At 71.4% G+C, this 115,343-nt stretch carries 105 protein-coding genes (2 of these 105 running past the window's edge); 47 read left to right on the top strand and 58 right to left on the bottom strand.

From position 1 onward, the window contains the following. The 5 genes from V6U90_RS03965 to V6U90_RS03945 all read left to right on the top strand — a co-directional run. Positions 1–1,526: the 3' portion of a peptide ABC transporter substrate-binding protein gene (locus V6U90_RS03965; RefSeq protein ID WP_334431149.1), read on the top strand. 82 nt of this gene lie to the left of the window's left edge; only the last 1,526 of its 1,608 coding nucleotides appear in the window; the start codon falls outside the window, past its left edge; its stop codon occupies positions 1,524–1,526. A gap of 140 nt (positions 1,527–1,666) precedes the next feature. Continuing rightward, a complete protein-coding gene (locus V6U90_RS03960; RefSeq protein ID WP_334431148.1) occupies positions 1,667–2,605 on the top strand; it encodes an ABC transporter permease in 939 nt (312 codons plus the stop codon). Positions 2,606–2,607: 2 nt separating this feature from the next. Continuing rightward, complete coding sequence (locus V6U90_RS03955) at positions 2,608–3,564, top strand: ABC transporter permease (RefSeq protein ID WP_334431147.1); 957 nt, start codon at positions 2,608–2,610, stop codon at positions 3,562–3,564. 7 nt (positions 3,565–3,571) lie between these two features. Beyond that, positions 3,572–4,570 (top strand): ABC transporter ATP-binding protein, encoded by a 999-nt coding sequence (locus V6U90_RS03950; protein WP_334431146.1) that lies wholly within the window; start codon positions 3,572–3,574, stop codon positions 4,568–4,570. Then, positions 4,551–5,585, top strand: a complete 1,035-nt coding sequence (locus V6U90_RS03945; RefSeq protein ID WP_334431145.1) for an ABC transporter ATP-binding protein — start codon at positions 4,551–4,553, stop codon at positions 5,583–5,585. Before V6U90_RS03950 ends, V6U90_RS03945 begins: the two co-directional genes overlap by 20 nt. Positions 5,586–5,717: 132 nt before the next feature. Here V6U90_RS03945 and purH read toward each other — a convergent pair whose 3' ends face one another. Together purH and purN are read right to left on the bottom strand one after the other, a co-directional pair. Next, the gene (purH, locus tag V6U90_RS03940; RefSeq protein WP_334431144.1) at positions 5,718–7,286 is read right to left on the bottom strand and encodes a bifunctional phosphoribosylaminoimidazolecarboxamide formyltransferase/IMP cyclohydrolase; all 1,569 of its coding nucleotides are present in this window, start codon (positions 7,284–7,286) and stop codon (positions 5,718–5,720) included. Next, on the bottom strand, positions 7,283–7,903 hold the full coding sequence (gene purN, locus V6U90_RS03935; RefSeq protein WP_334431143.1) for a phosphoribosylglycinamide formyltransferase: 621 nt from the start codon (positions 7,901–7,903) through the stop codon (positions 7,283–7,285). Before purN ends, purH begins: the two co-directional genes overlap by 4 nt. A gap of 180 nt (positions 7,904–8,083) precedes the next feature. On the opposite strand from purN, the gene V6U90_RS03930 reads away from it, so the two are divergent. Then, positions 8,084–8,404 (top strand): CD225/dispanin family protein, encoded by a 321-nt coding sequence (locus V6U90_RS03930; RefSeq protein WP_334431142.1) that lies wholly within the window; start codon positions 8,084–8,086, stop codon positions 8,402–8,404. A 32-nt stretch (positions 8,405–8,436) separates the two neighbouring features. Next, on the top strand, positions 8,437–9,135 hold the full coding sequence (locus V6U90_RS03925; protein WP_334431141.1) for a DUF4190 domain-containing protein: 699 nt from the start codon (positions 8,437–8,439) through the stop codon (positions 9,133–9,135). 49 nt (positions 9,136–9,184) lie between these two features. On the opposite strand, the gene V6U90_RS03920 is transcribed toward V6U90_RS03925, so the two are convergent. Next, entirely contained in the window at positions 9,185–10,579 is a 1,395-nt protein-coding gene (locus V6U90_RS03920) for a cell division protein PerM (protein WP_334431140.1), read from the bottom strand. Positions 10,580–10,742: 163 nt separating this feature from the next. Here V6U90_RS03920 and V6U90_RS03915 point away from each other — a divergent pair, with 163 nt between their 5' ends. Further along, entirely contained in the window at positions 10,743–11,009 is a 267-nt protein-coding gene (locus V6U90_RS03915; RefSeq protein ID WP_442933517.1) for a hypothetical protein, read from the top strand. 79 nt (positions 11,010–11,088) lie between these two features. On the opposite strand, the gene sucD is transcribed toward V6U90_RS03915, so the two are convergent. The 4 genes from sucD to V6U90_RS03895 form a co-directional block, all read right to left on the bottom strand. Continuing rightward, entirely contained in the window at positions 11,089–11,976 is an 888-nt protein-coding gene (gene sucD, locus V6U90_RS03910; RefSeq protein WP_334431138.1) for a succinate--CoA ligase subunit alpha, read from the bottom strand. A 2-nt stretch (positions 11,977–11,978) separates the two neighbouring features. Next, positions 11,979–13,157, bottom strand: coding sequence for an ADP-forming succinate--CoA ligase subunit beta (gene sucC, locus V6U90_RS03905; protein ID WP_334431137.1), 1,179 nt, complete (start codon positions 13,155–13,157; stop codon positions 11,979–11,981). 174 nt (positions 13,158–13,331) lie between these two features. Further along, complete coding sequence (locus V6U90_RS03900) at positions 13,332–14,033, bottom strand: hypothetical protein (RefSeq protein WP_334431136.1); 702 nt, start codon at positions 14,031–14,033, stop codon at positions 13,332–13,334. A 348-nt stretch (positions 14,034–14,381) separates the two neighbouring features. Next, positions 14,382–14,786, bottom strand: a complete 405-nt coding sequence (locus V6U90_RS03895) for a cobalamin B12-binding domain-containing protein (protein ID WP_334431135.1) — start codon at positions 14,784–14,786, stop codon at positions 14,382–14,384. A 400-nt stretch (positions 14,787–15,186) separates the two neighbouring features. Between V6U90_RS03895 and V6U90_RS03890 the strand changes: the two genes are divergently transcribed. After that, positions 15,187–15,906, top strand: a complete 720-nt coding sequence (locus V6U90_RS03890) for a M23 family metallopeptidase (protein WP_334431134.1) — start codon at positions 15,187–15,189, stop codon at positions 15,904–15,906. A 275-nt stretch (positions 15,907–16,181) separates the two neighbouring features. Further along, entirely contained in the window at positions 16,182–16,979 is a 798-nt protein-coding gene (locus tag V6U90_RS03885; RefSeq protein WP_442933516.1) for a M23 family metallopeptidase, read from the top strand. Between the two features lie 149 nt (positions 16,980–17,128). On the opposite strand, the gene pcrA is transcribed toward V6U90_RS03885, so the two are convergent. Beyond that, complete coding sequence (pcrA, locus tag V6U90_RS03880) at positions 17,129–19,558, bottom strand: DNA helicase PcrA (protein WP_334431133.1); 2,430 nt, start codon at positions 19,556–19,558, stop codon at positions 17,129–17,131. Between the two features lie 183 nt (positions 19,559–19,741). Here pcrA and V6U90_RS03875 point away from each other — a divergent pair, with 183 nt between their 5' ends. Both V6U90_RS03875 and V6U90_RS03870 read left to right on the top strand, forming a co-directional pair. Continuing rightward, positions 19,742–21,589 (top strand): bifunctional metallophosphatase/5'-nucleotidase, encoded by a 1,848-nt coding sequence (locus V6U90_RS03875; RefSeq protein ID WP_334431132.1) that lies wholly within the window; start codon positions 19,742–19,744, stop codon positions 21,587–21,589. 269 nt (positions 21,590–21,858) lie between these two features. Next, positions 21,859–22,212: a chorismate mutase gene (locus V6U90_RS03870; RefSeq protein ID WP_334431131.1), complete on the top strand. Its 354-nt coding sequence runs from the start codon at positions 21,859–21,861 to the stop codon at positions 22,210–22,212. A 104-nt stretch (positions 22,213–22,316) separates the two neighbouring features. Here the strand turns inward: V6U90_RS03870 and V6U90_RS03865 are convergent, their stop codons facing one another. From V6U90_RS03865 to V6U90_RS03845, 5 genes are all read right to left on the bottom strand, one after another. Beyond that, positions 22,317–23,330, bottom strand: coding sequence for an ABC transporter ATP-binding protein (locus V6U90_RS03865; protein WP_334431130.1), 1,014 nt, complete (start codon positions 23,328–23,330; stop codon positions 22,317–22,319). Beyond that, positions 23,323–24,351 (bottom strand): ABC transporter ATP-binding protein, encoded by a 1,029-nt coding sequence (locus V6U90_RS03860; protein ID WP_334431189.1) that lies wholly within the window; start codon positions 24,349–24,351, stop codon positions 23,323–23,325. The genes V6U90_RS03865 and V6U90_RS03860 overlap by 8 nt, the downstream gene beginning before the upstream one ends. Positions 24,352–24,374: 23 nt before the next feature. Beyond that, a complete protein-coding gene (locus tag V6U90_RS03855) occupies positions 24,375–25,358 on the bottom strand; it encodes an ABC transporter permease (RefSeq protein ID WP_334431129.1) in 984 nt (327 codons plus the stop codon). Next, entirely contained in the window at positions 25,351–26,277 is a 927-nt protein-coding gene (locus V6U90_RS03850) for an ABC transporter permease (RefSeq protein WP_334431128.1), read from the bottom strand. Before V6U90_RS03850 ends, V6U90_RS03855 begins: the two co-directional genes overlap by 8 nt. Before the next feature lie 145 nt (positions 26,278–26,422). After that, positions 26,423–28,063: a peptide ABC transporter substrate-binding protein gene (locus tag V6U90_RS03845; RefSeq protein WP_334431127.1), complete on the bottom strand. Its 1,641-nt coding sequence runs from the start codon at positions 28,061–28,063 to the stop codon at positions 26,423–26,425. A gap of 431 nt (positions 28,064–28,494) precedes the next feature. Here V6U90_RS03845 and V6U90_RS03840 point away from each other — a divergent pair, with 431 nt between their 5' ends. Then, positions 28,495–29,229, top strand: coding sequence for a PIG-L deacetylase family protein (locus V6U90_RS03840; RefSeq protein ID WP_334431126.1), 735 nt, complete (start codon positions 28,495–28,497; stop codon positions 29,227–29,229). Positions 29,230–29,281: 52 nt separating this feature from the next. Here V6U90_RS03840 and V6U90_RS03835 read toward each other — a convergent pair whose 3' ends face one another. Continuing rightward, positions 29,282–29,965, bottom strand: a complete 684-nt coding sequence (locus V6U90_RS03835; protein WP_334431125.1) for a response regulator transcription factor — start codon at positions 29,963–29,965, stop codon at positions 29,282–29,284. A 2-nt stretch (positions 29,966–29,967) separates the two neighbouring features. Beyond that, positions 29,968–31,278: an ATP-binding protein gene (locus V6U90_RS03830; protein ID WP_334431124.1), complete on the bottom strand. Its 1,311-nt coding sequence runs from the start codon at positions 31,276–31,278 to the stop codon at positions 29,968–29,970. Positions 31,279–31,408: 130 nt separating this feature from the next. Between V6U90_RS03830 and V6U90_RS03825 the strand changes: the two genes are divergently transcribed. The 3 genes from V6U90_RS03825 (at position 31,409) to V6U90_RS03815 (ending at position 34,733) form a co-directional block, all read left to right on the top strand. Then, on the top strand, positions 31,409–32,899 hold the full coding sequence (locus tag V6U90_RS03825; protein ID WP_334431123.1) for a PspC domain-containing protein: 1,491 nt from the start codon (positions 31,409–31,411) through the stop codon (positions 32,897–32,899). After that, positions 32,896–33,252, top strand: a complete 357-nt coding sequence (locus V6U90_RS33895; protein WP_442933515.1) for a hypothetical protein — start codon at positions 32,896–32,898, stop codon at positions 33,250–33,252. Before V6U90_RS03825 ends, V6U90_RS33895 begins: the two co-directional genes overlap by 4 nt. Before the next feature lie 227 nt (positions 33,253–33,479). Continuing rightward, positions 33,480–34,733, top strand: coding sequence for a phosphatidylserine decarboxylase (locus V6U90_RS03815; RefSeq protein WP_334431122.1), 1,254 nt, complete (start codon positions 33,480–33,482; stop codon positions 34,731–34,733). A gap of 70 nt (positions 34,734–34,803) precedes the next feature. Here V6U90_RS03815 and V6U90_RS03810 read toward each other — a convergent pair whose 3' ends face one another. The 3 genes from V6U90_RS03810 to V6U90_RS03800 form a co-directional block, all read right to left on the bottom strand. Further along, entirely contained in the window at positions 34,804–35,724 is a 921-nt protein-coding gene (locus tag V6U90_RS03810) for a CDP-alcohol phosphatidyltransferase family protein (RefSeq protein ID WP_334431188.1), read from the bottom strand. Positions 35,725–36,068: 344 nt separating this feature from the next. Further along, positions 36,069–37,028, bottom strand: coding sequence for an NUDIX domain-containing protein (locus tag V6U90_RS03805; RefSeq protein WP_334431121.1), 960 nt, complete (start codon positions 37,026–37,028; stop codon positions 36,069–36,071). A gap of 140 nt (positions 37,029–37,168) precedes the next feature. Continuing rightward, positions 37,169–38,116 carry an NUDIX domain-containing protein gene (locus V6U90_RS03800; protein ID WP_334431120.1) on the bottom strand — a complete coding sequence of 316 codons (948 nt, stop codon included), beginning with the start codon at positions 38,114–38,116 and terminating at the stop codon, positions 37,169–37,171. Positions 38,117–38,260: 144 nt separating this feature from the next. Here V6U90_RS03800 and V6U90_RS03795 point away from each other — a divergent pair, with 144 nt between their 5' ends. After that, positions 38,261–38,596, top strand: coding sequence for a PspC domain-containing protein (locus tag V6U90_RS03795; RefSeq protein ID WP_334431119.1), 336 nt, complete (start codon positions 38,261–38,263; stop codon positions 38,594–38,596). Positions 38,597–38,609: 13 nt separating this feature from the next. On the opposite strand, the gene guaA is transcribed toward V6U90_RS03795, so the two are convergent. Together guaA and V6U90_RS03785 are read right to left on the bottom strand one after the other, a co-directional pair. Next, positions 38,610–40,163, bottom strand: coding sequence for a glutamine-hydrolyzing GMP synthase (gene guaA / locus V6U90_RS03790; protein ID WP_334431118.1), 1,554 nt, complete (start codon positions 40,161–40,163; stop codon positions 38,610–38,612). Positions 40,164–40,184: 21 nt separating this feature from the next. After that, entirely contained in the window at positions 40,185–41,885 is a 1,701-nt protein-coding gene (locus V6U90_RS03785) for a GMC family oxidoreductase (protein ID WP_334431117.1), read from the bottom strand. Positions 41,886–41,975: 90 nt separating this feature from the next. Here V6U90_RS03785 and V6U90_RS03780 point away from each other — a divergent pair, with 90 nt between their 5' ends. Then, a complete protein-coding gene (locus tag V6U90_RS03780; RefSeq protein ID WP_334431116.1) occupies positions 41,976–43,097 on the top strand; it encodes an LCP family protein in 1,122 nt (373 codons plus the stop codon). Positions 43,098–43,167: 70 nt separating this feature from the next. On the opposite strand, the gene V6U90_RS03775 is transcribed toward V6U90_RS03780, so the two are convergent. Then, on the bottom strand, positions 43,168–44,661 hold the full coding sequence (locus V6U90_RS03775; RefSeq protein WP_334431115.1) for a M1 family metallopeptidase: 1,494 nt from the start codon (positions 44,659–44,661) through the stop codon (positions 43,168–43,170). Between the two features lie 506 nt (positions 44,662–45,167). Here V6U90_RS03775 and V6U90_RS03770 point away from each other — a divergent pair. After that, positions 45,168–46,298, top strand: a complete 1,131-nt coding sequence (locus V6U90_RS03770; protein WP_334431114.1) for a sugar phosphate isomerase/epimerase family protein — start codon at positions 45,168–45,170, stop codon at positions 46,296–46,298. A 283-nt stretch (positions 46,299–46,581) separates the two neighbouring features. Beyond that, positions 46,582–49,905, top strand: a complete 3,324-nt coding sequence (locus tag V6U90_RS03765) for a ThuA domain-containing protein (RefSeq protein ID WP_334431113.1) — start codon at positions 46,582–46,584, stop codon at positions 49,903–49,905. A 73-nt stretch (positions 49,906–49,978) separates the two neighbouring features. On the opposite strand, the gene V6U90_RS03760 is transcribed toward V6U90_RS03765, so the two are convergent. Beyond that, on the bottom strand, positions 49,979–51,097 hold the full coding sequence (locus V6U90_RS03760; RefSeq protein WP_334431112.1) for a GuaB3 family IMP dehydrogenase-related protein: 1,119 nt from the start codon (positions 51,095–51,097) through the stop codon (positions 49,979–49,981). 31 nt (positions 51,098–51,128) lie between these two features. Further along, the gene (gene guaB, locus V6U90_RS03755; protein ID WP_334431111.1) at positions 51,129–52,691 is read right to left on the bottom strand and encodes an IMP dehydrogenase; all 1,563 of its coding nucleotides are present in this window, start codon (positions 52,689–52,691) and stop codon (positions 51,129–51,131) included. A 186-nt stretch (positions 52,692–52,877) separates the two neighbouring features. On the opposite strand from guaB, the gene V6U90_RS03750 reads away from it, so the two are divergent. Next, complete coding sequence (locus V6U90_RS03750; protein ID WP_334431110.1) at positions 52,878–53,270, top strand: DUF5319 domain-containing protein; 393 nt, start codon at positions 52,878–52,880, stop codon at positions 53,268–53,270. 53 nt (positions 53,271–53,323) lie between these two features. Here V6U90_RS03750 and V6U90_RS03745 read toward each other — a convergent pair whose 3' ends face one another. After that, on the bottom strand, positions 53,324–54,355 hold the full coding sequence (locus V6U90_RS03745) for a helix-turn-helix domain-containing protein (protein ID WP_334431109.1): 1,032 nt from the start codon (positions 54,353–54,355) through the stop codon (positions 53,324–53,326). A 251-nt stretch (positions 54,356–54,606) separates the two neighbouring features. Between V6U90_RS03745 and V6U90_RS03740 the strand changes: the two genes are divergently transcribed. Further along, positions 54,607–54,987 (top strand): WhiB family transcriptional regulator, encoded by a 381-nt coding sequence (locus V6U90_RS03740; RefSeq protein WP_334431108.1) that lies wholly within the window; start codon positions 54,607–54,609, stop codon positions 54,985–54,987. 148 nt (positions 54,988–55,135) lie between these two features. On the opposite strand, the gene V6U90_RS03735 is transcribed toward V6U90_RS03740, so the two are convergent. The 3 genes from V6U90_RS03735 to groES form a co-directional block, all read right to left on the bottom strand. Beyond that, complete coding sequence (locus tag V6U90_RS03735) at positions 55,136–56,713, bottom strand: molybdopterin-dependent oxidoreductase (RefSeq protein WP_334431107.1); 1,578 nt, start codon at positions 56,711–56,713, stop codon at positions 55,136–55,138. Between the two features lie 149 nt (positions 56,714–56,862). Next, positions 56,863–58,512, bottom strand: coding sequence for a chaperonin GroEL (groL, locus tag V6U90_RS03730; protein ID WP_334431106.1), 1,650 nt, complete (start codon positions 58,510–58,512; stop codon positions 56,863–56,865). 77 nt (positions 58,513–58,589) lie between these two features. Next, positions 58,590–58,904, bottom strand: coding sequence for a co-chaperone GroES (groES, locus tag V6U90_RS03725; protein WP_208815209.1), 315 nt, complete (start codon positions 58,902–58,904; stop codon positions 58,590–58,592). A 277-nt stretch (positions 58,905–59,181) separates the two neighbouring features. Here groES and V6U90_RS03720 point away from each other — a divergent pair, with 277 nt between their 5' ends. The 7 genes from V6U90_RS03720 to V6U90_RS03690 all read left to right on the top strand — a co-directional run bounded on the left by V6U90_RS03720 (position 59,182) and on the right by V6U90_RS03690 (position 67,217). Beyond that, the gene (locus V6U90_RS03720; protein ID WP_334431105.1) at positions 59,182–60,429 is read left to right on the top strand and encodes a class I SAM-dependent methyltransferase; all 1,248 of its coding nucleotides are present in this window, start codon (positions 59,182–59,184) and stop codon (positions 60,427–60,429) included. A gap of 35 nt (positions 60,430–60,464) precedes the next feature. After that, positions 60,465–60,947, top strand: coding sequence for a Cys-tRNA(Pro) deacylase (gene ybaK, locus V6U90_RS03715; protein WP_334431104.1), 483 nt, complete (start codon positions 60,465–60,467; stop codon positions 60,945–60,947). Positions 60,948–61,473: 526 nt separating this feature from the next. Beyond that, the gene (locus V6U90_RS03710; RefSeq protein WP_334431103.1) at positions 61,474–62,568 is read left to right on the top strand and encodes a sugar ABC transporter substrate-binding protein; all 1,095 of its coding nucleotides are present in this window, start codon (positions 61,474–61,476) and stop codon (positions 62,566–62,568) included. A gap of 173 nt (positions 62,569–62,741) precedes the next feature. Next, on the top strand, positions 62,742–63,560 hold the full coding sequence (locus tag V6U90_RS03705) for an ATP-binding cassette domain-containing protein (RefSeq protein ID WP_334431102.1): 819 nt from the start codon (positions 62,742–62,744) through the stop codon (positions 63,558–63,560). After that, positions 63,557–64,816, top strand: coding sequence for a sugar ABC transporter permease (locus V6U90_RS03700; RefSeq protein WP_442933514.1), 1,260 nt, complete (start codon positions 63,557–63,559; stop codon positions 64,814–64,816). Before V6U90_RS03705 ends, V6U90_RS03700 begins: the two co-directional genes overlap by 4 nt. 73 nt (positions 64,817–64,889) lie before the next feature. Then, positions 64,890–66,071, top strand: a complete 1,182-nt coding sequence (locus tag V6U90_RS03695) for an ROK family transcriptional regulator (protein ID WP_334431101.1) — start codon at positions 64,890–64,892, stop codon at positions 66,069–66,071. A 177-nt stretch (positions 66,072–66,248) separates the two neighbouring features. Beyond that, positions 66,249–67,217, top strand: a complete 969-nt coding sequence (locus tag V6U90_RS03690; RefSeq protein WP_334431100.1) for a hypothetical protein — start codon at positions 66,249–66,251, stop codon at positions 67,215–67,217. 30 nt (positions 67,218–67,247) lie between these two features. On the opposite strand, the gene V6U90_RS03685 is transcribed toward V6U90_RS03690, so the two are convergent. From V6U90_RS03685 to tsaB, 6 genes are read right to left on the bottom strand one after another with little or no spacing between them, the layout of a single operon-like run. Next, the gene (locus V6U90_RS03685; protein ID WP_334431099.1) at positions 67,248–69,104 is read right to left on the bottom strand and encodes an ABC transporter ATP-binding protein; all 1,857 of its coding nucleotides are present in this window, start codon (positions 69,102–69,104) and stop codon (positions 67,248–67,250) included. After that, complete coding sequence (locus V6U90_RS03680) at positions 69,104–70,813, bottom strand: ABC transporter ATP-binding protein (RefSeq protein WP_334431098.1); 1,710 nt, start codon at positions 70,811–70,813, stop codon at positions 69,104–69,106. Before V6U90_RS03680 ends, V6U90_RS03685 begins: the two co-directional genes overlap by 1 nt. A 60-nt stretch (positions 70,814–70,873) precedes the next feature. Then, positions 70,874–71,128: a hypothetical protein gene (locus tag V6U90_RS03675; protein ID WP_334431097.1), complete on the bottom strand. Its 255-nt coding sequence runs from the start codon at positions 71,126–71,128 to the stop codon at positions 70,874–70,876. 52 nt (positions 71,129–71,180) lie between these two features. Further along, positions 71,181–72,227, bottom strand: coding sequence for a tRNA (adenosine(37)-N6)-threonylcarbamoyltransferase complex transferase subunit TsaD (gene tsaD / locus V6U90_RS03670; RefSeq protein WP_334431096.1), 1,047 nt, complete (start codon positions 72,225–72,227; stop codon positions 71,181–71,183). Positions 72,228–72,247: 20 nt separating this feature from the next. Continuing rightward, positions 72,248–72,697, bottom strand: a complete 450-nt coding sequence (gene rimI, locus V6U90_RS03665) for a ribosomal protein S18-alanine N-acetyltransferase (RefSeq protein ID WP_334431186.1) — start codon at positions 72,695–72,697, stop codon at positions 72,248–72,250. A gap of 8 nt (positions 72,698–72,705) precedes the next feature. Next, positions 72,706–73,383, bottom strand: a complete 678-nt coding sequence (gene tsaB / locus V6U90_RS03660) for a tRNA (adenosine(37)-N6)-threonylcarbamoyltransferase complex dimerization subunit type 1 TsaB (protein ID WP_334431095.1) — start codon at positions 73,381–73,383, stop codon at positions 72,706–72,708. Positions 73,384–73,625: 242 nt separating this feature from the next. Here tsaB and V6U90_RS03655 point away from each other — a divergent pair, with 242 nt between their 5' ends. Then, positions 73,626–74,351 carry a helix-turn-helix transcriptional regulator gene (locus tag V6U90_RS03655; RefSeq protein WP_334431094.1) on the top strand — a complete coding sequence of 242 codons (726 nt, stop codon included), beginning with the start codon at positions 73,626–73,628 and terminating at the stop codon, positions 74,349–74,351. On the opposite strand, the gene ung is transcribed toward V6U90_RS03655, so the two are convergent. Further along, entirely contained in the window at positions 74,340–75,041 is a 702-nt protein-coding gene (ung, locus tag V6U90_RS03650) for a uracil-DNA glycosylase (protein ID WP_334431093.1), read from the bottom strand. The genes V6U90_RS03655 and ung overlap by 12 nt on opposite strands. Before the next feature lie 99 nt (positions 75,042–75,140). Here ung and V6U90_RS03645 point away from each other — a divergent pair, with 99 nt between their 5' ends. Then, positions 75,141–75,821 (top strand): hypothetical protein, encoded by a 681-nt coding sequence (locus tag V6U90_RS03645; protein ID WP_334431092.1) that lies wholly within the window; start codon positions 75,141–75,143, stop codon positions 75,819–75,821. On the opposite strand, the gene tsaE is transcribed toward V6U90_RS03645, so the two are convergent. From tsaE to V6U90_RS03620, 5 genes are all read right to left on the bottom strand, one after another. Then, the gene (tsaE, locus tag V6U90_RS03640) at positions 75,790–76,311 is read right to left on the bottom strand and encodes a tRNA (adenosine(37)-N6)-threonylcarbamoyltransferase complex ATPase subunit type 1 TsaE (protein WP_334431091.1); all 522 of its coding nucleotides are present in this window, start codon (positions 76,309–76,311) and stop codon (positions 75,790–75,792) included. The two genes, V6U90_RS03645 and tsaE, sit on opposite strands and share 32 nt — an antisense overlap. Next, positions 76,308–77,396 carry an alpha/beta fold hydrolase gene (locus V6U90_RS03635; protein WP_442933513.1) on the bottom strand — a complete coding sequence of 363 codons (1,089 nt, stop codon included), beginning with the start codon at positions 77,394–77,396 and terminating at the stop codon, positions 76,308–76,310. The genes tsaE and V6U90_RS03635 overlap by 4 nt, the downstream gene beginning before the upstream one ends. Further along, positions 77,389–78,501 (bottom strand): alanine racemase, encoded by a 1,113-nt coding sequence (gene alr / locus V6U90_RS03630; RefSeq protein WP_334431090.1) that lies wholly within the window; start codon positions 78,499–78,501, stop codon positions 77,389–77,391. The genes V6U90_RS03635 and alr overlap by 8 nt, the downstream gene beginning before the upstream one ends. 36 nt (positions 78,502–78,537) lie before the next feature. Further along, the gene (locus V6U90_RS03625; protein WP_334431089.1) at positions 78,538–80,013 is read right to left on the bottom strand and encodes an NAD(P)H-hydrate dehydratase; all 1,476 of its coding nucleotides are present in this window, start codon (positions 80,011–80,013) and stop codon (positions 78,538–78,540) included. Between the two features lie 94 nt (positions 80,014–80,107). Then, positions 80,108–80,476, bottom strand: a complete 369-nt coding sequence (locus V6U90_RS03620; RefSeq protein ID WP_334431088.1) for a holo-ACP synthase — start codon at positions 80,474–80,476, stop codon at positions 80,108–80,110. A 170-nt stretch (positions 80,477–80,646) separates the two neighbouring features. Here V6U90_RS03620 and V6U90_RS03615 point away from each other — a divergent pair, with 170 nt between their 5' ends. Together V6U90_RS03615 and V6U90_RS03610 are read left to right on the top strand one after the other, a co-directional pair. Next, positions 80,647–80,943, top strand: a complete 297-nt coding sequence (locus tag V6U90_RS03615; RefSeq protein ID WP_334431087.1) for a hypothetical protein — start codon at positions 80,647–80,649, stop codon at positions 80,941–80,943. Then, on the top strand, positions 80,940–82,514 hold the full coding sequence (locus V6U90_RS03610) for an alpha/beta hydrolase (protein ID WP_334431086.1): 1,575 nt from the start codon (positions 80,940–80,942) through the stop codon (positions 82,512–82,514). Before V6U90_RS03615 ends, V6U90_RS03610 begins: the two co-directional genes overlap by 4 nt. 47 nt (positions 82,515–82,561) lie before the next feature. Here the strand turns inward: V6U90_RS03610 and glmS are convergent, their stop codons facing one another. Further along, on the bottom strand, positions 82,562–84,460 hold the full coding sequence (glmS, locus tag V6U90_RS03605) for a glutamine--fructose-6-phosphate transaminase (isomerizing) (RefSeq protein ID WP_334431085.1): 1,899 nt from the start codon (positions 84,458–84,460) through the stop codon (positions 82,562–82,564). 289 nt (positions 84,461–84,749) lie between these two features. Between glmS and V6U90_RS03600 the strand changes: the two genes are divergently transcribed. Further along, a complete protein-coding gene (locus tag V6U90_RS03600; RefSeq protein ID WP_334431084.1) occupies positions 84,750–85,967 on the top strand; it encodes a pyridoxal phosphate-dependent aminotransferase in 1,218 nt (405 codons plus the stop codon). A 148-nt stretch (positions 85,968–86,115) separates the two neighbouring features. Here the strand turns inward: V6U90_RS03600 and glmM are convergent, their stop codons facing one another. From glmM to V6U90_RS03570, 6 genes are all read right to left on the bottom strand, one after another. Further along, positions 86,116–87,474 (bottom strand): phosphoglucosamine mutase, encoded by a 1,359-nt coding sequence (gene glmM, locus V6U90_RS03595; RefSeq protein ID WP_334431083.1) that lies wholly within the window; start codon positions 87,472–87,474, stop codon positions 86,116–86,118. A 126-nt stretch (positions 87,475–87,600) separates the two neighbouring features. Then, on the bottom strand, positions 87,601–88,053 hold the full coding sequence (rpsI, locus tag V6U90_RS03590; protein WP_334431082.1) for a 30S ribosomal protein S9: 453 nt from the start codon (positions 88,051–88,053) through the stop codon (positions 87,601–87,603). Positions 88,054–88,073: 20 nt separating this feature from the next. Continuing rightward, the gene (rplM, locus tag V6U90_RS03585; RefSeq protein WP_208810933.1) at positions 88,074–88,517 is read right to left on the bottom strand and encodes a 50S ribosomal protein L13; all 444 of its coding nucleotides are present in this window, start codon (positions 88,515–88,517) and stop codon (positions 88,074–88,076) included. Between the two features lie 181 nt (positions 88,518–88,698). Further along, positions 88,699–90,099 (bottom strand): nitrate/nitrite transporter, encoded by a 1,401-nt coding sequence (locus V6U90_RS03580; RefSeq protein WP_334431081.1) that lies wholly within the window; start codon positions 90,097–90,099, stop codon positions 88,699–88,701. Between the two features lie 221 nt (positions 90,100–90,320). After that, complete coding sequence (locus V6U90_RS03575) at positions 90,321–90,626, bottom strand: hypothetical protein (RefSeq protein WP_334431080.1); 306 nt, start codon at positions 90,624–90,626, stop codon at positions 90,321–90,323. After that, a complete protein-coding gene (locus V6U90_RS03570; protein WP_334431079.1) occupies positions 90,604–90,861 on the bottom strand; it encodes a DUF6364 family protein in 258 nt (85 codons plus the stop codon). Before V6U90_RS03570 ends, V6U90_RS03575 begins: the two co-directional genes overlap by 23 nt. A 260-nt stretch (positions 90,862–91,121) precedes the next feature. On the opposite strand from V6U90_RS03570, the gene V6U90_RS03565 reads away from it, so the two are divergent. The 5 genes from V6U90_RS03565 to V6U90_RS03545 are packed head-to-tail and all read left to right on the top strand — an operon-like array spanning position 91,122 to position 98,684. Next, positions 91,122–93,263 (top strand): molybdopterin oxidoreductase family protein, encoded by a 2,142-nt coding sequence (locus tag V6U90_RS03565; protein WP_334431078.1) that lies wholly within the window; start codon positions 91,122–91,124, stop codon positions 93,261–93,263. A 3-nt stretch (positions 93,264–93,266) separates the two neighbouring features. Beyond that, positions 93,267–94,706, top strand: coding sequence for an FAD-dependent oxidoreductase (locus V6U90_RS03560; protein WP_334431077.1), 1,440 nt, complete (start codon positions 93,267–93,269; stop codon positions 94,704–94,706). Then, positions 94,703–97,204: a nitrite reductase large subunit NirB gene (nirB, locus tag V6U90_RS03555; protein ID WP_334431076.1), complete on the top strand. Its 2,502-nt coding sequence runs from the start codon at positions 94,703–94,705 to the stop codon at positions 97,202–97,204. Before V6U90_RS03560 ends, nirB begins: the two co-directional genes overlap by 4 nt. Then, positions 97,201–97,596, top strand: coding sequence for a nitrite reductase small subunit NirD (nirD, locus tag V6U90_RS03550; RefSeq protein WP_334431075.1), 396 nt, complete (start codon positions 97,201–97,203; stop codon positions 97,594–97,596). The genes nirB and nirD overlap by 4 nt, the downstream gene beginning before the upstream one ends. After that, positions 97,596–98,684 (top strand): uroporphyrinogen-III synthase, encoded by a 1,089-nt coding sequence (locus tag V6U90_RS03545; RefSeq protein ID WP_334431074.1) that lies wholly within the window; start codon positions 97,596–97,598, stop codon positions 98,682–98,684. Before nirD ends, V6U90_RS03545 begins: the two co-directional genes overlap by 1 nt. Before the next feature lie 109 nt (positions 98,685–98,793). Here V6U90_RS03545 and V6U90_RS03540 read toward each other — a convergent pair whose 3' ends face one another. From V6U90_RS03540 to V6U90_RS03520, 5 genes are all read right to left on the bottom strand, one after another. After that, positions 98,794–99,219, bottom strand: coding sequence for a PIN domain nuclease (locus V6U90_RS03540; RefSeq protein WP_334431073.1), 426 nt, complete (start codon positions 99,217–99,219; stop codon positions 98,794–98,796). Then, a complete protein-coding gene (locus V6U90_RS03535) occupies positions 99,216–99,416 on the bottom strand; it encodes a type II toxin-antitoxin system VapB family antitoxin (RefSeq protein ID WP_334431184.1) in 201 nt (66 codons plus the stop codon). Before V6U90_RS03535 ends, V6U90_RS03540 begins: the two co-directional genes overlap by 4 nt. 94 nt (positions 99,417–99,510) lie before the next feature. Continuing rightward, positions 99,511–100,005 (bottom strand): hypothetical protein, encoded by a 495-nt coding sequence (locus tag V6U90_RS03530; protein ID WP_334431072.1) that lies wholly within the window; start codon positions 100,003–100,005, stop codon positions 99,511–99,513. Further along, positions 100,002–100,340 carry a hypothetical protein gene (locus V6U90_RS03525; protein WP_334431071.1) on the bottom strand — a complete coding sequence of 113 codons (339 nt, stop codon included), beginning with the start codon at positions 100,338–100,340 and terminating at the stop codon, positions 100,002–100,004. The genes V6U90_RS03530 and V6U90_RS03525 overlap by 4 nt, the downstream gene beginning before the upstream one ends. Before the next feature lie 143 nt (positions 100,341–100,483). Then, on the bottom strand, positions 100,484–100,606 hold the full coding sequence (locus V6U90_RS03520) for a hypothetical protein (protein ID WP_334431070.1): 123 nt from the start codon (positions 100,604–100,606) through the stop codon (positions 100,484–100,486). A gap of 229 nt (positions 100,607–100,835) precedes the next feature. On the opposite strand from V6U90_RS03520, the gene V6U90_RS03515 reads away from it, so the two are divergent. The 3 genes from V6U90_RS03515 (at position 100,836) to V6U90_RS03505 (ending at position 102,532) form a co-directional block, all read left to right on the top strand. Further along, positions 100,836–101,693, top strand: a complete 858-nt coding sequence (locus tag V6U90_RS03515) for a helix-turn-helix domain-containing protein (RefSeq protein ID WP_334431069.1) — start codon at positions 100,836–100,838, stop codon at positions 101,691–101,693. Between the two features lie 15 nt (positions 101,694–101,708). Beyond that, the gene (locus V6U90_RS03510) at positions 101,709–101,912 is read left to right on the top strand and encodes a DUF397 domain-containing protein (protein ID WP_334431068.1); all 204 of its coding nucleotides are present in this window, start codon (positions 101,709–101,711) and stop codon (positions 101,910–101,912) included. A 77-nt stretch (positions 101,913–101,989) separates the two neighbouring features. Further along, a complete protein-coding gene (locus V6U90_RS03505; RefSeq protein WP_334431067.1) occupies positions 101,990–102,532 on the top strand; it encodes a GntR family transcriptional regulator in 543 nt (180 codons plus the stop codon). Positions 102,533–102,541: 9 nt separating this feature from the next. On the opposite strand, the gene V6U90_RS03500 is transcribed toward V6U90_RS03505, so the two are convergent. The 5 genes from V6U90_RS03500 to V6U90_RS03480 form a co-directional block, all read right to left on the bottom strand. Then, positions 102,542–102,805, bottom strand: coding sequence for a hypothetical protein (locus V6U90_RS03500; protein ID WP_334431066.1), 264 nt, complete (start codon positions 102,803–102,805; stop codon positions 102,542–102,544). Positions 102,806–103,260: 455 nt separating this feature from the next. Further along, on the bottom strand, positions 103,261–103,884 hold the full coding sequence (locus V6U90_RS03495; protein ID WP_208810921.1) for a GTP-binding protein: 624 nt from the start codon (positions 103,882–103,884) through the stop codon (positions 103,261–103,263). After that, positions 103,865–104,245, bottom strand: coding sequence for a DUF742 domain-containing protein (locus V6U90_RS03490; protein WP_334431065.1), 381 nt, complete (start codon positions 104,243–104,245; stop codon positions 103,865–103,867). Before V6U90_RS03490 ends, V6U90_RS03495 begins: the two co-directional genes overlap by 20 nt. A gap of 68 nt (positions 104,246–104,313) precedes the next feature. After that, positions 104,314–104,721 carry a roadblock/LC7 domain-containing protein gene (locus V6U90_RS03485; protein ID WP_208810919.1) on the bottom strand — a complete coding sequence of 136 codons (408 nt, stop codon included), beginning with the start codon at positions 104,719–104,721 and terminating at the stop codon, positions 104,314–104,316. Then, positions 104,718–108,083, bottom strand: coding sequence for a sensor histidine kinase (locus V6U90_RS03480; protein WP_334431064.1), 3,366 nt, complete (start codon positions 108,081–108,083; stop codon positions 104,718–104,720). Before V6U90_RS03480 ends, V6U90_RS03485 begins: the two co-directional genes overlap by 4 nt. A 449-nt stretch (positions 108,084–108,532) precedes the next feature. On the opposite strand from V6U90_RS03480, the gene V6U90_RS03475 reads away from it, so the two are divergent. Continuing rightward, positions 108,533–109,705, top strand: a complete 1,173-nt coding sequence (locus V6U90_RS03475) for an ABC transporter substrate-binding protein (protein ID WP_334431063.1) — start codon at positions 108,533–108,535, stop codon at positions 109,703–109,705. A gap of 131 nt (positions 109,706–109,836) precedes the next feature. Here the strand turns inward: V6U90_RS03475 and V6U90_RS03470 are convergent, their stop codons facing one another. Together V6U90_RS03470 and V6U90_RS03465 are read right to left on the bottom strand one after the other, a co-directional pair. Further along, positions 109,837–110,688 (bottom strand): ABC transporter permease, encoded by an 852-nt coding sequence (locus V6U90_RS03470; protein WP_334431062.1) that lies wholly within the window; start codon positions 110,686–110,688, stop codon positions 109,837–109,839. Between the two features lie 96 nt (positions 110,689–110,784). Beyond that, entirely contained in the window at positions 110,785–111,807 is a 1,023-nt protein-coding gene (locus V6U90_RS03465; protein WP_334431183.1) for an ABC transporter substrate-binding protein, read from the bottom strand. A 273-nt stretch (positions 111,808–112,080) separates the two neighbouring features. Here V6U90_RS03465 and V6U90_RS03460 point away from each other — a divergent pair, with 273 nt between their 5' ends. The 4 genes in view from V6U90_RS03460 to V6U90_RS03445 are tightly spaced (at most 55 nt apart) and all read left to right on the top strand, a layout consistent with a single transcriptional unit that may run on beyond the window. After that, the gene (locus V6U90_RS03460) at positions 112,081–112,860 is read left to right on the top strand and encodes an ABC transporter ATP-binding protein (RefSeq protein ID WP_334431061.1); all 780 of its coding nucleotides are present in this window, start codon (positions 112,081–112,083) and stop codon (positions 112,858–112,860) included. Between the two features lies 1 nt (position 112,861). Next, positions 112,862–113,809, top strand: a complete 948-nt coding sequence (locus V6U90_RS03455) for an LLM class F420-dependent oxidoreductase (RefSeq protein ID WP_334431060.1) — start codon at positions 112,862–112,864, stop codon at positions 113,807–113,809. Further along, positions 113,809–114,117, top strand: coding sequence for a cupin (locus V6U90_RS03450; RefSeq protein WP_334431059.1), 309 nt, complete (start codon positions 113,809–113,811; stop codon positions 114,115–114,117). Before V6U90_RS03455 ends, V6U90_RS03450 begins: the two co-directional genes overlap by 1 nt. Before the next feature lie 55 nt (positions 114,118–114,172). Then, positions 114,173–115,343 carry the 5' portion of a hypothetical protein gene (locus tag V6U90_RS03445; protein ID WP_334431058.1) on the top strand. Its footprint extends 506 nt past the window's final position, so 1,171 of the gene's 1,677 nt are visible here — the first part of the coding sequence; its start codon is at positions 114,173–114,175; its stop codon lies beyond the right edge, outside the window.

Below are 115,343 nucleotides of genomic sequence, written 5' to 3'. Positions count from 1 at the left end.
GCGGCGCCGGCGAGAGCAACCCCGACGCGGCGGTCCGGATCGAGATCGCCGAGCCCCAGCACCTGGTGCCCACCAACACCAACGAGACCAGCGGCTCGCAGGTCCTGGCCGCGCTGTTCAGCCCGCTGGTCGACTACGACGCCGAGAACAAGCCGTACGAGGTCGCGGCCGAGTCGGTGACGTCGAGCGACAACACCACCTGGACCATCAAGCTCAAGCCGGGCTACACGTTCCACAACGGTGAGGCGGTCACCGCCGACAACTACCTCGACGCGTGGAACTACGGCGCGTACGGCCCGAACGGCCAGAACAGCAGCTATTTCTTCGAGAAGATCGCCGGCTACGCCGACCTCCAGGCGGAGAGCGGCACCCCGAAGGCGAAGACACTCAGCGGTCTGCAGAAGGTCGACGACCTGACCTTCACGGTCACCCTCACCGAGCCGTACAGCGAGTTCAAGACGATGCTCGGCTACACCACCTTCTACCCGATGCCGAAGGCCGCGTTCTCCGCCCCGGGCGTCCTCGCCGATGGCTACGAGCAGGCGCCGATCGGTCAGGGCCCGTTCCGGATGAAGGGCACCTGGCAGCACGACGCCAAGGTCGAGGTCGAGCAGTACGACGCCTTCCCGGGTACGAAGCCGAAGGTGGCCGGGGTCGAGTTCCGGATCTACCAGCAGCTGACCGCCGCGTACGCGGACGTGCTCTCGGACAACCTGGACGTGATCAAGACGATCCCGACCGAGAACCTCTCCACCGCGTCGACGGACCTGGGTGACCGGTTCCAGCAGAGCTCGGCCTCCTCGCTCCAGGTGCTGGCGTTCCCCACCTTCCAGAAGGAGTTCAGCAACCCGGACGTGCGTAAGGCCATCTCGATGGCGATCGACCGGGACGAAATCACCAAGTCGATCTTCAAGGACTCGCAGCAGCCGGCACGTTCGTTCGTCTCGCCGGTGGTCGCCGGGTACCGGGAGAACACCATCGGCGCGGCGGGCGAGTTCGACCCGGCCAAGGCCAGGGCGATGTACACCGCCGCCGGTGGTCCCGCGAAGATCCAGCTGTCGTACAACGGCGACGGCGGGCACAAGGACTGGATCGACGCCACCTGCAACCAGCTCACGGCCAACCTGGGCGTGGAGTGCGTCGGTAACGCCGAGCCGAAGTTCGCCGACCTGCTGACCAAGCTGAAGGCGAAGGAGTCGGTCGGGCTGTTCCGGATGGGCTGGGTCATGGACTACCCGTCCATGGAGAACTACCTCGGCCCGCTGTACAGCAGCAACGGCTCGTCGAACTACTACGGCTACGCCAACCCCGAGTTCGACAAGCTCCTCGCCGAGGGCGCGAGCGCCCCGAACGAGGAAGAGGCGATCAAGAAGTACCAGCAGGCGGAGGATCTCCTCGCCAAGGACCTGCCGGTGATCCCGCTGCGGTACGGCCAGAACAACTTCGGCCACTCGACCAAGGTCAAGAACGTGGAGATGGATCTCTTCGACCGGGTCGACCTGCTCAAGATCGAGACCGTCGAGTAGGTCCACGCTGACCTTCCCGGTCAGCCGGCGTTGACCGGACCGGCTGGCCGGTCCGCTCGGCCCTGTTAAGAAGGGCCCCTTCCTATACCGAAAACGATAAGAAGGGGCCCTTCCTTGCACTTTCGGAGAGACTGCCTAATATGTTCCGCTTCATCGTGCGGCGCCTGCTTCAGATGGTCCTGGCCTTCTTCGGGACCACGCTGATCGTGTACGCGCTGATGTTCGCCGGTCAGGGCGACCCGATCCAGGCGCTCGCCGGCGAGCGACCGGTCACCGATGCCCAGCGGGCCTACCTGACCGAGAAGTTCAACCTGGACAAGACCGGGGTGGGCGGCTTCTTCTACCGCTATTTCGACTACGTGGGCAACCTGCTCCGCGGCAACCTGGGCGACTCGCTGACCGGCCGGTCGATCGGCGAGATCCTCGCCACGGCCTGGCCGGTCACCCTGAAGCTGGCGCTGATCGCGATGGCCGTCACCATCGTCGTCGGGGTCACCGCCGGGGTCATCGCCGGCATGCGGCGGGCCAGCGTCTTCGACAACTCGACCCTGCTGCTGACCCTGCTGGTGCTCGGTATCCCCACCATCGTGCTGGCCCCGCTGGCCCAGTACCTCCTCGGCGTGAAGTGGCAGCTCTTCCCACCCACCGCCGGCGCCCAGCCCAGCCTGTACGCGCTGCTGCTGCCCGGCATCGTGCTCGGCTCCCTCTCGCTGGCCACCGCGCTGCGGCTGACCCGGACCTCGGTGGCGGAGAACCTGCGCGCCGACTACGTCCGGACCGCGAAGTCGAAGGGTCTGGTCCGGCGGCGGATCGTCAGCGTCCACGTGCTGCGTAACTCGCTCATCCCGGTGGTCACCTTCCTCGGCGTGGAACTGGGCAACCTGATGAGCGGCGCGATCATCACCGAGGGCGTGTTCAACATTCCGGGCGTGGGCTTCAACCTCTTCCGGGGCATCCGGACCGAGGACGGCCCGCTGGTGGTCGGCATCGTCAGCGTGCTGGTCGTGGTCTACCTGGTCGCCAACCTGCTGGTGGACGTCCTCTACGCCGTACTCGACCCGAGAATCCGCTATGAGTGAGCATGAGTGATTTCGAGACGGTGGCGGCCAGCGAGAACCAGGCCGCCCGGCGCGGGCCGTCCGGCGAGCCGGGTGCCCCGAACCAGGTCGGGGTGCCCGGGAAGGCCCGCAGCCTGGCCGGGGACGCCTGGCGGGACCTGCGCCGCAACCCGATCTTCTGGATCAGCCTGACCCTGGTGGTCCTGGTCACCGCGATGGCGGCCTTCCCCGGCCTGTTCACCGGCAACGACCCCCGGGACTGTGCGCTCGCCCGGCAGCACGCCGGGCCGTCCGGGGCAGCGATCTTCGGGTACGACTTCCAGGGCTGCGACACCTACGCCCGCTCGGTCTACGGCGCCCGGGCCTCGCTGCTGGTGGGCGCCCTCTCGGCGCTGCTCACCGGGATCATCGCGCTGGTCGTCGGGATGGTGGCCGGCTACTTCGGCCGGTGGATCGACGCGGTGCTCTCCCGGGTGATCGACATCGTGCTCGGCATCCCGCTGCTGCTCGCCGCGATCGTGCTGCTCAAGCGGGTCAACAGCGACAGCTCCACGGTCCGGATCCTGGCGGTGGTCTTCGTACTGGCCATCCTCGGCTGGACCACGGCGGCCCGGGTGGTCCGCTCCTCGGTGATCATCGCCAAGGGGCAGGACTACGTCGCCGCGGCCCGGATGCTCGGCGCCGGTAACGGCCGGATCATGTGGCGGCACATCCTGCCGAACTCGCTGGCACCGGCGGTGGTGGTACTGACCATCGCGCTCGGCTCGTTCATCGCCGCCGAGGCGACGCTCTCCTTCCTCGGCATCGGCCTGAAGGCGCCCACCATCTCCTGGGGCATCGACATCGACTCGGGCCGGGTGCACATGCGCGAGTCGGCGACGCCGCTGGTCGTACCGTCCACGTTCCTCGCCCTGACCGTGCTCGCCTTCATCATGCTCGGCGACGCGATCCGCGACGCCTTCGACCCGAAGCTGCGGTGATCAGAGGATGTCAACGGCACACCTGCTTGAGGTCGAGGACCTGCACATCGAGTTCCGTACCCGGGACGGGGTGGCGAAGGTGATCAACGGGGTCACCTACCACCTCGACCCGGGCGAGACGCTCGCCGTACTCGGCGAGTCGGGCTCCGGCAAGTCGGTGACCGCCCAGGCGATCATGGGCATCCTCGACATGCCGCCTGCGGTGATCACCTCCGGTGAGATCCGCTACCGGGGCCGGAACCTGCTCGCCCTGCCCGAGGAGCAGCGTCGGCAGGTACGCGGCCGGGAGATCGCGATGATCTTCCAGGACGCCCTCTCCGCGCTGAACCCGGTCTTCCCGGTCGGCTGGCAGATCGGTGAGACGCTGCGCCAGCGGGCGGGGCTGTCCCGGGTCGCCGCCCGGGACCGGGCCGTGGAGCTGATGGACCTGGTCCGGATCCCGGCCGCCCGGCAGCGGATCAGCGACTACCCGCACCAGTTCTCCGGCGGTATGCGGCAACGGGTCATGATCGCGATGGCCCTGGCGATGAACCCGAAGGTGCTGATCGCCGACGAGCCCACCACCGCTCTCGACGTCACCGTCCAGGCGCAGATCATGGATCTCCTCGCCGACCTGCGCCGGGACCTGAACATGGCGATGATCCTGATCACCCACGACCTGGGGGTGGTCGCCGGGGTCGCGGACCGGATCGCGGTCATGTACGCCGGTCGGATCGTCGAGCACGCCGACGTACGGTCGCTGTACCGGGCGCCGGCCCACCCGTACACAAAGGGGTTGCTGGAGTCGATCCCGCGCCTGGACGTGCGCGGCCAGGAACTGTCCACGATCCGGGGCCTGCCGCCGAACCTGATGCGGATCCCGTCCGGTTGCCCGTTCCATCCCCGCTGCCCCTACGCCCAGCAGGTCTGCGTCGACGTGGTCCCGCACGACCTGGCCTTGGACGACGGTCGGACCAGCGCCTGCCACTTCGCCCAGGAGGTACGCGATGCCAGCGCCCGCCGCTGACCGCACGAAGGTGCAGGGGGAGACCATCCTCTCCGTCGACAACCTGGTCAAGCACTTCCCGATCACCCAGGGGGTGTTCCTCAAGAAGCAGAGCGGCGCGGTCCGCGCGGTGGACGGGGTCAGCTTCGAACTGCGCCGGGGCGAGACCCTGGGCGTGGTCGGCGAGTCCGGCTGCGGCAAGTCGACCCTGGCCCGGCTGCTCATGCGCCTGGAGACACCGACCGCCGGCCGGGCCACCCTGGAGGGGCGCGACCTGTTCAAGGCGTCCGGCGGCGAGCTGCGCCGGCTTCGCCGCAACATGCAGATGGTGATGCAGGACCCGTACACCTCGCTGAACCCGCGGATGACGGTCGGCGACATCATCGGTGAGCCGTTCGAGATCCACCCGGACGCCGCGCCACGCGGTTCCCGGGCCCGCCGGGTGCAGGAACTGCTGGAGGTGGTCGGGCTCAACCCGGAGCACATCAACCGGTACCCGCACCAGTTCTCCGGCGGCCAGCGGCAGCGCATCGGCATCGCCCGGGCGCTGGCGCTCCGCCCCGAGATCATCGTCTGCGACGAGCCGGTCTCCGCGCTGGACGTCTCCATCCAGGCCCAGGTGATGAACCTGCTGGAGCAGCTCCAGGCCGAATTCGGGCTCTCCTACATCTTCATCGCGCACGACCTGTCGGTGGTGCGGCACATCTCCGACCGGGTGGCGGTGATGTACCTCGGGAAGATCGTGGAGATCGGTACCGAGGACGAGATCTACGAGCGGGCCACCCACCCGTACACCCAGGCCCTGCTCTCGGCGGTGCCGGTCCCGGACCCGGAGGTACGCGACCTGCGGACCATCATCCGGCTCACCGGCGACGTACCCTCCCCGGCCGATCCGCCGTCAGGCTGCCGGTTCCGTACCCGCTGCTGGAAGGCCCAGGAGGTCTGCGCCACCCAGGAACCGCACGCGGTGCTCCGGGCTGCCGACCCACACCCGTCGGCCTGCCACTTCGCGGAGGTGGCGCCCCGCCTCAGCTGACCCGGGTCGCGCGCCGGCTCGACCGCGCCAAGCGTCGATCATGGAGTTGTGGTGCCCCGCAAAGTTAGCGAAACAGGGCAGAGCGCCCACCACAACTCCATGATCGACGCGCCGGTAACGGCGTCGGCCGGTTCAGTGGAAGAAGTGCCGGGTGCCGGTGAGGTACATGGTCACCCCGGCGGCCTGGGCCGCGGCGACGACCTCCTCGTCGCGGACCGAGCCACCGGGCTGGACCACCGCGCGCACCCCGGCGTCGAGGAGCACCTGGAGCCCGTCGGCGAACGGGAAGAACGCGTCCGAGGCGGCCACCGAGCCCCGGGCCCGGTCGGCGCCGGCCCGGTTCACCGCCAGGTGTGCCGAGTCCACCCGGTTGACCTGGCCCATCCCGACGCCCACCGTGGCGCCGTCGCTGGCCAGCAGGATCGCGTTGCTCTTCACCGCGCGGACCGCCCGCCAGGCGAAGGCGAGGTCCCGCAGGACATCGTCGGAGGCCGCCTCGCCGGAGACCAGCCGCCAGTTCGCCGGGTCGTCGCCGCCTGCGTCGATCCGGTCGGCCATCTGGACCAGCACCCCACCGCTGACCTGACGCCACTCCGCCGGCAGGGGCGCCCAGGCCGGGGCCTTCAGCAGCCGGATGTTCTTCTTCACCGCGAGCACGTCGACCGCGCCAGGCTCGTAGTCCGGTGCCACCACCACCTCGGTGAAGATCTCCGCCACCTGCTCGGCCAGCGCGACCGAGACCGGGCGGTTCACCGCGATGACCCCACCGAACGCGGAGACCGGGTCGCAGGCGTGCGCCTTGCGGTGTGCCTCGGCCACGTCGGCGCCGACCGCGATGCCGCACGGGTTGGCGTGCTTGATGATCGCCACGGCCGGCTGGGCGGCGAAGTCGTTCGCCGCCCGCCAGGCCGCGTCCGCGTCGACGTAGTTGTTGTAGGACATCTCCTTGCCGTGCAACTGCTCGGCCTGGGCCAGCCCGGCCGGCCCGGCCGGGTCGGTGTACAGGGCCGCCTGCTGGTGCGGGTTCTCCCCGTAGCGCAGGGTCTTCGTCGCCCGCAGGGCAAGCCCGGCGAACGCGGGCCAGTCCTGCCCCTCCGGCGCCAACTGCACCGCACACCACTCGGCGACCGCCACGTCGTACTCGGCGATGTCGGCGAACGCGCGGGCGGCGAGGGCCCGGCGCTGCGCCAGGGTGAAACCGCCGCCGTCGAGGGCGGCGTGCACCAGCGGGTACGCCCCGACGGCGGTGACCACGGCGACCGAGGCGTGGTTCTTCGCGGCGGCCCGGACCATGGCCGGCCCACCGATGTCGATCTGCTCGACGCACTCGTCCAGGCTGGCGCCGGAGGCGACCGTGGCCTGGAACGGGTAGAGGTTGGAGACCAGCAGGTCGAAGGGCTGCACGCCCAGCTCGTCGAGCTGGCTGACGTGCGAGTCCAGCCGCAGGTCGGCGAGTAGCCCGGCGTGCACCTTCGGGTGCAGGGTCTTGACCCGGCCGTCCAGGCACTCCGGGAAGCCGGTCACCGACTCGACCGGGGTGACCGGGACGCCCGCCTCGGCGATCCTGGTGGCGGTGCTGCCGGTCGAGACGATCTCCACCCCGGCCGCGTGCAGAGCCTGGGCCAGCTCGACCAGCCCGGTCTTGTCGTAGACGCTGATCAGGGCGCGCCGGATGGGGCGCCGGCCGTCGGTGGAACTCACGGGATGGTGACCTTTCTGCCGGTGATCGTCCAACCTTCGCGGACCAGCCGGCCGACCTGCTCGACGAGCTGGCGCCGCTCCGCTTCCTTGATGCGTTCGGTGAGGGTTCCCACGTCGTCGTCGTCGAGCACCGGCACCGCGACCTGCGCGACGATCGGGCCGGTGTCCATGCCGGCGTCGACGAAGAAGAGCGTCGCCCCGGTCACCTTGACCCCGTACGCCAGGGCGTCCCGGGGACCGTGGATGCCCGGGAACGCCGGCAGCAGCGTGTTGTGCGTGTTCAGGTAGCGGTCCCCGAAGGCGTCCAGGAACCTCGGGCCGACCAGCTTGAGGAATCCGGCCGAGATGACCAGGTCGGGGCGGTACTCGGCGACGTGCGCGGTGAGCGAGTCGTCCCAGTCCTGGCGGGTGGGGTGGTCCTTGACCCGGTCCACGAAGACCGGCACCCCGGCCGCCTCGGCCCGGCCGAGGCCGGCGATGCCGTCCCGGTCGGCGCCGACGGCGACGATCCGGGCGCCGTACGCCGGATCCGCCGTGGCGTCGAGCAACGCCTGGAGGTTGCTCCCGGAACCGGAGATGAGGACGACGACGCGGGCGACGGACGCGGGCTCGGTCACGCCAGCACCCTATCGGGCAGCCCACCTGGGCCGGCCGTCGGGCGGTCGGCGCGGTCCGGAGTGCGGACATGGCACATCGGATGCCCCATGCAGGTCGCACCCACCAGGTAGGCTCCCGTCGCTCAGGCCACGTTTGCCGCACCGGAAACATGCGCACCGTGGTACGACGCTAAGCACATCGTGAAGATCAAGGAGTCCATCCCCATGCAGCCCGGTTACCAAGGCCAGCCGCCACAACAGATCGATAACAACATGACGATGTCGATCGTCGCCATCTTCCTGTTCTGGCCGCTCGCCATCCCCGCCATCATCAACGCCTCCAAGGTCAAGCCGCTGATGGAGCAGGGCGACTACGCGGGCGCCCAGGCCGCCCTCGCCGCCTCCAAGAAGTGGTCCAAGCTGGCCCTGATCGTCGGTATCGCCTGGTACGTCATCGCTTTGCTGTGCTGCGTACTGGGTGGGGTTGCCGGGATCATGGGTGGCGACACCACCACCTACTGACCGTCTGTCTCACCTCCGAGGAGCAACTCGACATGCAGCCCGGTAACCCCGGCCAGGACCCGTACGGCCAGCAGCCGTACCAGGATCCGACCGCACCGCAGTACCAGGATCCGTACGCTCAGCCGCCTGCGGCACCGTACGGGCAGCAGCCGAGCTACGGGCAGCAGCCGACCTCGGGACAGCCGTACGGCCAGCAGCCCGAGTACGGGCAGCAGCCCGAGTATGGGCAGCAGCCGAGCTACGGGCAGCCGCCCACGTCGGGACAGCCGTACGGCCAACCGACCTCCGGGCAGCCCGAGTACGGGCAGCCGCCCACCTCGGGGCAGCCGTACGGCCAGCCGCCCGGATACGGGCAGCCGCCCACCTCCGGGCAGCCGTACGGCCAGCAGTACCCCGACCCGTACGCCCAGCAGCAGCCGTACGGTGCGGCGCCGGGCTACCCGGCGGGCGCCTACGGTGCTCCGGCCGGCGGGCAGAACAACACCCTCGGGTTGGTGTCGATGATCCTCGGCATCGCCTCGATCCCGCTCGTCTGCTGCTATCTGGGCATTCCACTGGGTATCGGAGCGGTGGTCACCGGCTACCTGGGCAAGCAGAAGGTCGCCCAGGGGTTGGCCAGCAACAACGGGCAGGTGATCGCCGGCATCATCTGCGGGGCGGTGGGTGCCTTGCTCGGCGTTCTGCAGATCGTCGCCCTGGTGGTCGGAGTGAGCATGCCGACCAACTACTGACCCACGGTTTCAGCGACGGGGCGCCCCGGGTGATCCGGGGCGCCCCGGCTCACGTCTGTGGGGCGGAGCCCGGATGCGGCGCCGATGAGGACGATGAGCGACGGGGTGTCGGTACCCGACCGGCGGGTGGCTCGGCGGGCCGCGCCAGGCCCCGGGTCGCCGCAGCCCCGATCATCGCCCCGACGCCGATGACCAGTGCGGCCAGGGCCGCCACCTGCCAGGCCACCGGGCCGATCTGGGCGAGCCGGCCGTCACCCAGTGCCCCGCCGGAGAACACTGCGGCGGCGCCGAGCAGCACCCCGGCGACCAGCCCGGTCCCGCCGGCCGCGCCGAGCAGGTGGGTCCAGCCGACCGTCGCCCGTTCGTCGGCGGCGACCCGCAGCAGACGTCGGGCGAGCAGCCAACCGGCGGCCATCCCGGCCAGCAACGGCACCGCGAGCAGCACCGCCCCGAATGGGCCGACCGGCCCGCTGGGCAGGCCGGCCAGCAGCGGTACGGCGGGGAGCGCCCCCAGGGAGACCTCGGTGGTGCGGACCGCGGTGTCCGTACCGATTGCGAAGCCGGGGCCGAGCAGGTAGGCGGCGGCCCAGATCGCGGCGTTCGGGGCGTACGCCAGGCTGACCAGGGTGATCCCGGCCTGACCGGCGACCCCGGTGCGGTACGCGCTGATCATGTCGCTCGCCTCGCCGCCCCCGGTGGCGACGGCCAGGCCGGCCGCACCGGCCCCGGCGGCGAGCAGCAGGGCCGCCGCTACGGCGCCACTGCGCAGTGCGTCGCGGACGACGGCCGGGAGGCGCCGGGCCAGCACGGTCAGTGCCCCGGTGGTACCGAGCGCACCGACCAGCGCCGCCGAGGCGCCGAAGACGGCCAGGGTGAGCCCGGCCCGCACCGGTGACACGCGCAGCGCTCCCGCGCTGGCCAGCCAGGCGGCGAGCGCGCCGAGCAGGCCGTACCCGAGCCCGATGGCACCGGCCACGACCAGCGCCTTACGGGGTGAGCCGGTGCGGCGGGCACCGATCGCCCGGCTGGTGTGCACCCCGGCCCGGGCCAGTCGCCAGGCGGCCAGCGCGGCGAGGGCGAGCGGGGCGAGGCTGAGCGGTCCGGTCGGGGTCGTCAGCGGTACGCCGTGGCCGAGCAGCCAACCGGCGAGCCCGGCCCGGAGCGCACCGGCCAGGCTGCCGGCGCCCTCGGTGAACTGGGCCAGCCCGAGCACCACGGCGACCGGCAGGTACGACACGATCGCCGCCCAGCCGACCGCCACCCCGGCAGCGACGGCGAGCGGGGCCCGGCTGCGGGCCGGGTCGGCCGGGCGGGCGGGTACGCGCCGGGGCGAACCGACGGCCGGGGCCGGCCCGCGCCCGGATCGGGTACGGCCGGTCGGCCGGGCGTCGGGACCGACGTCGGCGGGGGGTCGGCGGGGCTGATCGGGGGTGCGGGAGGACATCGTGCTCTACTTTGGCACGTCGGCCCGTTCCTGGCTGACCGACACCGACCCGGACCAGCGGCGAGTTTGGTGATCCACGGCCATCGGCCGGCGATCCGGTCTAGCCTCGGCTGCAGGAGGCCACCGCGCTCCAGGCGCGGCGCCGAGGTGTACGGAGGCACCCGTGAACGCTCCATACCCACCCGCCCGAGGAGGAGCCCAGGGTCGGGACCGGACGATGCTCTGGGGAATCCTCGGCATCGTGCTCGGCCTGATCTGCTGCGGCATCCTGGGCATCGTCTTCGGTTATTTGTCGATCCGGGACGCCAAGCGGTTCGGCAACTCGCCGGTGCTGGGCTACCTGGCCATCGCGGCCGGTGTGCTGAACATCATCGGTAGTTTCCTCCTCAACGCCACCGGCAACTATCCGGACTGGTACAACAACGACTGAGGGGACCGGCCCGCCGGGCCGACCCCCTCACCTCTGTCGCACCGGTCCGTACCCGGTCCTGCCGGGTCCGGACGGCGGCTCAGCTCGCGGACATGATCTCCCGCATCAGGCGGGCGGTCTCGGTCGGGGTCTTGCCGACCTTGACGCCCACCGCCTCCAGCGCCGCCTGCTTCGCCTCGGCGGTGCCGGACGAGCCGGAGATGATCGCCCCGGCATGTCCCATGGTCTTGCCGGGCGGCGCGGTGAAGCCGGCGATGTAGCCGACCACCGGCTTGGTGACGTGCGCCTTGATGTACTCGGCGGCCCGCTCCTCGGCGTCGCCGCCGATCTCGCCGATCATCACGATCGCGTCGGTCTCCGGGTCGTCCTGGAACGCCTTGAGCGCGTCGATGTGGGTGGTGCCGATGATCGGGTCACCGCCGATGCCGACGCAGGTGGAGAAGCCGATGTCCCGCAGTTCGTACATCATCTGGTAGGTCAGCGTGCCGCTCTTGCTGACCAGGCCGATCCGGCCGGTGCCGGTGATGTCGGCCGGGATGATGCCGGCGTTCGAGGCGCCGGGCGAGGCGATGCCGGGGCAGTTCGGGCCGATGATCCGGGTCCGCTCGCCCTGGGCCACGTTGTACGCCCAGAACGCGGCGGTGTCGTGCACCGGGACGCCCTCGGTGATCACCACGGCCAGCCCGATGCCGGCGTCGATCGCCTCGATCACGGCGGCCTTGGTGAACTGCGGCGGAACGAAGATGACCGTCGCGTCGGCGCCGGTCTCCTTCATCGCGTCCGCGACGCCGGCGAAGACCGGCAGTTCGGTGCCGTCGAAGTCGACGGTCTGGCCCGCCTTGCGCGGGTTGACGCCGCCGACGATGTTCGTCCCGGCGGCCAGCATCCGCCGGGTGTGCTTGGAACCCTCGGAACCGGTCATCCCCTGGACGATGACCTTCGAGTCCTTGGTCAGCCAGATCGCCATGTTCAGACCCCCGCAGCCGCCAGCTCGGCGGCCCGCTCGGCCGCACCATCCATAGTGTCCACCCGCTCGACGAGCGGGTTGGCCGCACCGTCGAGAATCGCCCGGCCGGCCTCGGCGTTGTTGCCGTCGAGGCGGACGACCAGCGGCTTGGTGACCTTCTCGCCGCGCTGCTCCAGCAGGGCCAGCGCCTGCACGATGCCGTTGGCGACCTCGTCGCAGGCGGTGATGCCACCGAAGACGTTGACGAAGACGCTGCGCACCGCCGGGTCGGAGAGCACGATCTCCAGACCGTTGGCCATCACCGCGGCGCTCGCGCCGCCGCCGATGTCGAGGAAGTTGGCCGGCTTGACGCCGCCGTGCCGCTCGCCCGCGTACGCCACCACGTCGAGGGTCGACATGACCAGACCCGCGCCGTTGCCGATGATGCCGACCTCGCCGTCGAGCTTGACGTAGTTGAGGTCCTTCTCCTTGGCGCGCTGCTCCAGCGGGTCGACCGCGGCCTGGTCCACCAGGGCCTCGTGGTCGGGGTGCCGGAACGCGGCGTTGCCGTCGAGGGTGACCTTGGCGTCGAGGCAGAGCACGGTGCCGTCGCCCGTCTTGGCCAACGGGTTGACCTCGACCAGGGTGGCGTCCTCGGCGACGAACGTCTGCCACAGCCGGACCGCGATGGCGGTGACCTGGTCGGCCACCTCGGCGGGGAACCCGGCCCGGGTGACGATCTCGCGGGCCTTCGCCTCGTCGACGCCCTCGTTCGCGTCGATGGCGACCTTGGCGACCTTCTCCGGGGTCTCGGCGGCGACCTGCTCGATGTCCATCCCGCCGGCCACGCTGGCGATGCACAGGAACGTGCGGTTCGCGCGGTCGAGCAGGTACGAGAAGTAGTACTCCTCGACGATGTCGGCGGTCACCGTGATCATCACCTTGTGCACGGTGTGACCCTTGATGTCCATCCCGAGGATGTCGGTGGAGCGGGCCACCGCCTCGTCGGCACCCTCGGCCAGCTTCACGCCGCCGGCCTTGCCCCGGCCACCGACCTTCACCTGTGCCTTGACGACCACTCGGCCACCGAGGCGCTCGGCGATCGCCCGAGCCTCCTCCGGGGTCGTGGCGACGCCGCCGGCGAGCACGGGCAACCCGTGCCGCTCGAACAGCTCGCGCCCCTGGTATTCGTACAGGTCCACGATTGCGCGTCCCGTCCCGTCTCCGCGGCGCGCCGTCGCGCCGCCGCCAGCGTGAAATGAAGTTGACGCCCGTCAGCGGAACAAACGGGCTATCGGGCGCAGCCTAGCGAGGTCGCGACCATCGGCAACCGAGCGGGTGCACGGTGTGCCGTAATGCACAACCGGCCGGACGCCTCAGCCGACCGGGCAGTGGCCGGCAGAGAAGTGCCGGAGGGCCTGCATGATCTCCGACTCCGGCCGGTCGGCGAAGTTCAGCGTGGCGGTGAACCCGGTACCGAAGAAGAGCTGCTGCATGCTGGAGTCCAGGGCGGTGAAGGCGCCCAGGTTCGCACCGGTACGCGGGTCGCGCGGCTTCACGCAGACCATCTTCTCCAGCCCCCACCGGCGCGGGTAGATCCGCTCGACGGACTCCCAGGGCAGCCAGATGGCCTGCCCCCGGGTCGGCCGGGTCTTGATCCACACGCCGGCCGGTCCGGCGGCCAGAACCGGACCGCCGGAGACCAGCAGCAACAGTTGCAGGCCGAGGAGCAGTCCGATGAACACGGCGAAGCCGGCCAGGAAGATCAGCAGACCGACGGCGTCGGCCGCGGACAGGGCGGCGAGCCCCGTCGGACAGGCCATCATCAACAGGATGAACAGCAGCAGGGCGCTGAAGACGACCGCCCGCTTGCTGGCGTTGGGCCGGACCACGTAGGGCTGGTCGGTGGGGATCCGCCGGGTCACCACGACCGGTGGGGGCGGGGGCAGCGGGGGTGGCCCGGCGACCGGCTCGGGCCCGACCGGTCCGCCCGCGCCGGGCCGTCCGGCCCAGGGATCCGGCCAGCCCGGGGGCAGGCTGGGCGGCGGCATGGGCGGCGGTTGCGGCGGAACGGTCACGACGGACTCCGGCGGGGTGCGGCGGGGTGGGCCACAGCGTACGGCGGGGCCGCCCGCACCCGCGCACCCCGACTCCACATCCGGATCGCCGTAACCGCGTAACCCCTGGTCGCGGCCGTCGTTGAGTGAAGTGTCGGCGCGCGAGAGCGCACCGGCGGGAGCGGCCGATGCCCTGTCGGTCGAGGGGTGGCGGCGGGGCATCGTGCATAGAGGGGCCGGGCGTGTGAGGGGTGCGTCCGGCCCCTCCCCCGTGCGCGCTGCGCCGGGGGAGCCGGCCCGACCGGCTCAGCCGCAGCCCGGTCCGGCCATGCCGTAGACCGCCTTGGCCACCCAGCCCGGTCCAGCCGCTCAGCTCACCGGCTGGCCGACGTGCTCCCGGACCCACTCCACGATCGACTGGGTGGTCGCCCCCGGGGTGAAGATCTTCGCCACTCCGAGCCGCTCCAGCTCGGGAATGTCGGCGTCCGGGATGATGCCGCCGCCGAACACCACGATGTCCCGCGCGTCCCGCTCGCCGAGCAGCTCGATGACCCGCCGGAAGAGGGTCATGTGCGCCCCGGAGAGTACGGAGAGGCCGACCGCGTCGGCGTCCTCCTGGATGGCCGCCTCCACGATCTGTTCGGGCGTCTGGTGCAGGCCGGTGTAGATGACCTCCATACCGGCGTCCCGCAGTGCCCGGGCGACCACCTTCGCGCCGCGGTCGTGACCGTCCAGGCCTGGCTTGGCGACGACGATCCGAGTTCGAGAGCTCATCTGCGCAACACCTCTCCAGGGCATCCGCGGGAAAACCTGAACGAACGGTAACCCGGCCGTCCCCGCCCCGGGAATCCGGGCGGCCCTCCGGTCGACCGATGATGACCCGGGATCATCCGGTCGGACACCCCTACCCCTGACGGTTCGTACCGACTTTGGTGACGGACGGCTACTTACGAGCTCATCATGGAAAGGTCACGAAATCTGGCATTCCATGACGCACAGTCGCACATCGCCGCAGCAAACTGGCGCTGCGGCTTGTGACCAGAGTGGCTGTTGGCTACCGTGTGTACGGTTGTCACCAGGTCCACGGCCGGGTGACGACCCGGCCAGCGAGCGTTCACCCGGGGTTCACCGGGGCCGCTCCGGCCGCTCGGTGACCCGACAACGGAGGGTGTGCGTGCGCCAGCGCCTGTCGTCTGAGCCCGATAGATATCGCGGCCGCCGCCGTGTACCCACCCCGCCCCGCAGCCGCTACGCGGCCGTCGTCACCACCGCCTTCGTCGGCGCCGGTCTGGTCGCCCTGGGCGCCAGCGCGATGCCGGACGCCAAGGAGGTCAGCCCCGCCGCCCTGGCCGACCTGGAGCAGGCCTCCGCCGCCAGCCAGGACGCCACCTCGCGGGCTGCGGACGCCGAACGCGCCTCCCGGGCCACCGACCGGGGCGAGGCCGGCACGCTGGTCGCCGAGCCGGACATCTGGCAGCTCCCGCTCCAGGACTACGAGTTCAACACGCCGTACGGCATGAAGTGGGGGAAGCTGCACACCGGCGTCGACCTGGTCGCGCCGGAGGGCACCCCCTACGTCGCCGTCCACGCCGGCAAGGTGACCACAGCCGGCTGGTTCGGCGGCTACGGCTACACCGTCATCGTCCAGCACCCGGACGGCAGCGAGGCGATCTACGGCCACTCGGCCAAGCTCAACGTGAAGGTGGGCCAGGAGGTCAAGGCCGGCGACCAGCTCGGCCTGGTCGGCAACACCGGCCACTCCTACGGAGCACACCTGCACCTGGAGGTACATGTCAACGGGCAGCCGCTGGACCCGATCCCGTGGCTACAGGACCGCGGAGTGGACATCAAGCTCCAGGTGGAGTCAATCTACACCGATGTAGCGGCGTCCTGACCCTGCGTGTCGCCCGATGACCGCCCGACCCCACCGGATCGGGCGGTTTTTTTCGTGCCTGCCGACCTCTGAAGTTCCGTAGGTCACACCAGGTACTGTGCCGGTCATCACACCAGTTCATGATCACTTATTGGTCGGTAACGGATCAAATCCGGACATAGATTGACGCGAGGCTGGTGGACCATCCCCACCGGCCCGCACCCGTACCCTTCGCGCTCCGCCGGCCTGACCACTATTTCCCAGGTCAGTGCCCCTCGAATTGCGAAGGTCCCCCGTTGCAGGAAGACAGCTACACCGCGAACGAGAACCCCACCGACGGCATCGACGTGGTCCGCCACCACCGGCCCGGCCGGTTCCCCGGGCGGGGCCGGTACCTGGTCCTCGGTGCCGTGGCCCTGATCGGTATCGGCGTGGCCGGCGTCTCGGTGGTCACCGCCGGAGCGGACGACGACGCCCCGGAGCCGACCGCCGTGGCCCTCGACGAACAGTCCCGCGCCGAGGCCACCGCCCGCGCCGACCGCGCCGACCGGGAACCCGTCCCCAGCCCCTCGGCGACGGCGACCACCCCGCCGGTACCGGTCAGCCCGGCCCCGCCGGCCACGACGAAGAAGACCCCGGCCACCCGAGCCACCAGCACACCGGCCAAGCCGAAACCCAAGCCGAAGCCCAAGGCCGCCTGGGTGAACCCGATGCCGGCCGGCGATGTCACCTCCTGCTACGGCATGCGGTGGGGCGTCCTGCACGCCGGCATCGACCTGGCCGCTCCGGCCGGCACCACGGTACGCGCCGCCGCCGCCGGGACGGTCGTCAACGCCGGCTGGGACTTCACCGGCTACGGCATTTCGGTGGTCATCGACCACGGCAACGGCTACCTGACGCACTACGCCCACCTCAGCGAGACGGCCGCAGCCGTCGGCGACCGGGTGGCCGCTGGCGAGACGATCGGCTACGAGGGATCCACCGGCGACTCCACCGGGCCGCACCTGCACTTCGAGGTGCACCAGGGGCAGCTCTGGAGCCAGATCGAGCCAGCCGCGTTCATGCGGGCACGTGGGGTCGATCTGGGCTGCTGAGCCGCCGCGAACCGCCACGGAGCCCGGTCGGTCAGCCGGCCGGGCTCCGGCGGAGCAGCGACCGGCTCAACCCGGCCCGACCGGCGTCACCGGCCGGCGGGTGACCGGCGGGTGACGGCCCGGCCAGCGGGTGACGACCGGAGCCGGGGTCAGAGCTTGTCGATCGGCGCGTGCCGCAGGACCAGCCAGAGCTTCTGGTCACCGAAGTCGATCTGGGCCCGCGCGCCCGGCCCGTGCCCCTCGACGGCGAGCACCCGGCCCAATCCGTAACGCTGGTGGTTGACCCGGTCCCCCGCCGACACCTTGGGCGCCTGCGGCAGCTCGCTCGCCGTCCGTAGCCGGCTGCCGTCCACGCCGAGCTGGCGGGCCAGCGCAGCCGCCTTCGGGGTACCGCCGGTGAAGCCACCGCCCCGGGAGACGCCACTGAAGCGCCCCGCCGGTACGCGGTCCTCGGCCCCGCCCCGGCCGCCGACCCCGCCGCCGGTGCCGGACCAGGAGGTGTACGACCCCTCGGTCCGCTCCCAGCGGACCAGTTCCGGCGGCAGCTCCTCCAGGAACCGCGACGGCGGGTTGTACGCGGGCTGCCCCCAGGCCGACCGGGTGACCGCCCGGGAGAGGTAGAGCCGCTGGCGGGCCCGGGTGATGCCGACGTAGGCGAGCCGCCGTTCCTCCTCCAACTCCCGGGTGTCGCCCAGCGACCGCAGGTGCGGGAAGACGCCGTCCTCCAGGCCGGTGAGGAAGACCACCGGGAACTCCAGGCCCTTGGCGGTGTGCAGGGTCATCAGGGTGACCACGCCCTGGTGGTCGGGGTCGTCCACCGGGATCTGGTCGGCGTCGGCGACCAGTGCGACCTGCTCCAGGAAGCCGGCCAGGGTGGCCCGCTCGGACTCCCCGCCCTGCGCCTCGATCCGCTCGGTGTACTCCCGGGCGACGCTGACCAGCTCCTGGAGGTTCTCCACCCGCCCGGCGTCCTGCGGGTCGAGGCTCTCCTCCAGTTCGGCCAGGTAGCCGGAGCGGGTCAGTACCGCCTCCAGTACCTCCTCCGGCGTACCGGTGGCGGCCAGCTCGCGCAGGCCGTCCAGCAGCGCGACGAAGTCACCGATGCCGTTGGCGGCCCGGGTGGAGATGCCCGGGGCGTCCTTCGCCCGGCGCAGCGCCGCACCGAAGGAGATCCGGTCCCGCGCGGCCAGCGCCTCGACGCACGCCTCGGCCCGGTCACCGATACCCCGGCGCGGAGTGTTCAGGATGCGGCGCAGGTTCACCGTGTCGTCGTCGTTGACCACGGCGCGCAGGTAGGCCAGCGCGTCCCGGACCTCCTTGCGCTCGTAGAAGCGCACCCCGCCGACCACCTTGTACGGCAGGCCGACCCGGATGAAGACCTCCTCGAAGACCCGGGACTGGGCGTTGGTCCGGTAGAAGACCGCCACGTCGCCGGGACGGGCCGCCGCGTCGTCGACCAGCCGGTCGATCTCCCGGCCCACCCAGTCGGCCTCGGCGTGCTCGGTGTCGGCGACGTACCCGACGATCTGCTCGCCGGGGCCGGCGTCGCTCCACAGTCGCTTCGGCTTGCGGGAGGTGTTCCGGTCGATGACCGCGTTCGCCGCGTTCAGGATGGTCTGCGTGGAACGGTAGTTCTGCTCCAGCAGGATCGTCCGGGCGTTGGTGAAGTCCCGCTCGAACTCCAGGATGTTGCGGATGGTCGCGCCGCGGAACGCGTAGATCGACTGGTCGGCGTCACCGACCACGCAGAGCTCGGCCGGGTCGATCCCCTCGGTACCCGAGACCAGTTCCTTGATCAGGACGTACTGCGCGTGGTTGGTGTCCTGGTACTCGTCCACCAGGACGTGCCGGAAGCGACGACGGTAGGACTCCGCGACGTGCGGGTGGGACTGGAACAGGTGCACCGTCGTCATGATCAGGTCGTCGAAGTCCAGCGCGTGCGCCTCCCGCAGCCGCCGCTGGTAGAGCGTGTACGCCTCGGCGAGCGCGCGTTCGTTGGGCCCCTTGGCCCGACCGGCGAACTCCTCCGGGTCGATCAGCTCGTTCTTCAGGTTGGAGACCTGGGCGGCCAGTCCGCGCGCCGGGTAGCGCTTCGGGTCCAGGTCCAGCTCCCGGCCCACCAGTTGCATCAGTCGACGGGAGTCGTCGGCGTCGTAGATGGAGAAGGTGGACTTCAGGCCGGCGTGCTCGTGCTCCGCCCGCAGGATGCGTACGCACGCCGAGTGGAAGGTCGACACCCACATCAGCCGGGCCCGGGGCCCGACCAGCGCGGTGACCCGTTCCTTCATCTCGCCGGCGGCCTTGTTGGTGAAGGTGATCGCGATGATCTCCCCGGGGTGCACCCCCCGGGCCGCGAGCAGGTACGCGATCCGGTTGGTGAGCACCCGGGTCTTGCCCGAGCCGGCACCGGCCACGATCAGCAGCGGGGAACCGGCATGGGTCACCGCGTCCCGCTGCGGCCCGTTGAGCCCGGTCAGCAACTGCTGCGGGTCTGGGTGCCCGGCAGGGGGCCGGGACGGCGGATCGGACTGCGGGGACGGCGTGGGCCGGGACGGCGGAAGTTCGAAGAGAGGATGCATCGCACGGCGAGTCTATGCCGCCGGTCGGACATCGCCGCGCATCGCGTACCGTGCCGGACGTCCGCCGACTTCCGGCGGCAACCAACCGGTCACCGTCCAGGGCTGGCGCGTACGGCCCCGGTCCATGACGATGGCCAGGTAATCCCTCCGGATCCTCCCCCGTCATGACTGGGAGCACACATCATGAGTCAACCGCGCTCGCGCGGCTGGGCGGCGCTGCGTCACCTCACGGTGCCCGCCCTCGCGTTGGCTGTCGTCGCCACACTGCCGATCACCTCGCAGTCCGAGCCGGCGCCCGCCATCGACCCAGCGGCGGCCCTGAAGCCAGTCGCCGTCTCCTACGGCACGCCGCTCGGGCGGACCGTCAAGGGCAACTTCCTGAGCTACAACGACTTCCACGGCGCGATCGACCCGCCGGGCGGCAGCGGTGCCACCGTCAACGGCACCCCCGCCGGTGGCGTGGAGTACCTGGCCACCTGGCTGAAGAAGCTGCGCACCGAGGCGGCCGCCGAGGGGCGGAGCACCACCACCGTCGGCGCCGGTGACCTGATCGGGGCCACCCCGTTGGTCAGCGCCGCGTTCCACGACGAGCCGACCATCGAACTGATGGACCAGATCGGACTCCAGATCAGCTCGGTCGGCAACCACGAGTTCGACGAGGGCGTCGACGAGCTCATCCGGCTCAACAAGGGCGGCTGCCACCCGGTCGACGGCTGCCAGGACGGCGACGGCTTCGCCGGTGCGAAGTTCACCTACCTCGCCGCCAACACCATCGACAAGAAGACCGGCCTGCCGATCCTGCCCCCGGTGGACCTGCGCTTCGTCAACGGGGTACCGGTCGGCTTCGTCGGCCTGACCCTGGAGGACACCCCGAGCATCGTCAACCCGGCCGGGATCGCCTCGGTCGAGTTCCGGGACGAGGTGGAGACCGCCAACAAGTGGGGCGGTCTGCTCAAGCTCTTCGGCGTCAAGGCCCTGGTGCTGCTGGTGCACGAGGGCGGCATGCAGTCCGCGCCGCCGACCACCCCGGGGATCTCCGACTGCGCCAACTTCTCCGGCCCGATCGTGCCGATCGTGGCCGGGCTGCGGCCGGAGTTCGGTCTGGTCGTCTCCGGCCACACCCACCGCTTCTACTCCTGCTCGCTGCCGAACTCCTCGGGCGCGCAGAGCGTGGTCACCAGCGCCGGGAACAACGGTCAGCTGATCACCGACATCGACTACACGTTGGACCGGCGGACCGGCCGGTTCGCCGAGATCAGCGCCCGCAACGTGATCGTGGAGAACGGCGTCCGCAACGCCGACGGCACCTGGCAGCAGAGCGGCGGCGCCTTCGTCCGCAACCCCGACCTGGTGGACCCGGGCGCGAAGGCGCTGGCCGACAAGTACCGGACGGCCGTCGCGCCGATCGCCAACCGGGTCGTCGGGCGGATCAGCGCGGACATCGTCCGGGACGCCCGGCCCAACGGGGAGAGTCCGCTCGGTGACGTGATCGCCGACGCGCAGCTCGCCTACACCAAGGCCGCCGGGGCGCAGATCGCCCTGATGAACCCGGGCGGCGTCCGGGCCTCCCTGTCGTACTCGGCCTCGACCGGAGGCGAGGCGCCCGGTGAGGTGACCTACGGCGAGAGCTTCACGGTCCAGCCGTTCAACAACCTGGTGGTCACCCAGACCTTCACCGGTGCCCAGCTCAAGGACGTGCTGGAGCAGCAGTTCGTCGGCTTCAACGGGCAGACCACCCAGCGGATCCTCCAGGTCTCCGCGGGCTTCGCCTACTCGTACGACAGCACCGCGCCGGCCGGCTCCCGGGTCAGCGGCATCACCCTGAACGGCGCGCCGATCGACCCGGCCGTCAGCTACCGGGTCACCACCAACGACTTCCTGGCCAACGGTGGTGACGGCTTCACGACCCTGAAGGCCGGTACCGGCCGGACCACCGCGCCCGGCTTCGACGTCGACGCGCTGGTGAGCTACCTGGGCGCCGGCGAGCCGGTCGGCCCGGGCCCGGCCAACCGGATCACCAAGCTCGGCTGAGGTGTAAGGAAGGGCCCCTTCCTATACCGAATGCGATAAGAAGGGGCCCTTCCCAACCGCAGTGGCTTGCGCTGGCCGACCCGGCTGGGCATACTCGACCACGTGATCGGGCAGCACTTCTACTTTTACTACGGCACCGGGAGTCCGGCAGCCGTGGGTCACGCCTGATCGATCAGACCTACGAGAAAGCCCCGGGCTCCTGGAGCCCGGGGCTTTCTCGCGCTTCGGGCATCAGCGGTACCGGGCTCCGAACCGACGAGGAGTACCCGATGATGACTGACGTGAAAGAGACCAGCGGAAAGCCGACGGCCGAGAGCGCCGCGGACGTGGCACCGGGTGGTGATGCCGCCCCGGCGAACGCCGGCACGGATGCCCCGGAGGCGGCGGCACGGATCGTTGCGACCCGGGAGCGGATCGACGAGATCGACGGTCAGCTGATCGAACTCTGGCAGGAGCGGGCCCGGCTGTCGCAGCAGATCGGCGCGACCCGTCTCGCCTCCGGGGGCACCCGGCTCGTGCTGTCCCGGGAGCGTGAGATCCTCGAACGCTTCCGGGAGGCGCTGGGCGCGGACGGTACCCAGCTCGGGCTGCTCATCCTGCGGGCCGGTCGCGGCCCGTTGTGACCACGCGGGGCTCAGGGCGCCCGGCAATAGAACTGGCGGGGCGCCCTATTGCCGGGCGCCCTTACCGCTTGCCGGCCCGGGAGGCCGGCAAGCGGTACGACGCCTCACGCCTCGTGGGTGACCACGATCTCGCGCTTCTCCGCGAAGTGGCACGCGCTCGGGTGGTCCGAGCCGGGCCGGACCTCCAGCACGGGCGGCTCGACGGCGCAGACGTCCTGCGCCTTCCAGCAGCGGGTACGGAACCGGCAGCCCGACGGCGGGTCGACCGGCGAGGGTACGTCACCGGTGAGCCGGATGATCGCCTTCTGCTCCCGCACCTTCGGGTCCGGCACCGGCACCGCCGAGAGCAAGGCCTGGGTGTACGGGTGGGTCGGTCGCTCGTAGATCTCGTCCTCGGTACCGATCTCCACGATCTTCCCGAGGTACATCACCGCGACCCGCTCGGAGAGGTGGCGCACCACCGACAGGTCGTGCGCGATGAAGACGTACGACAGTCCGAACTCGCCCTGTAGCTGCTCCAGCAGGTTCATCACCTGGGCCTGGATGGAGACGTCCAGCGCGGAGACCGGCTCGTCGCAGACGATGATCTCCGGGCGCAGCGCCAGCGCCCGGGCGATGCCGATGCGCTGCCGCTGACCGCCGGAGAACTGGTGCGGGTACCGGTTGATGTGCTCCGGGTTGAGCCCGACCAGTTCCAGCAGCTCCTGGACCTTGCCCCGCCGGCTCGCCTTCGGCGCCACCTCCGGGTGGATGTCGAACGGCTCGCCGATCAGGTCACCGACCGTCATCCGCGGGTTCAGCGAGGTGTACGGGTCCTGCATGACCAGCTGGATCTGCCGGCGCAGCCGACGCAGCTCGCCGCCATTGAGCCGGGCGATGTCCTGGCCCTTGTAGAGGACGCTGCCGGCGGTCGGCTTCTCCAGGTTCATCAGGACCCGGGCGAGCGTCGACTTGCCACAGCCGGACTCGCCGACCACGCCGAGGGTTTCGCCCTGCCGCAGCTCGAACGACACCCCGTCGACGGCCTTGACCTGCCCGATCGTCTTCTTGAAGACGATCCCGCGGGTCACCGGGTAGTGCTTGACCAGATCCCGCACCTCGAGGATGTTCTCAGTCACGGTTCACGACCTCCTCGGCGAAGTGGCAGGCGCTGGCCCGGGTGCCGCCGAGTTGCAGCAGCGGGGGCACCTTCTCCCGGCACACCGGCTGCACCATGGGGCAGCGCGGGTGGAACGGGCAGCCGGACGGGATGTTCAGCAGGCTCGGCGGAAGTCCCTTGATCGTCCGCAGTTGCTGGCCCTTCTCGTCGATCCGGGGGATCGAGTTGAGCAGGCCCAGCGTGTACGGGTGACCGGGCTTCGCGTACAGCTCGTGCACGTCCGCCTCTTCGACGATCCGGCCGGCGTACATGACCGCGATCCGGTCCGCCACGTCCGCCACGACGCCGAGGTCGTGCGTGATGAGGATGAGGCCCATCTGCCGTTCCCGCTGCAACTCCGCGAGCAGGTCCATGATCTGGGCCTGCACCGTGACGTCCAAGGCGGTGGTCGGCTCGTCGGCGATCAGCACCTCGGGGTCGAGCGCCAGCGACATGGCGATCATCGCGCGCTGGCGCATACCACCGGAGAACTGGTGCGGGTACGCGTTGAACCGGCCCTTGGCGTTCGGGATCTTCACCAGGTCGAGCATCTCGATGCTGCGCTTCTTGGCGTCGGCGCGGCTCATGCCGCGCCGGATCCGGAACTGTTCGGCGACCTGGAACCCGACGGTGAAGACCGGGTTCAGCGCGGAGAGCGCGTCCTGGAAGATCATGGCGATACCCTCGCCCCGGATCCGGCGCCGCTCCTCGGCGGACATCTTGAGCATGTCCTTGCCGTGGAACCGCACCTGACCGCCGGTGACGAAGCCGGGCGGGGTGTCGAGAATACCCATGATCGTCTGGGCGGTGACGCTCTTACCGGAGCCGGACTCGCCGAGCACGGCGAGGGTCTCCCCCGCGTCGACGTGATAGGTCACCCCGTTGATGACCTTGGCGACCCCGTCCCGGGTGCGGAACTCCACCCGGAGGTCGTCGACCTCCAGCAGCCGGCCGGAAGGGCGTCCTGAGCCGTCGGCACCGGGTTCGGACCGCTCGGACACGAGAATGTCGGACACAGGGACTCCTACCGCAGTTTCGGGTCGAGTGCTTCGCGCACTGCCTCGCCGAGCATCACGAAAGCGAGCACCGCGATGACAAGGAACGTGGCCGGGAAGAAGAGCAGGAACGGCGACACCCGGACCCAGTCACGCGTTTCACTGATCATGACGCCCCAGGAGACCACCGGCGACTGGAGGCCGACGCCGAGGAAGGACAGCGTCGCCTCGGCGCCGATGAACGAGCCGACCAGGATCGTCGAGTAGACCAGCAGCGGGGCCAGGGTGTTGGGCAGCAGGTGCTTCAGGATGATCCGGCCGGAGCCGGCCCCGAGCGCCCGGGCGGCCATGATGTAGTCCGCCTGCTTGGTGGCGAGTACCGAGGACCGCATGATCCGCATGGAGACCGGCCAGCCGAGGACGATCAGCGAGAACAACACCAGCGAGACGATCTTCATGTAGCTGTTGCCCGAACCCGGCTTGTTGAACGTCGTCAGGATGACGATCGCGCCGAGCACGAACGGCAGACCGAAGAAGACATCCGCGATCCGGGAGAGCAGCGCGTCGACCCAGCTACCCCAGAACCCGGCGAGGATACCGATCGCTCCACCGATCAGAACGGTACCGAGGGTCGCCAGCACGGCCACCAGGATCGAGGCCCGCGCACCGTGGATCACCCGGGCGTAGACGTCCCGGCCCTGCACGTCGTAACCGAACCAGGCGTCACCGGACGGCTCGACCCGGCTCCGGGCCAGATCGCCCTGGGTCGGATCCACCGAGGTGAACAGTGACGGGAACGCCGCCATCACCAGGAAGAGCAGGATGATCGTGGCGGAGATCCAGAACAGCGGCTTGCGGCGCAGGTCGATCCAGGCGTCGCCGAGCAGGCCGCGCGGCTGGTCACGCTTCGCGTTGGCGGGCAGGCCGGAATCGGGCGGCGCGGTGCCCCCGGCGACGGTAGGCTGCTCGGCGGGAGGGGTGGTCGCCATCGATCCGACAGTGGGGTCACTCATAACGGATCCTCGGGTCCAGGGCAGCGTAGAGCAGGTCGATCAGCAGGTTCATCAGGAGATACACCAGGACCAGGATCACCACGATGGAGACCACCGTCGCGCCCTCCTTGGTGATGATCGCCCGGAAGACCTCTCGGCCGATGCCATTGATGTTGAAGATGCCCTCGGTGACGACCGAGCCACCCATGAGCGCGCCCAGGTCGGTACCGAGGAACGTGATCACCGGGATCATCGAGTTGCGGAGCAGGTGCACCCCGACGACCCGACGCATCGGCAGGCCCTTCGCGATCGCGGTCCGGACGTAGTCGGCACGGCGGTTCTCCGCGATGCTGGTACGGGACAGCCGGGCGATGTAGGCCATCGACGTACTACCCAGTACGAACCCGGGGACCAGCAGTTCGGAGAAGGCCACGTCGCCCGAGACGGTCACCGGGGCGATGCCCCACTTGACGCCGAGCAGCCACTGGAGCACGAAGCCCGTGACGAAGGTCGGCAGCGCGATCAGGAACAGCGTGGAGACCAGGACGAGGTTGTCCAGGAACCCGTTGCGCTTCAGACCGGTGAGCACACCGGCGGTCAGCCCGATCAGGGCCTCGACGGCGAGCGCGACCAGCGCGAGCTTGAGCGTGTTCGGGTACGCGTTGGATACGATCTCGTTGATCGACCGACCGCCGAAGGTCTGGCCGAAGTCCCCCTGCAGCAGGTTCTTCATGTAGCTGCCGTACTGCACGAAGATGTTCTGGTCGAGCTTGTACTTGTCGGTCATGAAGTCGACGTAGGCGTCCGGGCAACGCCGGTCGCCGCACTTGCCGGCGAACGGGTCGCCGGGCACCGCCCAGACCAGTACGAAGATGAAGAAGGTGGTCCCGATGAACACGGGGATCAGCTGGAGAAGCCGTCTCAACAAGTAACGGCCCATGGGTCGTCCTCCAAGTAGGACGCGTCGGACGCCCGACACGAGTGGCGATACGGCGACGGGGACGCGGTGGTTCGCGTCCCGGGCGTGTGACCGGCCCGGGGCGGGCCCACCTTTGTCGGGTGGACCCGCCCCGGGTCGAGTCGCCTTACTTCAGCTCGACCGACTCCAGGTCGATTTCACCCTTGACGGTGAGCTCCGGCTTCTTGATCTTGTCGGAGAAGCCCGACTGCTGACCGTAGAAGTAGATCGGGATCGACGGGACGTCCTTGTCCACCAGGGCAACAGCCTCGGTGAACTTGGCGTGCGCCGCGTCGACGGTCGGCGCCGAGGTGGCCTCCTTGTACAGGCGGTCCACCTCCGGGTTGCTGTACGAACCGTCGTTGGAGGAACCACCGGTGACGTACAGCGGGCCGACCCAGTTCTCCACGTCCGGGTAGTCCTGCGACCACGCGGCGCGGTACGGGCCCTTCATCTGCTTCGCGTTGATCTGCTGACGGAAGACCGCGAAGGTCGGAACGCCCTCGGCGCGAGCCTCGATGCCCAGGGTGTTCTTCACGCTCTGCGCGACGGCCTCCATCCACTCCTTGTGGCTGGCGTCCGCGTTGTAGTAGAAGACCATCTCGCCCTGGAAGCCACCGGCCTTGGCGAGCAGCGCCTTGGCCTCCTCCGGGTTGTACGCACAGGAGGTGCAGTTGCCCGGCTTGGCGCCCGGGGTCAGCGGGTTGGCCCAGCTGTCGGCCGGCTTGCGGGAGCCCGAGAAGATCTTGTCCGAGATGCTCTGCCGGTCGACGGCCAGCGAGACCGCCCGACGCAGGTCGGCGCTGGCGAACCGCTTGTCGTAGAACGGGAACGCGATCAGCGCGGTGGACGAGATCGGCACGTCGATGTAGCGGTCGGACAGGTCGGTCTTGTACTTCGCAGCGGCCAGGGCCGAGGTCGGCACCTGCTGCTGGAAGTCGAGGTTGCCGGCCTGCAGGTCGTTGTAGGCGGCACCGGCGTCCTGGTACAGCTTGACCGTGACGTCCTTGATCTTGCCCTTGTCACCCGCAGTGTAGTCGTCGTTGCGGGTGAGCTTGATCTCGACGTTGTCCTGCCACGAGACGAACTTCCACGGGCCGTTACCGATCGGCTTCTTGCCGAAGGCGTCGACGCCCTGGCTGAAGAAGGCGTCCGGCATCGGGTAGAAGGCGCTGTAGCCGAGCTTGGTCTGGAAGATCGAGAACGGCGCCCCGAGGGTGACCTCGAAGGTGTGCTCGTCGACGACCTTCAGGCCGGACATCTCCTTGGCCTTCGGCTCCGGAGCCTTCTTCGGGCCGTCGTCGTCCGGGTCGACCGACTGGACGTCCTCGAAGCCCTGGATGTCGCTGAAGAAGCTGGAGTTCTGCGCGCCGTTCGGCGAGTAGGCGCTCCAGTTCCAGGCCTTGACGAAGTTCTCGGCCTTCACCTCGGTACCGTCGTGGAACTTGGTACCCTTCTTGATCTTGATGGTGTAGACCTTCGAGTCCTTGGTGTCGATGGACTCGGCAACGGCGAGCTTCGGGTTGGCACCCTGCTCGTTCGGGTACTCGACCAGACCCGTCCACAGGTAGTCGATGATCGCGCCACCACCGGTCTCGGTGGTGTTGGCCGGAACGAGACCAACCTCGGGCTGGCTGCCATCGATGACGATGGCGCCGTCCGTCTTGGCGGCGCTGTCGTCGCCGCCGTCTCCGCTCCCACAGCCTGCTGCGACGAGCGCGACAGCCGCGCCAAGCGCGACTGCGCTCGCACGCTTCGAGACTCTCATTCCGGGGCCTCCTCTTTCCTTACCTGGGTTCGTTCGTGGGTTTCACGCACGTAGGGGTGACGCCAGCCGACAGCCTGCTCGTCGCTGGCTGCCGGAAAGCTACCGCAGAGTATCGGGACACCCCAGATGCACCGATGATCCGCCGGGCTACCGTCACACGCCCGCTCGACACTGAGCAGGCCCCACGTCCACGCACAGCCGATCAGGATGCCATGGTCGTCGGGCCCGACTGAGTGCCTCACCGGCGGTGAGGTGCTTGCCACTGTGACACCGAGCGGCCCATTGCGTGAAGGTGCCGTTATCAAGCCGTTAGTTGCCTGCTGCGCCGCCGATACTTGAACGAAGATCATTTTTTACCCGGAAACGACCATTCTGACCAGCGGTTTCGCCCTCTGAGCTGCTCAGGTGGGTGACGCGTAGGCTCGGCGGCTGTGAGCTTCCCCGCCTCCGCACCGGTGCTGACCGACGTCCGACGTGCACTCGCCGTGTTCGCCCATCCGGACGATGTCGACTTCGGCTGCGCGGCCACAATTGCCACCTGGGTGGACGAGGGTATCGAGGTCGCCTACCTCCTCGTCACCTACGGCGAGGCCGGCGGCTTCGACGACACGCCGCGCGACGCCATACCACGGCTACGGGAGGCCGAGCAACGGGCCGCTGCGGCGGCAGTGGGAGTCGAGCGGGTGGACTTTCTGACCGGTTACGCCGACGGGACACTGACCCCGGGTCTCGGTCTCCGTCGGGACATCACCGCCGCGATCCGCCGGTTCCGCCCCGACCGGGTACTCACCACCTCACCACTGCGACGCTGGGAGCAACTGGTCGGCCCCGGCCACCCGGACCACCTCGCCGTGGGTGAGGCCACCACCTGCGCGGTCTACCCCGACTCGCGCAACCGGTACGCCTTCCCGGAACTGCTCGACGAGGGACTCGAACCCTGGGTGGTCCGGGAGATCTGGTACTCCGCCGGACCGGCACCGGACCACGCGGTGGACGTGACCGACCGGCTGGCCACCAAGATCGCAGCGATGCGTGCGCACCACTCGCAGACCGCGCACCTCGACGTACCCGCCTGGGTGCGGGAGCAGTTGAGCCGTACCGCCCGGGAGACCGGACTACCGGACGGGCGGCTGGCCGAGGCGTACACCGTGCTGCGTACCGGCTGACCCGCCCGGGTCGTCGGCACGCAGCGACCGGGCGCCCGACCCGGGTCCGTGCTCAGACCAGCCGGCGGTCCGCCGCCCAGCGGGACAGCTCGTACCGGTTGGACATCTGGAGCTTGCGCAGCACGTTCGACACGTGCGTCTCCACCGTCTTGATGGAGATGTACAGCTCCCGGGCGATCTCCTTGTAGGCGTAGCCCCGGGCCAGCAGCCGGAGCACCTCCCGCTCCCGGTTGGTGAGCTGGTCCAGCTCGGGGTCGGCAACCGGCACGTCCGGCCGGGCCGCGAACGCGTCCAGCACGAACCCGGCCAGCCGGGGACTGAACACGGCGTCCCCCTCGGCCACCCGACGGATCGCGTCGGTCAGCTCGTCCGGGGAGATGGTCTTGGTGACGTACCCCCGGGCACCACCCCGGATCAGGCCGATCACGTCCTCGGCCGCGTCGGAGACGCTCAACGCCAGGAACCGCACCTCGGGGTGGGTACGCCGCAGCGCGTCGAGCACCGCCCGCCCACCGCCCTCCGGCATGTGCACGTCGAGCAGCACCACGTCGGGCATGGTGGCGGGGATCCGGACGACCGCCTCGGCCACCGTGCTGGCCTCACCGACCACGTCGACGTGTGCGCCCAGCTCGGCGCGGACGCCGGCCCGGAACATCGCGTGGTCGTCGACCAGGAACACCCGCAGCCGGCTGGGCGGGGCGGTGCTCTCGACCGGTCCTGTCGACTGATCGGCCATTGCTATCGGTCCCTCTCCGCTGTGCTGCTCTCCCGGGTCATCGGCAGCATGAGCCGTACCTCGGTGCCGTCGCCGGGCGTCGAGCGGATCTCCGCCCGGCCGCCGTGCCGCTTCATCCGGCCGATGATGGACCCGCGTACCCCGTGCCGCTGGTCCCCTACGGTAGCCGGATCGAAGCCCGCCCCCCGGTCCCGGACGAAGACGCTGATCTGCTCCGGCTCGACCTCGGCGTAGAGCGACACCGTCTGCACCTTCGCGTGCCGCGCGGCGTTGACCAGGGCCTCCCGGGCTGCGGCGACCAGCGCGCCGACCCGCTCGTCGGTCTCCCGGTCGCCGACCACCACCGTCTCCACGGTGATCGCGAAGGTGTCCTCGACCTCGGCGGCGGCCTGCTCCAACGCGGCAGCGAACCGTTCGGCCGGGGAGGCGGTGGGCTTGTAGAGCCAGTTGCGCAACGAACGCTCCTGCCCCCGGGCCAGCCGCTGCACGGTCTTGACATCGGTGGCGTTGCGTTGGATCAGGGCGAGCGTGTGCAGTACCTGGTCGTGCACCATGGCGGCCAGCTCCGCGCGTTCCTGCTCCCGGATCCGTCCCTCCCGCTCGGCGCGGAGCTGGGTGAGCGTCCGCCAGAGCACCGGCGCGGCCACCACACCCACCCCGGCCAACCCCACCAGGGCGAAGGTCACTCCGCTGAGCACGGTGTCCAGGTCCTGCCGGGAGTACACGGCGACGATCCCGATGATGCCGACCGCCACCAGCACCCCGCCGCCGATGAACCGCAGCACGAAGGCGCGGCGGTCGCTCTCCTCGACCACCGCGGCGAGCCACGGCACCGGCATGTTCTCGCCCCACTGCTGGCGGCGTTCCGGTGCGGACTGGTGCCAGATCACCCCGGCACCGACCGCGATGATCGCGACCAGCCAGCCGGCCGTGGCGGTGGCGCCGGACGAGTTGAACACCATCATCTGGATCAGCAGCACGCCGAACCCGATCACGACGAACGGCAGGAGTTGCGCGACGTCCCGGCGCGGTGGCTCGTCCCCGCCGGGCCGCAACGGCACCACCGCCCAGAAGGCCGCGTAGAGCAGCAGCCCAAGCCCGTTGAAGCCGAGCAGCAGGACGAACGCGATCCGGACCCGCACCACGGGGATGCCGAGGTGTTCGGCGATACCGGCGGCCACACCCGCCGCCAACCGGTGCCCACGGGCCCGGTACAGACGAGGTGACGCAGGTGCGGTGCTGATGGAAACCCCCTCGGAGGTGTAGCCGCCGGTCGGACGTCGCGCACAGCGGAGGGCGCTGGTCGGCGCCATTCGATCGTCACACGCCCGGAGCCGGCCGGACCATGGGGACGTCCCTGAAGATTGCCGGCCCAGGATCTCAGGGTGGGGTCAGGGTCGGCGCCTGAGGCCGGCCGGCCGTCGGACCAGCAGGATCACAGGTATGACCGACGAAGCTGCCGGCTCCCCGCCACCGGCACCGGCCCAGACCGGCGGGGCCCACCCGCCACCACCACCGGGCATGGCACCGCCCGCCTCCCCCGGGCCGCCCGGGTACGGCCCGGGTACCGTGCCACCGGGCGCCGCCGGGTTCACCTCGCGGTACGGCCTGGTCCGGCCACGCGACGGCCGATACCTCGCCGGGGTCTGCGCCGCGATCGGCCGGGCCACCAACACCGACCCGGTGCTCTGGCGGGTCGTGCTCGCCGTACTCGGCTTCTTCGGCGGTATCGGCATCCTGGTCTACGTCGCGGCCTGGCTGATCATCCCGGGTGAGGGCGACACCGCGTCCCCGGTGGAGTCGATGCTCGGCCGGGGCCGGTCGAGCATGTCCCCGGTCACCGTGATCGTGCTGAGCATCCTGGTCGCGATCAGCTTCGGTTTCATCGTCACCGACGCCTTCCGGGCCGTACTGCTCGGCGCGGCCATCCTGATCGGCGGCGCGCTGCTGCTCAACCGGGACGGCCGGGGAGCCGGCCTCCCGCCGGCGGCACCGGCCGGCGGACCGCCGTTCCCACCCCGGGCCGGCGACCCGACCGTCCCGGTACCGACGACCGGGCAGCCGTACCCCGGCCCGGTGCCACCGGTCAGCTACCCGGCGCCGATGCCCGGGCCACCGGTCCCACCGGTCCCTGGTCCGCAGCCGCCCGTGCTCGGCCCACTGCCGCCGACGATGAACCCGCTGCCGATGGTCGGCCCGGTGCCGTCGACGGCTCCGGTCAGCGGTTACCGGCCGCCGTTCGCGCCGCACGGGCCGTACGCCGCTCCCCCGCCGTCGCCGCAGCCGCCGGTTGCTCCACCGGTACGACCGGTGAAGCCGCCCCGGGAGCGGTCCCCGCTCGGTGCCGCCACCTTCTCGATGATCTTCGTGGCGCTCGGGGTGGTGACCCTGCTCGACCTGGCCGACGTGGTCGACGCCCACCCGTCGGCGTACTTCGCCGCCGCCCTGGCAACCATCGGCGCCGGGCTGCTCGTCGGCACCTGGTTCGGCCGGGCCCGCTGGCTGATCGCGCTCGGCCTGGTGGCCTCCGCCGCACTCGGGGTCGCCACCGTCACCGAGTCCTACGACCGGGTACGCGGCATCGCGGGTGACGTCACCTGGGCACCCACCGGGCACTCCGAACTCGCCGACCGGTACGAGAACAACTTCGGCGACGCGGTACTGGACCTGCGCGGGGTGACCTTCCCCGACGAGGTGACCCAGGTGACCGTGGCGGTGTCGTTCGGGCACACCGAGGTGGTGGTGCCGCCGAACGTCGACGTGACCACGATCGCCGAGGTGAGCGCGGGCGAGGCGACGGTCTTCGGCCGGCGGATGAGCGGTGTCGAGGCACGGCAGCGGGAGAGCACCGACCTGGGACCGGACGGGCCGGGCGGCGGCAAGCTCCGCCTCTACGTCAACGTCAACGCTGGTGACCTGGAGGTGACCCGGTGAAGGCCCACCGTACCGACGGGGTGTCCCTCTTCTTCGGCCTGCTCTTCCTGACCCTCGCCGTCTGGTGGCTGCTCGCCCAACTGCTCGACCTGGCCCTGCCGGCGATCGGCTGGTTCCTGGCCGGGGGGTTGATCCTGGTCGGTCTGTTCGGTCTGCTCGGCGCGTTGCGGTCCGGCCGGCACGCACCCGGCGCCGACCGGCCGGTGACCGCACCGCCGGGCCCGGCCGGGCCCACCTCCGGCGCGCCGGTGCCGACCGGCCCGACCTCCGCACCGCCGGCCCGGGAGACGGGCGCAGCCGGATACGACCCGGTGGAACCGGTCACCGCGCCCCCGGCGCCCGGTGAGCGGTGACTGGGAGCGGCCGGCAACCGGGCGGCCCCGCCAGTCCTGTTGCCGGACGCTCCCAGTGATCGGTGCAGTCCGGTTTTCCCGCCGCATATGCTGGCCGGTGGAGGCTTCCGCCTCCGCCGGCCCGGTCCCGGTCGTCCGGTTCCGGCCACGGCGTCCGATACACCGGCGCCTTCGCCGCGGCGTCGCCGCGCGTGTCCCGTACTGACCTCGCGAGGAGCCCGTCCGAGATGACCCAGTCCCCCGCCGTGCGTGCCGCCGGGAGCTCCGGCCCGGTCCGTGTCGGCGAGCGCGCCGCCCGTACCCTTGCCGCCGAACTGGCCCGGCACCACGACCCGAAGAACGCCCTGCTAATCGGCGGCGACCCTGCTTCGGCCGTACTCGCCGCCGCAATCGACGCGCTGCTGCCGGGTGACCTGCTCACCGTGGTGCCCACCGACCGGACGACGGCCGGCGCCCTGCGCGAGCACGTCACCGCCCAGGGCCGGTGGGTCGCCGACCGGGTACGCGTCGTCGACTCCCTGGCCGAGGCGGATCCGGCCGCCGTGGTGATCGCCGCCGAGCCGCTCACCGGTACCCCCGACGAGACCCGGGCGCTCCTGGACGGCTGGGCGAAGTACCTCACCGACGGCGCGGTGCTGAGCGTCGCGGTGCCGGCCGCGCCCGGGCGGACCGGGGGTGCCACTGCGGAACTGGACCGGCAGGCTGTCCTCTTCGGGGTCGGCTCCGACCTGGTACTGCGCAACCAGCCTCCGGTACGGGTGCACCGGCTGCGGCTGACGCCCGCTGCGGCCGGCGCGGCCGAGCGGCTGGCCCCGGCCTACCGCCCGTCCAGCGTCCCGTTGACCCGGACCATGCACATCGACTCGAACGGGGTCGCCGCCGCCGGCATCACCCTCGGTCTGGCCGCGCTGGCCCGGATCGCCCGGCCGAAGTCCCGGCTGTGGCTGCTGCCGGCGCTCGCCGCCGCGCCGGTGGCCGCGTTCTTCCGGGACCCGCAGCGCGACATCCCGGAGGATCCCTCGGCCGTGGTGGCCGCCGCCGACGGTCAGGTCCTCTCGGTGCAGCGGCTGCACGACGAACGCTTCGGTGACGGCGAGTTCCTGCGGATCGCGGTCTTCCTCTCGGTGCTGGACGTGCACGTCAACCGGGCACCGGTGGCGGGCAAGGTGGTCGACTACTTCGTCGCCGACGGTGGTTTCGTCAACGCGATGAAGCCGGACGCCGAGCACAACGTGGCGGCGTACACGGTGCTGGACACCACGCACGGCACCGTGGTGGTGGCCCAGCGGACCGGGCTGATCGCGCGCCGGATCGTGCAGCGGGCGCCGGTCGGTTCGCTGCTGGCCAGGGGGGAGCGCTTCGGGCTGATCCGGTTCGGTTCCCGGACGGACGTCTACCTGCCGGCCGACGCCGCCGATCCGCTGGTGGGTCCGGGCGACAAGGTGGTCGGTGGCTCCTCGGTGATCGCCCGCTGGCGCTGACCCCGCCGCGGTCGTCCGGATACGGCGAAGGGGCACCCCTGGGGGTGCCCCTTTCTCCGGAGTCGGGCGGTCAGGCTACGGCGCGCTGACGCAGCCAGAGCAGCGGGCCGCTGACCAGGTATCCCACCACGATCAGGCCGAAGGTGAGCCGGATGTCCACCAGCGCGCCGACCACCGGGACCAGCCACAGCCACGGCGGCAGCTTGATCAGCCGGGCGAGCTTGGCGTACGGGAAGCTGGAGACCATCGCGAAGGCGAGCAGCCCCACCCCGGCGATCTGCACGAGGCCCGGTACCGGCAGGCCGATCACCACCGCGAGGGCGAGTACCGCCGCGGCCATGGTGGTGGGTACCCCGCAGAAGAAGCGGCCGTCCTTCGGGGAGACGTTGAACCGGGCGAGCCGGACGGCGGCGCAGGCCGCGACGAGGGCGCAGGCCACTGCGGCGGCGGCCGGCGGGACCGAGCCGGCGAGCGAGGCGTAGACCACGACCGGGGCGGCCAGACCGAAGGAACACATGTCGGCCAGCGAGTCCATCTGGGCACCGAACGGACTCGCCACCCCGAATTTCCGCGCCAGCGCCCCGTCCAGCCCGTCGAAGACGACGCAGGCGATCAGGCAGAAGGCGGCGGTCCGGACGTCGCCCTGCATGGCGAGGAAGATCGCGAGCATGCCGAGCATGATGCTGGCCAGGGTGCAGCCGTTGACCAGGGCGAACTTCGCTCGCCGGGCCGCCGTACGCTCGCCGGGGAGCAGCGGGATGGCCATCCCGGGCTCATCGTCGACGGCGGCGGACGGCCCGAGCGCGGGACTGACCGGGGCGACGGCGTCGATCTCGGACCGGTCGTAGTGGTCGAGGCGGCGGGTCCGCCGGAAGTCGGAGTGCCGGGGCTCGGACAGGGGAGCCACGTCGGTCACGCCGTGTGTGTCAGCGTCGCGACGCCCCACCCGCACCAGCAGGACCTGGCGGGCGAACGTGCTGCCGCGGCGCAACTGCCCCGCCCAGCGACGCCCTGCGGGGCGCGGACTGTCAGTGGTACGACGCCGGCGCCAGGGGGCTCTCGGCACGTTTCCTCCATCACCGGATCGGCTGGACCGCCTGCTGGCGGCTGTCCGGCTGTCTCATGCCGGACCGCTTGCTGGCCCGGCAGCCGTTTTGCGGAGTAACACCATCGCACAGTCAGGTAGGGATTGGCGATAGCTGCCGGTCGAACCTTCTACTACAAACCGCGCGAAGCGCTCAGATATTCCCATCCGGCGCACTACATTCTCAAATCGGCACTGGGCCGACCTTTCATTTTACGGGAAAGTGCCATCCGCAGCAGTGCCACAGTGAGCTATAGGCCGATATAGCCGGCAAACCGGGCAGTGACCTCGGTCAACGAAAGAGACCGCAGCGCCGCTGTCGGAAACCAGGCGGCCCCCGCTGTGGAGCCTCCGACAGCCTCGGTGACCCGGGGCTCGGTGGGCACCTCCACCACCACCCGGTACACCACGCGCACCCCGTGCCAGTCCAGCGGACGACCCTCCGGCCCCCTGGCCGCCGGATTGTGCAGGCTGTCCACGCCGACCAGGTCGGTCACCCGACCGAGCTGGCCGGTCTCCTCGACCAGTTCCCGCAGCAGGGCGGTGGCCGGCTGCTCGCCGTGGTCGGTACCCCCACCGGGCAGATGCCACAGACCGGCACCCGGGTAGCCGTCGGCGATCATCACGAGCAGGACCCGGCCGGCCGGGTCGGTGGCGAGACCGTACGCCGCGAACCGCTGCCGCCGGTCCACCTCCGGTGCCCGGGACGGTCGCCGCTTCGGCACCGGCGTCGGCAACGGGGTGACCGGCAGGCCCAGCAGTTCTGCGGTGAACGGCATCAGGGGTAGGTCAGGCGCCCCCGCGTCCACCCAGGCGAGCCGGTCGGTGCTGCCGGCAGATTCGGTGCGCAGCTCGCCGGAGACCGGTACCACGTCGTAGATGACCAGGTCGACGTGCACCGCGACACCGGCCATGACCTCGGCGTCGGCGTCGGCGTCGGCATCGGCGTCGGCGTCGGCGTCGGCGTCGGCGTCGGCATATCGGAACACGTCGGCGACCGCCGCCCGCAGCCCGGTCACCCGCACGGTCAACCCGGTCTCCTCGGCGAACTCGCGTACCACGGCGTCGGTCGGATGCTCGGCGTGCCGTAGCCCGCCGCCAGGGATCTGCCAGATCCCCGGGAACGGCGTGCTCGCCGCCGCCCGCACCAGCAGCACCTGGTCACCGTCCCGGCACAGCCCGTACGCCCCGATCCGCCGCCGTTGCTCCACCCGCCGCCCCCGTCAACCGTTCCGCCGACCACTCCGCCAACCATCCGCGTCGATCATGAGGTTAGCGGTTGAGTTGATCACGTTACACACCGCCAATCCGGCGATCAACGGGGAGTGATGGGGGCCGGTGTGCGGAATGGTCAGGTCAGGCGGGCGGCGCGTACCGCCTCGGCGGTGACCTCGGTGAGCCGGTCGGCGGGGAGTACCCGCAGCTCGTCGCGGGCGAACCAGCGCGCCTCGCAGGTGGACCCGCCCACGTCGCCGACCACGCAGGGGGCCGGCGAGTCGACCAGCACCCGGTAGAAGGCGCGTACCCCGTGCCAGTCGATCGGGTAGCCCTCGGGGCCGAGCGAGGCGGCGTCCCGGTGGCTGGCCACCCCGAGCAGCTCGACGAGCCGGCCACGCTGCCCGGTCTCCTCGACCAGTTCCCGGATCAGCGCCTCGCCGGGCTGTTCGCCGAAGTCCGTACCGCCGCCTGGCAGGTGCCAGCAGCCGGCACCGGGATAGCCGTCGGCGACCCGGGTCAGCAGCACCCGGCCGGCCGGGTCGGTGGCCACCGCGTACGCGGCGAAGCGCTGGGCCCGGTGCAGCCCGTCCGGCCCCGGCACCGCGTGGAACGAGGGGACGTCGGGGGTCTCGTCCGGGGGCAGATCCACCGGACCCGGCGGCAGACCGAGCGCGCGGGCGGTGAACGGGCGCAACGGCAGGGTCCGCGCCTCGGCCAGGGTGCACCAGCGGGCCAGGTCGGTCGGCTGCCCGACCCGGTCGATCAGCCGGCCACCCCGGACCACCACCTGGTAGATCAGCCGGTCGGTGTGGATGGCGATGCCCCGCTCGGGCAGGGCCCGCAGGTCGGCGAGGACATCGCGCAACCCGGTGACCGAGACGGAGAGCCCGGTCTCGGCGGCCGTCTCCCGGACCACCGTGTGGTTCGGGTCCTCACCGTGGTCCACCGCCCCACCGGGCAGCGACCAGATCCCGGGGGTGCCGGACCGGTCGGAGGCCCGGACCAGGAGGAACCGTCCGGTGGAGTCAGCACAAACTGCATATGCCGCGATCCTGCGGAGCGGCGCCAACGTGGTGGTCACAGGTCGAAATTCTCACCCTGTCCGGTTACCGCAATCGAAGTTAGTCAGATTCCTGACACTTATCTCGCGGATCAGGGGCAGGTCAGGGTAGCGATCCGGGCGGTCACCGAGGTCGACACAGTCATCGGCGGGGATCGTTGAGCCATGACCTACACCGCACCCACCCAGCCGCCGTACCGCCAACTCCGCCGACCCACCTCGGACCGCATGGTCGCCGGGGTGGCCAGCGGCCTCGGCCGCTACTTCGACGTCGATCCGACCCTGGTCCGGGTGATCCTCGCCGTGGCCACCATCCTCACCGGCGGCGTCGCGCTGCTGACGTACCCGGTGATGTGGTTCCTGATGCCCGAGGAGTCGCCCGGCGCCCCGCCGTGGCCCGGCGCGACGGGCACCGCGCCGCAGCCGGGCGCGACGGGCGCCCCGGTCTGGCCGGGCGCGACGGGCGCCGCGCCGACCCGACCGGACGCGACCGGCGGCTGAAGGACCGCCCGGATCACTCCCACTCGATGGTGCCCGGGGGCTTGCTGGTCACGTCCAGCACCACCCGGTTCACCTCGGGCACCTCGTTGGTGATCCGGGTGGAGATCCGGGCGATCAGGTCGTAGGGCAGCCGGGACCAGTCGGCGGTCATCGCGTCCTCGCTGGAGACCGGGCGGAGCACGACCGGGTGGCCGTACGTCCGGCCGTCGCCCTGCACCCCGACGCTGCGCACGTCGGCCAGCAGTACCACCGGGAACTGCCAGACACCCCGGTCCAGGCCGGAGTGGGAGAGCTCCTCCCGGGCGATCAGGTCGGCGGCCCGGAGCAGGTCCAGCCGCTCCCGGTCGACCGCGCCGATGATCCGGATGGCCAGCCCGGGGCCGGGGAACGGGTGCCGCCAGACCATCGCCTCGGGCAGCCCCAGCTCCAGGCCGAGTGCGCGTACCTCGTCCTTGAAGAGCGTGCGCAGCGGCTCGACCAGCGAGAACTGGAGGTCCTCCGGGAGACCGCCGACGTTGTGGTGGGACTTGATGTTGGCGGTCCCGGTGCCCCCGCCGGACTCCACCACGTCCGGGTAGAGGGTGCCCTGCACCAGGAACTCCACGTCCCCGTGGGAGGCGATCTCGCGGGCCGCCGCCTCGAAGACCCGGATGAACTCCCGACCGATGATCTTGCGCTTCTGCTCCGGGTCGGTCACCCCGGCCAGCGCGCCGAGGAACCGGTCCGCCGCGTCGACCACCTTGAGCTTGATGCCGGTGGCGGCCACGTAGTCCTTCTCGACCTGCTCGGCCTCACCGGCCCGCAGCAGCCCGTGGTCGACGAAGACGCAGGTGAGCTGGTCACCCACCGCCCGGTGGACGAGCGCGGCGGCGACGGCCGAGTCGACCCCGCCGCTCAGGCCGCAGATGACCTCCTTGTCGCCGACCTGCTCACGGATTCGGGCGACCTGCTCGTCGATGATGTTGGACGGGGTCCAGGTCGGCTCGATACCGGCGATGTCGTACAGGAAACGGCTCAGCATCTCCTGCCCGTGCGCGGTGTGCCCCACCTCCGGATGGAACTGCACCCCGGCCCGACGGCCGGCCAGGTCCTCGAAGGCGGCCACGGGAGCACCGGCCGACTCGGCGGTCACCGTGAAACCGGCGGGCGCCTCGGTCACGCAGTCCCCGTGGCTCATCCACACCGGCAGCTCGGCCGGCAGGTCGCGGAGCAGCACACCCGCGTCGATCCGGGCCCGCAGCGGCGTACCGCCGTACTCCCGGTTACCGGTCCGGGCCACCGTGCCGCCCAGCGACCGGGCCATCGCCTGGAAGCCGTAGCAGATGCCGAAGACCGGCACGTCCGAGTCGAAGAGACGGTCGTCCACCTGCGGCGCACCCGGCTCGTAGACGCTGGCCGGGCCGCCGGAGAGGATGATCGCGGCCGGATTCTTCGCCAGCATCTCGGCGACCGGCATGGAGTGCGGGACGATCTCGGAGTAGACCCGGGCCTCGCGCACCCGACGCGCGATGAGCTGGGCGTACTGGGCTCCGAAGTCCACCACGAGGACGGGGCGAGGCGTGCTCATGTGCAGCAAGCCTACCGACAGTCACCCCCGCAGCGCCGCCGGGGCGTGCGACGGGACCGCCGGGTTCTCCGGCAGCACCCGGGCTACCCTCCGGTACGGCTCACCGAGCGGCGGCCGGGGGTCCGTCCCGCCCCTGTTGGGCCAGAACGACATCGCCCGTTCCGCCTGAGCGGTGATGGTCAGCGACGGGTTCACGCCGAGGTTCGCCGAGACCGCCGCACCGTCCACCACGTGCAGCCCCGGGTACCCGAAGACCCGGTGGTACGGGTCGATCACCCCCTCGGCCGGCGCGGCGCCGATCACCGCCCCACCCAGGATGTGCGCGGTCATCGGCACGTCGAACGGCTCGGTCAACGCCCCGCCGGGCTCCCCGCCGATCTCCTCGGCGAGCAGCCGGGCCGCCTGGTTGCCGGCCGGGATCCAGGTCGGGTTCGGCACCCCGTGCCCGGGGCTGCTGGCGAGCCGCCGGCCGAACAGCCCGCGCCGGTAGCTGGTGGTGAGCGAGTTGTCCGCCGACTGCATGACCAGTGCGATCACCGTCCGCTCGGACCAGCCCCGGACCGACAGCAGGCGGAGGAAGGTACCCGGCCGGCTGGCGATGATGCCCAACCAGCGGCGTACCCGCCGGGGACCACCGTCGACCAGCACCCACTGGAGCAGCCCCATCACGTTCGAGCCGCGCCCGTAGCGGACCGGCTCGATGTGGGTCTGCCGGTCCGGGTGGAACGAGCTGGTGATCGCCGCCCCCTCGGTGAAGTCCAGGCCCCGGGACCGGGCCTGCTGCCGGGGTACCGCGGCGCCGAGGATGGCCTCCGAGTTGGTCCGGGTCAGCTCACCCAGCCGGGGCGAGAGGCCGGGCAGCGCCCCGGTGGCCCGCATCGAGTGCAGCAGTCGCTGGGTGCCGAGCGCACCGGCCGCGAAGACCACCTGCCCGGCCCGGATCCGCTGCCGGCGCTTCCGCAGCCAGGCACCGGTACGCACGGTCTCGATCTCGTACCCGTCGCCGTCGGCGGCGGGACGGACGGCGGTCACCGTGGTCAGCGGGTGCACCTGCACGCCGAGTCGTTCGGCCAGCCAGAGGTAGTTCTTGACCAGGGTGTTCTTGGCACCCCGCCGGCAGCCGGTCATGCAGGCGCCGCAGTGCGTGCAGCCGGTCCGTTCCGGGCCGACCCCACCGAAGTACGGGTCGGCGGCCCGCTCGCCCGGCCGGCCGATGTAGACCCCGACCGGGGCGGCGTGGAAGGTGTCGGCCACCCCCATCCGCTCGGCCACCGCGCGCATCACCCGGTCCACACTCGTCCGCACCGGGTACGTGGTGACGCCGAGCATCCGCTTCGCCTGGTCGTAGTGGGGGGCCAGCTCGGCCCGCCAGTCGGTGATGTCCCGCCACTGCGGGTCGTCGTAGAACTCGGGCAGCGGCTCGTAGAGGGTGTTGGCGTAGACCAGCGAGCCACCGCCCACCCCGGCACCGGAGAGCACCAGCACACCCCCGCCGGTACGCCGGTCCGCCGCCCGGAGCAGGGTGATCCGCTGGATGCCGTAGCAGCCCAGTTTCGGCGCCCAGAGGAACCGGCGGGTCCGCCAGGACGTCTCGGGGAACTCGTCGTCGGCGAACCGGCGTCCGGCCTCCAGTACCCCGACGGTGTAACCCTTCTCGGCCAGCCGCAGCGCGGTGACGCTGCCACCGAAACCCGACCCGATGACGACCACGTCGTAGCGCATATCCGCATCATTACTTGTGAGTAGCTATCGCGCCAGAGCCTGATTTCGCGCGATCATGCCCGCTGTCGACCGTACGGGGAGGAATCGGTGATGACGGACGTATCAGGAGGGCGGCTCCGCCGTCGACGTACCCGCGCGCTGGTCGGTGTGGCGGTCGTGCTGGCGCTGCTCGCCGCAGCCGGCTGCACCGGCGGGCGGTCCCGGGGCGGAGGCGACGGCCCGTCCGCCACGCCCACCGGCACCGCCGGTACGCCGACCCCGTCCCCCACCCCCTCGCCCACCCCGCCACCCGGGGCGGGCCTGACCGGACCGCTCAACTTCCTGCTGGTCGGCCTGGACACCCGGATCAGCGTGCCGGGCTGGGAGCCGCACGCCGACGCGGTGCTCGTCATGCACGTACCGGCCGGACTCGACCGGGCGTACCTCTTCTCCCTTCCCCGGGACCTGGTGGTGGACATCCCCGCGTTCCCGGCGGCGGGCTTCCCCGGCCAGCGGACCAAGCTCACCCATGCGATGAGCTACGGGAGCCGGGTACCGGGCCGGCGGGACACCCCCGACCCGGCCCAGGGCTACCAACTGCTGGCCACCACGGTGAGCAGGTACACCGGGATCGACCGTTTCGACGGCGGTGCGATGCTCACCTTCGGCGGATTCGACAACCTGGTGGACGCGATCGGCGGGGTGGATCTCACCATCGACCAGCGGGTGGTCTCCCGGCACCGGCAACCCGACGGGAAGCACCGGCGGGCCGTGCCCGGCGGTTACACCGGCCCGCAGATGGTCTACGAGCCCGGCCCGGCGCACCTGAACGGCTGGCAGGCGATCGACTACGCCCGGCAGCGGTACATCACCGGCGGCGACTACGCCCGGCAGCGGCACCAGCAGCAGCTCATCAGGGCCATGGTCCGGCAGATCCAGAGCGACGACCTGGCCCGTGACCCGGACCGGGTGGACCGGATCGTCCGGTCCCTGGGGCGGGCGATGACCTTCGTCGGGGACGGGCACCGGCTGGTCGACTTCGCGTACGCCCTCGGCGGGCTGCGCCCGGACGCCCTCACCCTGGTCGGACTCCCCGGTCGTTCGGTGGGCAGCGGCGCCGGTTACCGGGGTGAACAGCTCGACCCGGTGGGGCGACGGTTCCTCACCGAGCTGCGCGCCGGCCGGGTCGGGGCGTTCCTGGCCGCCAACCCGAAACTGGTGATCCAGGGCTGACGCGGAACCCCGGCCGAGGCACGGCCCGCCGCGCCCCAGCCGGCCCCGCAGCCCGCCCCGGCCGGTCGGACTACGGCTTCGGCGGAGCGGTGGTCCCGGAGAGCCAGGCGTCGAGGAGCGGCCGCAGTGGCCGACCGGCGACCCGTTCCGCGACCGCGACGAACTCGGCGGTGGTGGCGTTGCCGTTGCGCTTCTCCGCAGCCCAGGTGCGCAGCAGCCGGAAGAAGGTGTCGTCGCCGACGGTCCGGCGCAGCGCGTGCAGGACCAGCGCGCCCCGCTTGTAGACCGCGCGGGTGAACAGGCCCGCCCGGCCCGGGTCCAGGGTCGGCCTGGACCAGTCGGTGTCGGCGTACTGCGCGTCGAAGTTGGCCTGCACCGACCGGCCGCCGTCGTGCTCCTCCCAGAGCCATTCGGCGTAACTGGCGAAGCCCTCGTTGAGCCAGATGTCGCTCCACCGGGAGATGGAGACGCTGTCGCCGTACCACTGGTGGGCCAGCTCGTGCGTCACCACGCCGTAGTTCGGGCCGCCCCGGGCGAAGAACGCCTGAGCGTAGACCGGCCGGGACTGGGTCTCCAGCGCGTACCGGATCCGGTCGTCGGCCACCACGATCCCGCCGTACGACTCGAAGGGGTACGGGCCGAACCTGGTGGCCAGGAAGTCGGCGATCTCCCCGGTCCGGGCGAGTGACCGGGCGGCGGGACCGTCGGCGGGCAGGCTGGCGGCGATCGCGGTGACCATCGGCCTACCGTCGTGCGTGCCGGTCCGCACCCGGTAGTCACCGATCACCAGGGTCACCAGGTAGCTGGCCATCGGGGCGCGTTCGCTCCACCGCCAGGTGGTCCAGCCGTCGGCCGTCGACCGCTCCCCCGGCACCCCGTTGCTCAGCGCCGCGAGCCCTTTCGGGACGGTCACCTCGATGTCGTACGTGGCCTTGTCGGCCGGATGGTCGTTGACCGGGAACCAGGTGCTCGCCGACTCGGGCTGGCCGACGGCGATGGCACCGTCGTCGGTGGCGATCCACCCGCCGGTGCCCAGGTCGGCACTGCTGACCGGGACGGGCACCCCGGCGTAGCTGACCTCGGTGGTGAAGGACGTGCCGGCCGGTAGGCCCCGGGCCGGGGTGACCACCAGTTCGTCGCCCTCGCGGACGTGCGTGGCCCCGGCACCGTCCACGGTCACCAGGGAGACGGTCAGCCCGACGAGGTCCAGATTGAACCGGGAGAGCGGCTGGGTGGCCGTCGCGGTCACCGTGGCGACCCCGGTGAGCTGGTCGTTGGCCGGGTCGTAGCGCACCTTCAGCCGGTAGCCGGAGACGTCGTACCCGCCGTTGCCGTACCGGGGGAAGTAGGCGTCCCCGATGCCGGGGGCGCCGGGGGTGAAGCCGGTGGACGCGTTCCCCTGCGGGGTCGACGCGGACCGGGTCGGCCCGGGATCGGACCGCCCGGTGCAGCCACCGGCGACGGTCAGCGCCAACACTCCGGCGGCCACCGCCGCGACCGCCCGCCGAGGGGCAGTCCACGTTGGTCCCCGACCGGCCAACCCGGTCTCTTCCGCTCGGCTCATCGACCTCTCCCCCATCCCCGTTGCGGCGAGCGTATCGAGCCTGGTCAGGGAGTTCGCCACCGAGCCCACCCGTCCGGTCACACTGAGAAACTTTCGCTGGGAAGAACAAAAGTTAGATCGGATCAACACTTTCTTTTGCCGCCTGCCCGGTTTACTGTCTTGCCTCAAGGCGTTACACGACCGCAACAAACCCTTCGCCCGGCCCGCCACCGGCAGGCCGGCCATCGTGCCCCGGTCGTCCCTCGGGACGGCGAACTGCGTCCAGCCGTGGCGGCGGCGTGGACCTGACCACTCGATCGACCAGTCGCGGACCACCGGCGCTCCGGCCCCACCCGAGCGACCGGATCGGACGGATCGGCGCTGCCCGAACCGCGACCACTCACCATCAGCTGATCGTCGTCGACGGTGCACACCCGTCGCGGCCGACGGTCCATCCGCCGTACGAACGGTGGACCCGACCGTCGCCGTGGCAGACGCTGCCACCGTCACGGAAGGTGGAAGAGACAATGCGCGACCGCACACACGACCCCCGTACCGCCGGCCAGCTCACCCGCCGGTCGATCCTCGCCGCCTCCGCCGGGGCCGCCGCGGCCATCGGCGCCGCCGGACTGCCGGTACTGGCCACCGGCACCCCCGCACTCGCCGAGAGCGAAGGCGAGGGCAAGGGCAACATGTACAACCGGCTCCGGGCCGAACCGCTGATCCCGGGCGGAAACCGGGGCATCATCCTCTACAGCGTGCGGGACCGGATCTCGGCCGCCCCCGACGACAGCGGCGTGCCGTACGGCTTCGAGCGGGTGCTCGCCCGGCTGGCCGAGATCGGCTACAAGGAGATCGAGTTCGCCGGGTACACCCAGAACACCGCGATCCTCGGCCGGCAGATCACCCCGACCGAGATCCGCAAGATCCTGGACGACAACGGGCTGATCGCCAACGGCACCCACACCCAGATCCGGGCGGACACCTTCGCGCAGCAGCTCGACATCGCCGAAGAACTGGGCATGAAGAACATCGGCACCGGCAGCGACCCGACCAACAGCGCGTACCGGGCCGACTGGGACGCCGCCGCCGACACCTGGAACGAGCTGGGCCGGCAGGCCGCCGCCCGGGGCATGCGGCTCTACACGCACAACCACGACGCGGCGTACAACTTCCTGCTCGACTCCGGGCCGCTGGACGAACTCGGTCGCCCCACCCGCTCGTCGGGTGTCCGCCGGCTGGAGTACTTCTTCAAGCAGACCGACCCCCGGTACGTCTTCTTCGAGTTCGACATCTACTGGGGTTACGTCGCCCGCTACCGGCACCAGCGGTACGTCGACCCGACCGGTCAGGAGCAGACCAGCCTCTTCGACCCGATCATCAACGTGGCCGAGCGGACCACCCGGTTCCCGCTGTTCCACGCCAAGGACGGCAACAAGAACACCACCCTGCCCAACGGGTACGAGATGACCCCGCTCGGCGAGGGTGACATCAACTTCCAGCAGTTCTTCCAGACCATCGGCGAGCCGGACTTCCACCACGCCAACTGGGAGCAGGACACCGCGCCGGGCGGCACCACCAACCGCGCCCAGTCGCTGGACTTCGCGGCGCTGAGCTTCCAGAACATGTCCGAACTGACCATCTACAAGCGGAGCTGAGCCACGGCCCGGGCCGGCGTCACCACCCGCCGGCCCGGGCCACAGGTCGTCCGGCGGCCCCGCCACCGGACGGTTGCGGCGCGGTCGGCGGGCCGCGCCCCGCACCACCATCCCCGGCGCTGTCGCATCGCGCTGCGGTCCATCCCGGCGCGGTCGAGCCGCGTCCCACTCCATCTGTCCTGCGCGGCGGCGGGACGACCCGTTTCAGGTTCGCCCTCTGCATCCGTGCGCCACCGGCCGCCCAGCCGGCGGTGACGCGCGCCTGCCGACCCTCGGAGGAATCATGATCCGCTCACCCGGACGCCGATGGCTCGCCATCGCCGCTGGTCTCGCCCTCACCGTCCCACTCGCCCTGTCCGCACCGACCTCCGCCGCCCCCGGTACCGCCGGGAACACCCCGGACGAGCCACTCGTCGTTACCGAGAACGGCCCCGAGGCGCTGCGCTCCACCGTCCGCGCGCCCCGTGACTACCGGGTACTCGTCTTCACCGGGACCGCCGGGGAACGCCGGGCGTCCATCGCCGACGGCGTGGACACCATCCAGAAGCTGGCCAGGGGAAACGGCTTCACCGTCACGGTGAGCCAGGACACGGCCGTGTTCACCGCTGCCGAGCTGGCGAAGTACCGCTCGGTGGTCTTCCTCAACACCACCGGCGACATCCTCGACGACGGCCAGCAGGCCGCGTTCGAGGCGTACATCAGGGCCGGTGGCGGATACCTGGGCGTGCACGCCGCTGCGGAGACCGAGCCGGACTGGGCCTTCTACCAGAACCTGGTCGGTACGAAGGTCGCCGGTGCCCCGGCGGTCAGCCAGGGCCGGATCGACGTGGCCGACCGGGCCCACCCGGCCGCCGAGACGTTGCCGCGCACGCTGACCCTCACCGAGGAGTGGTACAACTTCACCACCAACGTCCGGGGCAGCGCACACGTACTGGCCACGGTGGACGAGAAGAGCTACTCCGGCGGCTCGATGGGGTACGACCACCCGATCACCTGGTGCAAGGACTACCAGGGCGGCCGATCGTTCTACACCGGGCTGGGCCACTCCGCCGAGACGTACCGGTCGAACCACTTCCAGCAGCACCTGCTCGGCGCGATCCGCTGGACGGCCGGGGTCGTCGAGGGTGACTGCGGCGCCACGGTGACCGGCAACTACGAGAAGGCCACCCTCAACGACGAGCCGGGCGAGCCGATGTCGCTGGCCGTGCTGCCGGACGGCCGGGTACTGCACAACACCCGGGCCGGCGAGGTCCGCCTCTACGACCCGACCAGCGGCGCCAGCCCGGTCATCACCACCGTGCGGGTCTACACCCACGACGAGGACGGCCTCCAGTCGATCGCCATCGACCCCGACTTCGCGACCAACCGGTGGGTGTACCTCTACTACGCGCCGAGGCTGAACACCCCGGTCGACGACCCGGCCACCCCCGGCGTCAACGAGGGTGACGCCCCGGCCACCTCCACCGATCCGACCGTCTGGGACAAGTTCAAGGGCTACAACCAGCTCTCCCGGGTGAAGCTGGTGGAGGAGCCCACCCCGCACCTGGACCTGAGCACCGAGCAGCAGATCCTGCGGGTCGACGCCGACCGGGGCATCTGCTGCCACGTCGCCGGCGAGATCAAGTTCGACGGCAAGGGACAGCTCTATCTGATCACCGGGGACGACACCAACGCCGGTGGCTCGGACGGCTTCACCCCGATCAACGAGTCGCCCACCCAGGGCCCCGGCTACGACGCGCAGCGCTCCGCCGGCAACACCAACGACCTGCGCGGCAAGCTGCTGCGGATCCGGGTCAAGGCGGACGGTACGTACGGCATCCCGGACGGGAACCTCTTCCCGGAGGCGGAGGACACCGACAACCGGACCCGGCCGGAGATCTTCCTGATGGGTCTGCGTAACCCGTTCCGGTTCGACGTGGACGCCCGGGGCATGGTCTACATCGGCGACTACTCGCCGGACTCCCGGACCCCCAGCCCCACCCGGGGACCGGAGGGCACCGGCCGCTGGTTCGCCACCAGCGAGGCCGGCAACTACGGCTGGCCGTACTGCTACTCGCCGACCCTGCCGTACGTCGACTACGACTTCGCCACCCGAACCTCGGGCGCGCCGTTCGACTGCGCGGCCCCGGTCAACAACTCGCCGCGCAACACCGGCCGTACCGTCCTCCCGCCGGTCGAGCAGCCGCAGTTCTGGTACACGTTCAACGCCACCACCCCGTGCGCCGGGGCGTACCTGTCGAACCCGGCGACCCCGTGCGACTTCGCGTGGCCGGTGATCGGCACCGGCGGCGTCGGTCCGATGGGCGGCCCGATCTACTCGTACGACGCCGATCTCGACTCCCAGGTCAAGTTCCCGGAGTACCACCAGAACGCGGTGGTCTTCGGTGAGTTCACCCGGGACAAGATCTTCATGATGCGGACCGACGGCCAGGGCGGTCTGGTCGGCGTGGAGCAGCTCCTGCCGGGCTTCGTCTTCGACAACCCGATGGACATGGAGTTCGGCCCGGACGGCTCGCTCTACCTGCTGGAGTACGGCGACGGCTTCTTCCGGGCCAACCCGGACGCCCAGCTCTCGGTGATCCGCTACGTCAAGGGCACCCGCTCTCCGGTCGCGGTGCTGAACGCCTCGCCGACCTCCGGGCAGGCCCCGTTGACCGTGAACTTCTCCTCGGCCGGCAGCACCGACCCGGACCCGGGTGAGTCGATCTCCTTCGCCTGGGACTTCACCAGCGACGGCACCGTCGACTCGGCCGACCCGAACCCGTCGTTCACCTACACCGCCAACGGCACGTACACCGCCCGGCTCACGGTGACCGACTCCAGCGGGAAGACCGCCGTCCTGACCCGGGTCATCGTGGTCGGCAACACCGCGCCGACGGTCACCGTCACCTCCCCGGTCGCCGGCAGCTTCTTCAACTGGGGCGACAACGTGCCGTTCACCATCACCGTCACCGACCCGGAGGACGGGCCGATCGACTGCAGCCGGATGACGGTCAGCTTCGTCCTCGGCCACGACACCCACGGGCACCCGGACAGCTCCACCAGCGGCTGCACCGGTACGGTCGCCACCCCGGCCGACGGCGGTGACCACGCCGGCGGTTACCTCTACGGCGGGATCAGCGCCTCCTACACGGACCTCGGCGGCGGCGGGCAGGCCCCGCTGACCACGGTCGGTCAGGCGATCATCCAGACCCCGCGCCAGCAGGCCGAGTACGCCCAGGTCCAGCAGGGCGTGACCCTGGCCAGCACCGGTGACACCGGCGGTGGGCAGCACGTCAGCGGGATCGACCCGGGCGACCACATCGCCTTCGACCCGATCAACCTGGGTGGCGTCTCCTCGGTGACGCTGCGGCACTCGGGGGGATCGGCGGCCACGGCCGGCACCGCGCGGGCCACCGTCGAACTGCGACTGGACTCGCCGACCGGTCCGCTGGTCGCGTCGGCGCCCCTGAACGCCACCTCGGGTAACAACGCGTTCACCGGCACCAGCATCCCGGTCTCCCAGCCGGCCGGGGCGCACCGGCTGTACCTGGTCTTCGCGGCCGTGCCGGGCGGGCCGACCACCGGCCTGGTGAACCTCAACTGGGTGGAGTTCGGCACCAACTGATCGCACCACCACCAACGCAGACCGGCCCCGCTGACATCAGCGGGGCCGGTCTCGTTCGTCGGACGGGAAAGGATCAGCGGTCCAGGACCAGGCCGACCTTCTGGAACTCCTTCAGGTCGCGGTAGCCGCACTTGGCCATCGCCCGGCGCAGGCCGCCGAACAGGTTGAGCTGACCGTTCGGCTCGTCGGCCGGACCGAAGAGCAGCTTCTCCATCGAGCCGAGCGGCTCGCCGGCCGGCTCGAAGGCCCCCCGGGGCAGCGACGGGTGGCTGGCCGCCGAGTGCCACCAGGCACCGCCGGCCGGTGCCTCCTCGCAGAGCGACAGCGGCTCACCGAGCATCACCGCGTCCGCCCCGCAACCGAGCGCCTTGGCGATGTCACCTGAGGTCTGCACGTCACCGTCGGCGATCAGGTGCACGTACCGGCCACCGGTCTCGTCGAGGTAGTCCCGACGGGCCGCCGCCGCGTCGGCGATGGCCGTGGCCATCGGCACCCGGATACCGAGTACCGACTCGGTGGTCGACCACTGGTCACCGCCCACCCCGACGATCACGCCGGCCGCACCGGTACGCATCAGGTGCAGCGCCGTCTTGTAGTCGGTGCAGCCGCCGACCACCACCGGCAGGTCGAGGTCGGCGATGAACTCCTTGAGGTTCAGCGGCTCGTCGGTGGTGGAGACGTGCTCGGCGGAGACCAGCGTGCCCTGGATCACCAGGATGTCCACCCCCGCGTCCAGGATCACCGGGGCGAGCGCGAGGGTGTGCTGCGGCGAGACCCGCACCGCGACCGTGCCGCCGCCGGCCCGCAGCTCACGTACCCGCTCCGCGATCAGGTCGGGGCGGATCGGCTCGGCGTACACCTCCTGGAGCCGCCGGGTCGCCGGGGCCTCCTCACCCAGCCCGGCCAGCTCCTCCAGGATCTTGGTCGGATTCTCGTACCGGGTCCAGAGCCCTTCCACGTTGAGCACGCCGAGACCACCGAGCTGACCGAGCCGGGTGGCCGAGGCCGGGCTCATCGTGGCGTCGGAGGGATGCCCGAGGCAGGGGATGTCGAACTGGTACGCGTCGAGCTGCCAGGAGGTGGATACGTCGTCCACGTCCCGGGTCCGGCGGCTCGGCACGATGGCGATGTCGTCCAGGTGGTAGCCGCGCTGCGCGGTCTTGCCCAGCCCGATCTCGACCACGTCTCGCATGGGTCGCTCCAGGGTAGAAGGGGTGTGTGGCTCAGCGGGTGTGGTAGTTGGGCGCCTCGACGGTCATCTGGATGTCGTGCGGGTGGCTCTCCTTGAGCCCGGCCGCGGTGATCCGGATGAGCTGGCCACGACGGTGCAGCTCGGGGATGCTCTCCGCGCCGACGTACCCCATCGCGGCGCGCAGGCCACCGACGAGCTGGTGGGCGACCGCGGCGAGCGGGCCCCGGTAGGGCACCTGGCCCTCGACGCCCTCGGGGACCAGCTTGTCCTCGCTGAGCACGTCCTGTTGGAAGTAGCGGTCCTTGGAGTACGAGCGGGCCTGGCCACGCGACTGCATGGCGCCGAGCGACCCCATCCCCCGGTACGCCTTGAACTGCTTGCCGTTGATGAAGAGCAGCTCACCCGGGCTCTCCTCGCAGCCGGCGAGGAGGCTGCCCAGCATCACCGTGTCGGCCCCGGCCACCAGCGCCTTGGCGATGTCGCCGGAGTACTGGATGCCGCCGTCACCGATGACCGGCACGCCGGCCGGACGGCAGGCCCGGGCGGCCTCCATGATCGCGGTGACCTGCGGCACACCGACGCCCGCGACGATCCGGGTGGTGCAGATGGCGCCCGGGCCGACGCCCACCTTCACGCCATCGGCACCCGCCTCGACCAGCGCCTTCGCCCCCGCGTAGGTGGCCACGTTACCGCCGACCACGTCCACGGCGGTGTCCCGCTTGAGCCGGGCCACCATCTCCAGTACCGCCCGCTGGTGGCCGTGCGCGGTGTCCACGATCAGCACGTCCACCCCGGCGTCGACCAGGGTGCGGGCCCGCTTGTAGGAGTCCTCGCCGACGCCCACGGCGGCGGCGACCCGCAGCCGGCCCGCCGCGTCCTTGGTGGCGTTGGGGAACTGCTCGCTCTTGGTGAAGTCCTTGACGGTGATCAGACCGCGCAGCCGGCCGGCGTCGTCGACCAGCGGTAGCTTCTCCACCTTGTGCTGGCGGAGCAGGGCCAGTGCCTCGTCCTTGGTGACCCCCACCGGCGCGGTGACCAGTGGCATCCGGGTCATCACGTCACGGACCCGGGTGGCCGGGTCGGAGACGAAGCGCATGTCCCGGTTGGTCACGATGCCGACCAGCCCGCCCTCGGCGTCGACCACCGGCACACCGGAGATGCGGTACCGGCCGCAGAGCTGGTCGACGTCGCGCAGGGTGTCGTCCGGGCTGCACGTCACCGGGTTGGTGATCATGCCGGACTCGGAGCGCTTGACCAGGTCGACCTGGAGTGCCTGGTCCTCGACGGAGAGGTTGCGGTGCAGCACCCCGATGCCGCCCTGGCGGGCCATGGCGATCGCCATCCGGCCCTCGGTGACGGTGTCCATCGCGCTGGACAGCAGCGGGATGGTGAGGGTGATGTTGCGGGTCAGCCGGGTGACCGTGTTGACCCGGCTCGGGACGACGTCGGACTCGGCCGGCTGTAGCAGCACGTCGTCGAAGGTCAACCCGAGCGGTACCACCCGGGCCGAGCCGGCGGGCAGCTCGGGCAGGTGCCCGGCCAGCTCGCCGGAGTCCGCACCCGTCGGCAGATCGGCGGTCGGCGAATTTTCCACGATTGCTCCCCTGAGCTGGTCGGACGGGCTTCAGCGAGACGACACGCACGGTCACCGGCGCGCACGGGGGTGACGGCGTGTGTGCCTCATCGTACCCGTGGAGCTGCGGCGACCCCGGTGGGCGCCGGTCGTCGCCGACGGATGCCGGGTGTACGGGTGACCGGGGGTTACCACTACGGTGGAGGGGTGCACGACGAGCCCATCGACCCGTTCGACGGTGACCCCGCCGACCCTTCCGCCGAACTGGACGATCCGGACGGCGACGCCCGGACCGACCCGTTGACCGAGGTGGAGCGGCAGGACGTGCTGGAGGATCTGGCCGACCTGGAGATCTACCAGGCCCTGCTCGGCCCCAGCGGGGTCCGTGGCCTGGTCATCGAGTGCGAGGACTGCCACGAGCCGCACTACTTCGACTGGGACCTGCTCCGGGGCAACCTGCGCCACCTGCTCGACTCCGGCCGTCCCCGGGTCCACGAGCCGGCGTACGACCCGGACCCGGACCACTACGTCACCTGGGACTACGCCCGGGGGTACGCGGACGGGGTGCACGACTCGCTGAGCGACGGCACCGACGACTGAGCCCGGCGGGCCGGGACCGACGACCTGAGCCCGGCGGCCGGGCGCGGTGGAGGTCAGGCGACCAGGCCGGCCCGGAACCCGGCCGCCACGGCGTGTGCCCGGTCCCGGGCACCGAGCTTGCGGAACAGCCGGCGGGCATGGGTCTTCACGGTGTCCTCGGAGACGAACAACTCCCGGCCGATCTCGGCGTTGCTCTTGCCGTCGGCCATCCCGAGCAGGACCTGGAGTTCCCGCTCGGTCAGCGCGACCGAACGGCCAGAGGCAGCGTCGTCCCCCCGGTGGGACGGTTCCCCGGCAGCCGTACCGCCGGATCGGCCGGGCGACCGGCCACCGGTCCCACTGGTCGGCCGGTCCCCGCCGGGGCCGCCGGACCTGCCACCGGCGGTGCCGGCCGGGGTGATCCGGCCCCCCGGCACCCGTCCCGGCTCCTCGTCCTCTGGCACCTCGGCCACGTCGTCGCCGCGCTGCACCGGCACCACGGTGGGAACCGCAGCCCCGTCCCCGGGCCGGGCCGCCGGCCCGGCACCCGCAGTGGGCCGGCCGGTCACCGCCGGCGTCACCGCACGGCGCACCCGGACGACCGGGTCACCTGTGACGTGACCCACCTCAGGGGCCACCGGATCACCGGCCTGCCGGCCTTCGGCGGTGTCACCCGCGTCAACCGGCAGGGTCAGTCCCCGGGTACCCAGCACGGCCGTCGGGCGCCGCCCCGGTCGGACCGGCGCGGCGATCAGCAGCAGCGCCTTGGCCACCGCGCTGACCAGGTCGTGGTCCGCGCTCGGGATGAGCCCCCGGGCACCGGCATTGATAACGGTGGCTGTGACGCCCGGCTCTGCGGCACCCAGCAGGAGGACGGCCGCGCGGGGTGCCCGGGCGAGTACGCGCCGCACGAACCCGGCGCTGTCTGGACGGGCAAGCGCGGTGTCCGCGAGCACCACGTCGGCGGGCCGTTCGGCGAGCCGCAGCATCACCTCGGGGTCCGAGACGGCGGTTCGGACCGCAGGCGACAGCCCCAGACGGGCTGCGGCGGCGGTGATGTGCTGCGCGGCCAGTGGGGTCCGGACGCAGACGAGGACGGTACGCACGGTGGATCTCCCTTCCCTGACGAGGAGACCATGACCGGCTCTGATCACGACGACTTTCCCGACGATCCGGACAAATTTTTTAGGGCAATTGCGACCAAACAACACCACTATTCTGGCTTTTCATCAAACACGTGTGAGTCGTGGGACGGTTGGGTATCAGCGATGCAGACCGGAACGGTGCACCAGCGCGGCCCCCGCCGGGAACCGGTCGAAGCAGGTCATCGCGGTGCCGCGCGGGAGGAGGGGTGCTGATGTCGAACGTACGTAGACTGCCCGGACCCATCGTCGATCTCTGGGACTGGCAGCGGCTCGGCGCTTGCCGGGGTCGCGACAGCGCTCAGTTCTTCCACCCCGACGGGGAACGCGGCTCGTCCCGCAACCGGCGGGAGAGCGGCGCGAAGGCGGTCTGCCGTACCTGCCCGGTCCGGGCGGAGTGCGCCGCACACGCGCTCTCGGTCCGGGAACCGTACGGCGTCTGGGGCGGGTTCAGCGAGTCCGAACGGCTGCGGCTGCTCGCCATCGGCTGGGAGGACGCCGCCGACCGTCGGCAGACCCGGGTGGACATCCAGCGCCTGGAGAGCCGGCTGGGGCAGACGCACAAGTCGACCGTCCCCAGCCAACGCGTGGCCTGACCACGACACCGGACGTACCGACGGCGTGGTTCCCTGTTCCGGGGAGTCACGCCGTTCCGGGGAGTCACGCCGTCGCCGTGCTGCCGGCGCACCGCAGGAACCGGTCGGCACCCCCCTGACCCGGCGCCACGTCACCGGCGTTCCCGGGTCAGCGGACGGTGACCGTGACCCGGTGCCAGCCGGTGGCGCCGTCCGGCGCGACCGGACGACGCCGGTCGGTCTGCACCGCCCCGGTCGGGTCGGTGGCCCGCACCTCAAGGGTGTGCTCACCGGCGCTGGCCGCCCACTGCCACGACCACTGCACCCAGGTGTCGGCCGACACGGCCGGCGCAAGGGTCGCCAACTGCCACGGCCCGCCGTCGACGCGTACCTCCACCCGGGCGATGCCGACGTGCTGCGCCCAGGCCACCCCGGCCACCGTCACCGGGCCGGCGGTCAGCCGGTTGCGGGGCCGGGGCACGTCGATCCGGGACTGGGTCTTGATCGGCCCCCGCGCCGACCAGCCCCGTGGCACCCAGTACGCGTCGAAGTCCGCGAAGCTGGTCAACTCCAGCTCGACCAGCCACTTGCAGGCCGACACGTAGCCGTAGAGGCCGGGCACCACCATCCGGACCGGGAAGCCGTGCTCCACCGGCAGCGGCTCGCCGTTCATGCCGACCGCGAGCAGGGCGTCCCGGCCGTCGCGGAGCACCTCGGTCGGCGTACCACAGGTCCAGCCGTCCACCGACCGGCCCACCACCTGGTCCGCACCGTCCAGCGGCTCCACCTCGTCGAGCAGTTCGCCGATCGGTACGCCGAGCCAGCGGGCGTTGCCGACCAGGTCACCACCCACCTCGTTCGACACGCAGGCGAGCGTGATGTACCGCTCGACCATCGGGCGGGCCAGCAGTTCGGCGAAGCTCAGGGTGAGCGGGTTGCGGACCCGGCCGTGGATCCGCAGCCGCCAGGTCTCCAGGTCGACCTGGGGTACCGCCAGCGCGGTGTCGATCCGGTAGAACGCGGCGTTCGAGGTGGTGTACGGGGCGAGCTGGGTGAGGGAGAGGTCGGCACCGGCCGGTACCGGCGGTGCGGGCGAGACCGGAGCCGGCAGGGTGAGCGCCGAACGGGCCTCGGCGACCCCGCGCCGTCCGGCCAGCCACCGGCCGCCGACCCCGCTCAGCGCGGCGGCGCCGACCAGCAGCCCGGTCCCGGTGAGGAACCGCCGCCGCCCCTCCGGCGACGGGTTGTCCCCGGTCGACGGGACACCCGTCCCGGCACCGGGTTCCGCCGCACCAGCGGTCGGCCAGGGAGCCGGCTCCAGCGGACCGGCGACGAGCAGCCAGAGTACGAGCCCACCGAGCAGCGCGCCGAGCAGCGAGGGCAACGCGGCGGGGAGCGTGGCACCCGGCCGGGTCAACGCGGCGGTCACGCCGACCACGGCGAAGAGGGCCACCCCGGTCAGTCCGGCCGCCAGCCGGCGGGCCGCGAGGATCCCGATCAGGGCGGCGAACACACCGAGCAGTACGGCGGTACCGACCAGCAGGGCGACCTTGTCGTACACCCCGAACAGGTCGATGGCGAACTGCTTCGCCGGCTCCGGGACGGCGTCCACCACGACCCCGCCGACGGCCACCAGCGGGGCGCTCCGGGCCCCGGTGCCGACCGCGACCAGTTCCGCCGAGCCGACCGCCACGGCGGCGGCGGTGATCCCGGCCAGCGCGCCGTACCCACGTGAGGTGCTGCTCATCGGACCAGTCTCGACGACCGGCCGGGACGGCCGGTAGTCACGTCACCGATCCGTAAGCTCCGTGGGCCGAAGACGAACCGGGGCACTCCGCCGTGATCAACGATCGATCATCGGCGGGGTGCCCCGGATCAACGAGCTGCGAGCGACGGTCAGAAGCCCGGGCCGTGCTGGTGGCCGTGACCGTGACCGTGGCTGTGACCGTGACCGCCGGCGGCCGCCTCGGCCTTCTCCGGCTTCTCCACGATCAGGCTCTCGGTGGTCAGCAGCAGCCCGGCGATCGACGCGGCGTTGATGACCGCGTTCCGGGTCACCTTCACCGGGTCGAGGATGCCGGCCTTCACCAGGTCGACGTACTCGCCGGTGGCGGCGTTCAGACCGTGGCCCCAGTCCTTGTCGGCGACCTTCTGCACCACGACGTACCCGTCGTGGCCAGCGTTCTGGGCGATCCAGCGCAGCGGCTCGACCAGCGCCTTGCGCACGATCGACACGCCGACCTTCTCGTCGCCGGTGAAGCCGAGGTCGTCGGCAAGTACCGCCAAGATCTGCACCAGGGCGGCGCCACCACCCGGTACGGTGCCCTCCTCGACGGCGGCCTTGGTGGCGGCGATGGCGTCCTCGATGCGGTGCTTGCGCTCCTTCATCTCGACCTCGGTCGCCGCACCCACCTTGATGACCGCGATGCCGCCGGAGAGCTTGGCCAGCCGCTCGGAGAGCTTCTCCCGGTCCCACTCGGAGTCCGACGCCTCGATCTCCTTGCGGATCTGCGCGACCCGGTCGGTGACCTCGGCGGTGCGGCCACCACCGTCGACGACGGTGGTGTTCTCCTTGTCGACCACCACGCGACGGGCGGTGCCCAGCACCTCCAGACCGACCTGGTCGAGCTTGTAACCCAGCTCTGGCGCGACCAGCTCGGCGCCGGTCAGGATCGCCATGTCCTGGAGCATCGCCTTGCGGCGGTCCCCGAAGCCCGGCGCCTTGACCGCGCAGACCTTGACGGTCTTGCGGATCGAGTTGACCACCAGCGTCGAGAGCGCCTGCCCCTCCACGTCCTCGGCGATGATGAGCAGCGGCTTGCTGCTCTGGAGAACCTTCTCCAGCAGCGGCAGCAGCTCCTCGATCGCGGAGATCTTCTGCGTGGTGATCAGGATGTACGGGTCGTCGAGCACCGCTTCCTGGGCCTCGACGTCGGTGACGAAGTTGGGCGAGATGAAGCCCTTGTCGAACTGGAGACCCTCGGTCACCTCCAGCTCGGTGGCGAGGGTGGAACCCTCCTCGACGGTGATAACACCGTCGCGGCCGACCCGCTCCATCGCCTCGGCGATCAGCTCACCGATGGTGGCGTCCTGCGCGGAGATCGTCGCGACGTGCGCGACGGACTCCTTGCTCGCCACCTCGACGGCCTTGCCGAGCAGCGCCTCGGAGACCTTCTGGGCCGCCGCGTCGATGCCCCGCTTCAGGCCGGTCGGGTTGGCACCGGCCGCCACGTTGCGCAGGCCCTCGCGGACCATCGCCTGGGCGAGCACGGTCGCGGTGGTGGTCCCGTCGCCGGCGATGTCGTTGGTCTTGGTCGCCACCTCCTTGACCAGCTGCGCACCGAGGTTCTCGTACGGGTTGGTGAGGTCGATCTCCTTGGCGATGGTCACGCCATCGTTGGTGATCGTCGGCGCACCGAATTTCTTGTCCAGGACGACGTTGCGCCCACGCGGGCCGAGGGTGACCTTGACCGCGTTCGCCAGCGCGTTGACACCGTGCTCCAGCAGGTGCCGCGCGTCATCCGAGAAGCTCAGGATCTTCGCCATCTATGTCCCTCCAGACGACGCTGCCCCGGCCCGGCGAGCCGGACCGGGACAGCGTCACTGATCGACTGATCGGTTGGTTACTTCTCGATGACCGCGAGGACGTCACGGGCGGAGAGCACCAGGTACTCCTCGCCGGCGTACTTGACCTCGGTGCCGCCGTACTTCGAGTAGATGACCGTGTCGCCGACCTTGACGTCAACCGGGATCCGGTTGCCGGAGTCGTCGATGCGGCCCGGGCCGACGGCGAGGACAGTGCCCTCCTGCGGCTTCTCCTTGGCAGTGTCGGGGATCACGATGCCCGACGCAGTGGTGGTCTCAGCCTCATTCGCCTGGACCAGGATCCGGTCCTCGAGCGGCTTGATCGCAACCTTGGTCGCGGTAGTCACGGGCATACCCTCCTGGGGTACTGGTTTCTGTACCGGTCAGTCCAGCTGACCAGCGTCAATCTGCCACATGCCACCGGGCGGGGCCGTCGTCGCGGGTGCCGGTCCGCCTGGCGTTCAGCCCCCGCGCCGAGGCCCGGGAGCTGGCACCCTCGGTCCGAGAGTGCTAATCGCAGATTAGGCCGATCGCTAGCACTCCGTCAAGGAGAGTGCCAACGAACCCCCGTCGTGTCGCCCGGTCCGACCCGCCCCGGACACCGGCACGCCGTCCCGCCACAATGATCCGGTGGACCTCGACCAGCTCGCCGCGCTGCGTACCCCGGCGGGCGAGACCGCCCTCGCCACGGCGGCCGGGCTGGCCGGCGGCGACCCGCTGGCCGCGGCGGCCGCGCTACGGGCCACCGGGGTTCCCGCCGACCTCGCCGCCGCCGCACTCACCCAGGCCGAGCTGCGCCGCCGGGCGGTACCCAAGTTCGGGCCGGAGGCGGCCGGCATGTTCTTCACCCGGGCCGGACTGGAGCAGGCCACCCGGCGGGTGGTCGCCGACCGGCGGGCCGCCCGGTTGCGCGCCGCCGGGGTGACCACCCTCGCCGACCTCGGTTGCGGACTCGGCGCCGACGCGCTCGCCGCCGCCCGCGCCGGCATCCGGGTGTACGCCGTGGAGGCCGACCCGCTCACCGCCGCGCTGGCCACCTCGAATGCCCACGCCACCGGACTGGCCGACCTGGTCACGGTGGAGTGCGGGGACGCCACCACCTTCGACGTGACCCGGGTGGACGCGGTCTTCTGCGATCCGGCCCGCCGCCGCGCCGGCACCGGACGACGGATCTTCGACCCGACGGCCTACTCACCACCCTGGGACTTCGTGCTCGGACTGGCGGAACGGGTCCCCCGCACCGTGGTCAAGGTGGCCCCCGGGATCGACCACGCCCTCATCCCGGCCGGCGCCGAGGCGGAGTGGGTCAGCGTGGACGGCGACCTGGTCGAGGCGGCTCTCTGGTGCGGCCCACTCGCCGAGGTCCCCCGCCGCGCCACCCTGCTCCGCAGTAAGGAAGGGCCCCCGCTTAACGCTTTCGGTATAGGAAGGGCCCCCTCTTATCACCTCACCGGCAGCGGCACCGTCGAGGCAGCCGTCGCCGGGGTACGCCGGTACGTGCACGATCCCGACCCTGCCGTGGTCCGCGCCCACCTGGTCGCCGAGCTCGCCACCGACCTCGACGGGACGCTCGCCGACCCGACCATCGCCTACCTCTACACCGACGAACCGGCCCGCAGCCCGTTCACCCGGTGCATCGAGGTCGCCGAGGTACTGCCGTTCTCGCTGAAGCGGCTGCGGGCGCTGCTGCGGGACCGGGGGGTGGGACGGGTCGAGATCCTCAAGCGGGGCTCGGCGCTGGAGCCGGAGCAGCTCCGGCGTGACCTGCGGCTACGGGGTACCGGATCGGCGAGCCTGGTGCTGACCCGGGTGGCCGGTACGCCGACCGTCCTGATCGGTCATCCGGCCGGTGAGGACGGCGCCAGAACGGCACCCTGACCGGGTTCTCCCACGGATCCGGTAGGTTCAGCGACGTGGCGGGACAGGGTACGCCGGCAACGGCACTGCTGGCGAAACAGAAGATCGCGCACAGCACCCACCCGTACGATGTCTCGCCGGATTCCCCGAACTACGGCGCCGAGGTAGCCGCCGCGCTGGGCGTACCCCCCGAGCAGGTCTTCAAATCGTTGGTCACCGAGGTCGACGGGGTGCTCACCGTGGCCGTGGTACCGGTCACCGGCGAACTCGACCTCAAGGCGCTGGCCGCTGCCCGGGGCGGCAAACGGGCGACACTCGCGGACCGGGCGCTCGCCGAGCGCAGCACCGGGTACGTCCGGGGCGGCATCAGTCCACTTGGTCAGCGCAAGCGGCTTCCGACGGTGGTCGACGTGTCGGCGTTGGGCTTTTCCACGATCTACGTTTCCGCCGGTCGCCGTGGGTTGCAGGTGCAGCTCGCCCCGGGGGATCTGGTCGCACTGACCGGGGCGGCCACCGCTCCGATCGCCGCCACCCGCTGACCCCTCCCCGCCCTCGGTCCACTCCGATCGCCGCCACCCGCCCCTCGATCCACCCCGATCGCCGCCACCCGCCCCTCGATCCACTCCGATTTCAGGAAATCGGGCCATCGGGCCGGGGCTGACACCACGACTACCAGAAAAACGAGTGGTTCACACGGCGGTCGAGGCCGAGAGGGCAGAGACAGGGGGCAGTGTCATCCCGGCGAGACAGCCGGTCCTCGCGTGCTGGCACAGCCGGTCCTCGCGTGCTGGCACAGCCGGTGCAGCTCGACAGGCTACGAGCCGGATGGCCTGCTGCGGCTGGCGCCCAGCCGGACCCCGCACAGCAGCAGGCCGGACCCGGGTGGGGTGCGGCCCGGGGCCGACCTGCGGATGACCGGGCGATGTCGATCACGTTGCTGAATTGTTATCGCCGACAACAAACTCGTGGCCTCGGCACTCTTGCCACCGCAGCGCGCCGAGCAATACGTTGCCGGACACAACAAAACAACACCTCCCCCACCCCCACCGAAGGGAACCCCGCACCATGCGTAAAGGGATCCTCACCGTCGCCACCGCAGGTCTGCTCGTCACGGGCAGCCTCGCCGCCTGCGGCGACGACGCCGGTAACAGCGGCACGGGCAGCGACAAGCCCGCCAAGATCGGCGTGATCCTCCCGGACAGCAAGTCCTCCGCGCGCTGGGAAGGCGCGGACCGCAAGTTCCTGGAGGAGGCGTTCAAGGCTGCCGGCGTCCAGTACGACATCCAGAACGCCCAGGGCGACAAGACCCAGTTCTCCACCATCGCCGACGCGATGATCACCAGCGGGGTGACCGCCCTGATGATCGTCAACCTCGACTCCGGCACCGGCAAGGCCGTGCTGGACAAGGCGAAGTCGCAGGGCATCGCGACCATCGACTACGACCGGCTCACCCTGGGCGGCTCCGCGGAGTACTACGTCAGCTTCGACAACGTGGCGGTCGGCAAGCTCCAGGGCGAGGGTCTGGTCAAGTGCCTGACCGACCAGGGTGCCAAGAACCCGGTCGTGTCGTACCTGAACGGCTCCCCCACCGACAACAACGCCACCCTGTTCAAGAGCGGCTACGACTCGGTGCTCAAGCCGAAGTTCGACGCGAACGAGTACACCAAGGGCCCGGACGACGACGTGCCGGACTGGGACAACGCCCAGGCGGGCACCATCTTCGAGCAGCAGCTCACCAAGACCGGTGGCAAGATCAACGGCGTACTCGCCGCGAACGACGGTCTGGGCAACGCCGCCATCTCGGTGCTGAAGAAGAACAAGCTCAACGGCAAGGTCCCGGTGACCGGCCAGGACGCCACCCCGCAGGGCCTGCAGAACATCCTCGCCGGTGACCAGTGCATGACCGTGTACAAGGCGATCAAGCAGGAGGCCCAGGCCGCCGCCGACCTGGCCATCGGGCTGGCCAAGGGTGCGAAGAAGGAGACCGGTCAGACGGTCAAGGACCCGGAGAGCGGCCGGGACGTCCCGTCCGTACTGCTCACCCCGAAAGCGATCTACAAGGACAACGTCAAGGACGTGGTCGCCGACGGTTACGTCACCAAGGAAGAGCTCTGCACCGGGGAGTACGCCAAGCTCTGCGCCGACGCGGGCATCAGCTGACCGAGCGGCCCGAAGCCGGCGTCAGCCGACCGGCGCCCTCACCGGCGTCAGCTGACGCCGCCCCCGGCATCTGACCGACGTACCCGCCGAAGCCGCGCCGCCCGGCACGACCCTGTGCCGGGCGGCACGGTCGCCGACGGCCCCGACCCCCTCTCCGCGTGAAGGAGATCCCCGTGTCCGCGACCCCCCTGCTGGAACTACGTGGCATCGACAAGAGCTTCGGTCCCGTCCAGGTCCTGCGTGACGTCGCCTTCAGCGTCCACCCCGGTGAGGTGACCGCGCTGGTCGGTGACAACGGCGCCGGTAAGTCCACGCTGGTCAAGTGCATCAGCGGCATCTACCCCACCGACGGTGGGCAGTTCCTCTTCAACGGGCAGCCGGTGAGCATCAACAGCCCCCGGGACGCCGCAGCGCTCGGTATCGAGGTCGTCTACCAGGACCTGGCGCTCTGCGACAACCTCGACATCGTGCAGAACATGTTCCTCGGGCGGGAGAAGCGCAGCGGCATCGTGCTCGACGAGCCGACCATGGAGCAGATGGCCGCGGACACCCTCGCCGGACTCTCGGTACGCACCGTGAAGTCCCTGCGCCAGCACGTCTCCAGCCTTTCCGGCGGGCAGCGCCAGACGGTGGCAATCGCCAAGGCGGTGCTCTGGAACAGCAAGCTGGTCATCCTCGACGAGCCAACCGCCGCGCTCGGCGTCGCGCAGACCGCCCAGGTGCTGGAACTGGTCCGCCGGCTGGCCGACAACGGGCTCGCCGTCGTGCTCATCTCCCACAACATGAACGACGTCTTCGCCGTCTCCGACCGGATCGCTGCGCTCTACCTCGGTCAGATGGTGGCCCAGGTGAAGACCACGGAGATCACCCACAGCCAGATCGTCGAGCTGATCACGGCCGGCCGCAGCGGACAGTTCGGGGCCGGCGGCGACACCAACGGCAACGGCGGCGTCAGCACCACGCACATCACCAGCCCGGGAGCGGACCGATGATCACCACGACAGCGGTGCACAAGGAGCAGTCACCGGGCCTCGCCCGGCCGACGGTCGCCAGCCACGCGCGCGACTACCTCCGCCGGGTAGGCGGCGGCGACCTGGGCGCCCTCCCCGCCGTACTGGGGCTGGTGGTGCTCTGCGCGGTCTTCTCGGTCGTCCGGCCGGCCTTCTTCACCGCGGCGAACTTCGCCAACCTGTTCAACCAGGGCGCGGCGGTCGCCGTGATCGCGATGGGCCTGATCTTCGTCCTGCTGCTCGGCGAGATCGACCTCTCCGCCGGCTTCACCAGCGGCGTCTGCGCGGCCATCCTGGCCAACGTCGCCACGGTGCTCGGCTACCCGTGGTACGTGGCGATCCTCGCCGCCATCGTCACCGGGATGGTGATCGGACTGACCCTGGGCTTCCTGGTCGCCAAGATCGGCATTCCGTCGTTCGTGGTCACCCTGGCCGGCTTCCTCGCCTTCCAGGGGGTGGTGCTGCTGCTGATGAAGGAGGGCACCAACATCACGATCCGGGACGAGGCGCTGGTCGGCATCCAGAACTCGAAGATCCCGCCGGCGCTGGGCTGGCTGATGGCCGCCGCTGCGGTCGCCGGGTACGCCACGGTGGCACTGCTGCGGCACCAGAAGCGCACCGCACGCGGACTGATCACCGAACCGCTGGCCGTGGTGCTGATCCGGATCGGCGGGCTGGCCCTCGTCCTGGGTCTGGCCGTCGGCATCCTCAACCAGGAACGCAGCTTCAACACCCTGATCATCTCCAACAAGGGCATGCCGGTGGTGGTCCCGATCATCGGTGTGCTGCTGGTCCTCTGGACGTTCGTGCTCAACCGCACCGCGTACGGCCGGCACATCTACGCGGTGGGCGGTAACAAGGAGGCCGCCCGCCGGGCCGGCATCAACGTGGACCGGATCCGCATCTCGGCCTTCGTGATCTGCTCGGCGATGGCGGCGATCGGCGGCATCATCGCTGCCAGCCGGGACCGCTCGGTCGACCCGAACACCGGCGGCAGTAACGTGCTGCTCTACGCGGTGGGCGCGGCGGTCATCGGCGGTACCAGCCTCTTCGGTGGCAAGGGGCGGGTGCTCGACGCGGTGCTCGGCGGGGCGGTGGTCGCGGTGATCGTCAACGGCATGGGCCTGATGGGCTACAGCTCGGGCGTGAAGTACGTGCTGACCGGGCTCGTGCTCCTGCTCGCCGCCGGTGTCGACGCGCTGTCCCGGCGCCGCGCCGGGGCGACAGGGAACCGTTGACCCGGTCGACGGGCGACCGCTGACCCCGGTCGGGCCGCCGCCGACCAGTATCCACAGTGGAGTAGGTGTACCGATGCGCGCAGGGCCGAGCCAGGAGGAGATCCGCCGGCAGAACCTCGGTGCGCTGCTCCGCTACGTGCACGTGCACGGGGCGACCTCCCGGGCCGAACTGACCACCACGCTGGGACTCAACCGCAGCACGATCGGGGCGCTCACCGCCGACCTGACCACCGCCGGTCTGGTCAGCGAGAGCAGCGCCCGGGAGACCGGCCGGGCCGGGCGACCGTCCCTGGTCGTCCGGCCGGAGTCGGAGCGGGTCTACGCGTACGCGTACAGCATCGAGGTGGACCGGCTGCGGGCGGCGCGGGTCGGCCTGGGCGGTGCGGTGCTGGACCGCCGCGAAACCGACCGGCCCCGGGGACTGACCGCCGAGGAGACCGTCCCACTGCTGGCCGACTTCGTCCGGCAGATGCACGGGAACGTGCCGGCCGGCTCGGTGTACGTCGGTGCCGGCGTCGCGGTCTGCGGGATGGTCCGTCGCGACGACGGCCTGATCCGGCTCGCGCCGCACACCGGCTGGATCGACGAACCGCTCGGCCGGGCGCTCAGCCGGGAACTGGCCTGCGGCGCGCCCGTCTCGATCGGCAACGTGGCCGACGTGGCCGCCTTCGCCGAGCATGCCCGGGGCGCCGCAGTCGGCTGCGACAACGTCATCTACCTCTACGGCGATGTCGGGGTCGGCGCCGGGATCATCGCCGGTGGGCGGCGGGTCACCGGGCACGGCGGGTACGGCGGTGAGGTCGGCCACATGGTGGTCAACCCCGCCGGCCGGCCCTGCGGGTGTGGCTCGCGGGGCTGCTGGGAGACCGAGATCGGCGAGTACGCGCTGCTCACCGCCGCCGGCCGGGACACTGCCCGGGGGTACGACGCACTACTCACCGTCATCGACGCCGCCGATCGCGGGGACGCCCGGGCCCAGGCGGCGGTCCGCCAGGTCGGTGACTGGCTCGGTTTCGGCGTCGCGAACCTGGTGAACATCTTCAACCCGGAGATGGTGATCTTCGGCGGATCGATGCGGGACGTCTATCTCGCATCGGCCGCCCAGGTCCGCAGTCGGCTCAACTCGAACGCCCTGCCAGCCTGCCGGGAGCACGTCCGGCTGCGTACGCCGAAGCTCGGCGAGGACGCGGCCCTGATCGGCGCGGCCGAACTGGCCTTCGAGCGTCTCCTCGCCGATCCGCTGGACGCCGGCTGAGCACACCGCTCTCTTCTACCCACGGTAACAGTGAAGCCCATCATGGGTTACCACAGTTAACATGAGCAAAGATCATCGCCACTAACACAAGGCCGAATACCAGGTAATTTGCGTCGCTGTTTATCGTGGTTGGTGATCACGAGCCGCCGCAACCCTCGACAGCGATAAGGGCTTCAGATGAGCGACAATTACCCTCCGTACGGGCCGTCCGATCCGAACGCGGGGCAGCAGCCATGGGCTCCGCCCCCCGCCCAGCCGGCGTACGGGCAGCCCGCCTACGGCCAGCCGACCTCCGGGCAGCCCTCGTACGGGCAGCCGACCTCCGGCCAGCCCGCATCCGGACAGCCCGCCTACGGGCAGCCCGGCTTCGACCAGCCGGCCGGCTACCCGCAGCAGCCCGGTTTCCCCCCGCCGCAGTTCGGCACCCCGGTCCCACCGAAGAAGTCCAGCAAGGGTCTGGTCATCGGACTCTCCGTCGGCGCCGCGGTCGTGGTGCTGCTCGCGCTCTGCGGTGTGGGCGTGGCGTACGTCGCCGGGCAGGACGACGAGGACCCGCCGACCCCGATCGCCTCCGGCGGGCCGACGGCCACCGCCCCGGCGGAGCCCGGAACCAGCCCTTCGGCTGACAACAACGAGCCGGACAACAACGGCAACAACAACGCGGTGACGGCCCGCTACTCCAGCGACTTCGAGGCCGTCTGCCAGGGCAGCCCGATCCTGAACTCGCTGCCCTACACGGCCGGCAGTGGCAAGGCGTACACGTTCTACAACTCGGTGGACCGGCCGGACAACTGGTCCATCCGGACCGTCGGCTACGGCAAGCCGTACTACGCCAAGAGCAGCGACTACACCACGGTCAGCGTCGTCGGCTGCCTGAAGTACGTCGACGGCAGCGAGGGCCCCGGCACCAAGTGCAACCTGAAGGGCAGCGACGACAAGGTCATCTCGATCGACTACGTCTCCTCGCGCTACGAGCTGACCTTCTACGCCGCGAAGACCGCCGAGAAGATCGGTGACGGCGGCACGATCAACGCACCGGCCAACCGTTGCCCGAGCTTCGTCACCTACAACAAGAACACCATGAAGGCGTACGCGGCCCCGGACAGCGGCGCCATCGAGGCGGCCCTGGACAAGTTCCTGGCCTGACCCGGTACCCGGGGCCGGGGCGGGGACGGATCAGCGTCCCGCCCCGGCCCCGGCCGTTTCCGCCGGTTGACTGTCCGACCCGGCGTCGACCGGCGTCCCCGCCGGCTGGTTGCCCGGCCCCGCCGGGTCGCCGTGCCAGGAGCGCCAGAGCGCGGCGTACGAGCCACCGGCCGCCACCAGCTCGTCGTGGGGGCCCAGCTCGGTGATCCGGCCGTCCTCCACCACCGCCACCCGGTCCGCGTCGTGGGCCGAGAAGAGCCGGTGCGCGATCGCGATGACGGTACGTCCGGCGAGCACCCCGGCGAGCGAACGCTCCAACGCGCGGGCCGCCCGGGGATCGATCAACGAGGTCGCCTCGTCCAGCACCAGCGTGTGCGGGTCGGCCAGCACCAGCCGGGCCAGGGCGAGCTGCTGCGCCTGCGCCGCGTCGAGCGGGTGGCCGCCCGAACCGACCACCGTGTCCAGCCCGGACGGCAGCTCGTCCGCCCAACCCAGTGCGTCGACCGCGGCGAGTGCGGCGCGTACCTCCGACTCGGACGCGGTCGGGCGGACCATCGACACGTTCTCCCGGAGGGTACCGATGAAGACGTGGTGTTCCTGGGTGACCAGGGCGACGTGCCGGCGCAGCTCGTCCAGGGGCAGCTCGGCCAGGGGTACCCCGCCGACGGTGACCGACCCGGTCCGCGGCACGTGGATGCCGGCGAGCAGCCGCCCCAGGGTGGACTTGCCGGCCCCGGACGGTCCGACCATGGCGATCCGCTCCCCCGGCTCGGGGGTCAGCGTCACCCCGTGCAGCACGTCCCGACCCGATCGGTAGGCGTACCGGACATCCCGGGCGGCCAGCCGCTGGTCGGCCGGCACCGGTCGCCGGTCGCCGGCGGACCGGTCCCCCGCCCCGGCCGCCGGTTCGGCCGGCTGGGCCACCCCGAGCAGCCGGGCCATCGAGGCGCCACCGACCTGGAGTTCGTCCAGCCAGGACAGCAACCGGTCCAGCGGGTCGGTGAGCTGCTGCACGTAGAGGGTGGCCGCGGTGACCTGGCCGAGGGTCACCCAGCCACGCAGGTAGAACCAACCACCGATGACCAGGGTGGCCACCACCGGCACCACGTAACCGACCTCGACCACCGGGAACCAGACGGTCCGCAGGAAAAGCGTGTACCGTTCGGCGGCGTACGACCGTCGGATGGCCTCGTCCGTGCGGGCCCGGCGCCGCGCCTGCTGCCGCAGCGCCTCGGTGGTCCGGCTGCCCTCGACGGCCTCGCTGATCCCGTCGGTGATGTCGGAGTACGCGGCGTTCTCCGCCAGGTAACCGGCCGGCGCCCGGCGCAGGTACCAGCGGGTGCCCACCCAGAGCACCGGCACCGCCAGCAGACAGGGCACCGCGAGCAGCGGACCGACCAGCAGCAGCGCCCCGACCACGAAACCACCGGTGACGATCGCGATGAGCGTCTCGGGTACCGCGAACCGGACCGTCCGGGACAACGCGGAGACGTCCCGGGAGGTCCGGGTGAGCAGGTCACCGGTACCGGCCCGCTCGACGGTGGCGAGCGGGATGGCCAGGATCCGGTCGACGAACTCCTCCCGCAGCTCGGCGAGGACCCGTTCACCGAGCCGGGCCGAGGCCAGGTGCGCGAAACGCATCAGCACCGACTGCACCACCACGAACGCCGCGATGGCCACGGCGATCCGGTCCACGGTCACCGCGCTGGTACCCCTGGAGATCCGTTCCACCAGGTCACCGAGGAGCCGGGGCGCGGCCAGGCCGGCCGTCGCGGCCAGCGCATGCAGCCCGAGCGCGGCGACCAGCACCCGGGGATGTCGCCGGATCAGGGTCCGCGCGTACCGGCGGACCTGTTTCGCGTCGGCGACCGGCAGTGCGGTGGCCATCAGTTCTCCTCCCGGCTGACCGTGGCCGCGTAGCGCGGCTCGGCGTCGAGCAGTTCGGTGTGGCTGCCCTCGGCCACCACCCGGCCGTCCGCCACGAAGATCACGTGATCGGCCCGCCCGAGCAGCAGCGGACTGGTCGTGCAGACCAGGGTGGTCCGGCCGGCGCGGGCGGCGGCGAGGTGCGCCGCGATCCGGGCCTCGGTGTGCGCGTCCACCGCGCTGGTCGGCTCGACCAGCACCAGCACCTCCGGGTCGGCGACCAGGGCCCGGGCCAGCCGCAGCCGCTGCTGCTGGCCGCCGGAGAACTCCCGGCCCCGCTCGGCGACCGTGCTGTTCAGCCCGTCCGGCAGCGCCTCGACGATGTCGGTGGCACCCGCCGTGACCAGCGCGGCCTGCACGGCCGCCCGGTCACCACGGTCGTGCGGGTCGAGCTCCGCGTACAGCGGACCGGTGAAGAGCCGCGCGTCGTTGTCGACCACCAGGATCCGCTCACGCACCGTCGACAGTGCCACGTCCCGCAGCGGTACGCCGTGCAGCGTCACCGGGGCGGCGGAGTCGGCGTACCGGCCGAGCCGGTCCGCGATGGCCGACGCGTCCTGCGGGGCGGCGGCGGCGAGCGCGGTGAACCGGCCCGGTCGGAGCACCAGCTGCGAGTCGGGGTCGACCAGTTCACCCGGCCCGTCGGGCAGCGGCACCGGGCGGGGCGGGTCGGCGAGGTCGGGGGCCATGCCGAGCAGGCGGGCCACCCGGCGGGCGGCGACGTGTCCCTTGGTGAACTTGTCGATTGCCTCGGTGAGCGTACGCAGCGGGGTGACCAGGAACGCCGTGTAACCGTAGAACGCGACGAGCTGACCGACACTGATTTCGCCGCGCAGCGCGAACCGGGCGCCGAGCCAGGTGACCAGCACCACGAACATGCCGGGCAGCAGGATCTGTGCCGCCTCCAGCAGCGACTCGACCCGGGCGACGCGTACCCCGTCGGCGCGCAGCGCCTGGGACTCGGTGCGGTAGCGCGCCGAGAGGACCGGCTCGCCACCCACGCCGCGTAGCACCCGCAGCCCGGACACGATGTCACCGGCCCGGGTGGTCAGCTTTCCCTCCGAGTCGCGGTACGCCTCCTGCTGCCGGTGCAGGGGTCGGATGAGCAGCCCGACCACGGCGGTCAGCACCGGCACCCCGACCAGCACGACCAGTCCGAGCGGGACCGAGGCGTCCAGCAGGATCACGGTGACGGTGACGATGGCGACCACCGCGCCGATCGCCCGGGGCACGATGTCGATCGCCCCGCCGATGTGGCCGATGTCGGCGGTGCCGATGCTCACCACCTCACCGACGGCCACCCGGCGGGGCAGGGCGGCACCGAGCCGGTTGGCCTGGTCGACGGTGAGCTGGATGGTCCGGTAGGCCGATGCCAGCCAGTTGAACACCGCACAGCGGTGCCGCAGCACCCCGGCCACCGCCTGCACCACCCCGAGGGTGAGCAGCACCAGTCCCCAGGTGAGCAGGGCGTCGGGATCCCGGGCGGTCAGACCGGCGTCGACGGCCAGGCCGATGGCCGCCGGCATCAACGCCTGGGCGACCATCCAGACCACCCCGAACACCACCCCGGCGGCGAGCGGGCCCCGGACCCGGGCCGCGAGCCAGAACAGGAACCGGGTGGCGGACCGATGGTCCGGGGTACCCGTCTCCGGGATCGGTAACGGCCGCATGTGGCGGAAGCTAACGCCCGGAAATCCGGTTGCGCGAGTAATTTCCGCTGATTATGCCGGTCAGCGGTCGACCTGGGTGAAGTCCCACGAGTGCGGCGGCCGGGCCACCAGCGTGGCCGGCGGATCGGGCAGCGGACGCGGGTTGCTGCGCCACTTGGAGATGACCACCAGCCGGTGGTCGGTCGAGGTGAAGACCTCGCTGGACAGGTGCAGCGGGTCGTGCTCGAAATCGGGCAGCACCTGGTCGCAGACCCAGGTGATCAGGTCGGCGAAACCGTACGGCTCCGCCCGCGCCTCCCACATCCGTACGATCACGTCGCCCATCCCCCTGCCCCGGCCTGCCGGCGGAACGTTACACACTGGTTCCCTACACGCTTACCTGGGTCAACGGCATGGCCGAATCGGCGGGCAGATCCAGCCGGCTCGGGGCCACGCCTGACGCGACCAGATGGGAGCCGAGCGCGGCCACCATCGCCCCGTTGTCCGTGCAGAGCCTCGGGCGGGGTACCCGGACCCGGATGCCGTACCGGGCGGCCCGCTGGTCGGCCATCACCCGCAGCCGCGAGTTGGCCGCCACCCCACCACCGATGACCAGCGTCTCCACCCCGTTGCTGCGGCACGCGTCGATCGCCTTGCGGACGAGCACGTCGCAGACCGCCTCCTGGAAACTGGCCGCCACGTCGGCGACCGGTACCGGCTCGCCGGCCCGCTGCCGGCCCTCGACCCAGCGGGCCACCGCCGTCTTCAGTCCGGAGAAGGAGAAGTCGTACCGGTGTGCGGCCAGATCCTTCGGGGCGGTCAGGCCACGTGGGAAGGCGATCGCGGCGGCATCCCCGGACCGGGCCTCCCGGTCGATGTACGGGCCACCCGGGAAAGGCAGACCGAGCAGCCGGGCCACCTTGTCGAACGCCTCACCGGCCGCGTCGTCGATGGTGGCGCCGAGCGGGGTGACCCCGGTGGCCAGGTCGTCCACCATCAGCAGGGACGAGTGGCCACCGGAGACCAGTAGGGCCACCGCCGGTTCGGGGAGCGGGCCGTGTTCGAGGGTGTCCACCGCGACGTGCGCGGCGAGGTGGTTGACGCCGTACACCGGCTTCTCGGCGGCGACCGCGTACCCCTTGGCGGCGGCGACCCCGACCAGCAGCGCACCGGCCAGCCCCGGGCCGGCGGTGACCGCAATCGCGTCGATGTCGGCGAGGGTGACCCCCGCCTCCTTCAGTGCCCGGTCCATGGTCGGCACGATGGCCTCCAGGTGGGCCCGGCTGGCCACCTCGGGTACCACGCCGCCGAACCGGGCGTGCTGCTCGACGCTGGAGGCGAGCGCGTCGGCGAGCAGGGTGTGCCCCCGTACGATGCCGACCCCGGTCTCGTCGCAGGAGGTCTCGATACCCAAGATGAGCGGCTCGTCAGCCATCGTCTCTCTGTCCCCCACCGTCAGTCGTGGTCCGCGTCGCGCCGCATCACCAGCGCGTCGGTGTTGCTCGGCTGGTAGTAGCCCCGGCGCACGCCGACCGGTTCGAACCCGTACGTCGCGTAGAGCTGCTGGGCGGCGGCGTTGTCCACCGCCACCTCCAGCAGGGTGGCCCCGATCCCGCACCGGTCGGCCTCGGCGAGCAGCGCCACCAGCAGGGACCGTCCGATGCCCCGCCGCTGGGCGTCCCGGCGCACCGCGATGTTCTGCACCCAGGCCTCGTCCGGGGCCGCCACGCTCAGCCCGGCGTAGCCGAGCAGCCGGCCGGTGTCGTCCAGGGCGGCCAGGTAGAAATGGCCGTTGGCCAGCTCGTTCCAGAACATGGCCGCGGACCACTGCTCGGCACCGAAGAGGTCGGCCTCGATGGGCAACACGTCGTCGATGTGCCACCAGCGGAACCGGGTCAACGTCACGGTGCCGGTCACGGCAGCACGGACTTGCGTCCGGCGGCGGCCACCGCGTCCGGCCGTCGCAGGTAGAGCGGGGTGAGTAGCTCGGTCGGGGCGCCGGAGCGGATCCGTTCGGCGGCGAGTCGGGCGAGCGCGTCCGGGGCGGGGTAGCGCGGTTCGACCTGGACCGGCAGGCCGAGCACGTCGGCGTACCGGTGCGCGCCGTCACCCACCGCCACGGTGACGCCGAGATCCCGGGCCCGGGCTGCGGCCTCGGTGGGCAGGTCGACGTTGGGCCCGGCGATCCGCTGCCCGGCCCCGTCGTACACCGCCCAGTAGAGCTCCCGGCGCCGCGCGTCACTGGCCGCCAGAACCGGTTCTCCGGCGGCGACCGGGTACCCGATCCCGTCGAGCGAGCAGACCCCGTAGGTGGGGATGCCGAGCACCTGGCCCATGGCCGCAGCGGTGACCAGCCCGACCCGCAGACCGGTGAACGGACCGGGACCGAGCCCGGCGACGATCGCGGCCAGGTCGGCCGGTCGGGCGCCGGCCTCGGCGAGCACCGCGTCGACCTGGGGCGCGAGCAGCTCGCCGTGGGCCCGGGCGTCGACCGTGCACCGTTCGGCGCGCAGCGCGACGCCCTCGCCGGAGATCTCCACCAGCGCCGCGATCACCGCCGGGGTCGACGAGTCCACCACGAGTACCAACACAGTGAGCAACCCTATCCGGCCACCGGTCGCCACCCCCGGCACGCCCCGGCGTGGGACGGGCGGGCCGGGTGGGCGGGCCGGGTCCGGGCGGCCGGAGCGGGGTGGGCGGGCCGGGTCCGGGCGGCCGGAGCGGGGTGGGTGGGCCGGACGGAGGCGCGGCAACCGGTGAGAGGCTGATACCGCTGAGGCATATTCATGACTCTGAGGTATCGCGCTCGTCGCGTTTCGTGGAGCATCCGGGCATGCCCACCAGCCGCCTGGTCACGATCATCCGCCGGACCCTGCGCCGGCAGCGCGAACTACACCGATTGACCCAACGGGAGCTGGCGGAGCTGGCCGACGTCAGTCAGGCCACGATCGCCCGGATCGAGCGCGGCGACCGGGTACCGTCCATTCCCCTGCTGGAACAGATCCTCGCCGCCCTGGACAGCCAGCTCACGGTGACGGTCGAACCGTTGGACGCCCACCTGGACGCCCGGATCGACGAGTTGGCCGGGCAGCCACTCACGGAACGGATCGCCGACACGTCCCTGGACCGGACGGCCCGCAGACTGGGTGACCTGCCGTACGTCCTCACCGGCGCCACGGCCGCCCTGCTCCAGGGCGCCCCGGTACCGGCTGACGCCACCGAGATCGCGCTGAGCTGGGCCGACTCGGCCCGCTTCACGGCTTGGCTGGCCGATGTCTACGCGCAACGGTGGAACGCCCGGTGGCAGCAGTTCGGCCATCTACGGCTGGAGCCCGAGGAGCCCGGCGACCACCGGTGGAGCACCTCGGTCGGGGAGATCCGGGCGACGATGTGCGACACGCTGCCCGAGGCGATCGAGGTCCGGCACGGTGAGCGAAGCTACCGGGTGGTGCCGCTGGCGCAGGTGGAGATCACCGATCCCGGTACCGCCGCCCTGCTGCACCGGTACCGGACGTTGCAGAGCGGCGGTGCGGACCGTCGACCGGGCTCAGCCGGCTGAACGCGCCCAGTCGATGGGCGGCAGCCCGGCGTCGGCCAACGCCTTGTCGGTGGCGCTGAACGGGCGGCTGCCGAGGAAACCACGCGGGTTCATCGGGCTGGGGTGACCGGCCTCCAGCACCACGTGCTGCGGGTTGGTCACCAGGTCGCGCTTCTTGCGGGCGTACCCGCCCCAGAGCAGGAAGACCACCCGGCTGGACATCGCGTCCAACGCCTTGATGGTCGCGTCGGTGAACTCCTCCCAGCCCGAGTTGGCGTGCGAGCCGGGCTTCGCCTGCCGGACGGTCAGCACCGCGTTGAGCAGCAGCACCCCCTGCGCGGCCCAGCCGCTCAGGTTGCCGCTGGTCGGCTTGGCCACGCCGAGGTCCTCGCCCAGCTCCTTGAAGACGTTGCGCAGCGACGGCGGCACCGACACCCCGTCCCGGACGCTGAAGCTCAGCCCGTGCGCCTGCCCGGCCTTGTGGTACGGGTCCTGGCCGAGGATCAGCACCCGGCAGTCCGCCGGGGCGCAGAGCCGGTACGCCGAGAAGAGGTCCTCGACCGGCGGGAAGACCGTCTGGGTGGCGTACTCCTCGGCGACGAAGGCACCGAGCTCGGCGGTCCGGGCCGGGTCGAGGTGCGGGGTGAGCGCGGTCCGCCAGTCGGCGGGGAGCAGCTCCAGCAGGTCCAGGGGTGGTACGTCGTCGGCCATCGGCCACCTTCCTCGCAGCGGGTCGGCTACTTCCTATCAGTCCGGACCGACAGTGGCGGCGGCGCACTACGCTGCGGCCACCTCACGAAAGGACCCTCGATGCGCAAGACGCTGCTGCCCCTCCTGGCACTGGCCCTGGTCACCGGACTGGCCTGTGGTTCCGGCTCCGGCGGAAAGAAATCGTCCAGCAGCGGAAAGAGCTCCTCCGACCGGGGGACAAGCAGCCGCGGCACCGACTCCGACGACAGCGCGAACACCGGTGACCCGACCCCGGCGGCCAAGCCGAGTGCCAGCCCCACCCGGAAGAAGGTCGCCGCGCTGACCTGTAAGCAGTTGGAGACCGCGCAGCTGGGCAGCCCGACATCGCGGTACAACGGCTACCCCGACCCGATCCCGTTGCTCGACGGCATGTGGTCCGGTGAGGACGGGGTGGTCGTCGCGTTGCAATCACCCTGCGCCATCGGTGACCTGACCGGCGACGGGGCGGCGGACGCGGTAGTGCCGGTGATGATGGACGGCGGCGGCACCGGCAAGTTCTGGCAGCTCGTCGTGTTCCGCAACGTTAGCGGCCGGCCGTCCTACGTCACGGTGACCGAGATCGGCGACCGTACGCCGGTCGAGAACGTCTCGATCAGCAGCCAGCAGGTGAGGGTGGTCTACCTGACCCGCCCCGACGACGCCGCGATGGCGGAGGTGGCCATCCGGCGTACCGCGATCTACCGGCTGAGCGGGAGCACCCTGCGCGAGGTCAGCCACACCGACGCGCCGTACCGCCCCTGACCCGGATGCCGTCGGAGTCCGCGAGGCGGGTCGGCCAGTCGCCGCCGACGCCGGTCAGCTCGACCACCCGGGTGTCGTCGTCACGCCGGTCGATGGTGATCCGCAGGTGCGCGTCCCCGAGCTGCTCGACCATCCCCTCGCCCCACTCGACCACGGTCACCGCCTCGTCCATCGAGGCGTCCAGGTCGAGGTCGTCGATCTCCGCACGCGGATCCGCGGCATCACCGAGCCGGTACGCGTCGGCGTGCACCAGGGCCACCCGGCCGCCGCGTGCCGAATCGGGTCGGTGTACCCGGGCGATCACGAAGGTCGGCGAGGTGATGTCACCGAGTACGCCCAGGCCGGCGCCGATCCCCTGCACCAGGGCGGTCTTGCCGGCGCCCAGCGGGCCGGACAGGATGACCAGGTCCCCGGCGCGCAGCAGCCCGGCGAGTCGTACGCCGAAGGCGCGGGTGTCGTCCACGGTGGCCAGTTCGAAGACGTGGCTCATGTCGGCAGTCTCTCCAGGAAGTCCAGTAGCGCGGCGTTGACCTCGTCCGCGTGCTCCAGCATCACCACGTGACCGCTGTCCGGGATCGTGACGGACTCCGCATTGGGCAGCCGCCGCAGGATCTCCTCGGTGTGCACCACCGGCGTGATCATGTCCTTGTCCCCGACCAGCACCAGGGTCGGCGTGTCGGCCAACGCGACGAGTGCCGGGTGACGCGAGTGGGTGCCCAGGGTACGCAGGTAACGGGTGACCGTGTCGGCGGAGGTGTGCGAGTTCATCTGCTCGACGTACGACACCAGGGCCGGGGACGGCCGTGGCGTACCGAAGCCGTACTTCCGGGTGAGCAGCCAGGCGACGTCGGACGCGGACCGGCGGGCCCGGTCGATGAACGTGCCGCCGTACCGGGTGGCGTTGTTGACCATGAACAGCAGCGGTCCGCCGACCCGCCCGAGCAGCGCCGGCACGACCAGCTTGGTCTCCGACAGCAGGCCACCCGAGGTGGCCATCAGCACGGTGCCGACCACCCGGTCGCCGAACAGCTCCGGGTACAGCTCGGCGAACGCCATGATCGTCATGCCGCCCATCGAGTGGCCGACCAGCACGAGCGGCCCCTCCGGGGTGGTCCGGTCGATGACCGCGCGCAGGGTACGGCCCAGCACGGCGAGGTCGTACTCGCCGGTCTCCAGCCGCCCCGACTGGCCGTGCCCCGGCTGGTCGTACGCGACGATCCGGTAGTCACCCCGCTCGGCGAGCATTTTGCGCTGGAAGTGGAACGTCCCCATGTCCAGGCAGAAGCCGTGCACCAGCACCACCGTCGGATTCCGTCCGGTGTCCCGGGTCGGCTCGACCACCTCGATGTGGATGTCGGTACCGTCCGGCATCTCGATCTGGAACGACTCGTCGTACCGCTGCTCACCGAAGGGCTCGTCGGCGTACCGGTCACCCGGGTCGGCTTTGGCCCGGCGGACCAGGAAACGTTCCAGGGCCAGCCCGGCGGCGGCCACCCCGACCGTCGCGCCGACGACCCCGGCCACCTTCGCCGCACCCGAGCGGGGGCTCGGGATACGGGACCTGCGTTCACTCACCGTCGTAGGCACGGGATACCCGTACCCCGCCGAAGCGGGCGACTATCTCGTAGTTGATGGTGCCCACAGCGGCAGCCCAGTCGTCGGCGGTCGGCTCCCCCTCGGCTCCGCTGCCGAACAGGGTGGCCACGTCACCGGGAGCGACCGGATCGTCCCCGCAGTCCAGCACGATCTGGTCCATGCAGACCCGCCCGGCGACGGTCCGCACCCTGCCGGCCAGGTGCACCGGCCCGACGTTGGAGGCGTGCCGGGGCACCCCGTCGGCGTACCCGACCGGCACCACGGCCAGGGTGGTCTCCCGTTCGGTCAGGTAGGTGTGGCCGTACGAGACTCCGCTGCCGGCGGGTACCCGCTTGGTGAGGGTGACCCGGGCGCGGGCGCTCATCGCCGGCCGCAGCCCGAACCGCTCCCCCTCGACCGGGGAGAGCCCGTAGATCGCGATGCCCGGCCGGACCAGGTCGAAGTGGGTGTCCGGGCGGGTCAGGGTGGCGGCCGAGTTGGCCAGGTGCCGCCAGCGGGGGCGCAACCCGACCCGTTCGGCGAGCGCCACGCCCTCGACGAAGACCGCGAGCTGCCGGTCGATGGTCGGATGGCCGGGCGCATCGGCGTACGCGAAGTGGCTCCACACCCCGACCACCTCGACGGTCCCGTCGGCCTGGGCCTTCGCGGCGGCGTCGAGCAGCGCCGGCCAGTCGGGGACGGTGGCGCCGCCCCGGGACAGACCGGTGTCGATCTTGAGGTGCACCCGGGCCGGGCGGCCGGCCCGCTGCGCGGCGACCACCAGTTCGTCGAGCTGGTCGGTACTGGCCGCGGCCAGGTCCACCCCGGCCGAGACGCCCTCGTGCAGCGGCAGCCCCGGCGCCAGCAGCCAGGCCAGCACCGGTGCGGTCACCCCGCCCCGACGCAGTGTCAACGCCTCGTCGAGGGTGCAGACGCCGAGCGCGGTCGCCCCCGCGTCGAGCGCGGCCCGGGCGACGGGCAGCATGCCGTGGCCGTACCCGTCGGCCTTCACCACGGCCATCAGCTCGGCGCTGGTGCCGGCCCGCAACCGGGCCACGTTCTCACGGATCGCGTCGAGGTCGACGCGTACCTCGGCCTGCCACATGCCACCAGCCTACTTTCCCCGGCGATCATCACCTGGTCAGTCGGCGGTGAGCGGGGCGAGAACCGTGCGGAGGGCCCCGACCACGTCGGGGGCGGTCACCGGACCATGCCGCGCGGCCTCCCGGCCGGCCAGCCCGTGCAGGTACGCGGCCAGCACCGCCGCCCGCACGGCGGGCAGCCCGGCGGCGAGCAGCGAGCCGAGCAGCCCGGCGAGCACGTCGCCGGTGCCCCCGGTGGCCAGGGCCGGGGTACCGGTCGGATTGACGTACGCCTGACCGTCCGGCGTGCCCACCACCGTGCGGTCCCCCTTGAGCAGGACCACCGCGTTCATCCAGGCGGCCAGCTTCAGGGCGGCACCGACCCGGTCGGCGCCCGGCGACCCGCCGCAGAGCCGGGCGTACTCCCGGTCGTGCGGGGTGACCACGATCGGCGCGTCCCGCTGCCGCAGCCGGTCGGCCATCGAGCCGTCCACCAGGAGGGTGAGCGCGTCCGCGTCGAGCACCGCCGGGACGGACGAGGCGAGCACGCAGCGCAGTTCGGTGGTGGCCGACTCGTCGGTACCCAGCCCCGAGCCGCAGACCCAGGCCTGTACCCGGCCGGTGTCGGCGACCCGGTCGGTGGCGATCACCGACGGGTACCGGCGCAGCACCTCGGCCCGGGCGCTGCCCGCGTACCGGACCAGGCCGGTCGGGCCGGCGAGCGCGCCGCCCACGGAGAGCACGGCCGCACCCGGGTAGGTGGCCGAACCGGTGGCCACCCCGACCACGCCCCGGGTGTACTTCTCCGACGCCGGACCGAGCGGGGGCCACCAGGCGGCGACGTCCGACCATTCGGTGACCCGGAGCGCGGGCGTGCTCCGCAGCCACGGCCCCAGCCCGATGTCGACCAGCTCGACCTGCCCGGCCAGCGCCGCCGCCGGACCGACCACCAGGGCCGGCTTGAGGCAGCCGAAGGCGACGGTCACGTCGGCGGTGACCGCCGACGGACGGCCGTCCGGGCCGGTCGGGACGTCCCCGGTGTCCACGGCGACCCCGCTCGGCACGTCGACCGCGACCATCGTCGGCCGTCGGCCGTCCCGCCCGCGCCGGGCGGCCAGGCCGGTCACCACCGTCATGGCGGGTCCGCGCAGGCCACCGGCGCCACCGATGCCGACGAGCCCGTCGAGTACGAGGTCCACCCGGGCCGGGGGTGCGTCGACGACCCGCCCACCGGCGGCCCGCAGGGCCGCCAGCCCGGCGGCGTGTGCTCGCTCGGGGTTCAGCAGCAGGGCGCTGACCGCGGCGCCGCGCCGGGCCAGGTGCACACCGGCGTAGAGCGCGTCCCCGCCGTTGTCGCCGGAGCCGACCAGCAGCAGCACCGGGGCGGCGTACACCCCGCCCCGGTCACCGAGCAGCAGCGCGCAGCGGCGGGCCAGTCCGGCGGCGGCCCGCTGCATCAGCGTCCCGGGCGGCAGGGTCGCCATCAGCGCGGCCTCGGCCGCCCGGACATCCGTGACCCGCCATGCCGGCCTCATGCGACCCCGCCCTTCCGCTCTGCCCCGGGGCCCGGCCACCGGGTCACCGCTCCGCCCATCCCGGCAGCCGTGCCGCCGCCACCTTCGGACCGGCTCACTGCTCCGCCACCACCATCGCCGAGGCGATCCCGCCGTCGTGGGAGAGCGAGAGGTGCCAGCGGTGCACGCCACGCTCGGCGGCGGCTGCGGCGACCGTCCCGGAGACGGTCAGCCAGGGCCGGCCGTCCGGGTCCGCGACGACCTCACAGTCGTGCCAGTGCAGACCGGCGGGTACGCCGAGCGCCTTGGCCACCGCCTCCTTCGCGGCGAACCGGGCAGCCAGTGACTCCGACGACCGGGGGTTGCCGGAACCGGTGTGCCGCTCGGCCTCGGTGAACAACCGGTCCGCGAGCAGAGGGGTGCGGGCCAGGGCACGGGCGAACCGCTCCACCAGAACGACATCGATGCCGACCGCGACGATCACGCCCCCACCCTACCGGCGCGGATCGGTCAGATTAGCCCCCCTCGGCACGCCGGGCAACGGCTGTGGACAACCGACGACTGTCCCGGGATCCCCGTTGTCCACAGGGCTGCCGCCCGACCGGCGGTGCCACCTACCGTCAGCTCCGTCGATGGGTTGCGGAGGAGGTCGGGATGGTTGACGAGGTACTCCGGGTGGAGACCGGCGAGCTACGGGCCGCCGCCCGACGGCTCGCGGAAACCGGGCACCGGCTGGGGCACGGGCTGGCCGGGGAGCCGGGCCTGCTCGTACCGGCCCCCGGTTGGCGGGCCACCGAGGCGCTCACCGAACTGGACTCGGTGCTGCACGGCTGGCTGTGCCGGGTCGGCGGCCAGGTGGCGGCCAGCGCCACCGGGGTGGGCTCCGCCGCCGACGAGTACGACGCGGTGGACTCCCGGGCCGCCGGCCGGTTGACCGGGGTGCCACGGTGACCTCGTACGCCCAGCTCTGGGCGGCCGACCCGGCGCTCTGGGAGGGCGCCGGCACCGCCTGGCGGGGCGTCGGCGACCTGCTCCGCCGCCGGGCCGGGGAGCTGACGGCGGTCGCCGGGGATCTCGACCGGAGCTGGTCGGGGGCGGCGTCCCGGGCGGCCACCGGCCGGTTGGGCACGCTCCGCACCGGGTTGTTGGACCGGGTCCCGCTCGGCATCGAGGTCGACCAGATCCTCGCCGAGTACGCCGCCCGGCTGCGGACCGCCCGGGCCCGTCTCGCCTCGGCGGTGGCGCTGCTGCCGCAGGCGGGCGCGCAGATCGACCGGCAGGGTCGGGTGTCCCTCGACCCGGCCGTGCCCCGGCAGCCGGCGCACGCCGGGCCGACGGTCAGCCAGGTGTCGGCGCAGGTGGGCGCCGCGCTGGCGGTGGCGGACGCGGCGGACCGGGAGGCGGCGACCCGGCTCACCGGCCTCGCCGACGCGCTGGAGGGCGACTGGGTGGAGCCGCCCGGGGCGTACCGGCCGCCGGAGGGGGCCGATCCGGCACTGGTCCGGCTCTGGTGGGACCGGTTGACCCCGGCGCAGCGGCGCTGGCTGGTCGGCCACGAACCGGCCCTGGTCGGCCGGCTGGACGGGGTGCCGGCGACCGCCCGGGACCAGGCCAACCGGCTGCTGCTGGCGACCCGACGGGCCGCCCTGCTCGTCGAGCGGTCCGTGATCGCCGCCCGGTTCCCGCAGGGACCACTGGAGCTGGCCGCGCTGCGGCACCTGGACGGGCGGATCGCCGGCATCGACGGGATCGCCGAGCGGCTGGCCGAGGGGGTACCGCGCGGGTACCTGCTCGGTCTCGACCAGGCTGGTGACGGTCGGGCGATCGTGGCGCTCGGCAACCCGGACCGGGCGGCGAACGTGCTCACCTACGTACCGGGGATGACCTCCGATCTGGCCAGCCTCGACGGCGAGCTGGGCCGGGCCGCCCGGGTCGCGGCCCGCTGCGCCGAGCTGGATCCGGCGACCGAGACGGCGGCGGTGCTCTGGCTGGACTACGACGCTCCGGACTTCGTCGGCGAGGCGTCCCGGGACCGGCAGGCGGTGGATGCCGGCCCGGCCCTGCACCGGTTCCAGGAGGGCCTGCGGGAAACCCACGACGGGCCACCGGCCCGGCAGACCATACTCGGCCACAGTTACGGATCACTGGTGGTCGGTACGGCGGCCCGCGACCACGGGCTGGCCGCCGACGCACTGGTCTTCGTCGGTTCCCCGGGTGTGGGGGTGGACAGTGCGGCCGAGCTGCGGATCCCGGCGGGTCAGGTGTGGGCCAGTACGGCCGACGACGACCTGATCCGGCACACCCGCCCGCCGGCCGAGCTGGCCGGTCGGGTCGTCCTGGGCGGGCTGCCCACGCTGCTGTTCGGGCGGGACGACGACCACTGGTTCGGCACCGACCCGAGCGGTACGGAGTTCGGTGGCCGGACCTTCCCGAGCGGCCGGAACGGCCACACCGGCTACTGGGACCACGACAATCCGGCGCTGGACGGGATGGCCCGGATCGTGCTCGACCGCACCGGATGAGCCGGGCCCCTCCCCCGGGAAGGGGCCCGGGTCAGCGGGTCAGCGGGTCACTCGACGGTGACCGACTTGGCCAGGTTGCGCGGCTGGTCGACGTCGTGCCCCCGGGCGGCGGCGATCTCCGCCGCGAGGACCTGCAACGGGACGGTGGTCACCAGCGGGGCGAGCAGGGTGGGGGTACGCGGCACGTAGATCACGTGGTCGGCGTAGGGCAGCACCGCCTCGTCGCCCTCCTCGGCGATCACGATGGTGCGGGCGCCCCGGGCGCGTACCTCCTGGATGTTGGAGACGACCTTGTCGTGCAGCATGCCCCGGCCGGCCGGCGACGGCACCACGCAGACCACCGGGGTGCCCTGGTCGATCAGGGCGATCGGGCCGTGCTTCAGCTCCCCGGCGGCGAACCCCTCGGCGTGCATGTACGCCAGCTCCTTGAGCTTGAGCGCACCCTCCAGGGCCACCGGGTAACCGACGTGCCGGCCGATGAAGAGCACGGTCGGCGCGGCCTTCAGGTCACGGGCCAGCTCGCGGACCGGCTCGATCCGGCCGAGCAGCTCGCGCAGCTTGCCGGGTACCTCCTGGAGCTGGTCGACCACGGCGGCGACCTCGTCGGCGAACTTGATCCCGCGCACCTGGGCCAGGTGCAGGCCGATCAGGTAGCAGGCGACGAGTTGGGTGAGGAACGCTTTGGTGGAGGCGACGGCGATCTCCGGCCCGCCGTGGGTGTAGAGGACCGCGTCCGACTCACGCGGGATGGTGGAGCCGTTGGTGTTGCAGATGGCCAGCACCCGGGCCTTCTGCTCCTTGGCGTGCCGGAGCGCCATCAGGGTGTCCATGGTCTCGCCGGACTGTGAGATCACCACCACCAGCGTCGACCGGTCGAGTACCGGGTCGCGGTAGCGGAACTCGCTGGCCAGCTCCACCTCGCAGGGGATCCGGGTCCAGTGCTCGATGGCGTACTTGGCGACCATGCCCGAGTGGTACGCCGTTCCGCAGGCCACGATGAAGATCTTGTCGACGTCACGCAGGTCCTGGTCGCTGAGGCGGACCTCGTCCAGCGCGATCTCACCGGTCTCGGTGAGCCGGCCGAGCAGGGTGTCGGCGATCGCCTGCGGCTGCTCCTCGATCTCCTTGAGCATGAACCAGTCGTAGCCGCCCTTCTCGGCGGCCGAGGCGTCCCAGTCGATGTGGAAGTCCTTGCCGGAGGCCGGGTTGCCGTCGAAGTCGGTGATCTCGATGCTGTCGCCAGTGATCAGCACGATCTGGTCCTGGCCCAGCTCGACCGCGTCCCGGGTGTGCTCGATGAACGCGGAGACGTCGCTGGCCAGGTAGTTCTCGCCCTGGCCGCGACCGACCACCAGCGGGGAGTTGCGCCGAGCGCCGACCACCGCGCCGGGGACACTGGCGTCCACCGCGAGGAGGGTGAAGGCACCCTCCAGCCGCTGGCAGACCTGCCGCATCGCCTCGGCGAGCAGCTGCGGGGAGTCGGCGTGCCCGGCGGCCCGCAGCTGGCCGAGCGCGATGGAGATCAGATGCGCGGCGCACTCGGTGTCGGTGTCGCTGGTGAACTGCACCCCGTCGGCCTCCAGCTCGGCGCGGAGCCGGGCGAAGTTCTCGATGATGCCGTTGTGGATCACCGCAACCTGGCCGTCCCGGGCAACGTGCGGGTGGGCGTTGCGGTCGGTGGGGCCGCCGTGGGTGGCCCAGCGGGTGTGCCCGATGCCGGTGGTGCCGTCCCCGATGCCGATCGTGTCGCAGTCGGCGGCGTCCCGCTCGGCGAGGATCTTCTCCAGGTTGGCCAGCTTGCCGGCCTTCTTCTCGGTGAGCAGTTCGTCGCCGCAGACGATCGCCACGCCCGCCGAGTCGTAGCCGCGGTACTCCAGCCGCCGCAAGCCGTCCAGCACGATGCCCAGCGCCGGTCGGGCACCGGCGTAACCCACGATTCCGCACATGGCCCGCAGCCTAACCTACTTTCACTCACGCTGCTTGCGCGAAAGCCGGCTAAACACGCAACGTACCTGATTGCTAGCTGACCCAAAGAGAGTTTTGGGTTTTTTGTCACCCACGCCAGCCTTCGGACAGGCCACTGGAAACGCGCCCCTTCCAGCAACCTCCACCCCCTGAGTCGATCATGGAGTTATGGTGGGGATATACGTGATAAAAGTGCTGAATCGACCACCAGAACGCCATGATCAGATACTCGGCGCCGCTCCCTGTACCCGCCGCTTCCGGGCCCGGGAAATGCCCTGCCCCTCCTCTAGGCTGAGCGGCGTGACGACGATCGCCGATACCGACCCGCTCGTGGCCCGGATGCGCCCCTTCGGCACCACGATCTTCGCGGAGATGTCCGCGCTGGCCGTCCGGACCGGTGCGGTCAACCTGGGGCAGGGCTTCCCGGACACCGACGGTCCGCCGGAGATGCTGGCCGCTGCGGTGGAGGCGCTACACGGCGGGCAGAACCAGTACCCGCCCGGACCGGGGATCCCCGCCCTGCGTGCGGCGGTGGCCGACCACCAGCGCCGGTTCTGGGGACTGGAGTACGACCCGGACGGGCAGATCCTGGTCACCGCAGGCGCCACCGAGGCGATCGCCGCCACCATCCTCGCCTTCTGCGAGGCGGGCGACGAGGTGGTCTGCTTCGAGCCGTACTACGACTCGTACGCCGCCTCGATCGCGCTCGCCGGTGCGGTCCGCCGCCCGGTCACGCTGCGTCCCGGCGCCGACGGCCGGTACGCCTTCGACCCGGACGAACTGCGGGCCGCCTTCGGACCGCGTACCCGCCTGGTGCTGCTGAACACCCCGCACAACCCGACCGGGAAGGTCTTCACGGTTGACGAGCTGGCCCTGATCGCCGGGCTCTGCCAGGAGCACGGCGGGTACGCGGTCACCGACGAGGTCTACGAGCATCTGGTGTTCACCGACGCGGCCACCGCGCACGTACCGCTGGCCACGCTGCCGGGCATGTGGGAGCGGACGCTGCGCATCTCGTCGGCCGGCAAGACCTTCTCCTGTACCGGCTGGAAGGTCGGCTGGGTGAGCGGGCCGGCCCGGCTGGTCTCGGCGGTGACCCGGGTCAAGCAGTTCCTGACCTTCGTCAACGCCGCGCCCCTGCAACCGGCGGTCGCGGTCGCCCTGGGGCTGCCGGACAGCTACTACGACGACTTCCGGGCCGGTATGCAGCAACGCCGGGACCAGCTCGTCGGCGGCCTGGTCGACGCCGGGTTCGACGTGCTGACCCCGGAGGGAACGTACTTCGTCACCGCCGACATCTCCCGGCTCGGTGGCCGGGACGGCGTGGAGTTCTGCCGGGCCCTACCGGAGCGGTGCGGGGTGGTGGCGGTACCGACCCAGGTCTTCTACGACGACCCGGAGGCGGGCAGCCGGCTGATCCGGTTCGCCTTCTGCAAGCGCCCGGAGGTACTCACCGAGGCGGTCACCCGACTGCGCGCCCTGACCTGACCCCCACACGGACCCGACCGGTCCGGGGTCGGGGCCCGGGTGACCGGCGAGGGGATCAAGCCTGACCGCGCCGAGCGGGCACCCGGGCCCCGACCCCCACCCGCCGGCCGGCCGCCCCGCTCCCCACGCGCGAGCCCCGACCGCTGGGTCAGGAAGCAGCCGGGCTGGCCGTACGCACCTCGGCGGCGATCCGCTCGGCCACCGCCTGGGCGGTCTGCCCGGTGGCCGCCTCGACCATCACCCGGACCAGCGGCTCGGTACCGGAGGGGCGCAGCAGCACCCGGCCGGTCTCCCCCAGTTCCGCCTCGGCCAACTCGACCGCGGCCAGTACGCCCGGCGCGCCGGCTCCCACCGTGCGGTCCGCGACCGGCACGTTGATGAGCACCTGCGGCAGCTTGGTGACCACCGAGGCCAGCTCGGCCAGGGAGCGGCCGGTCTGCGCCATCCGGGCCATCAGGTGCAGGCCGGTTAGTACCCCGTCACCGGTGGTGGCGTGCTCCGGCATGACGATGTGCCCGCTCTGCTCCCCGCCGAGCGCCAGCCCGGAGGCGCGCAGCTCCTCCAGCACGTACCGGTCACCGACCCTGGTCTCCATTAGCCGGATGCCCTCGGCGGACATCGCCAGGCGCAGCCCGAGGTTGCTCATCACCGTGGCGACCAGGGTGTCGCCGGCCAGCGTGCCGGCGTCCCGCATGGCGAGCGCGAGGATCGCCATGATCTGGTCGCCGTCCACCTCGTCCCCGTCGGCGGTGACCGCCACGCACCGGTCCGCGTCACCGTCGTGGGCGAGGCCCAGGTGTGCGCCGTGCTCCACCACGGCCGCCCGGAGGTCGTCGATGTGGTTGGAGCCGCAGTCGTCGTTGATGTTGAGCCCGTCCGGCTCGGCGTGGATCGCGATCACCTCGGCGCCGGCCTCGCGGTAGGCGACCGGTGCGACCTCGGCGGCGGCACCGTTCGCGCAGTCCACCACGACCTTCAGCCCGTCCAGCGGGTGGCCGATCGTCCCGGTCAGGTGCTGCACGTAGTGGTCCGCGCCGTCGAGCAGGTCGTGCACCCGGCCGACACCGGCTCCGACCGGCCGGTCCCAGGCGGTGGTGGCGTTCGCCTCGATCGCCGCCTCGATCTTCAGCTCGATCTCGTCGGGCAGCTTGTGCCCACCGGCGGCGAAGAGCTTGATGCCGTTGTCCGGCATGGGATTGTGCGAGGCGGAGAGCATCACGCCCAGGTCGGCCTTGGCCTCGGCGACCAGGAACGCCACCGCCGGGGTGGGCAGCACGCCGACCCGGATGACGTTCGCGCCGGCACTGGCCAGCCCGGCCACCACGGCTGCCTCCAGCATCTCGCCGCTGGCCCGGGTGTCCCGGCCGACGACGGCCAGCGGCGGGTGGCTCCGGTCGGTCTCGGCCAGCGTGTGCGCGGCGGCGACCGCGACGGCCATCGCCAGCTCGGGTGTCAGGTCGACGTTCGCGCGTCCGCGTACGCCGTCCGTGCCGAACAACCGACCCATACCCGAGAACCTCCGAATGAGCACCCGATGAGGACAACTGCGGAAATGCGGAACGGCCGGTGCCGCCACCACCTTCGTGAGGGGGAGGCGGACCGGCCGTCCGTCAGACGTACAAGGTGTAGCGGATCAGCGCTTCGAGTACTGCGGCGCCTTGCGGGCCTTCTTGAGACCGTACTTCTTGCTTTCCTTGACCCGGGCGTCCCGGGTGAGGAAGCCGGCCTTCTTGAGGGCCGGACGGTCGTCCGGCTCGCTCACGATCAGCGCCCGGGCGATGGCCAGCCGCAGCGCACCGGCCTGGCCGGTGATGCCGCCGCCCCGCAGGTTGGCGATGACGTCGAACGTCTCGGCCTTCTCGGCGGTGACCAGCGGGTCCTTGATCAGCTGCTGGTGCACCTTGCTCGGGAAGTAGCTCTCCAGCTCCCGGCCGTTGCAGGTGATCTTGCCGCTGCCGGGGACGATACGCACCCGGACGATGGCCTCCTTACGACGGCCCACGGTCTGGATCGGCCGGTCGCCACGCGGCGCCCGGGCAACGGGCGCCGGAGCCTCAGCGACCTCGGTCGCGATGGTGTCGGTCATGCTGCTTCCTTCGCCCGCGCTCACTGCGCGATCTGCTTGATCTCGAACGGCACCGGCTGCTGCGCGCCGTGCGGGTGCTCGGCACCGGCGTAGACCTTCAGCTTCTTGATCAGCTTACGGCCGAGCTTGTTGTGCGGGAGCATGCCCTTGACAGCCAGCTCGATGGCCCGCTCGGGGTTCTTGGTCAGCAGCTCGTCGTAACCGACCTGCTTCAGACCACCCGGGTAGCCGGAGTGCCGGTAGGCGATCTTGGTCTGCCGCTTGTTACCGGTCAGCGCGACCTTGCCCGCGTTCACGACGACGACGAAGTCGCCGGTGTCGACGTGCGGCGCGAAGGTCGGCTTGTGCTTACCACGCAGGAGCGTGGCAGCGTGGGTGGCCAGTCGGCCCAGCACGACATCAGAGGCGTCGATGACGTGCCACTGACGCTCGATCTCACCCGGCTTCGGGCTGTACGTACGCACAGGTCTACCTTGTCTCGTCGTCGGTCTGGGATCGCGCGCCGGATGACCAGACGCGCACGAACGACCAAGCGTACCTGATAAGGCACGCCCTCTGATGTCGCACAACAGCAGGCGACGATACTCGGTGCCCCGCCCTCAGGTCAAAACGGGGTACACCGCCGCCAACGTACGGCCACCCAGGTCACACCCCGCGCAGCCGGTGCCGGCCGGGGCGCAGGTACACCACCCAGGTCACCACGGCACAGACCACGTACGCACCGATGAAGGCGACGTAGGCGGCCTCGGCGTTCCCGGTGGTCAGGAAGGACTGCCGGAATGCGATGTTGACCAGTACCCCGCCGAACGCGCCGACCGCCCCGGCGATGCCGATCAACGAACCGCTCATCCGCCGCGCCCAGCGCTGGGCCACCTCGTCGGCCGAGGCGGCCGGGGCCATGGTCCCCGGCGAACCGGCGGCGGTCGCGCGGGCCCGGAAGATCGCCGGGATCATCTTGTACGTCGAACCGTTGCCGATGCCGGAGAAGACGAAGAGCGACACGAACCCGATCAGGTAGAGCGCGAGCGAGCGGTCCCGGGCGGCGGCGAGCACCCCGACGGCGCCGAGGGCCATGGCGACGAAGTTCCAGAACGTGACCCGGGCCCCGCCGAAGCGGTCGGCGAGCGCGCCACCGACCGGCCGGATCAGGGAGCCGACCAGCGGGCCGAGGAAGGTCAGGTAGGCCGCCTCGACCGGGGTGGCGAACCGGTCGGCGAACTGGATCTGGAGGACCTGACCGAAGGCGAAGCCGAAGCCGATGAAGGAGCCGAAGGTGCCGATGTAGAGCAGCGACATGATCCAGGTGTGCCCGTCCCGGGCCGCCTCGCGCAACGCGCCCGGTTCGTTGTGGGCGCCGGGGATGTTGTCCAGCCAGCGGGCGGCGGCGAGCGCGGCGAGCACGATCAGCGGCAGGTAGACCGCCGGCACCAGCCGGGGGTACGCGGCCCCGACGGTGGCCAGCACCGCCAACCCGACGAGCTGCACCGCCGGTACCCCGAGGTTGCCGCCACCGGCGTTGAGCCCGAGGGCCCACCCCTTGAGCCGGTCGGGGTAGAAGAGGTTGATGTTCGCCATCGACGAGGCGAAGTTGCCGCCGCCGACCCCGGCCAGACAGGCCAGCACCAGCAGGGTGGAGTACGACACTCCCGGCTCGATCAGCACGGCCATCGGCACCGCCGGTACGAGCAGCATCAGGGCGCTGAAGATCGTCCAGTTCCGGCCCCCGAACCGGGCCACCGCCAGGGTGTACGGCAGGCGCAGCACCGCGCCCAGCGCGGCCGGTACGGCGGTGAGCAGGAACTTGCCGGCCGGGTCGATGCCGTAGGCGGGGCCGAGGAAGAGCACCATCACCGACCAGAGGCTCCAGACGGAGAACCCGACGTGTTCGGCGAAGATCGAGACGAGCAGGTTCCGGCGGGCGATCGGCGCCCCGGTGCGCTCCCAGAACTGGGGGTCCTCCGGCCGCCAGTCCTCCAGCCGGTGTCGGCGCGGGATGGTCGTGGTGGTGGTCGCGGGAACGTCCACCGGGCTGGTCACAGTACTCATCGGCCTACTCCTTCTCCGTCGGTGCCGGAGCCGAAGCTACGAAGCGGCCGTTTCGACGAGGTTGCCCGCCACAGGTCGGGTCGGCTACGGAGATCGCACCGGCGGGCCGGAGCGTTCGTGAAAACCCGCTGGTAGGCACGGTGGGGGCGGACCGGGGTGGTGCCGGGCCGCAGCTCGGGACCTGCGGGGCGACGCGGATCAGGGCGCCCGTCCGGTACGGATCAGAGCTCTTGCAGGATGCGCAGCGCGCGACCCACCCGCTGCATTGTCTCGGTGTCCGCCACCTCGACGCAATCGGTGAACCATTTCTTCATCGGTGCGGAGAGCCGGTCCGGCATGACCACCAGCCGTCCCATGGGCACGGCGAGCGGCGAGTCCCGCAGCAGCTCCGCCTCGACCACCTCGGCGACGATGACGATGGGCACCTCGGTGGAGTTGTAGACATCCGAGCTGACCACCAGGCCGAGGCGCGCCCGGGCGCCCTCGATGCGCCAGACCTCACCCCTACGCAGCACGCGGCCGACCACCGAAGAACGCCTCGTCGACCAGCTCCGCCTCGCGGGCGTCGGCCAGCGCGGCGGCTTCCAGGTCGAATCCGGCCCGGGCCACCGCGTTGGCGTGCGCGGTGAAGACCTCGCGCAGCGCCTTCTCCCGGGCGGCCTGGTCGATCCAGGCGGAGAGGGACATTCCGTCCCGCTTGGCGAACCGGCGCGCCTCTTCGATCGTCTCGTCGGAGAACGACAGTGTCACCTTGGCGGTCATGCCGCTGAGCGTACTCCCGGTATGACCAGCCGTCATCCGGACCCGCGTGCAGAACGTCGATCATGGAGTTGTGGTGCCCCGCATAGGGGATATAAGGAGTGAATCCCCCACCACAAGTCCATGATCGACGTGAAGGCTGGGCGGGGGGTGGCTGACCTTGCGAGACATCCGGCTGCTGCTGTGCGGTGTGCGTACTGCTTGACAGGCTCGAAACAAACGAGACCTCGGGCCGAAACCGCTCGCCGGCACGCTTTGCCGTCATGACGGACAGTGCGCAACCCGGGACAGCGGAGGCGCCGCGGGAGGCGGCCACCCACTGCCCGTACTGCGCTCTGCAGTGCGGGATGACACTGCACCACGCCGAGGGCCGGGTGGAGGTCCGCCCCCGGCAGTTTCCCACCAACCGGGGCGGGCTCTGCCAGAAGGGCTGGACTGCCGCAGAACTGCTGGACCACCCCGAACGGCTGACCACTCCCCTGCTGCGCGACCCGGCCAGCGGCGAACTCCGCCCGGCGAGCTGGGATGCCGCGCTGACCCGGATCACCGACGGCATCCGGGACATCCAGACCCGCCACGGCCGCGACGCGGTCGCCGTCTTCGGCGGCGGCGGGCTGACCAACGAGAAGGCGTACGCGCTGGGCAAGTTCGCCCGGGTGGCGCTGGGTACCCGCAACATCGACTACAACGGCCGGTTCTGCATGTCCTCGGCGGCAGCGGCCGGGATACGTGCCTTCGGCATCGACCGGGGACTGCCGTTCCCGCTGGCCGACCTGGGTCGGGCGGACACCCTGCTGCTGGTCGGGGCGAACCCGGCGGAGACCATGCCGCCGCTGATGCGCTACCTGACCGAGCAGCGGGACGCCGGCGGCGAGCTGATCGTCATCGACCCCCGGGTCACCGCCACCGCCCGGGCCGCCACCCGGCACCTGCAACCGCTGCCCGGCACCGACCTGGCGGTGGCGAACGCGCTGCTGCACATCGCGCTCACCGAGGGGTGGGTGGACCACGACTACGTGGCCGCCCGGACCACCGGCTTCGACGCGGTCCGCCGGGTGGTCGCCGGGTACTGGCCGGCGCTGGTGGAACGGCTCACCGGGGTGCCGGTGGCCGACCTGGAGGCGACCGCCCGGGCGCTGGGCACCGCCGGGAGGGTGGTCATCCTCACCGCGCGCGGCGCCGAGCAGCACGCCAAGGGCGTCGACACGGTCACCGGGTACGTCAACCTGGCCCTCGCCCTCGGCCTGCCCGGCCGGCCCGGTTCCGGGTACGGCTGCCTGACCGGGCAGGGCAACGGCCAGGGCGGCCGGGAGCACGGGCAGAAGGCCGACCAGCTCCCCGGGTACCGGCGGATCGACGACCCGGCGGCCCGCGAGCACGTCGCCGGGGTGTGGGGGGTACCCGCCGACGACCTGCCCGGACCGGGGGTGTCCGCGTACGAACTGCTGGACGCCCTGGGCACCCCGGACGGTCCGAAGGCGCTGCTGGTCCTTGGCTCCAACCCGGTGGTGTCGGCACCCCGGGCGACCCGGATCGAGGCCCGGCTGCGCAGCCTGGACCTGCTGGTCGTGTCGGACTTCGTGCTCTCCGAGACCGCCGCCATCGCCGACGTGGTGCTGCCCACCGCGCAGTGGGCGGAGGAGGACGGCACGATGACGAACCTGGAGGGGCGGGTGCTGCGCCGCCGGGCGCTGCGCGAGCCACCGCCCGGGGTACGCACCGACCTGGCCGTGCTGACCGAACTGGCCGAGCGGCTGGGCAGCCCCGGGCGGTTCAGTGCCGACCCGCGGACCGTCTTCGACGAGCTGCGCCGGGCCTCGGCCGGCGGGCCGGCCGACTACGCCGGGGTCACCTGGGAGCGGGTGGACGCCCAGGACGGGGTCTTCTGGCCGTGCCCGTCGGTGGACCGGCCGGACACCCCGCGCCTTTTCGCCGACCGCTTCCCCACCCCGGACGGGCGGGCCCGGTTCCACCCGGTCGAGCACCGGCCGGCAGCCGAGGAGGTCTGCCCGGACTACCCGCTGTACCTGACCACCGGCCGGGTGCTGGCCCAGTACCAGTCGGGCGCGCAGACCCGACGGATCGCACCGCTGCGTACCGCCGCGCCGGGCGTGTTCGTGGAACTCCACCCCGACCTCGCCGACCGGCTCGGCATCGCGGACGGGGACGAACTCCGGGTCACCTCACGCCGGGGTGAACTGCTCGCCCCGGCCCGGCTGACCCCGACCATCCGCCCGGACACCGTCTTCGCCCCGTTCCACTGGGCCGGGACGGCGCGGGCGAACTCGCTGACCAACGACGCACTCGACCCGACCTCCCGGATGCCGGAGTTCAAGGTCTGTGCGGTGCGTGTGGAGAAGGCCGGGCCGGTCGTGACGGCGGACGGCACGGAGAAGGTGGGCTGACCGTTGACCGGACGCATCATCATCGTCGGCCACGGAATGGCCGGCGCCCGACTGGCAGCCGAACTGTCCGCCCGGCCGGGTGACCGCAAGGTGACCGTGCTCGGTGCGGAACAGCACCGGGCCTACAACCGGATCATGCTCTCCAACCTGCTCGCCGGGAAGGTCGGCGAGTCCGACGTGGAGCTGGCCGGCGCGGCGGGCCAGGCGGTCGACGTACGGCTCGGGGTGGCGGTCACCGCCATCGACCGGGCCGACCGGACGGTGCACACCGCCGACGGGGACCGGATCTCCTACGACCATCTGGTGCTGGCCACCGGCAGCCGGGCGGTGGTGCCGCCGCTGCCCGGGCTGGACCCGGAGGCGCTGCCGGACCGGGTCGCGGTGTTCCGCACCCTGGACGACTGCCGGCGCATCCTGGCCGCCGCCGAGGGCGCACGCAGCGCCCTGGTCCTCGGTGGCGGTCTGCTCGGGCTGGAGGCCGCCCGGGGCCTGGCCACCCGGGGACTCGACGTGCGGGTGGTGCACCCGGTCGGGCACCTGATGGAACGGCAGCTCGACCCGGCCGGGGGCGCGGTGCTCGCCCGTACCCTCGCCGACCTGGGCGTCCGCACGCAGCTCGCGGTTGCCGCGACCGCCGTCACCGCCGACCCGGACGGGGTAACCCTGGCCCTGTCCGACGGCACCGAACTCGCCGCCGACCTGCTGGTGCTCTCCTGCGGGGTACGCCCCGAGACCGGGCTCGCCCGCACCGCCGGGCTGGCCGTGGAGCGGGGTGTGGTGGTCGACGACCGGCTGCGGACCAGCGACCCGCACATCTCGGCGATCGGCGACTGCGCCCAGCACGACGGGACGGTCGGCGGCCTGGTCGCCCCGGCCTGGGCCCAGGCGCGGGTGGTGGCCGAACTGCTCACCGGGAACGACCCCGGTGCCCGGTACCGGCCGCAGCCGGTGGTGACCCGACTCAAGGCGGCCGGCATCGACCTGGCCGCGATGGGCGAGCCGACCCCGGTGGCCGGTGGCGAGGAGCTGACCTTCACCGACCCGGCCCGGGGTACGTACGCCCGGCTGCTGATCGACGGTGACCGGCTGACCGGGGCGATCCTGCTCGGCGACAACCCGAGCGTCGGCACGGTCATCCAGCTCTTCGACCGGGGTGCCCCGGTGCCGGCGGACCGGCGTTCGCTGCTGCTCGGCCGGGCCACCGGGGTCCCGGCGGCGGCCCCGGTCACCACCCCGGCGCTGATGCCGGACGCGACCACCGTCTGCCAGTGCAACACGGTGACCAAGGGCGCGCTGGTGCGGTGCTGGCGTGCCGGGGCCCGGTCGGTCGGGGAGGTGGTCGCGACGACCCGGGCGACCACCGGTTGCGGTAGCTGCCGGGATGCCGTCGAAGGAATCGTGAACTGGCTGTCCGCAGTCGACTCCGTGGAGGTGGGGGCATGAGCGGCGAACTGGTCGTCATCGGCAACGGCATGGTGGGACAGCGCTTCGTGGAGGCGCTGCGGGCCCGGGACACCACCGGAAGCTGGCGGGTCACCGTGCTGGCCGAGGAGTCCCGACCGGCGTACGACCGGGTCCGGCTCTCCGCGTTCTTCGACGGCGCCGACGCCGACGAGTTGAACCTGCACACCCCGGACGAGGGCGTGACGCTGCGGCTCGGCGAGCCGGCCACCGGGATCGACCGGGAACGCCGGGTGGTGACCACCGCCGCCGGGGAGTACCCGTACGACGCGCTGGTGCTGGCCACCGGGTCGTACCCGTTCGTCCCGCCGGTGGAGGGCACGGCACTGCCCGGGGTCTTCGTCTACCGCACGCTGGACGACCTGGAGGCGATCCGGGAGCACGCCGCCGGACGGCGTACCGGGGCGGTGATCGGCGGCGGGCTGCTCGGCTTGGAGGCGGCGAACGCGCTGCGCCTGCTCGGGCTGGACACCCACGTGATCGAGTTCGCCCCCCGGCTGATGCCGGTGCAGGTCGACGAGGCCGGTGGGGCGATGCTCCGCCGGTACGTCGAGGAGCTGGGTGTGCGTACCCACCTGGGGGTGGCGACCACGGCGCTGCACGAGGGCGCGGACGGCACGGTGTCCGGGGTGACCCTCTCCGACGGCAACCGGCTCGACACCGACCTGGTGGTGGTGGCCGCCGGTATCCGGCCGCAGGACGGGCTGGCCCGGGAGGCCGGGCTGGCGGTGGGTGCCCGGGGCGGGATCCTGGTCGACGCGTCCTGCCGCACCGACGACGAGCGGATCTGGGCGGTCGGTGAGTGCGCGGCCGTCGACGGGGTCTGCTACGGCCTGGTCGCCCCCGGGTACGCGATGGCCGAGGTGGTCGCCGACCGGCTGCTCGGCGGGGCAGCGGTCTTCCCCGGCGCGGACACCGCCACCAAACTCAAGTTGCTCGGGGTGGACGTGGCGTCGTTCGGCGACGCGCACGGCAGCACCCCCGGCTGCCTGGATGTCACGTTCGTCGACCCGGCCACCCGGGTCTACGCCAAGCTGGTCCTTTCCGACGACGCGAAGACCCTGCTCGGCGGGGTGCTGGTCGGTGACGCGGCGGCCTACCCGACGCTGCGGGCCAGTGTCGGCGGCCCGCTGCCCGGCCCCCCGCTGGGGCTGCTCGCGCCGGCCGACAGCGGCGCCGGGGCGGGTGCCGGGCTGGCCGCGCTGCCCGGTACCGCACAGGTCTGCTCCTGCAACGCGGTGACCAAGGACGACATCCTGACCGCCATCGGCGGCGGGTGCGCGGACGTGCCGGCGTTGAAGGCCTGCACCCGGGCCGGGACGAGCTGCGGTTCCTGCGTGCCGATGCTCAAGCAGCTGCTGGATTCGGCCGGGGTGGTGCAGTCCACGGCGCTCTGTGAGCACTTCGACGCCAGCCGGCAGGAGCTGTTCGACATCATCCGGGTCCGGGGCATCACCAGCTTCTCCCGGTTGATCGCCGAGCACGGCCGGGGGCGGGGCTGCGACATCTGCAAGCCGGTGGTCGCCTCGATCCTCGCCTCGCTCGGCAACGGGTACGTGCTCGACGGCGAGCAGGCGTCGTTGCAGGACACCAACGACCACTTCCTGGCCAACATCCAGCGCGACGGCACGTACTCGGTGGTGCCCCGCATCCCGGGTGGGGAAATCACGCCGGAGAAGCTGATCGTGATCGGCGAGGTGGCCCGGGACTTCAACCTCTACACCAAGATCACTGGCGGGCAGCGGATCGACCTGTTCGGTGCGCGGGTCGAGCAGCTACCGCAGATCTGGCGCCGGCTGGTCGACGCCGGCTTCGAGTCCGGCCACGCGTACGGCAAGGCGCTGCGCACGGTGAAGTCCTGCGTCGGCGAGACCTGGTGCCGGTACGGGGTGCAGGACTCGGTCGGGTTGGCCATCGCCCTGGAGTTGCGCTACCGGGGACTGCGCGCCCCGCACAAGATCAAGTCAGCGGTTTCCGGCTGCGCCCGCGAGTGCGCGGAGGCCCGCAGCAAGGACTTCGGCATCATCGCCACCGACAACGGCTGGAACCTCTACGTCGGCGGCAACGGCGGCTTCCGGCCCCGGCACGCCGACCTGTTCGCCACCGACCTGACCACCGAGGAACTCATCCGCTACATCGACCGGTTCCTGATGTTCTACATCCGCACCGCCGACCGGCTGCAACGGACCGCCGCCTGGATCGAGGCGATGGAGGGCGGGCTGGACCACCTCCGGTCGGTGATCATCGACGACTCGCTCGGGCTGGGCGCCGAACTGGACGCGGCGATGGCCCGGCACGTCGGCTCGTACTCCGACGAGTGGCGGGACACCCTGGCCGACCCGGACCGGCTGCGCCGGTTCACCTCCTTCGTCAACGCGCCGGAGGTCCCCGACCCGTCGATCAGTTTCACCGTCGAGCGGGGACAGCCGGTCCCCGAACGGCGACCTGTCGTACTCGGTATGCCGGAGGTGGCCCGATGAACACGGACGTCCTGCCCCCTGTCCTGACTCCTGTCCTGACCGCCTGGACAGCGGTCTGCCACTACGACCGCCTGGAGCCGGACCGGGGCGTGGCCGCGCTGCTGGGCGGCGAGCAGGTGGCCCTGTTCCGCTGCGGGGACGAGTTGTACGCCGTGGAGAACCGGGACCCGGTCACCGGCGCGTACGTCATGTCGCGGGGCCTCATCGGCAGTCGGGGTGACGTCCCCACGCTCGCCGCGCCGCTGCACAAACAGGTCTACGACCTACGTACCGGCCGCTGCCTGGACCTGCCCGGGGTGTCGCTGGTCACCTACCCGGTCCGCGAGCGGGACGGTCTGGTGGAGGTACTCCTCGATCCGTCGGCGGTGTTCGCCGGGGAACGGGCGCCCTGATGGGCGGTGAGCTTGCCGGGTTCACCATCGGGGTGACCGCCGACCGCCGCCGGGACGAACTCGCCGCCCTGCTGGAGCGGCGTGGTGCGCGGGTGGTGCTCGCCCCGGCCCTACGGATCGTGCCGCTGGCCGACGACTCGGAACTGCGGGCCGCCACCCGGGCCTGCCTGGCCCGGCCGCCGGACATCCTGATGGCGAACACCGGCATCGGCATGCGCGGCTGGTTGGAGGCGGCCGAGGGCTGGGGGCTCGCCGAACCCCTGCGTGACGCGCTGAGCGGGGCGTACATCGTGGCCCGGGGGCCGAAGGCGCGGGGCGCGATCCGGGCCGCCGGGCTCCTCGACCAGTGGTCACCGGACTCGGAGAGCTGCGAGGAGGTGATCGAGCACCTGGTCCGCCGGCCGATCGCCGGCAAGGTGGTCGCCATGCAGTTGCACGGCGAACGGCAGCCGGAGTGCACCGACGCCCTGGAGGACGCGGGTGCCACGGTGATCGAGGTACCGGTCTACCGGTGGGCGCCGCCGACCGATCCGGCCCCGCTGCACCGGCTGGTCGACCTGGTCGCCGGGCGCCTGGTGGACGCGGTCACCTTCACCTCGGCCGCTGCGGTGAGCGCGCTGCTGCGCACCGCCGGGGGACGCGTCGAGACGGTACTGGACGCGATGCGCGGGGACGTCCTGGCCACCTGCGTCGGCCCGGTCACCGCCGAGCCGCTGCGGCAGCGGGGCGTACCGGTGGTCACCCCGGGTCGGGCCCGGCTCGGGGCACTGGTCCGCACGATCGTCGACGAACTGCCCCGACGCACCCTCGACCTTCAGGTCGACGGCCACCAGCTCACCCTGCGCGGGCACGCGGCCCTGCTCGACGGGGAACTGCGCCCGCTCGCACCGGCACCGATGGCCGTGCTGCGGGCGCTCGCCCAGTCGCCGGGTCGGGTGCTGTCCCGGACCGCCCTGCTCCGCACCCTCCCCCGGGGCGCGGACGAGCACGCCGTGGAGATGGCGGTGGCCCGGCTCCGGGCCGCCCTCGGTACGCCCCGGGTGGTGCAGACCGTGGTCAAGCGCGGCTACCGCCTCCGGGTGGAGTGACCGGTCACCGCCCGCCCCGCCCCGCCCCGTTGATCATGGAGTTGTGGTGGGGATTTTGAGCTGATTGGCGAAGTTTGCCCCCCACCACAACTCCATGATCCATCAGGCATCACTTGATCGAGCCGGGAGCTGCGATCCATCGCATGGGTTGACCGGTGACCCGGCCGATCTGGTCGAAATCCCGGTCGTAGTGCAACAGCGTGAGCTGGTGCGTTTCGGCAGTGGCGGCGACCAGGAGGTCGACCGCACCCGCCGAACGGTGCGCCCCCTGGCCGGTCAACCCGACCTGGACCTCGTCGGCCCGCCGGTAGATCCGGTCCGGCATCTCGACCCAGGTGTACGCGGCACGCAACTGCCCGACCAGCCAGACCCGGTCGGCCGCTGAGCGGGCCGAATAGAGGAACTCCAACTCAGTGAGCGGGCAGACCGCGAGGAGGCCAGCGGCAACTGCCGGTTCCCAACGGGTACGCAGTTCCGGCTCGCGGAGCAGTCGGACCAGGGCGCTCGTATCGACCAGGTAGTCCGCGAGCTTCACGAGCGGTAGGTCTCCTTGTCGAGCAACTCGTCGAAGTCGCCAGCCTCGGCGCGGACGCCCAACTCCGCGAGCGCCCTGGCCCGGCGCAGTCGGGCTGCTCCCTCACGTAGCGCCACGTTGACCGTCTCCTTCTTGGTCTTGGTGCCGAACGCCTCCGCCGCATCCGCGAGCGCGGCTTCATCGATGTCCACCAGCATCTTGGTCACGCCGCCCCCTTATATACCGCTTAACTATCGAGTATATCCAAACGGATCCGGGTACGGACGCCAGCTACAACGATCAGAGTCCGTTTCAGGTCACCCAGCCGAGGAACCTGGCATACAACTCGTCGGCTGGGAGGTGCCGCAGGTCGGCCGCCGCATCCAGCAGGTACCCGGCGAGGTAGACCAGCAGGGTCAGCCGACTGTCGGCGTACTCGGTCAGCAGTCGCGCCCGGCGGACCGGGCAGGGCCAGGGCGCACCGCAGCCGGTGCAGGTCCAGGCCGGGCGGGCCGCCAGGTGCGGGGCGGGTGGCAGTGGGCCGGCGCGGCGGGCCCGGGACAGCCGGCCGGGCCGGATGCGGACCGCGTCCAGTCGGACCAGGACACGGCGCTGACGCAGCCGCACCCCGTCGGACGGACGCAGCTCCACACCGCGCAGGTTCAACCAGAGGCCGTCGGTGTGCCGCTCCCGGGCCCCGACCTCGATCACCTCCAGGGTCAGCCGGCCCAGGCCGTAGCAGTACCGCCCCTCGTCGACGGTCACGATGTCGCCGGTCCGGATGACCGGCGGCCGGAAGCCGGTCACGTCACCGTGGCGGTCGGCAGGCCGAGCCGGACCCGCCAGCCGAAGGTCAGCAGCGGGGCGCTACGCGGCATCGGCCGGCGACGCGGGGCCAGCCAGCCCCGCCAGCCTCTTCGTCGCCGGGATGCCGGCTCGTCCGGCGGGACGATCGGACGCCCCAGGTCGACCAGGCGATTCGCCGCCGCGTTCGCCGGTCGGCACGGCGCGGGGGTCAGGCAGACCACGCACCGACCGGTCTCCTGATCGGGTACGTGCTCGGCGAGCAACTGCCGGGCGGCGTCGGCGTCCGCCTCGTCCCGGTGCCACCGCAGGCTGATGCTCGATCGGTAGACGGTCATTCTTGCCCCCTCCGGACGGCAGGGGCGGACGCACGGCCGACCGGCACGCCGCGCGGGGGAAGGATCGCGGCAGGTGGGGCCGTATTGCCGTACGGCGACAGCCGTGCGCCCGCCCCGGCTCGGGCCGGTGGCGCGCTGTCGGGTCAGCGCACCACCGGATCGAAGGGGCCATGGCTGGGTACGCCCCGACGCGCGGCGGCGCGGGTGTACCGGGCGACCGGCGGGTGGTAGACAGGTGGGGAGTCGTACCCCGGGACGTGGTCCATGCGATTGCTCCCGTCGACTCGCGCCGGACCGGGAGTGGGAGAGGCCGCCAAACCGACCCACCCCGGTCCGTTCTTTGCTGGCTGAGGATGCCAGCGCTCAGGTCAAAGTCCGATGTGCATCATTCACACTGGACGCACTAGACGTAATCACATGACCATGAGTAACGCAAGCATCACCTTGCGACATGTCTCCCTTGATCCCGCCCCCTGCGTAGTTGAGACTTGACGGATGGTCATCAAGCGCGACCGGCGAACACCCACGGTGCGGGGCCGGCAGTTGGGCATCGAGTTGAAACGCCTACGGAGCGAGGCCGGGCTCTCCGCAGAGCGGGCGGCCGAGGCGCTGGGCTGCTCGCAGGGCAAGGTCTCCCGGATCGAACTGGCCCAGACCGGGATCAGCAAGGGTGACCTCTATCTGATGCTCGACCTCTACGGGCTACCCGACCTGGCGACCAAGGAACGCTACTGGAAGCTGGCCCGGGAGGCGCGCGGACGCGGCTGGTGGGAGGACTACCGGGAGGTCATCACGAGTGGCCTGAGCGCCTACATCGCGTTCGAGTCCGAGGCGACCGAACTGCGCACCTGGTCCTGGGGCACGATCAACGGCCTGATCCAGACCGGTGACTACGCCCGGGCCACGTTCTGCGGCGAGCCCGCCGGCCGGGGCCGCAGTGCTGGCGAGATCGACAAACTGGTCCAGGCCCGGATGGCACGTCAACGACGGCTCACCGACGGTTCCCTCCGGCTCTGGGCGGTGCTGGACGAGTCACTGCTGCACCGCCCGATCGGCGGCGCCGACGTGCTGCGGGGCCAGCTCGACCACCTGCTGACCCTGCCCGACAACGTGGTCATCCAGGTGCTCCGGCAGCAGACCGTCTGGCACGCCGGCCTCAGCGGAGCCTTCACCCTGATGTCCTTCCAGGACCATCCGGCCGCCCTCTTCGTCGAGTCGCTGACCGGCGACGTCAACGTGGATAGCGCCGAGGATGTCGAGGCGTCTACCCTTGCCTTCGACTACCTGCGCGCGGCGGCGGCGAGCGTGGAGGACTCCCAGGAGCTGATAGCTGCGGCGCGGGACGCGCTCTAGGGGAGGTTGGCGGTCATGGATCTGCGAGACGTTGTGTGGCGCAAGAGCACCCGCTCCAGCGGTGGCGGCAACGGTGACTGCGTCGAGGTCGCCGATGCCGGCGAGGTCATCGCGGTCCGGGACTCCAAGGACCGGTCCGGGGCCATCCTCACCTTTCCCCGCGCCACCTGGCACACCTTCATCGACGGAACGAGGAACAGCACCACCCACCCGCACTGACCGATCGTGCCGGAGCGGCCGGACCCACTTCGGTGGCCATGCGGCGCGGCGCCCGATCCCCTGGCGGAGGGAGAACCATGGGTCACCCCGACTGGGTCAGTGTGTCGATGCCGTACGTCCAGCCGAGAGCAGACGGCGAGCCTGAGTCGTGGAGTGCGGAGGCGAGCCGGCACGGTGGTGTCGGCACCCAGCGGCTGCTGGATGTCGCCGAGGTCGTGCCGCCAGCCGAGGTGGCCGAGGCGCTGCGGGTCGAGGATGGCGCGACAGTCGTGGTACGGCGGAGACTGATGTTGCTGGATGACCACCCGGTGGAGCTGACCGACTCGTACTATCCAGCGGCGATCGCCCGGGGAACCGGGCTCGCCGAGCGTCGGAAGATCCGGGGCGGGGCGGTCGGCCTACTCGCCGAACTCGGCCACCGGGCGCGACATGTCCGCGAGGATGTCTGTGCGCGCCGGCCGACCGAGGAGGAACGCGCGGCGCTCGCCCTGCCGGCGGGCGACTGGGTGCTCGAACTCACCCGGCTACTCAGGACGGAAGCCGGCCTGCCGATCGAGTTCAGCGTGATGACAATGGTGGCCGAGCGGCGTCGCCTCCGGTACCAACTGATGATCGACTAGCCTCGATCTTCACGGTGGGCGGTGCTCGGCGATCTCCGGGCAGCCGTCCCGGCGGGCCTGCTCGGCGAACGCCGGATAGGTGACCGTGGCCTTCTGTTCCTCACCGGCGATCGAGTCCGCCAGGTTCTCCGCGTTGCTGCCGACGAACCCGATCAGCCGGGCCTCGGCGGCGAAGTGGTCGTACGGCTCGGCCCGGGTACCGGGATCGACCTCGACCGCCCGGGGCGCCGCGCCGACCGGGGCGACCAAACCGAGCCCCAGTGTCGCGCTCACCACCATGAATCGCCATGCCTCTGGCTGTGCTCATCGTCGTCTCCCGGACGGCTCGCGGATCATCGCGGTGGTGTACCGGTTCCGCACCCGCCTACGCCCCCGGCGACTCCCGATCCACTCCGTCTTCAGGAAGTCGGACTATCGGATCGGGGCTGACACCGCGACTACCAGGAAACCGAGTGGATCATAGAGCGGCGGTCGAGGCCGATCAGGGCCGAAGCGGGTGCCGGTGTCGGGTCGGCGGGACAGCCCGCCCTCGTGTGCTGGCACAGACGGTGCAGCTCGACAGGCGGCGAGTTGGAGGTCTGCCGAGAGGTCCGCTACGACTGTCGGCCAACCGGCGATACGACGAAAGTGGCCACAACGAATACGTTGTGGCCACTGCATGTTCGATGTGGGGCCGACCCCTCGTGGTCGGCCCCACCCGGCGACGAACGACGCGACGAGCGACGCGGTCAGCCGACCGGGGCGGGGTAGCCCCGACCGTGCTCGGCCTGCAACCGCATCATGGCGTGCTCGACCACGGTCACCAGTACCCGCTTGACCGAGTCGCGGTGCCGCGCATCGGTCATGATCAGCGGTACGTGCGGCGCGATCGCCAGCGCCTCACGTACCTCCTCCAGGTCGTAGCGGGGTGCGCCGTCGAAGGCGTTCAACGCCACCACGTACGGCAGTTTCCGGTTCTCGAAGTAGTCCAGCGGCGCGAACGCGTCGGTGATCCGGCGGGTGTCGACCAGCACGGCGGCACCGACGGCACCCCGGATGATCTCGTCCCACATGAACCAGAACCGGGTCTGTCCGGGCGTACCGAAGAGGTACAGGATCAGGTCCTGGGCCATGGTGATCCGGCCGAAGTCCATGGCGACCGTGGTGGTCTCCTTGCCCGGGACCTTGGACGGGTCGTCGATGCCCACCCCGGCGGCCGTCATCACCGCCTCGGTGGTCAGCGGAGTGATCTCCGAGACCGCGCCGACGAGTGTCGTCTTACCCACGCCGAAGCCGCCCGCAACCACGATCTTGGCGGAGGTGATCCCCCGGTTGCGTTGCGCCCTGGCCGGGTCATAGCCTGCGAAGTCCACTCAACACCCTCTCAAGCAGTTCCATCCGCTCCTCGTACGCCTCAGCGGGAGCGGAACTGTGCAACGTCAGCAGGCTGTCGGCCACCATGTCGGCGACCAGCACCCGGGCGACACCCAGCGGGAGGCGGGTGTACGCAGCGATCTCCGCCAGCGACTGGGCTCGGCCTTCACAGATCGTGGCGATGCGGTGCTTGTCGTGCCCGGCGAACCGGGACTCCGCCACCGCCGCGTTGGTCGCGGTGAGCACCGCTTCGAGCGCGATGTCCTGGCGTGGTTCGGTCCGGCCGCGGGTGACCGCGTACGGCCTCACCAGCGCCCCACGCGGATCGTCACGCCGATGTGGATCGTCACGTCTGTCCATAACACGATCACCTCCTTCTCCAGCAGTTACCGCCAGCGGTGGGCATCACCGGGCGGTGGTGTCCACAACTAGCGCGTCACGGCCTCACGCGGCAGCGGCGAGAGTGCCGCCCCGACCCGCTCGACCAGCAGCGCCATCTCGTACCCGACCTGACCGACGTCGCAGCTGCGGGCCGCGAGGACGGCCATCGACGAGCCGTCGCTGATGGACATCAGGAAGAGGTACCCGCTGTCCATCTCGATGACGGTCTGGAGCACGCCACCCGCGCTGAACATGCGGGCCGCGCCGTCGGTCAGGCTGACCACGCCGGACGCGATCGCGGCGAGCTGGTCGGCCCGGTCCGTCGGCAGGTCCCGGGAGGAGGCGAGAAGCAGCCCGTCGGCGGAGACCGCCACCACGTGTGCGATCCCGGCCACGCTGTCGGCGAAGTTGCTGAGCAGCCAACCCATGTCCTGCATCACAGCTGGCCTGTTCATCGACTCGTCTCCTTGTTTGAGGTGCTGTTCGGGTCACTGCCGGTCGGGCCGCCGGTGAGGTCACCGCCGGCCGAACGGCCGCGCTGCACCCCACGGTGGTATGCCGACAGCAGACCCCGTACTTCGTCCGGCGTACGCCGGCTGCGGTCCCGGTTGACCTTGGTCTCGACTCCACCGGGTACCAGTTGGGCCTGTGGCTGCCGCTTCGGCAGGCCGGACCGGGTGGTCCCGGTGACGGCCGGCTCGGCGGCCCGGGTGGCCCGGGCCCAGCCCTCGTCGGCGGCGGTACGCCACGCCTCGTTGCCGGCCGGGCCGGCAGCCGCCGGGGCGCGTTCCGGGGTTGGGGCGGCGGTGGGCTGCGCCGGAGCCGGAGCAGTCGGCTGGGGCTGGGGCTGCGCCTGCGGCTGGGGCTGTACCGGCACCTGCATTCCCGGGTACGACGAGGTCGGGGCGTTGGTTCCGCTCGACTCACCCGGCGAGCGGGTGGGCAGCGGCGGGCGGCCCGGCGTGACCATGGCGCCGGGCACGGTGGCACCCGGCTGGTAACCGGCGACGGGCTGGCTGGCCGCCGGCACCGGCGGCTTCTCCGGCTCGATCGGCGGCATGGTGAAGATGGCCGTCGAGTCGTTGCCGTGCGAGCGGAACCAGACGGCCTCCATCTCGCGGAAGATCGGTGCCTCGACCGGCTCGTCCGGACGGCGTACCCCGGGGGCGGAGGCGGCGGCCATCCCGGCCACCGGACCCGCCGGCAGGCCACCGCCCTGGGGCAGCTGCGGCGCCGGCGGCTGCGGCTGCGGTGGCGGCGGGGTGTACGGGACGAGCGGCTGGGTCGCCACCCCCGGCGAACGCTTGGGCAGCGATCCTACCGCCGGGTACGCCATGGTCGGCGAGCCGAGGTTGGGGTCCCCGGTCGTCGTCAGCGGGGTGGTCGGGCCGGTCAACCCGCTCGGACCGCCCACCCCGGTGCCCGGGGCCGGGCTGTTGGCCGGGGCGAACAGGTTCGGAGTGGTCTGCCCGGCGCTGCTGTCGTTGCGGGCGTCGGTCCGGGCGGACGACGGGGTGGGCCCGCCGAAGTTCGTCAGCGCGGCCGGGTTGGTCAGGCCGGTCTGCGGGTTCGGCCCGGACGGCCCGCTCAGCGCGGGGTACCCGGCGGTGGCCGATCCGGCGTTCACCGTGAACGCGTTGTCGCGCGAGTCGACCCGCTCCTGCCAGGACTGCGACGTGCCGGGGGTGTCGGTACGCCACTGGTCGGGCAGCGTGGCGGTCCGGGAGGCCGGTGCCATCGGCTCGGTGAAGGTGGCCGGCGCGGGCGACGGCGGGCCGGCCGGGGCCGACTCGACCGGCAGCGGCTGACGGCGGGTCCGCGGCTGCTCCAGACCACGGGGCTGCGGGAGTACCACGGTCGCGTTGGGCAGGGTCACCTGCGCGACGGTGCCCCCCTCGACGTTGCGGCGCAGCTCGACCCGGATGTTGTACCGGGCGGCGAGCTTGCTGACCACCGCCAGACCCATCAGCCGGAACGCGGCGACGTCCACCGTGGCGGCTGCCGCGAGCCGCCGGTTGAGCGAGTCGAGCTGCTCGTCGGTCAGCCCGAGACCACGGTCCTCGATCTGGATGAGCACGTAGTCGCGGATCCGCCGGGCGTCCGCCACCACGGTGGTAGTCGGCGGGGAGAACCGGGTCGCGTTGTCGAGTAGCTCGGCGACGAGCCGTACCACGTCGTTGACCGCGTGCGCGGCGACCGAGATGTCGGTGTCGACCGTGCCGAACTCGATGCGGTTGTAGAGCTCCACCTCGGACTGGGCGGCGCGCAGCACGTCGACCAGGAGGGCGTCGTCCCGCCGCGGTGCGGCCGAGTCGGCGCCGGCAAGGACCAGCAGGTTCTCGTCGTTACGGCGCATCCGGGTGGCCAGGTGGTCGAGCTCGAAGAGCTTGGCGAGGCGCTTCGGGTCCTCCTCACCACGCTCGATCATGTCGAGCTCACCGATCATCCGGTCGACCAGCGTCTGACTACGCCGGGCCAGGTTGAGGAACATCGCCGAGACGCTGGTCCGCAGGGCGGCCTGCTCGGCCGCGATCCGTACCGCCTCCCGGTGTACGACGTTGAACGCGAGCGCGACCTGCCCGACCTCGTCCCGGTTGGTGAGCTTGATCGGGTCCCGGACCTGCCGGACGATCTCGTCCACACCGCCGTCGCCGACACTGCCGACGTTCTGCAGCCGGGCGACCGCGTCGGGCAGGTCGTGGTTGGCCACCGAGAGGGCACCCTCCCGGAGCCGCCGCAGCGAGTGGTTGAGCGACCGGGCCAGCACCACGGCCAGCACGATGGCGACGATCAGCACGAGCAGGACCAGCACGGACTCGACGATGGCCTGCTGGATCACCTCCGCGCGGGCCTGGTCGGCGTCGGCCAGCAGCTGGTTCTGGAGCTGGATCTCGGCCCAACGCATCAGGTCGTTGACCGCGCCGATGGCGGTGGCCGCGTCCTGGGCGCTGAGCAGTGGCGTGCGCTGCCCGACCGAGCGGGTCACGTCGGTGGCGACGCGGTCGGCGAGTACCACCGCGTCACCGGTGACGGTCCGGTTGACCAGGGCCTGCTGCTGCGCGTCACCGGCGAGCGCGAAGGCCAGCAGTGCCTCCTGCTGACTGGTCAGGGTGGCCACGAAGGAGGAGAACTGTTCCTCGTCGAGCTGACCGGAGGAGAGCGCGGCGAAGACCACCGCCTCCTCCTCGGCGGTCGCTGCCTTGGCCCGGGCGAATGCGGCGACCGCGCGCCGGGCGTCGGCGAGGCTGTCGTCACCGGGGAGCTGGCCGAGCGACTCGCCGTACGAGACCAGGTCGGTCAGGATCACGCCGTAGCGCAGGACCGCCTCGGCGACCGGCATCTGCTCCCGGTCCAGCACCTCCTGACGGGTGCTGTTCAGGGTGGCCAGGTGGTCGTCGATGGTGCGCAGCCGGTCCCGGACGGCGGACGGCACCTCGCCGAGCGCCCGGCGCTCCTGGTTGTACTCGGTGATCCGCTCGTCGGTCCGGCGGACCACCAGGTTGTACGCGTCCGGCTTGGCCTGCGTCCCGGCGAGGAACTGCGCGGCGGCCATCCGTTCCTTCTGGACGTCCTGGGCCAGCGCGGAAATGTCGACGGAGAGCGCGGTGAGGGCACGCACCTGGGTGGCGTCGAGGGCGCCCTGACCGACGGCGACGAGCCGGATGGCGGCGAGCGCGACGACGGCGGCAACGGGCACGACCAGGATCAGCGCGAGCTTGGACCGGATCCGGGCGTCCTGGAGCCGGGGTAGCCGCCTACGCCGGTTCCGCTCCTCCTGCGGGCCGCTCTCGGGCACGGTCGTAGGTCCGGTGCTCACGACATCGCCTCCGTCGTTTCTTCCACGCCCGACCCGCCGAACCGCGCCTGATGCAGCGGACAGCGCCGCGCGCGGCACGGGCGCGATTTCATCAGAACGGATCGACTTTGGGAAGTCGCAGTGAGGCAGGAAACGGCTGGACAGCACGCAACCATTGATCTGGTCAATGAATACCTTCATTTCCCCAAGGCCCTGAGCAGGGCATTATCCCCAGAGTGTTCGCTTGTATCTGCAAAGTGAGCGTTTGCAAACATCTGTCGTTGCCAGCATGTGGGATGAAGATCCCGAAACGTTGCAAGGTCCTCGCTTGACCGGGGCGCCCGCCATTGGCAAGGTTTTCCAGGCTTCGCGCACACCGTACGGCAGACCACTACCGTCCTTCTACCGAGGACGGACCAAGCCGCGGTGACCGGGCAGTCGCCCGCGCGCCGCGCATCTGGAGGACTGAGTTGAGCCCCATCCGCTCCGCGACAATCGCGGCGCTCGCATCGGCTGTCCTGGCCACCACGCTCACCGGCTGCCAGTTCGGCGCGGAGGAACAGGATGCCAGCCCCATCGTGATCGGCGCTGACCTGGAGCTCTCCGGCTCTGCGGCGCCCATCGGCCGGGCGTACCAGCGCGCCCTGGAACTCAAGGTCGAGCAGCTTAACGAGTCCGGCGCGCTGGGCGCCCGGAAGATCGACCTCAGGGTCAAGGACAACCGTTCCGACCCGGCCGAGTCGCTGCGCAACATCGACGACTTCGCCGAGGAGGACGCCGTCACCGCGGTCATCATGGGCAGTTGCAACGCCTGCGCGGTCGGCGCGGCCAAGACGGTCAGCGACCGGAAGGTCCCGACCATCGCCCTGGCCCCGGCCGGCGCGGTGGCCAGTCCGGTGGTCGATCGCCGCTACATGTTCAAGCTCGCGCCGAACGCGGCCGACACCGCCGCCGTACTCGCCGCCGACCTCAAGCGGCAGCGCATCAAGAAGGTCGCCCTGCTGCACAGCGACGACGACTACGGCCGGGAGGGCCTGCAGAGCCTCACCGCCGAACTGGCCAAGGCCCAGATCAAGCTCACCGGCTCACAGTCGGCCAAGGCCACCGACACCGACCTGAGCGGACCGGTCCGCAAGCTGGTCGACGAAAACCCGGGCGCCCTGATCGTCTGGACCCCGGCCGAGCAGGCCCGGCTGGTACACGCCGGCGCCGAGCAGGCCAAGTTCACCGGACCGTTGTTCCTGGACGCGGCCGCCGCCGGTGACCTGTTCATGGGGGGCGGGCACCACGCGACCAACAACACCACGCTGATCTTCACTCAGACGATGGTCATCGATGATGTGATTGCTACCACCCCCGCCAAGGCGGCCCGCCGGCAGTGGTTCCGGGACTACACCGCCCGGTTCGGCGGGTACTACGGCTTCTCCTCGTTCGCCGCTGACGCGGTCCAGCTCATCGTGGACGCCGTGGGCCGCTCCGGTACGGGCGTGGACCGCGACGGCGTACGCAGCGTGCTCGAAACCTCCCAGATGGACGGCCTCTCCGGTCCGATCCGGATCACCCCGGACAACCACTCGGGCCTCATGCCGCAGGCCCTGACCACCCTGGTGTCCCGGGGCGGTCGCTGGCGGCTCGCCGGCTGACAGATGTAAGCAAGGGCCCCTTCCTATCGTTTTCGGTATAGGAAGGGGCCCTTCTTAACGCCTCAGCCACGCTCGCCTCAGCCACGCTCGCCTCCGCGGCGCACGCCTCAGCGCGCCTCGGCCGCGCGACCTCACCGGGCCGAGGTGGTCTCCCGGACCCACGGCAGTGCCCGCCGCTCCACCAGCACCAGCAGGAAGTAGAGCAGGATGCTCATCAGCGCGATCAGGATGATCGCCGCCCAGGCGGTGGCGCTGTCCCCCACCCCGCTGGTCTGCACGATCACATAGCCGAGGCCGCCCTCGCCGGCCTGGAACTCGCCGATGACCGCGCCGATCGCCGCGAGCGGCATCGCCACCTTCAGTCCGACGAAGATCTGCGGCAGGGCGGCGGGCAGCCGTACCTTGCGGAACGCCTGCCACCGGGACGCGGACAGCGACCGGACCAACTCGGCCAGGTCGGCCGGGGTCGAGGTCAGCCCGGTCGCCGTGGAGAGCACGATCGGAAAGAAGCAGAGCAGGAACACCATGGTCAGGATCGGCTTCTGACCCCAGCCGAGGGCCACCACGAGCAGCGGGCCGAGCGCAATCTTCGGTACCGCGTTCACCGCGACCAGCAGCGGGGAGAACATCCGCTCGACCACCCGGGAGGCGGCGAGCGAGAGCCCGATCAGGACGCCCGCCACGGTGGAGAGCAGGAAACCGATCAGCGTCTCCAGGGTGGTGGCCCAGGTGTGCTCCAGCAACCGGGCCGGTGCGGCGGTGAACGCGGCCAGCACCGCCTCGGGCGTCGGTAGCACCAACGGGTGGACCAGTTCCAACCCGGAGGTGAGTAGCCACCAGGCCGTCAGGGCGACCAGCAGTCCGGCCGCCGGCAGCAGCGCGTTGCCGGCACTCCGGCCGACCGCCGCCCGCCGTCCGGGGGTCGAGGCCCGCGCCGGGTCCGTGGGTGCGGCAGCCGGTTGTCGGGTACGGGTCAGCGTCATCTCATTCTCCTCGGATCGACCGGCTGTCGCCGGTGCCGAAGCCGGTGCGCCCCGCCGGACAGCCGGCGGGGCGCAGTGTACGGGTTGATTGGCCGGTCAGGCCTTCGGCGCGAGGTTGAAGTCGATGATCCGCTCTGGGGTCATGCCCTGCGGCAGTGCACCGGCGCCCTGGAGGATCGCGATGCTCTTGGCGACGCGGCCGGCGTCCAGGGTGCCGATCGCGGTACCGGTGTTGCTGGACCGCACGTACGCGGCCATCAGCTCCAGTTCGGCGGCGGCGGCGAGCGGGTTGGCGGCGTCGACGTTCTTCTTCAGGATCTCGCCGGCCTCCTTGGGGTTGGTCAGGCTGTACTCCAGGCCCTTGAGCAGGGCGGCGGAGAAGCGCTTGACCATGTCCGGCTTCTCCTTGGCCAGCTTGGCCGAGGTGATCAGCACGTTGCCGTAGAGGTCGGTCATCACGTCGCTGTACGGCAGCAGGACCGCCTTCTTCCTGGTCACCGCCTCGATGGTCGGCTTACCCACCACGAACTGGCCGATGCCGTCCACACTGCCGGAGGCGAGGGTGCCCATCAGGGTCGTCGCGTCGCCGTTGACCCAGGTCACCTTGGCCGGGTCGACGCCGGCCAGCTTGGCGTACGTGGGGAAGAGGTTGCGCACCACGGAGCTGGCCGTGTCGGCGAGCTTCTTGCCCTCCAGGTCCTTCGGGGTGGTGATGCCCTTGTCCTCGGTGGTCGCGATCGCGGCCATGGTGCGCTGCTGGATGGCGGCCACCGCGACGAAGTCCTTGGCCTGCCCGTTGCCCATCTGGAGCAGACCGCCGGTGAGGTCGATCGGGCCGAACTGCGCCTTGTCCGCCACGATGTTCTGGATAACCGTGCCGGTACCCTGTCCGGCCTGGATCTCCACATCGAAGCCGGCTTCCTTGAAGAAGCCCTTCTCCTTCGCCACCCAGGCGTACGAGTCACGGCCGAAGTTGCCAAAGGAGGTGAGGTACGTCACCTTTTCCAGGCCGCCATCGCCGCCCTTGTCCCCGCTATCCGAGTCACTGCTGCAACCCGCCACGAACGCAAGACCCAGTGCCAGGGTCGCGGCGGCGATCGTGCGGGTGAGCCTGTTAATTTGCACCTTTTGTCCTTTCCGACCGCGGGCTGCGCGCCTACGGAGGGGTTCGTCGAATCAGGACGGTGCCGGAGGAGAGGGGTGGGAACCCGGCACCGCCACTGTGTGGAATCCTTCGCGGGCACAGCGTACGAGAAGATCACGTTTGCGACACAAGGCGTGTTGGGTTGCGGAACGGAAACAACTTTGCATGGGCACCCGTAGGCAACCCCGATTCACGTTCCGGTTAACCTGGCCGGATCTGTAGATCGCCTGTGGATGGAGAGCCCCCGGATGATCCGACTATCGGGCGTGTCCAGGACGTTCACCGGACGTTCGGGCACCGTGGAGGCCCTGCGCGGGATCGACCTGGACGTTGCCGAGGGCGAGTTCGTCGCGATCCTGGGGCGCTCCGGGTGCGGTAAGTCCACCCTGCTGCGGCTGATCGCCGGTCTGCTGCCGGTCACCGGTGGGGAGATCACCGTCGCGGGTAAGCGGGTGGCCGGGTCCCGGCAGGACATCGCGATGCTCTTCCAGCGTCCGGCCCTGCTGCCCTGGCGGTCCGTACTGGACAATGTGCTGCTCCCGGTGGAGATCTTCGGCTGGCGCAAGGCCGACCACCGGGACCGGGCGGTCCAGTTGCTGGAGCTGGCCGGGCTGGCCGGCTTCGAGAAGCGGCTGCCGCACGAGCTGTCCGGCGGTATGCAGCAGCGGGTGTCGCTGTGCCGGTCGCTGATCGGGCAGCCCCGGGTGATGCTGATGGACGAGCCGTTCTCCGCCCTCGACGCGCTGACCCGGGAGGAACTCTCCGGCGAGTTGCAGCGGGTGCACATGGAGAACGAGTCCACCATCGTCTTCGTCACCCACTCCATCGACGAGGCGGTGCTGCTCGCCGACCGGGTGGTCGTACTCAGCCCCCGCCCCGGCCGGATCCGCCAGATCGTGGACATCGACATCCCCCGACCACGTACCCTCGGGCGCAACGCACACCTGGAAGAGGTGGCCCGGTGCAGCGCCGACCTGCACGAGCTGCTGATGGAGCGGGACGCGCCCGTCGGTACCGGAAGCTTGTGACGTGCGGGTCTGCGTCTTCACCGAGCCGCACCGCGGCGCCAGCTACGACGACCAGCTCCGGTTCGCCCGCGCCGCCGAGGACGGCGGCTTCGAGGGTTTCCTCCGCGCCGACCACTACCAGTCGATGGGGGACGACCCGGGGCTGCCCGGCCCCACCGACGCCTGGCTGACGCTGGCCGCCCTGGCCCGGGAAACCTCCCGGATCCGACTGGGCACCCTGGTCACCTCGGCCACCTTCCGGCTGCCCGGCCCACTCGCCATGCTGGTCGCCCAGGTGGACCAGATGAGCGGCGGCCGGGTCGAGCTGGGCATCGGCGCCGGCTGGTACGAGCGGGAGCACACGTCGTACGGCATCCCGTTCCCACCCGTGCAGGAACGATTCGACCGGCTGGCCGAGCAGCTTGAGATCATCACCGGGCTGTGGCGTACCCCAGCCGGGGCGGGCTTCAGCTTCACCGGCGCGCACTACCGGCTGGTCGACGCGCCCGCGCTGCCGAAACCGGTGCAGGTGCCCGGACCGCCGATCATCGTGGGCGGTCGTGGCCCGAAGCGCACCCCGGAACTGGCCGCCCGCTTCGCGGACGAGTTCAACATGCCGTTCAAGGGTGTGGCCGAGACGGCGCAGGCGTACGACCGGGTGACCGAGGCCGCGGACCGGTTCGGCCGGACCGGGAGCGGTCGTACGCCGCTGACCCTCTCCGCCGGGATCGTGGTGGCCATCGGCCGCAGCGACGCCGAGGCGCAGCGGCGGGCGGCACCGCTGCACGTCCGCAGCGCCCTGCCACCCGAGGACCCGGTGATCGGCTCGCCCACCCAGCTCGTCGACCGGATCGGCGAGTTCGCTACGGTCGGCACCACCCGGGTTCACCTGCGGCTGATCGACCTCGCCGATCTCGACCACCTGGAGCTGATCGCCAGCGACGTGCTCCCCCAACTGGCGGGGGTGTGATGAGCGAGTTGTCCGTCGATCTGGAACTCGGCCCGGTCGGCCAGGAGATCGTCTACGAGAACGACCGGGTCCGGGTGTGGCACATCCGGCTCGAACCGGGCGGGCAGCAGCCGCTGCACCGGCACGAGCACCCCTACCTGGTGATCGCGGTCCAGGGCGCGAAGAACGTCGTACAGACCATCGATGGAACCCGGATCGACGCGGACGAGCCGACCGGCGGGGTCGTCTACCGTGACCCCGGCGCCGTGCACATGCTCACCAACGTCGGCGACACGACCTACCTGGCCCGGCTGGTCGAGCTGCTTTGAGCGGTGGGTCAGCCAAGGGTGGCGGGCGGTGCGGACGGGCCGTAACCTGCCCGGCATGGCCCACCGGAGCTGGGGCAGACCACTGCCCACCGCGTTCGCCGTCGCTCTGCTCGCCGGCAGCACCCAGCTCGGCGTCGGGTACGGGCTCGGTCTGCTACGCCTGCCGCCCCGCCTCACCGACCTGACGGCGGACCAGTGGGCCGCGCAACTGACCTGGGCGGCCTGGATCGCGATGGTCGCCACGGTCATCGGGGCGCTGGTCGGTGGGCGGCCGGTCACCGGGACCGACCCGGACCAGACCGACCCGATCCAGGCCAACCCGGACCAGGCCAACCCGATCCAGACCGACCCGATCCAGGCCGACCCGGACCAGACCAACCTGGCGGACACCGATGCGGTGGACACCGATGCGGACGGTCGTACCGACAGGGCCGCCAGCGAGGCCGAACCGACCGGTCGTACCGGCAGGGCCGCCAGCGTCGCCGGCCGACTGGCCGTCTGCGCGGTGGCCGCCGTCGGCGCTCTGGTGGTGGCGCTGTTCTCCGCGTTCCCGGCCCGCACCGTCCCGGTCGGCACGGTCGGTCCGGTAGCGGCGGTCGGGCTGGCCGTCGGCCTGGCGGTGTCGTTCGGAGTGCTGATCGCCTTCGCGGCGCTCGGCTTGCGGCCGGTACGGCGGAACGTGACGCTGGTGACCGGCGCGCTCTGGGCGCTGGCCGTCGGTGCGGTCGTACCCGCGCTGGGACCGACCGACCCGCTCCCGCAGATCCGGCTCGGGATGCCCGGCGCGGGCGTCCCCTGGCTGCCGGCTCCGCTGGTCATACCGGCATTGGCGCTGTTGGCCGGCCTCCTGGTCGGTCTGCTGGCCCGCCGGCAGGGTGACCGCTCCCCGTGGGCCGGCGGCGCCGGGGCGGCCGGTCCGGCGATGCTCGCGGTGAGCCATCTCGTCGCCGGGGTCGGGGCCGGCCAGCAGGCCACACCGTACTGGACGACGCTGCTCGCGGTCGGTACCGGCACGCTCGGGTCGACCCTCGCCGTGGTGTGGCGCTGGCCGCTCGTGACACGTCGTACGCCGAGCACGGCCATCGAGCCGACCGACATCCTGCTGCCACTCCCCCGCCCCGCGACCGGAGCGGAGGAACCAGACCCGGAATACGACGGGGAGATCACCGACGTCGAGACCGCCGGGGAGCCGGAGCCCGCCCGGCCGACCACGACCGGTCCGAACA

The sequence above is a fragment of the Micromonospora sp. CPCC 206060 genome (genome assembly GCF_036906895.1).
Lineage (GTDB): Bacteria > Actinomycetota > Actinomycetes > Mycobacteriales > Micromonosporaceae > Micromonospora.
Note: the sequence above shows the minus strand (reverse complement) of the source record. Positions and strands in the feature narration are given on the sequence as shown.

Coding starts and splice junctions, on each gene's coding strand:
- V6U90_RS03535 (WP_334431184.1), bottom strand. CDS start 99,416: ATGCTGGTGGACATCGATGAAGCCGCGCTCGCGGATGCGGCGGAGGCG.
- glmM (WP_334431083.1), bottom strand. CDS start 87,474: ATGGGTCGGTTGTTCGGCACGGACGGCGTACGCGGACGCGCGAACGTC.
- V6U90_RS03490 (WP_334431065.1), bottom strand. CDS start 104,245: ATGGACAGACGTGACGATCCACATCGGCGTGACGATCCGCGTGGGGCG.
- V6U90_RS03785 (WP_334431117.1), bottom strand. CDS start 41,885: ATGCGCTACGACGTGGTCGTCATCGGGTCGGGTTTCGGTGGCAGCGTC.
- V6U90_RS03770 (WP_334431114.1), top strand. CDS start 45,168: ATGCGCGACCGCACACACGACCCCCGTACCGCCGGCCAGCTCACCCGC.
- pcrA (WP_334431133.1), bottom strand. CDS start 19,558: ATGCATCCTCTCTTCGAACTTCCGCCGTCCCGGCCCACGCCGTCCCCG.
- V6U90_RS03740 (WP_334431108.1), top strand. CDS start 54,607: ATGTCGAACGTACGTAGACTGCCCGGACCCATCGTCGATCTCTGGGAC.
- alr (WP_334431090.1), bottom strand. CDS start 78,501: ATGTGGCAGGCCGAGGTACGCGTCGACCTCGACGCGATCCGTGAGAAC.
- guaA (WP_334431118.1), bottom strand. CDS start 40,163: ATGAGCACGCCTCGCCCCGTCCTCGTGGTGGACTTCGGAGCCCAGTAC.
- V6U90_RS03565 (WP_334431078.1), top strand. CDS start 91,122: ATGACGGACAGTGCGCAACCCGGGACAGCGGAGGCGCCGCGGGAGGCG.
- V6U90_RS03925 (WP_334431141.1), top strand. CDS start 8,437: ATGCAGCCCGGTAACCCCGGCCAGGACCCGTACGGCCAGCAGCCGTAC.
- V6U90_RS03450 (WP_334431059.1), top strand. CDS start 113,809: ATGAGCGAGTTGTCCGTCGATCTGGAACTCGGCCCGGTCGGCCAGGAG.
- rpsI (WP_334431082.1), bottom strand. CDS start 88,053: ATGACCGACACCATCGCGACCGAGGTCGCTGAGGCTCCGGCGCCCGTT.
- V6U90_RS03825 (WP_334431123.1), top strand. CDS start 31,409: ATGACCGACGAAGCTGCCGGCTCCCCGCCACCGGCACCGGCCCAGACC.
- V6U90_RS03920 (WP_334431140.1), bottom strand. CDS start 10,579: ATGTCCTCCCGCACCCCCGATCAGCCCCGCCGACCCCCCGCCGACGTC.
- groL (WP_334431106.1), bottom strand. CDS start 58,512: ATGGCGAAGATCCTGAGCTTCTCGGATGACGCGCGGCACCTGCTGGAG.
- V6U90_RS03645 (WP_334431092.1), top strand. CDS start 75,141: ATGCGCAAGACGCTGCTGCCCCTCCTGGCACTGGCCCTGGTCACCGGA.
- V6U90_RS03735 (WP_334431107.1), bottom strand. CDS start 56,713: ATGAGCAGCACCTCACGTGGGTACGGCGCGCTGGCCGGGATCACCGCC.
- V6U90_RS03945 (WP_334431145.1), top strand. CDS start 4,551: ATGCCAGCGCCCGCCGCTGACCGCACGAAGGTGCAGGGGGAGACCATC.
- ung (WP_334431093.1), bottom strand. CDS start 75,041: ATGGCCGACGACGTACCACCCCTGGACCTGCTGGAGCTGCTCCCCGCC.
- V6U90_RS03710 (WP_334431103.1), top strand. CDS start 61,474: ATGCGTAAAGGGATCCTCACCGTCGCCACCGCAGGTCTGCTCGTCACG.
- V6U90_RS03875 (WP_334431132.1), top strand. CDS start 19,742: ATGAGTCAACCGCGCTCGCGCGGCTGGGCGGCGCTGCGTCACCTCACG.
- V6U90_RS03515 (WP_334431069.1), top strand. CDS start 100,836: ATGGTCATCAAGCGCGACCGGCGAACACCCACGGTGCGGGGCCGGCAG.
- V6U90_RS03845 (WP_334431127.1), bottom strand. CDS start 28,063: ATGAGAGTCTCGAAGCGTGCGAGCGCAGTCGCGCTTGGCGCGGCTGTC.
- V6U90_RS03580 (WP_334431081.1), bottom strand. CDS start 90,099: ATGAGTACTGTGACCAGCCCGGTGGACGTTCCCGCGACCACCACCACG.
- V6U90_RS03795 (WP_334431119.1), top strand. CDS start 38,261: ATGACCTACACCGCACCCACCCAGCCGCCGTACCGCCAACTCCGCCGA.
- V6U90_RS03505 (WP_334431067.1), top strand. CDS start 101,990: ATGGGTCACCCCGACTGGGTCAGTGTGTCGATGCCGTACGTCCAGCCG.
- V6U90_RS03960 (WP_334431148.1), top strand. CDS start 1,667: ATGTTCCGCTTCATCGTGCGGCGCCTGCTTCAGATGGTCCTGGCCTTC.
- V6U90_RS03615 (WP_334431087.1), top strand. CDS start 80,647: ATGGTTGACGAGGTACTCCGGGTGGAGACCGGCGAGCTACGGGCCGCC.
- V6U90_RS03815 (WP_334431122.1), top strand. CDS start 33,480: ATGACCCAGTCCCCCGCCGTGCGTGCCGCCGGGAGCTCCGGCCCGGTC.
- V6U90_RS03695 (WP_334431101.1), top strand. CDS start 64,890: ATGCGCGCAGGGCCGAGCCAGGAGGAGATCCGCCGGCAGAACCTCGGT.
- V6U90_RS03690 (WP_334431100.1), top strand. CDS start 66,249: ATGAGCGACAATTACCCTCCGTACGGGCCGTCCGATCCGAACGCGGGG.
- V6U90_RS03850 (WP_334431128.1), bottom strand. CDS start 26,277: ATGGGCCGTTACTTGTTGAGACGGCTTCTCCAGCTGATCCCCGTGTTC.
- V6U90_RS03460 (WP_334431061.1), top strand. CDS start 112,081: ATGATCCGACTATCGGGCGTGTCCAGGACGTTCACCGGACGTTCGGGC.
- V6U90_RS03760 (WP_334431112.1), bottom strand. CDS start 51,097: ATGCGAGACGTGGTCGAGATCGGGCTGGGCAAGACCGCGCAGCGCGGC.
- V6U90_RS03855 (WP_334431129.1), bottom strand. CDS start 25,358: ATGAGTGACCCCACTGTCGGATCGATGGCGACCACCCCTCCCGCCGAG.
- V6U90_RS03570 (WP_334431079.1), bottom strand. CDS start 90,861: ATGACCGCCAAGGTGACACTGTCGTTCTCCGACGAGACGATCGAAGAG.
- V6U90_RS03655 (WP_334431094.1), top strand. CDS start 73,626: ATGCCCACCAGCCGCCTGGTCACGATCATCCGCCGGACCCTGCGCCGG.
- nirD (WP_334431075.1), top strand. CDS start 97,201: ATGAACACGGACGTCCTGCCCCCTGTCCTGACTCCTGTCCTGACCGCC.
- nirB (WP_334431076.1), top strand. CDS start 94,703: ATGAGCGGCGAACTGGTCGTCATCGGCAACGGCATGGTGGGACAGCGC.
- V6U90_RS03950 (WP_334431146.1), top strand. CDS start 3,572: ATGTCAACGGCACACCTGCTTGAGGTCGAGGACCTGCACATCGAGTTC.
- V6U90_RS03600 (WP_334431084.1), top strand. CDS start 84,750: ATGCCCTGCCCCTCCTCTAGGCTGAGCGGCGTGACGACGATCGCCGAT.
- V6U90_RS03685 (WP_334431099.1), bottom strand. CDS start 69,104: ATGGCCACCGCACTGCCGGTCGCCGACGCGAAACAGGTCCGCCGGTAC.
- V6U90_RS03470 (WP_334431062.1), bottom strand. CDS start 110,688: ATGACGCTGACCCGTACCCGACAACCGGCTGCCGCACCCACGGACCCG.
- V6U90_RS03510 (WP_334431068.1), top strand. CDS start 101,709: ATGGATCTGCGAGACGTTGTGTGGCGCAAGAGCACCCGCTCCAGCGGT.
- V6U90_RS03870 (WP_334431131.1), top strand. CDS start 21,859: ATGATGACTGACGTGAAAGAGACCAGCGGAAAGCCGACGGCCGAGAGC.
- groES (WP_208815209.1), bottom strand. CDS start 58,904: ATGCCCGTGACTACCGCGACCAAGGTTGCGATCAAGCCGCTCGAGGAC.
- V6U90_RS03680 (WP_334431098.1), bottom strand. CDS start 70,813: ATGCGGCCGTTACCGATCCCGGAGACGGGTACCCCGGACCATCGGTCC.
- V6U90_RS03895 (WP_334431135.1), bottom strand. CDS start 14,786: ATGAGCTCTCGAACTCGGATCGTCGTCGCCAAGCCAGGCCTGGACGGT.
- V6U90_RS03775 (WP_334431115.1), bottom strand. CDS start 44,661: ATGAGCCGAGCGGAAGAGACCGGGTTGGCCGGTCGGGGACCAACGTGG.
- tsaD (WP_334431096.1), bottom strand. CDS start 72,227: ATGGCTGACGAGCCGCTCATCTTGGGTATCGAGACCTCCTGCGACGAG.
- V6U90_RS03830 (WP_334431124.1), bottom strand. CDS start 31,278: ATGGCGCCGACCAGCGCCCTCCGCTGTGCGCGACGTCCGACCGGCGGC.
- tsaE (WP_334431091.1), bottom strand. CDS start 76,311: ATGAGCCACGTCTTCGAACTGGCCACCGTGGACGACACCCGCGCCTTC.
- V6U90_RS03485 (WP_208810919.1), bottom strand. CDS start 104,721: ATGAACAGGCCAGCTGTGATGCAGGACATGGGTTGGCTGCTCAGCAAC.
- V6U90_RS03625 (WP_334431089.1), bottom strand. CDS start 80,013: ATGAGGCCGGCATGGCGGGTCACGGATGTCCGGGCGGCCGAGGCCGCG.
- V6U90_RS03700 (WP_442933514.1), top strand. CDS start 63,557: ATGATCACCACGACAGCGGTGCACAAGGAGCAGTCACCGGGCCTCGCC.
- V6U90_RS03780 (WP_334431116.1), top strand. CDS start 41,976: ATGACGGACGTATCAGGAGGGCGGCTCCGCCGTCGACGTACCCGCGCG.
- V6U90_RS03520 (WP_334431070.1), bottom strand. CDS start 100,606: ATGGACCACGTCCCGGGGTACGACTCCCCACCTGTCTACCACCCGCCG.
- V6U90_RS03835 (WP_334431125.1), bottom strand. CDS start 29,965: ATGGCCGATCAGTCGACAGGACCGGTCGAGAGCACCGCCCCGCCCAGC.
- sucD (WP_334431138.1), bottom strand. CDS start 11,976: ATGGCGATCTGGCTGACCAAGGACTCGAAGGTCATCGTCCAGGGGATG.
- glmS (WP_334431085.1), bottom strand. CDS start 84,460: ATGTGCGGAATCGTGGGTTACGCCGGTGCCCGACCGGCGCTGGGCATC.
- V6U90_RS03545 (WP_334431074.1), top strand. CDS start 97,596: ATGGGCGGTGAGCTTGCCGGGTTCACCATCGGGGTGACCGCCGACCGC.
- V6U90_RS03955 (WP_334431147.1), top strand. CDS start 2,608: ATGAGTGATTTCGAGACGGTGGCGGCCAGCGAGAACCAGGCCGCCCGG.
- V6U90_RS03765 (WP_334431113.1), top strand. CDS start 46,582: ATGATCCGCTCACCCGGACGCCGATGGCTCGCCATCGCCGCTGGTCTC.
- V6U90_RS03525 (WP_334431071.1), bottom strand. CDS start 100,340: ATGACCGTCTACCGATCGAGCATCAGCCTGCGGTGGCACCGGGACGAG.